Source organism: Bacillus sp. ABA4_010, from assembly GCF_056159105.1.
The window spans coordinates 1,095,141-1,210,483 of the sequence record NZ_JBSWUN010000003.1 but is presented as its reverse complement, the minus strand read 5'-3'; the positions used below and the strand labels follow the sequence as shown (position 1 = coordinate 1,210,483).

The following is a 115,343-nucleotide window of genomic DNA, read 5'->3' as shown; positions in this document are numbered from 1 at the left end:
ACAGAATGGGAATCAAATTCTCTCAGCATGGTTTCTTTCAATACTTTAGTCGATTTTTTGACAGAAGTAAGCTGATCCATGTTCAAGTCTTCATTTTCAAGACTTACAGGTCCGTCATACCTAACCATACTGAGGACGGAAAAGAACTCGCCCCACCAAGTGCTGTCATGTCCATATCCCATCGCTACATAATTCCATGAGCGCTCGGAAAAACGATCGATTGTTTTCGTATCAAGAACCCCATCTGTTCCCACTAAGCCTCGTTCAATTCGTACGTCTTTTGCATGAACATGATAAATGGCTTTTCCTAAATGTCTTGCAGCTAAAATCGGATCTCCGCCCATCCAAAACAAATGACTTGGGTCAAGGTTCATCCCGACCATTTCGCCTACATGGTTTCTTAATTTGAAGAGAGTTTCTGGATTATACACTAATTGACATCCGTGATTTTCCAACGCAATTTTTTCAATTCCATAGTCTTTCGCTTGTTTGACCGTTTTTTCCCAATACGGGAATGCCACTTCATTCCATTGCCAATTTAAAATTTCTGTCACGATCGGCGGCCAGCTTGTTGTAATCCAGTTAGGCGTTTTATCCCCCGGTCCTCCCCCAGGAAGTCCAGACATCATGACAATCTTTTGAACACCTAATAGCTCCGCTAGCCTAAAGGTTTTTTCTACTACTTCTTGATGCGCTCTTCCCTCTTCATTTGGGGCTAATTGATTGCCTGAACAATTGAGTGCTTCAATCTCAAGCCCTTGCTTTTTAATAGCGCTTACAAAATTCTCTCGCTTTAAAGAACTCTCCAATAGTTCATCTAAATTAACATGGGGAGCTTTTGACCAGTTACCACACGCAAACTCTAGCGATTCATACCCTAGCGATGCGGCTGCCGTCATCATTTCTTCAAATCCCATGTTCCCTAAAGAATCTGTCACAAGACATAAACGCATAATGATCACTCCTTCTTCATTAAATGATTGTTTTTCCACCAGCAATCGTTAAGGAAACACCTGTAATATAATTCGCTTTCTCACTGCTTAAAAACAGCATAAATTCCGCTATTTCCTCAGGCTCTGCCAATCTATTCATCGGGACTTGACTTGTTAATCTTTTTTCATATTCTTCCGGTGTCATCCCTTCAATAGGCCCCCGCTCTTGGAACACTTTTTGAATCATTTCCGTGTTTACATAGCCTGGGCAAACCGCATTCACCGCAATTCCATGCTCCGCTAACTCTAGTCCGAGTATTTGAGTTAATGAATTGACGCCTGCTTTTGACACACAATATGGTCCATTTCCAAGTTCTCCAATTTTTGAAGCTTGCGAAGAAATAGAAACAATCTTCCCATTTTTCACATCGTGTTCAATCATATTTTTAGCGACCCGTTTGCTGAGTAAATACACAGACTTTAAATTCACATTAAACACTTTATCCCATTCATCCTCTTCAACATCTAGAATCAATCCAGAAGTAGAGATGCCCGCACAGTTTGCTAGAATATCAACTTTTTCGTATCGCGCTTCAATCTCCTCCAATGCAGCATTAATCTCCTGTGAAGAAGTCACATCTACCGCAAGAGGTAACACTTGTACTCCTAAAGCTTCAATGTCTTGAGCCGCTAATTCTAAACTTTCTTTATTAAGGTCCATAAGTACAACATTGGCTCCGTGTTCCGCATACTTCACCGCTACTGCCTTCCCAATTCCTCTCGCAGCCCCTGTAACAATACAAAGTTTTCCTTCTAGTAACTTTTCCATATAAAACAAACACCTCTCCCATTGAGTTTAATGACTTATTTTTACGCATCCGTATGCGTATAAGTAAAAAAAGAAAATTCTTTTTAAAAAAGACTTAATTTACGCATACGCTTGCGAAATGCGATGAAAATAATAACCTGCTTCTACTTGTGAAGCAAACAATAAGATTGCTTATGTATCGTCATGACATGTTGTTAAAAAAATGATTCGGCACACTCATCTTCTGTTCTTTTCATGCACTTTTTGCTTTAAAGAGCAGTCAATACAGTTGCGTTATAACTTAAAATTTTCACACCTCCATGTTCATCGTTATGGACAACTAAATAAATCGCTTACATTTTCTTTCATCTTGTAAGGTGATACATTTTTCACGCATACGCTTGCGTTGTTAGTGTTATTGTAAAACATATCTATTTTCTTGTAAATGATTATTTTAAATATTCTATCTTTTTAGAGCGATTCAACTCCACTTGCTTATTAATTCTTCTAGGCTCTATTAAAGTGCCAGTCCCCCAGCACTATCCGCACTGGGGGACTGCGAAATTGAACAGTTAAACGGTCTCAAGCGCTGCTTTTGATTGTGCGATGACCTTTTCCATCCCCTCTTTATTTACAGGTGTTAAACCATTTTCGTCCGGCGCTTTTTGTTCGAATAAATGCGTATTTAAAAGCGCGATAACGATATGTACAAATTTAATCGTCGTATCAAGTAGGGTTACTTCATTTTCAGTGAATTGCTCGAAGTCCGCTTTTTTCTCTACTACCTCTGACAAGTCAAACACGACTTCCCAAAATACTTCTTCCACTGCTTGCAATGATTCGCTAAACATGCCAGCGATTAAAGAGAACTCTTGCAAGTAGCTATTTACTGTTTTCATGTTGTCAATGCAGGCGTTGACTTCTTTTACTGCATGATCAAGCTTGTTTCCAAGTGCTTTTTCCCGAAATTTTAAGATGGCTGCAAAAATTGGCGAGCGCATAAGACCAGCTATAACTCCTGCATCCTCATCATAAATTTTTAATAAATAGGAGTCGAATAAGGAAAAATCTGAATCCATGCTGGAGTGACGAAATAATTCGTCGAAAGTCATCTCACGCCCATCTAATGAAAGGTTGTAAGTAGGTCGGTTATGAATTTGTTCCAATACTTTCGAGAAAAATTCAAGCTGTTTATGCATTAATGCTTTTGCCTTTGCAATGTCCTCTAGATGTGATTGTAGTGTTTCGCTAAATTGCTGCCCTTCGGACTGATAGCTTTGCAGTGCGTGAATGCGTGTGTTCAAAGAATCATTTTTCTCCTGCACTTTACTCGCAGAGTCTTTCCCCACAGTCGACATGAGCACCTTGAGAGGAATTTGTGCAGGGAAAAGTATATTCGTTGTCAGTTCCACTACATCTGCTTTCGATTGAATGCGAACTTTTTCCGTCATAAATTCTTTTGCATCAACTGCTTTATCACTGACAAAGTCTTTCACCTCTTCTGCCTTGTCTTCAATAAACCAGCGCGCATCAAACGCTTTATCACTCACAAAATCTTTTGTATCAACTGCTTTATCAATAAGAAAATCCTTTGTGTCAGCTGCTTTATCGGTGACATAATAAGCGGTATCCTCTACTAAATCCTTGACATCATGTGCCTTTTCTTTCACAAAATCTTTTGCATCTTCCGCCTTATCGGCAACAAAATATTTGACGTCATCGAGCTTATAGCTCGCGGCATCTTTTACATCACGAAGTTTATCCAAAAATCCCATCATTCGCTCCTAACCGAAATGTAACGTGACAGATCGATCGCGCATCATTGCCTTTAAGCCATCTCGGTCTTCATAAGGCACGTCCAAGCGCATTTTTTTCATAACCTGTGTTACAATTTCATTTTTCTCATTGATGGTTGCGGCATTCGTCCAACTTGACGACAGTTCGCGAACCATTTTCATTTGTTCGTTTAGTTCCTCTAGTGAAAGCATAGAAATTTCCTTCACCTTTTCCGTTAAATCATCATGTAATTCAGCATAAAATGCCTGTTGCTGTTTAATTCGATCTTCCCATTTATTAAGGAAGCGCACGAGCTCAGCCACCTGTTGTGAGTGGTCAATGAAATAGAGAAGAGAAATACTCAATATTCCAGTTGTAAATCCACTCATAAAAATCGTCAGCGCCTCACCGATCACAGGCATCTGTGCAACGGGAAGTTTACTGAATGCTTCTCCTAAGAAGGTTCCGGCTGCAACCGATGCTGCCATCACAATAATTTTTGAAATAGCACGCATTAACTCGCCTGGAGGTAAATTGTCGCGATTCAATATAAGCAAGCTGAAAATTTCTGTTATGCTGCCCCAAAACTCACGAATAAGCTTGACCACGCTTTTCGCTGTACCAGTGAAAAAGTTAATAAAAAAAGTAGATAAAGACGCGATAATCCCAGAAAGGACTCCGTCGGCAAAATTTTTAATCAACGTTTTGAATTTTTTTCCTACCATTTCAAACGCTTCCTTAAAGGTTTCACCTACCTCTTTCAAAAAGACTTTCAGAGAAAAACTTTCCTTCATGTCCGCAACAAGTCGCGGAAATTTTTTGCGGACAATCATCCACACCTCGGCAAGAAGCACACCAAGCACTTGACGAAGCCCCATTTTCATCCCTTGCGCTGCTGCATCCTTTTTCAATTTTGTCCATGTTTCTTGATTGTTTAAGTAAGCCGTTCGAACCGTTTGTTCGTATTCTTTTCGTGCCTTTTTATCCGCTTCAGTCATCATATCCGTATTGGCTTTACTTAAATTCTCCAGCTTTTTCAGCTCCCCACGCTCACGATCGGAAAGAGTGTCTTTTCTTTTTAGTTCATTCATCCTTCTTTCATTTGCAGCTTGTTTTGCTTTAAGCTCTTGAATGAACTGCTTCATATCCTTTTGTTTTTTGGAGCGATTGATTGAGTAATTGGTATGATTTAAGTTTGTGTTCGCATTCGCTAAATCAACACCGTTCAAATTGGTTAAATATACAGCTGGGTCATCATGAATAGTTTTGGCAGCAATCGTATGATCAAGGTCTTGCGCTTCATTTCTTGGAATGTTTTGACCTGTATATGAATCTCTTAAATTCCCCGCCTTACGTGCATCTGTTGCTTCAGCATTTCGATTTTTATAGTTTGCATGTTGGTGATACATGCCTTTTTTATCCTTATATTCTCCACGATTTTCATAACGGGCCTTCGCATTCTCGTCTTTCAATCCATACTTTCGGGCGGTGACTGGCGTATCAATATTTCCCCCGTCCTGATCCTGGAACATGAAATCGAGTGCAAATGAGCGCAGTAATGTTGTCACAATCATCTTCTCATACTGCTGCAATAACGATTGTGAAGGAGGCAGTTCTCCACTCACCGGTATTTCTTCTGCTAAATTTACTGTCATCGCTGTCGTCATTCATAAGCACCTACTTTAATAGAAAGATAGTTACATTATACTAGAAAAATTGGAAAAATATATGATGGATTGAGATTGTTTACAAAGACAAAAAAAGTGCCAGTCCCTGCCTTCATACCGCAGGAAACTGGCACTTTTTATTTGACTCTTATAGTCTTCATTCGGCACATCTTCATTCAATCAAGAAGCATCACCATCATTGATTCCAACAGCTTATGTTTCCTCTCAAATCCTCTCGGTTGATACATATAAACCTCTCTCACTTCAACAACTTCCGCTGATATTCTAATTCAGCTAATGGCTTTGATATATACCCTTCTGCTTCTAGCTGATAAATTATCGCCATTCCGACATATAAACTGATGTTGCGATCGTCATATACGTATTTTTTTAATGCCGCCACGGTAACACTATCCTCAAATATTTCCCCTCTTTTTGCGACCACAACTGGATACAAATCTTCCGCTATTCGTTTCGCTGATTCTATCTTCATCGCTACCGCCTCCTATTCTACAATAAGAATATGCGGACGATGACCTTCTCATGAGTTCGTTTTTATACGGTAACGCTTCCAACGTTCGACAAATCTCCTCTTTTTCTTTGTTTGGTAATCGGCTGTCACAAACCACTCAAATGATTATTTATCCTATATCGTTTTTTTTAATCGATATATATTTCTTGCCATTTGAAACTATATCGATTAATATTTATCGTAATAAAAAATCAATGATAGGAGGTTGCCTATGTCCGCTTTTAAAAAACAGGACCTTTTAACCGTCCTGACACATATAAATCGGAAAGCGATGCGCAAAGAAGAGCTACTTAATGTTTTAGGTGATACCATCCCCGAACTGAATGATATCATCCATCAACTGCTCGCTGATAACATCGTGTCCGACGATAAAGGGGTGTTGTCGATTACGGAAACCGGATTAAAAAAAGCGCGTCACCTTTACGAAAAGCCCCCGCATCTTCGGGAAAAGGCGAAACCGAAATTTAAAAAACGAAGAGGTCTTATTCAGCTCGCGATTCTCCAGCTTCTGAAAGAAGAGCCGCGTCATGGCTATCAAGTAATGAAGTTGTTAGAAGAGCGCAGCGAAGGCGTGTATTCTCCAAGTGCCGGAACGATTTACCCTGCTTTGCAAGATTTGCTTGCAAAAGAATGGATTTCTGTTGATGAACAAACAGATAAAAAGGTGTATACACTCAATTCAAAAGGGTTAGCGTTTTTATCAGAGGTTGTTCATGATGAAGATGACGTCTTTTGGGAAGAGTGGCGGCTTTTATTAACGTGGAAGCAATCAAAGGAAGCTGCCATGCTGCAGGCAGAGATGGAAAGTTTTCACTTAGAATTCCAATATGCGGCGAGAATTGTGCTCCAAAACCAAGCCCTTGCATCCGAACTTATGTCCATTATCCAAACTGGAAAAAATACGCTTATCGACTGGTCTGAGAAACACATGATGAACAAGGAGCAGAATGAATGAAAGCTATTCGATTCGTGCTCGTCTATGCAAGACCATATCAGCTTTTTGTCATACTAGCCCCGTTATTAATGGCGATAGAAGTCGCAATGGATTTAGTACAGCCGCTCCTTATGCAAAAAATGATTGATAACGGGATTGCGAACAATGATATGGCGTATGTCGTACAAATGGGAATTTTCACGTTGTCGGCTGCTGTCATCGGCCTCATCGGCGGAATCGGGTGTACCATTTACAGTACACGCGCGGCGGTGAATGTTGCGGCAGATATGCGGCGCGATGTGTTTCAAAAGGTGCAACATTTCTCAAATGAACATCGCGATTCTTTTGGTATCGGAAAATTAATTACCATTTCAACAAGCGACATTGCGGCAGTTCAAACGGCTTTTATGATGACGTTGCGCATATTCGTGAGAGGCCCCCTTCTATTTATCGGAAGTATTGCCATCGTCTATTTTCAAGCGCCTGCCCTTTTTCCGCTTCTATTTGTGATTATTCCGATTTTGCTCTTTTTTATTGTTCTTCTTTCGAAAAAAGCAGAAATATGGTTTAAACGGGTGCAAGAACACATCGATCAGCTTAATACAAAACTGCAAGAAAGCATTGCAGGCATCCGGGTGGTGAAGGCGTTCGTCCGGAAAGATGATGAAATAGGCTTATTTAAAAAGGTGAATGATTCGTTAACGAAAACGACGATGACGGCTGACCAAATCATTACGATTTTAATGCCGATTTTAATGTTTGTCATTAACGCTGGCATCGTGACGGCTCTTTTGCTTGGGGCAATACGAGTAGAAGAAGGCGCGATGGAAGTTGGGGTTATCCTCGCATTTATTAACTATTTAAATATTATTTTAATGGCGCTCATGTCAAGCAGCATGGTGTTAATGCAATTAATGCGTGCCTTTCCATCCGCTCATCGCATCCAGGAAGTATTGGAAACAAAAAGCGAAATGAAACGAGCGGAAGAGTTAGAAGCCGATTCCATGATTGAAGGAAACATCACGTTTCAACATGTTTCTTTTTCCTACAGCAAAAATGATGAACAAGTATTAAAGAACCTGTCCTTTACAATCTCAAAAGGAGAAAAAATCGGCATTATCGGGCCAACGGGAAGCGGGAAGACGACATTAAGCAAACTCATCCCACGACTGTACGATGTTGATCAAGGGGCCATTCTCATCGACGGCATTCCTATTCACAACATGAAACTAGAAACGCTTCGGTCAGCCATTGGTTATATTGCCCAAAAACCGCTTTTATTTTCCGGTAGTATTGCGAGTAATCTTCGCTTCGGTCACCCTTCCGCAACAGCAAAAGAACTAGCGGCCGCCGCTCATTCGGCATATGCTGCAGAATTTATTGAACGGTTCGACCAGCAATTTGACCATGAACTAACACAAGGCGCAACCAACTTGTCTGGCGGCCAAAAGCAACGGTTATCGATTGCAAGAGCCTTTGTTAGAAAACCGGCGATTCTTATTTTAGATGATGTCACATCAGCTGTTGATGCAAATTCAGAAAGAGCTATTCTTCAAGCGCTAGACTCGGAGTTCTCTCATACGACTACGCTCATCATTGCATCAAAAATTTCATCGATTATGGATGCGGATCAAATTTTCGTAATGGATGATGGGGAAATCGTCGGCATTGGAACACATGACAAATTACTTGAAAGCTGCCCTCTTTATCAAGAAATTTACGAAACACAAACAGAGAAAGGCGGTGCTGTCGTTGAATAGTATCGCAAAAATGCAACAATCTACAGGCACAGGTGGCCCGAAAGGACGAATTCCTGCCGCTGCGGCAAAAACGAAAGACCCGAAAGGCACCTTGCTTCGTATTTGGAACTATATGGGGCGACAAAAAGCTCGCTTACTGCTCGCCTCCCTATTTGTCATTTTTTCTTCCGTATTAAGCTTATTAGGTCCGTATTACATCGGGGTCATCATCGACCGCTATATTATCCCAAAAGATGTCTCCGGTACAATCAAAATGGCTGGCACACTGCTTGCCATTTATGCAGCGTCTTCCCTATTCACTTGGCTGCAGGCGTATACGATGGTCAATGTCGCATTAAAAACGATTGGCACTTTACGGGAAGATTTGTTCACAAAGCTCCAAACACTTTCGCTGCAATTTTTCGATAAGCATAAACACGGAGACTTAATGAGCCGGTTCACCCATGATATTGACAGCTTGCACCAAGCGCTAAGTCAAAGTGTCATTCAAATGATTTCGTCTGTTTTAACGGTAATAGGTGTGACGATTGCGATGTTTTCATTGAACTGGGTATTAGCCATTGTTTCTTTTGTGACCATTCCCCTTATGTTGGTTGTAACAAAGCAAATCGTCAAAATAAGCCGGCAAAATTTTTCAAAGCGGCAAAAGGATTTAGGCGAACTGAACGGGTTCATGGAAGAATCCATTAGCGGCGGTGAAGTCATTACGTTATTTGGAAAAGAGCGTGATTACTTTACTGAATTTCATACGATTAATGAGCGCCTGCGTCAATCGGCAATGCGGGCGGACATTTTCTCTGGGTTTCTTGGTCCTTCCAATAACTTTATTAGCAATCTAGGATTAGGGCTTGTGATTGGTGCTGGGTCGATTATGGCGTTAAAAGGATTCACAACGGTTGGAATTATCGCTTCATTCGTCACATATTCTAGGCAGTTTTCTAGACCAATCAATCAGCTTTCGACCTTGCTTAATTCGATTCAAGCTGCCTTAGCAGGAGCGGAGCGTGTCTTTGAAGTGATGGATGAAGTTCCTGATTTAACGGACCGAAAGGATGCCCTTTCCGTGCAATCTTTTCAAGGAAATGTTGCGTTTCGCCATGTTCATTTCAGCTATGATCAACAAACAGACATTTTGCGCAATCTTCATTTTACAGCCAAAGCAGGTGAGATGATTGCCCTTGTCGGACCAACCGGATCGGGAAAGACGACCATCATCAATTTGCTTATGCGCTTTTACGATGTTCAATCAGGTGAAATATTAATCGACGGCCACAACATTAAAAATTATAGAATAAGAGATTTACGGAAACGAATCGGGATTGTCCTGCAAGACCCTTACTTATTTTCCGGAACGATTATGGAAAACATTCGCTACGGGCGGTTGGATGCCACGGATGAAGAAGTGATACAAGCAGCCAAAACGGCGTCCGCTCACGGATTTATTAAACATTTACCGAAGCAATATCATACGGAAATTACATCAGGCGGAGCCAATATCAGCCAAGGGCAGAAGCAGCTATTATCTATTGCACGAGCCATTTTGGCCGATGCCGATATGTTAATTTTAGATGAAGCAACAGCCAATATTGACACAAGAACAGAGGCTGCCATTCAAAAAGGACTGCGCAATTTGACGAGGGGCAAAACGAGCTTTGTTATCGCTCACCGCTTAAAAACAATTGAGCAAGCGGACCGGATTTTAGTCATTAAAGACGGAGAATTAATCGAACAAGGTCATCATGAAGAGCTGTTGAACCAGCGCGGATTTTATTATGACCTCTACTTTAATAACCCAATAGGAAAGGATGATTAACATGTTTGTACACACTGTTACATTTGAAGTTGAAAAAGCACACGAGGGACGTCTTGTTCAAAAGCGTGAAAAAGATCGTTCACAATTGGAAAACGCAAACGGCATTTTATCATTTGAGTGCTGGCGCCGTGAAAACAAAGATACAGTCGAGTTCGTATACGTATCAAAATGGGAATCACAAGAAGCTTTCAAAGCGTGGATTTCACGTGAAGAACATGTAAATGAGCATAAAGAAATGAACAAGCGCCGTGCAGAAAATCCCCAAACCGAACAAGTCAAAATGAAAAAAACATTGCGTGCCTATGAGCTTTACGACAGCTCCGTACAATAAGAAAAAAGTGCCAGTTCCCTTATGAGGAGCTGGCATTTTTCTACGTATCGAGGTTTGTCTAAATCGTTCCGCACATCTTCATTCACTTTTTAATATGTAGTCGATTGAATCTAACTCTTCTTGAGAAAACTGCAAGTTATTCAGTGCGGCTACATTTTCCTCAATTTGACTCACTTTGCTTGCGCCGATTAAAGCTGATGTGATGTACTCGTTTCGCAATACCCAAGCGAGTGCCATTTGGGCTAAGCTTTGATTTCGTTGTTTTGCAATTTGATCTAGTGCTTTAATTTTATTCAATACGTCGTCTGTTAACGATTCTTCTTTTAAAAAGCTAAATGATTTTCGCAGGCGGGAATCTTTCGGGATTTCATGCAAATATCGATTCGTAAGCAACCCTTGCGCCAACGGAACAAACGCAATGGCCCCTGCTCCTGCTTGTTGCAACGTCTCTCCTAATCCTTCTTCTACTTTTCTTTCAAACATCGAATAAGGAATTTGGTTGATTAATAACGGTGTGCCTAATTCGTTCAAGATGGCCACCGCCTTTTTTGTTTGCTCATCGTCATAATTGGAAATGCCGACATACAGCGCTTTCCCTTGCCTTACAAGTAAATCTAGCGTTTGCATCGTCTCTTCTAGCGGTGTTTCCGGATCTGGACGGTGGTGATAAAAAATATCAACATACTCCAAATTCATCCGTTTTAAACTTTGATCCAAGCTAGAAATCAAATATTTTTTCGACCCCCAATTTCCATAAGGACCTGGCCACATGTCAAACCCTGCCTTTGTAGAAATAACTAGTTCATCTCGGTAGTTCGCTAAGTCGTCTTTTAAAATACGGCCAAACGTTTCTTCCGCAGCACCTGGAGGCGGTCCATAATTATTCGCTAAATCAAAATGGGTGATTCCTAAATCAAATGCTTTTTTAATTAAATTTCTACAATTTTCATACTGATCAATTTCCCCAAAATTATGCCATAACCCTAATGAAATGAGCGGAAGTTTCAATCCACTCTTTCCACTTCGTTTGTACTGCATTTTTTCATATCTTGTATTGTCCGGTATATACACGATTCCATTCTCCCCTATCCCCATAGTCGTTTTGACAATTGAAAAACTGTTAATATTTCTTTGTCCATATCTTTTATCATCTTGGCAAAGAAATCCACTTCCTATTTTACCATAATGAGGGAAAATAATTGCAAATAATCGCTCTTACGCTCCTGTTTGATCGTCAAAAAATCGTTTCCAGTTCTCATAATAGAAGTTTGTTCTTTGCACAGATTGTAGCAACTTACTATCTATATATAGTTGCGGTTCTCGATATGTCTCATAATGCTAGAAAATCTCCCACCCTATAAATCGTAATCATTACTATTTACAAATGATTAACCTTGCGTTATGATACATATTTGAAAGGAGATGTTAACATGAAAATAAAAATTACACTGTTTAGCCTTATCTTCGTTCTTTCCACTCTTCTAGTAGGATGTAATACTAAAGATGCGAATACGTCAGCAAACGAAAACAAAAATGCAGCTGAACAACAGGAACCAACTGAAAAGCTCACCATCTATACGACTTTATTTCCCCTTGAGGATTTTACAAAGAAAATTGGCGGCGATTTTGTAGAGGTGACAAGTATTATTCCGTTAGGCGGAGATGCCCATACATATGAGCCGACATCTAAAGAAATGGTTAATATTGCACAGTCAGACGCTTTTATTTTTAATGGATTAGGGATGGAACCTTATGCTGAAAAAATGGCGGAAGCGTTAAAAAATGAAAAAACATTATTAGTTGAAGCAACACATGATATCGAAGTCATTACACACGATGATGATCATCATGACAGTGAAGAAGCTGGACACAATGAAGAGCACCATGATGGTGAAGAAGCTGGACACAATGAAGAACACCATGATGGCGAAGAAGCTGGACACAATGAAGAGCACCATGATGGTGAAGAAGCTGGACACAATGAAGAGCACCATGATGGTGAAGAAGCTGGACACAATGAAGAGCACCATGATGGTGAAGAAGCTGGACACAATGAAGAGCACCATGATGGTGAAGAAGCTGGACACAATGAAGAGCACCATGATGGTGAAGAAGCTGGACATGACGACCATCACCACGGTGATTTTGATCCACATGTTTGGTTAGACCCTCATCGTTCTATCCATTTAGCTGAAAATATTAAACATGCTTTAGTTGAGTTAATGCCAGCAGAAAAAAACACATTTGAAACTAATTTTAATTCTTTAAAAGAGGAACTTGAAAAGCTAGATTCTGAGTTTCAGCAACTCGTTGAATCAAAGGAACATCCAGAGATCCTAGTTTCACACGCAGCTTATGGATATTGGGAAGAACGCTACGGTATTCATCAAATACCAGTATCCGGTTTATCTCCTAGTAATGAACCATCCCAAAGAGCGCTTGAAACAATTGTTGATTTAGCCAATGAAAAACAAATCAAATATGTGCTCTTTGAACAAAATGTCACACCTAAAATTGCAGAAATTATACGTCAAGAAATTAAAGCTGAACCTCTTCATTTACACAACCTTTCTGTCCTTACTCAAGAGGATATGGAGAATAATGAAGACTATTTTAGTTTAATGCGTAAAAATATAGAAACACTTAATAAAGCATTAAAATAAGCTCTCATGATAAAAGAAGGAAGTGACAATGGTTGCGTGCACTTCCTTCTTTTACATATTCTTTTTAATTGAGGTGGTAAGAATGAGTGTTTTCGAACATAAGAATGAGGCACCAGCAAACGTACGTTGTAAAATCATTACCGTGAGTGATACTAGAACGATAGAAACTGATAAAAGTGGAATCTTAATGTACAAATATTTAGAGGAAAATAGACATCATATCATTAACTATGAAATTGTAAAGGACGAGGAAGCGGAAATACGCTCTGCACTTTTACAAGGCTGTCTTGATGAGAATATTGATGTTGTTCTTTTAAATGGTGGAACAGGAATCGCTAAACGTGATGTTACGATTGAAACCGTGAAAAGTATCATAACAAAAGAAATCGTCGGTTTTGGTGAAGTATTTAGAATGCTAAGTTATACTGAAGATATTGGTTCGGCAGCCATCCTAAGCAGAGCGATAGCTGGTGTATATAACGACACGGCTATCTTTTCCACTCCTGGGTCAACCGGTGCAGTAAAACTAGCGATGACTAAGCTTATTATTCCTGAAATTACACACATCGTAAGAGAAATAAGAAAAGACATATAAAAGAGGCTTTCCCACAAGTACCTCAAATGAAAAAATGATTATTTTCCCCATGTCAAATGGACCGTTTAGTCAAGTCATACTAAACGGTCCATTTGACTGAGGACATCCCTATATGGATAAAGGCATGAAGTTGTTACAAAATGGAAAGAAAGTAAAAGGTATTATTCCCACTTTCTTTTCCATTTCGCTTCCTTACCTCTTCCGTACAATCCAGCCATACTTTATTTTTTAATCTTATATCAATTTTTTTGTTGATCTCTCCTTCAATTTCCCGCATCAGTTGAATGGTCTCTTCATACTCCATGTTAAAACGTCTAGCAGCTTGCTGATGGGGAGAGTATTTGACAAGAAGAGATAAAAATTCCTGAGATGTTTGTGATTTTTTCGCCAAATTCTCCTCTAAATCCACAATATACTCATATAGCTGTTGATGTTCTTTTGGCAAAGTAGCTACTACACTCTTTATTAATAATTCAATTATCCGGTCGCTCACTACATTCACCTCACCTTTTAAAAATAACTTATCGTAATTTTTTATAGTCACTATTTTTATTCATCTAAACAGCTTGACGATAAGCCGGATGTATACTCTATTTCATGTTCGTTTTTTTCAATATATTCCTATTTTGTAGAAGGACTTTACTCACCAGCTCGATTTTTTTACACCAGGTATTTGTCCTTTATGGGAGTATTCACGAAACGCAATTCGTGACATTTTAAATTTACGTAGGTACCCGCGTGGTCGACCGGTTACTTCACAGCGATTTTTTAGACGTGTCGGGGAAGAATCTCTCGGGAGTTTACTTAAAGCTTCATAATCTCCCTTCTCCTTTAATTCTCTTCTCAAGTCTGCATATTTTTCTACAAGTTGTTGACGTTTCTTTTCCTTTACAATCTTTGATTTTTTCGCCAAAATAATTTCTTCCTCTCCGTTATGAAAATAGTAATCATTACGATTTATTTTAATAATTAAATCACATTTCATTTACAAAAGCAAGCTACAACCTTCCTGTCAGCAAGTAAAAAAACGCCAGTCCCTTGCAAAAGGAACTGGCACCATCTTATTACGTCCCGCAAAATGTTTGGTACGGACGTATGGATTTGGGAGGCAGCGCGGCATAGTCTGCCTGTTCGGGTGAGTGGGCATATGGATGAGCAAGAGCGGAAAGAAGTCGCTCCATCACACTATGATCCCCGTTCACGGCCGCTTCGAGCGCTTCTTCCACTCGATGGTTACGCGGAATGATCGCAGGATTGCTTGCTTTCATTAATTGCTGAGAAGAAGCTTTCGTCTCCGTTTGTCTGCTTAATCGCTCCTGCCATTTCGCTTGCCACTCGGCAAACTCCTCTGTTTCAAACATCCCGTTCTCGCCTTGATGACCAAATGTTAGCGCGATGAACGAGTTCGTATAGTCCTCACCATTTTTGTGCATCATTGTGAGAAGTTGTTGAATAAGTGCTTCATCTTCTTTTTCTTCATTAAATAACCCAAGCTTCGCTCTCATTCCGGCGAGCCATTGTTCTTGATACAAATTCGAAAACTTGGAAATTTCATGTTGGGCGAGTTCGAGAGCCTTTTTCTCATCTTCATGAAGAAGCGGCAGCAAGGATTCTGCTAAGCGAGCAAGGTTCCATCCGCCAATATACGGCTGATTGCCATACGCGTAGCGCCCATGCCTGTCAATGGAACTGAAAACTGTTTCTGGGTTATATGCATCCATAAAGGCACAAGGACCGTAATCAATCGTTTCTCCGCTAATCGTCATATTGTCGGTATTCATTACCCCGTGGATAAACCCGACGTGCTGCCATTTCGCAATGAGTACAATTTGGCGCTTTATTACTTCTTGAAGGAATGATAAATAACGGTTTTCATCTTCTTCTAAATGCGGATAATGGCGAGCAATCGCATAATCAGCCAAAGCACGTAACTCTTCTACTGCTCCCCCATTCGCCGCATATTGAAAAGTGCCAACACGTAAATGACTTGCCGCTGTACGCGTTAAAATTGCACCAGGCAATGCCGCTTCCCGGAGGACCGCCTCACCAGTTGTGACAACGGCTAGACTGCGAGTGGTCGGAATCCCGAGCGCATGCATCGCTTCACTAATAATGTATTCACGTAGCATCGGACCAAGTGCCGCTCTTCCATCGCCACCTCGGGAGAATGGCGTTCGTCCTGAGCCTTTTAGCTGAATATCAATGCGATTTCCTGATGGCGTCATTTGTTCGCCAAGCAGCATCGCCCGTCCATCTCCAAGCATATTAAAGTGACCGAACTGATGGCCCGCATAAGCTTGTGCAATCGGTGCGGCACCATTGGGAACCCGATTTCCAGCGAACACTTCCACGTTTTCTTCGCTTTGCAAAGCTTCACCATCCAAACCAAGTTCAGCAGCAAGCGTATGATTCAATATCACTAGTTCTGGTGAACGGACAACGTTTAAATGTTGATTTTTAAAAAACATGTTGGGCAGCTTTGCATAACTATTATCGAACTGCCATCCTGCTTCATTTCTTTTTATCATGATATCTCCTCTTCTTCTGTTATCTTTTTTAAACGAACACAACCACCATTTTCTACTTCTGCATCAACAATAAGCATTCCTTTTAGCGTCTGCGTCTGTTTATTTATTATACCGTTTCCTCCAAACGATGGCGCGTTTTTGCTCTACAGAAAAAACGCCGGCTCCTAATTAGGTAGGAACTGGCGTTTCTCCTCATACATATGTAACAAATTCACTAACCGGCTTGCGGTATCCGCGCGGCTTGCGGCTTTCTGTTTTTTCTTTTCCAATCGGAATAAGCATGACTACTTCATATTGATCCGTAATGTTTAACACACGTTTTACTTCTTCTTGATCAAACCCAATCATCGGGCATGTATCCCACCCTTTTTCCTTTGCTGCCATCATGAACAGCATCGCCGACAATGATGCATTGCGAATGGCTTCGTCTCGCTCAAATGCCTCGCCCCTTACTTCATAGAAGGACATCGCGTCATGCACTAGATGGTCATACTCCTGCTTATTTAAAATGCCGAGCATTTTTAGTCCTTCGTAAATTTCGGGTGCGTGATGAAACGCCTTTTTATCTCCAAGCACTGCAATCACAGCTGACGCACTCAATACTTTATGCTGGCCGCCTGCCGCTTTGTGCATCCCCTTTTTTACTTCTTCATCCATCACTGTTATATAATGAGTATGTTGAAGGTTATAAGCTGAAGGGGCTAATTTTACTAATTCAAAAATTTCGTTTAACTCATGTTCTGTAATCGGATGACCTTCTAAAAAATTGCTTGCGGAACGTCTTTCTTTCACGATTTGTACAAACTCTGACATTTGTCTGTCTCCCTTCCAAATTTAAGTAATTCATGAATCTTGATTTTGAGATATATGGCCGTTATAAACAATATAAATGAAAAGAATCATATCATTCATGATTTTTGTATGAATAGAAACAACCCATCCGTAACAGGTATTCATCCCTATTACGTTTGGACTACTCCCCATATAATAATGGAATCTTCACAATAGCGGAAGTAGGCACATTCATGTGGGATAGTATCAAAAAAAATACTTGATAGGACAAAAAAACAGCTCCCCGGCACTGGAGAGCTGTTACACTCAATTCACACGTAATTTCGGTTTCGTTTGTAAAAACAGAGCTACAATCAACGCAGCAACTAACGCAAAGATACTTCCTGTGACTAAAGCTTGACTATAGCCTGTCATAAGTAGGATTTTAGATGGATTGGCACTATGTCCGATAATAGAATTAGCGATAGTGACAAGAATGGAAAGCCCTACACCAGCTCCTACTTGAAAGAAGGTATTCACAATTCCACCTGCTGCCCCGTGATCTTCCTCGCTTATATCTTGAATCGCGCCAACAACAGCGGCCGTGTACCCCATGTTTAATCCTATACCAATTAAAAAGAAGATTGGCAGGATAAACGTCGTGTAAGAAGACTGAAGGCTCATTGTGCTCATCCAAAATAAAGAGCCGGCTAAAATGAGCAATGCGGTACAATAGACGATTTTCACACTTGTATATTCCATCATTTTCGGCGTAAATTTCGCAGCGAACACAGCTCCAATACTCATTGGTAAAAAGGCAAAGCCTGTGAACATCGCGGAATATTCCAGCACTTCCTGCAAGTAAAGCGTCGAGAAAAACACAATGCCCATAAATGTTGAATACTGCAAAAATCCAGCAATGTTAGAAACCGTTAAGGCTCTTGATTTAAACAATCTCAACGGCATGATTGGGTGCTTCATTTTACGTTCAATTCCAACAAAAACAAATAGAATGACTAAACCTAAAACAAGCAAACCTGTTGAGGATAAGGACGCCCAGCCAACTGCTTCTCCCCTCGTCACACCTAAAACTAAAATAATTAAACCAATCGTCCCGACAATCGTTCCAATATAATCGACATGCACCTTTTTTGACATCCTTTGATTTTCTTGAACGATTTTAGAGATTCCAACTAAAATCATAATCGCAAAAGGCACGTTGACTAAGAAGATGTAACGCCAGCCAACAAGTTCAGTAATAACGCCACCTCCAATTAATCCGAAAGCAAAGCCAATCGCTCCCATCGATCCGAATAAGGCGAGCGCTTTATTTCTTTCAGCTCCTTCATCAAAAGACGTACTAATCATCGACATAGCGGCAGGGATCGAAATAGCCGCCCCAACTCCTTGAACAGCTCGACCAACGATTAACAGCAACGGCTCAACGGCAATTCCGTTAAGAAGACTGCCGATAGTAAAAATGGACACACCCCATAAAAACACTTTTTTTCGTCCAAATAAATCAGACGCTCTCCCGCCAAACAATAAAAAGCCCGCAAACGTTAACACATAAGCAGTGATAATCCACTGTAATTGAACGGAACTCATCCCGAAATAATCTTGAATTGTTGGCAACGCAACGTTCACAATGGAGATATTCATCGCTTCCAAAAATTGAGCGCCACAAATAAAATAAAGTAACAACCGTTTATTATTAGACATCTAGTAAATCTCCTTTTCCTTCTCTCATTAGGATGGTTATTGAAACTACGGATTAAGGTTGTTTGTACATACAATTAAATTCATGCAAAGCACGCTTTTTCGGCATGCTTCAACTGTTTCCTCCCTCAAGCAAATCACTTACCTCATATAGATGTTTCGTAAGCTCTTTTCCTTCAACCTCGCCTAAAATGGCTGAATATCGCTTATGAAGGTTTTCAAAAGCTTGTTCAATACTTGTTTGCAACTCTTTCCCTTTCGGACTAGCATAAATAATGGTATTCCGTCCTTCTTGTCTCTTATAAATCAAATCTTTGTAATAAAGCTTCTCTATAAAACGTGTAATGGTAGAAGGCGCAATATGAAGAATCTCACCGAGTTCTTTTTGCGTAATTCCATCATTATCATTTACTACTAATAAAAGAGACGCATATGTAGGGGATAAGCCCGTTACATGAAATTCCTCCTCTGTTATTTTTACCATCACACGATGAAGTCGAGCTGAGGTGAAGTATAAACAGTTTTTTAAATATGTGTTCACTTTATCCATTGTTTCACATCCTAAATAAGATTGTTTGTACATACAAATAATAAAACAAGACCTTTTTCTTGTCAATAAACAAGCTTTTTTCATTTATAAAAAGCAAAGAACGCGTGTGGCGTTCCTCCTTTTCTCATACGCTATTCGTTTTGCGTTTCATACGGCACTACTGGCAGCTGAATAGAAAAAGCCGTACCGTTTTCACCGCTTTTGACATTCATCGTACCGTCATGATTTTCAATAATTTTACGTGAAATAGATAACCCTAACCCTGTTCCTTCATCTTTCGTTGAGAAGAAAGGATCAAAAACATAGGATATAACGGATTCTGGAATGCCCATGCCATTATCTTCGAAAATAAGCGTAATGTATGCCCCCTCCACTTCCGCTTTTATCTTCACCGTAAGCGGTTTGTCCCCTTTTGCTTGAAGCGAGTTTTGAAATAAATTGATGAATACTTGCAGTAGTTCATCGCGATTTCCTTCAATCCAGCATAGTGCTGCTTCCTCACTCATTTCATACTCCATTTGTACATTATAAAGGAGTGCTTCACTATATAAAAATTTCCCTAAGTAATCTTCAATGAAATAACGAATGGAAAGCGGCTCAGCTACGACTTCCGCTGGTTTGGCAATTTGCAAAAAATCGGTAATGATTTTATTTGCCCGGTCAATTTCAGGAATTAACAACGACGAGAAAAGCTTTGATGTTTCTGGATCCATAGTAGACTGCAGCAACTGCAAATAACCGCGTACCGTTGTTAAAGGATTGCGAATTTCATGGGCAATTCCTGCCGCAATTCTCCCTGCTAATGCTTGTTTTTCCGCTTCCCGAATAGCATTCAAAAACTGGAACGTCCCCATGACTCGTTTAATCGAACCGTTCGCATCTCGAATAATGCGCGTATTAATAATGCCATAATTCCGATCAAGCACTTCCCGATTAAAAATTTCTTGTTCGGTCGCAAGTGATTCAAGGAGTACGATTTTCTGATCCGGAATGCGTAGAAGCTCTCTAATATGCTGACCAACAATCTGCTCTCGTTCTACTCCTAAATCTTTTGCCGCCTGTGTATTACACGACGTAATGATTCCTTTTTCATCAATGAATACGATATGATGTGGTACAAGATCTAAAATAGAAGAAAGAAACGCCTCCGTTTTTTCAAACGAGTCCTTCTCAGATAACATCTCCCACTCGCTTTCTCCGTCAAAAGGAGGTGACTCTTCCATCAAAAGCGTTTCTCCCTCTTCTTTCCTAATCTGCATCCCGCTCGCTGAATCCTTATATGTAAACGAAAAAGGAATTGCCGCGGCCATTCGCTTATAAAACGCTAACTCCTTTTTTAACGATGAAATGTCTTTTTCAAGAGGTTCCTTCTCTCCCATGAACATTCTCCTTTTGCCAATCATTCAAAATAAATCGGTACAACTGTTCTAATATATAATCATTACTTTTCACAACCCATTCCCAATAGCAAGTGAAATGTATATAGATTCATTGAAAACTTGATCCACAATAAAAGGGAATACGACATGCGTACTCCCTTTTATCATAGTTTCTCCTCCTATTTAATTCAAGAGACTAATTGTTATCTAATTTTAATCTGAAAGACTCATCGATGTCATGGAGTTTTTGTAATTCGTTACATGAAGTGGCATTTAATACATAATAGTCGTGCCGCGTCATATTCGCTACAAAAATATGTTCGTATGCTCGTTCAATATTACATAAAAGAGGTCTGTTATCATAGATGGTGCATTGATTCTCTTCACTCAAATATTTACAGCAGCCATCACCGCGATCGTACTCCTTTAAAAACTCAATATGCTGAATAGTTCTGCAACAAGCCCCACAGCTTGTACATGGAAAGTTCATCATAATTTCAAAGCTTCTTCACTTAGCATAAAGTCATCAAACTTTTCTTGTGTATCGTATTTTATAAAGACACCTAGCTTGCTCGTTAGCTCATAGATTGTTTCTGCTATATTTGAGCTGTCTTCATGTATCGATTTTTTCACAAGATCCGTCAAGTCTGTGACAACTTCTCCATTTTGCTTGTAAAATTCTACAACGGATCTTTCTTCTTGTTGAATTTGCTCAATCATAAGTACGCTCAGTTGCTCTGCTTTTTTTCTCTCTTCAATTGTTAACTTAAGATCTTCGCGAGCCGTAATAAATGATTGATAGAGCTGCTTCATACCAATCATAGCAACAGTGGCTGCAGCTGCGGCTCCAACAGGACCAAACATAAGCGCACCTGCTGCACTTAAAACAACTCCTGACAGAGTGGAAACAGCATTTTCACCGACACGTTCTAAATATTCCTCGATGGTAATATGCCCCTTAATATATTGATAGGTCAACTCGGTGCATTTTACAGCTGAAGAAGCAAGAGCTACCGCTACATTCCCTTTTATAAATGGCAAATCTTTTCCTAAATATTTAATACCATGAGCAATTCCAGCCGTTACTGCATTTCTAGCAGACGACTCACCTGCTGTTTTTGCTATATTTTTTGAAGCGCTGGTGATAGTTTGATTTCCAGCAGCCACTTGAAAACCTTGCTGGAAAACGGCTGTTCCCCCCCAACAAAGGCCCCAGCTAAAGCACCGTTGGCCATCGCCGAAAACGTACCTGATACGAATTGTGAAACTTTTTGTTCCAACACATACTGATTTGTATTCTCTGTTGCTCGCATAGCTTCTTCGTGCGTTGTTCCGCCGCTTCCAATATCTTTATATTTCAATTCACCTTTAACATGCGGAGCTGCTTGTTGATAATCATCTGCATATATCCCATTAGCAGCTGCACGCTTGTCGATAAGCTCCTTCACTTTCTCTGCTTTTTCAGTATTCACAAGCCTATCCATATCTTTATACTTTGCATCAGATACCATACGTGCAAGTGCGGCTGCACTATTGCTTGATTTCGCTTGAATTTCTTTTAAAATATTGTAACCATCTTTTATGACAATGTCGGCAGCCGCATGCGGGTCACCAAGTGAATCTGTCGTAAAAGCCCTAAACATTTCACCTGCTTTTGCTGCATTGACATTAAATTTTGTAGCTTCAATAATTTCAAATAATCTTCCTTGCGTAATGCCTGGTGCACAGTTCATATATTGCTGAGCGGTTTTCTTTAAAAGATCCATTCCAGCAAAACATTCAATTGTTGAATTTCCTAACCTCTCTACCTGTTCAGCTACAATCTGACTTGATAGTATGTCAATTGAGTCTTGTGTTCGGCTCATCTGTTCACACCTTTACAGTTTAGCAATGCGTTGCTGCGTAATTTGAATCGTTTCTTCTAACGCTGTGGAAATGTTGCCAGCTTCATCGATGATTGGCATATCTAATAAATGTTTCATCACAGCCGCTAATTCATATGTATGCTTTGTCAACTCTTTTTCATGCAGATGGAAGTCACGATAATCTGTTCCTCTTCCCTCAATCACTTGAGTGAGAATTCCTACATATTTAACTAATAATTCATCTACATTTTTGGCAAGCTCATGTACTTTCAGTGTGTAATTGCCGATTTCCTTCATGATTGCTTCAGCTGAATGTAATTTGGCGATTTCTACATCCACTTCTGCTTTTTGTTTTTTCATTTGTTCTAATTTCTTTTCAGTCGAAGAAGCGAAAATAATACTTCCAAGTGCTAAAGCAGGTGCCAGCGCAATACCGCCTAAAACGACCATCCCTCCAGCCATTCCTAAACCGCCTGCAGCAAGTGAACCTCCCCCAAAAAAGGCAAGAGTAGCATTCGTTGCAGCCACCCCGCTTAAAGAAGCGATAGCTGTCCCAGTAGAAGCAAGACCAAAGGTCGTGGCAGCGCCCATTGCGCCCATTGCAGCCAACCCACCTCCAGCAATCGCTGACACTCCAGAACTCATAATTTGAGCTGCTTGTATGGTTTGTTTTTCTACTTCACGCATAAAAAGGTCAATATCTTTTACCTTATCTAAACTATCAATGGCTGCATGATTAGAAAAATCAACATGTTTTAGTTTCTTAAATTCCGTCACAAAATTAGCCATACTTCCATTTAAAATTTCTAGCTTCTCTTTTCCATATTGTTCAAAATGCTTATTGGTTTGTTTACGCGTCTGTTCAAACGCCTGAAAAGCAGCTTTATATCTTTTTTCCGTTGCTTCTGCAATCTCTTTCGTTTCTTTTATATTTTGATAAGAATCGTATCCTTTTTTTCCTGCAATAGCAGTAGAAGCTGCTACAGCTCCAGCGACAACTAATGGAATAAGTGGTAATGGCATAACATGTTCCTCCTAAAATGGTTTTCTATTTTATTGATATTTCTCTAACATTTGCAACACACTTTTCTTCATCTCATCCCTTAACTTCTCGGGACGCAAAACTTCCACATACTCTCCTTGACTAAGGAGCCACATCTTAATTCCATGTCCGAATACTTCTGCTTCAAATACAATGCTATTTTCATCTTTCCCAACAATGCGGGCAGTAGGAAGCCGATCGAGAACGGCTTGAGGAGATGGGCCGGTGAAACGAAATTTAATCGTCATTAGTTCACCTGTATGCATAAATTGAATTCGTTTACGGAATTCTCCTTCTTGAAACCGCTCCTTATATGGCGATTCAAAATGCTCGTCTGTCATATAACATGTCGTCATTCGGTCTACCCTGTAGATGGTCGGAAAATCTAAATCACGCTTTGTTTGATAAGCAATTAAATAAAAATAGTAATCTGAAAACATAAGTCCGACAGGTTTTAATGTTCTCTCACTATCCGTGTTATCATGCTCCCGTTGATAGCGGATATTAATCAACCGCTTTGTATGAACGGCTTTTGCTAATTCCCAAAGCAAAGAGAAGAGAGAGCGATTATGCTGCAAGTCAACATATAAATGTTTTTCATTTAACATGAGCTTTTTAATAAATTCCTGATTAACTGGCTGAGCCAAATTTGTCAGTTTATCAATAAGCTGCTCCATCTCTTTTTTCGGAAAAGCCCGTGATTCAATCACGATTTTTAAAAGGGCAAAAATTTCTTCATTACGTAAAAACTGTTCATTCCCTACCTCTAGTCGATATACTTTCTCCTTACGATCATATTCTAAGTATTGGCTCGTTTTAGCAGTTTCGAGAAAGTCTCGCAAGCTGTCAAAATCACGTTGAATCGTCTTCTCTCCAACGTGAAAAGCATCTGCTTCCCCTTTTTTCGTCAGTGTGTGACCTTTACATAACCTGTCATACATAGACAAGACGCGGTACGTTTGGTTTTGGGATGTATTCATTTGCTTCTCTTTCACTCCTATTCAATTATCGAAGAGCAACTTTACATACTCATCATATAAATTCACTTGGACGTATTATGTACTTTAAAAACATTTTTTTATCCAAATAAAAAAACCTTCGAAAGGCATGCGAAGGCAAGTATCAATGTGCAGCCCGGCGGCCATTGCAATTGCTTTAGGTCCGTAGCTTTGCGTCCTTGTTTTTCAACAAGTTTGCCCAATCTATTTCGATATGAATGAAAGTTCTCTATTTAACATACAAACCAAATAACCTATGTCTATTTTACTATAAACAAAAGATTTTCCAAGAAAAAAATGTTAAAAATAAGAAAATGATGTAAAAGAACTGAAAGAGATAATTTGAAAAAATAAATACCCCTGAAATCACAAAGATTTTTTATAGGCACATTTTTAGATTGCAGAATTTCACAATTGAAAAAATCAAACCACCTCGATTGAAAGTTTCCTGTAAAAAAAGAAAAAAGGAATACGACTCATTCGCATTCCTTTTCACCCCTTATCAATAACAATTAAATTCGATTATCGTCTGCTTTCCATTGTTTAATCGCTTTTTTAATATCTTTCGGTTCCAAGTTTTCACTTGCTACTTTTTTAGCCAGTTCAACAAACTCTTCATCACTTGCAAATCGTAACGCGACAATTTGTGCAACACTTAATCGAGAATCAAGCAATTTGCCTGTTAACACATAGTGGCGCAGGTTTTCTTCTGCTCGGATAGCACGATCTTGTGCTTTAAGCGGATAGATGCGCAATAGAAAAACGGCAACCATCATGATTATGACAAGAAATAGAAGAAGGCCAGAGGTTAACAAATTAACGTCATCCTGAAACAAATGGATGACGGCTCCAATTAAAGCCAGCAGAAGTGCTCCTAGCAAATAATAATGATAGATTGGGTGAAGCCTTGTATGATTTTCAAAGTTTTGTGGTTTCATCGTATTATCTCCATATTATGTTTCATTTTTATTTCTCTTTTACTACAAAGCTACTATAAGCTTTTCTTCACGCCTAGTCAATTAAACAGTGCGTTTTATCATTTTTAGTAAGCTATCCGTGACACCTAACACAAAAAGAACCAATTCCTTTCAATCCTCATTTTTTTCATTATAAGACTTTAATGTTTTTTCCGTTGAAAGAGCAAGACGGAATATAGGTTCAACATATCGTTCGAGGAACTGGAAAATCCATGATAATATAAAAAGAAAGACTATCGTTTCCCCGAAAATTTTGATACTTATTGGACAACCCACTTCTTCCCTCACCAACCGAATCCATTATGGAAACATTCGGCATATTCTTCGTCATTTACTTGCTGTACATGTACCTAGCACCTCACTAAGAGCAGCTACTAATTCTTCTTGAGTCAAAAGAGGATCTGAAAGTTCATATACTGTATTTTCATGCCCGCTTCCTGTAAGAACCGCTGCCATTGCATCTGCATAATCTTGTGGTCAATAGGTTAACTCTACTCTTTTCACATCGGAATATACCCGCTCGTCAAATAAACATACATAGCGACAGGAACAACACTAAAAACCATCAACAAATTGCTCAATGCTAGCAATCGATTATTGGATGCATATCCTAAAAAAACACCAATTGGGTTTATCACGAATGTCAGCATGCCAAACGGTTCTTGGAGATGAAAGACTACATATGGAACCCATGAAATGATGCCTGCTAGTAAAAAAATAATTGATAGCCAAAAATATAGCTTTCGTTGTGAGAAAATTTGATTCAATGATTCCACCTCTTTCTACAATAGATAAAAACCAAATTTCAACATATTATCCTAAACAAAAACAGCAAGCCCTATTAGGTTTGCTGTTTTTGTTGACTTTAAAATTGCTCGATGATTTTTTTCGCACTGTTTTCCCCATTTTGAATGCAGTCAGGGATGCCGACACCATAATAAGAACAGCCCGCAAGAACAATGCCTGGATATGTTTCTTGAAGATGGGCTTCAAGTGCCTCTACACTTTTTGGGTGGCTAATGAGATAGTTCGGCAATCCATCCGTCCAGCGCGTCACTTCGGCTGTCATTGGTTCACTCGCAATGCCGAGGCTTTTATGAATGTCTTTGCGCGCTTCTGCCAGCAGCTCCTCATCTGTCATTTGTTCCAAAGCAGCATAGGCTGGATGACTGCTTTTATAAAACAGTCTGACGAGTAAATGGCGGCTTTTCGATGTATGCGCCCATTTTCGGCTCGTCCACGTACAAGCATTGCACGACAATTCATGACTGCCTGATGTAATAAAGCCTGTGCCGTCTGTCGGAAGAAGGGCATCCGGTACATCAAACCCGGCATAGACGCTAATAAGCGAACTATTTTTCAATCCGGAAAATTCTCGCCTTAACTCTGCGTCTTCAAGCAATACTTCCGCTGCATCATGCGGGATGCTTAAAATAATGTGATCAGCTTCAATGAGTTCTCCATTGCTGAACGATATAATGTAGCGCCCATCCGCTTTTTCAATTTTCGTTGCTTTTACGCTTTTTAATATTTCCGTCCCAGTCAGTTTTTCTTCAAATGCGTCAATTAATGTTCCAAGTCCATTTTTAAAAGAAAGAAATTTCTTATCTCCACTTTGAAACTTTTCAAGATTCGCTTCAAATCCTTTTATAATGCTGCCATATTCATTTTTATAATCGAGTACGTACGGAAGGGTTGAAGCAATCGTTAAATCTTTCAGCTCTCCAGAATAAACACCGGACAAAACAGGGGCAATTTGCTTTTCAACAAGCTCTTTTCCAAGGAAAAACTCTAAAAATTCACCGATGGAATCGTGTTTTGTAAACCGATCATTTTTTGTATAAAGATCTTTCAGCGCTTCTACTTTTCCTTCTGCAGAAACGAGTGTACTATTGACGAGCGCTTCCACACCTGCAGGAATACCAAAAATAGAGTTAGCAGGAATCGGCTTTAATTGCCCGTCTGTATAAATAAACGATATCCCTGTCGCATTGTAGACGACTTCTTCTTCCAGTCCTAATTCTTCAATGAACGTCATCATCTTTGCTTTCCGTGCGACCATCGAATCGGCCCCTGTTTCAATAATAAAATCGTTTCTTCGGACCGTTCTGATTTTTCCGCCAAGCTCCTCTGATGACTCAGCAAGCACAAGCCGTACGTCGAGTTGATGGGCTTCTTTCCATTTATGTAATTCGTATGCGGCAGATAATCCAGTAACCCCTCCGCCGATGACTAAAATTGTTTTCATTGCTGCACACCTCAATTTGCCTTCCAATTTTATTTTTATTAAAGTGTACCATATTGCCCATGCCTCCCGTCAGTGCTTTTTCTCACACTATACTAATTTACCCATACAAAAAAACGGCCGCTTTCACTAAAAAACGAGAGTCTTGTTTCACCGAATCTCTTCTAAATCCAAACTTTCCACAAACTGCACAAAGCTTTTTACAATGTTCAGCTTCAACGAATCTTTATGGAAAAACATCCACGTATTTCGAACGATTGGTTCGCCCTCTTTTGTTTTTAAATCAATTTTATGTAGCTCTTCAACATCTTGTAAAATCATACTCGGCAAAATAGCATAACCTAAACCGTTTGCGACCATTTTTTTGCATGTATCGGCTTTATCGACTTCAATGCTGACGGTTGGCGGCTCGGAATAGTTTTCAGCCCACCAATTATTGACGGTCGTCTCCAGCAATGGATCTGTCACATAATCCACTCTTGGCAAGCGCGGAAGATTGGCCACATCCAGTTTTTCTTTCGAGGCAATACAAATCGTTTCAGAAAACAATAAACGTTTTTCTCCTTTCCAGCTGTAGTCCCCTTTCACAAAACCGATATGAACATCTTGATTGTAAATTAAATGAACCACGTCACTGCTCCACCCGGTCGAAACTTTAAATTCAATATTCGGATATTCGTCTTTAAAAAGTTTTAAAAGACTGGGAAGTTTATAGTCGGTAAAGAAAGTCGAAACCCCAAGTCGTAATGTTCCCGCTACCTTATCCTCCATATTAATCACATTCTCTTTAATGCGCTGAATGTTTAATAACATTTCATGGGCGCACTTCGCTAAATACTCGCCTTGAGGCGTAAACTGAACTCCCCACCTCCCGCGATTGACAATCTGCACACCAAACTCCCTCTCCATTTGCTGCAAGCGATGCGTCAAAGCAGGCTGAGAAATATGCAACCTTCTCGCTGTCTTCGTAATGTTTCTCTCCTCATACAAAACCTGTAACACCAACCAATCCCGCTCATCCATATAACCGCTCCTCCTTCTAAACCTCCCATTTAATAACTACACACATCTTCATTCCAGCTAAAAACACTTCTCATCGGTCATCCAGACACCTTGAGTCTTCCTTCAAAGGTTTATCTAAGAGTATGGCACCAATCCCGCAAGGAGGGGGCTATACCAATCTCCCATTCGTTTTTTTGATGGATGATTATAAAAGATTAATATTTTATTTATTCTTAAAATTATACTATATTTATTTACGAATCCATCCATTCACTTACACAACTAACTAAATCCAGTAGAACAGCTCCTTTCAATGTAAAGAGGCTCACCATCTGAATTTTCCCTCAATGGAGTATGACCGCTCTTTCGTCATGCTCCATGTGTTAGATCGATTTATTTAAAGAAAGGAGGCTTTTATGTGGGAAAGAATAAAACATTTTTCCGAAACATTCAATTTATGGCCATCAGTTCGATAGGTGGGTGGCTGCTTTCCTTAACAGGTTTGTCCATCGGCTGGATGATTGGAACGTTAATAATGGCCGTTTTGCTTTCTTTTTACAGACCAGCTTCGTTCAAACAGACTCCTCATCAAAAAGGTCTTCCGTCATCTTGGTTATATGCCGGACAATTTATTTTAGGGATAGAATTAGGACAAAAAATGAATTTAACTGTTTTGTATATTTTACAAGAACATTGGATGGCAATTGGCATCATGCTTGTTCTATCCGTTGTGTTTTCATTGCTTTCCGGTTTTGTCCTATGGAAGTTCAGTGAAACCGATATGCTGACGAGCTTGTTCGGAACAGCCCCTGGCGGATTATCCGCTATCCCTGGCATCGCCGAAGACGTCGGTGCTAATACAGCTGTAGTCAGCATTATTCAGACGATGCGTATTTTTTTAGTTGTCTTAACGGTCCCACTCATCGTCTCTTCTTTAGCCATTCAAGAACGAGGTTTGACCGACGCTCATTATCAACCAACTTTGGAAAACATTCCACCTTTTGAAATGAGTCAGCTTCTTTGGACCGCTGTATTAATAGTAGCCGCATGGGGTGGCTATTATGTCGGAAAACAGCTAAAATTCCCCGCCCCTTGGCTAGTCGGGAGTATGTTAACCGTTTCCATTACCCAAGCAGCCGGTTCTGCTTATGCAGGTCATAATCTTATTGCCTGGTGGCCTCACACCGTCATCATTGTATCGCAAATTTTCATTGCTTCCTGCATTGGCTCCCGTTTTCAAAAGCATATGTTTACTGGATTAAAGAGAACATTATGGGTCGCTTTCTTAAGTACAATCGGCCTTCTCGTTGCCATGTTTGGATGCGCCTTTTTCGTCTCTGCCACAACTGGAATCCCCTTTATTACAGCCGCTTTAGCGTTTGCTCCTGGCGGGATTGCAGAAATGGCAACAACAGCGGTCGTGCTTCAGGCAGACTCCACACTTGTCGTCGTTGTGCAAGTGCTAAGAATTATTATGGTCTGTATGTTGCTGCCTCCGTTTTTTAAATTATTACATCGCCGGCGAAAACGAAAAAATATTAACTCACATATGTCTGCATAATTTTTCCACGTTCTTTTCTTTAGCGGTATAATGTTTTTAACAGCTTTTTCTCAACATAAAGTGAGGTGAATGAAGATGTGCGCATTTTATCATAAGAAAACGCCAGAAACGTCCGAACCAAAAGTCTACTATGTAAGACCTGATGAGCAAACGAAAGAACAAGACATACAAACGGTCGCTCGAAAAATGAAAGAGCTTATTGATAGTTCCCCATGCAAAGATGAAGAGGTTGTTTTTTTATGCATTGGCTCTGACCGTTATATTGGCGATGCTTTAGGACCTTTAGTTGGAACGATGCTAAAAGAAAACAAGGTTCCCTATTCTGTATACGGAACATTAGAAGCACCTGTTCATGCCTTTAATTTAAAAGCAACGTTGAAGGACATTCATAAGACGTTTAATCATCCGCTTATTTTTAGTCTTGACGCTTGCTTAGGCGAACAAGCGCAAGTCGGTTATGTTCTTTTCAAAGAAGGTCCACTCTTACCAGGAAAAGCGCTTGAAAAAGTGTTGCCTGAAGTTGGTGACTATCATTTTAAAGGAATGGTCAACTATATTGATCCATTACCGACATCCCAATTTTTAAATGACACCCGGCTTTACACGGTGATGAATTTAGCCAAAACGATGACTAGAATCATTACAGAAGCCGCTGTCAAATAAAGAAAAGAAACGGTTAAAAAAAGAAGGTTGTGCATCCATTCAGCGTGTAACTGAAGGGATGCACAACCTCTTTTCTCTATTTCATTAGTATAAACTAATCGCCCCCGTCAACAGCGCAATGACGGTCACACCGATTGAGCAAAAAACAGCCCATTTAAATCCGTAACGCTGCAGCTGTCCAATATCTGTTTTCACCATTCCGACAAGTAAAAGCGTTGATGCGACGAGCGGGCTTAAGAAGTGAACAGGTTGTCCTAATACGGACGCTCGGGCAATTTCAACAGGATCGACACCGTAAGCAGATGCCGCTTCAGCTAAAATTGGCAAAACCCCGAAATAATACGCATCATTTGATAATACAAATGTAAATGGCATGCTTGTAAGTGCAACTACTAAAGGAAAGAAAGAACCTAAAGAATCTGGAATAATGGATACTAATGAATTTGCAATCGCGTCGACCATTTTCGTACCAGAGAAAATTCCTGTGAAAATCCCGGCAGCGAATACGAGCGTAACGACGGTTAATGCATTTCCAGCATGTGCAAGTAAGCGCTCTTTTTGTTGTTCTAAATCAGGGTAGTTAATCATGGAAACAAGCACAAACCCTATAAGAAACAAGACGGGAACAGGCAGGATGCCCATTACTAATATAACCATGACGGTAACGGTTAAAAGCAAGTTGACCCATAATAGTTTAGGACGTTTCAAACTGTCTGACAGATCATACGTAGCCGCTGCCTCAGTCAGATGAGAGACTCCTGCTCCGTTTCGTGTATCCTCCATATGAATAACCCCGACTCGTTCCCGTTCCTTCTTACCGAGAACATATGCGGTAAATAGTACACATAAAAGTCCTCCGAACATCGTCGGTAAAAGCGGGATAAAAAATTCGCTTGCATCTAACCCTAAAGAGGCAATCGCTCTTGTAGCCGGTCCGCCCCAAGGTGTCATTCCGCTCATAATACTTAATGAAAGAAGTGAAATGATAGCAAGAACAAGCGGGTTCATTCCTAGTCGTAAATAAAGCGGTAACATTGCTGAGATGGTAATCATATGAGTTGTTGTGCCATCCCCATCTAAAGCAACGGTTGATGCTAAAATCGCGGTTCCAATCGTAATTTTAACGGGGTCCCCTTTTACAATGCTTAACATCTTTTTAATAAGTGGGTCAAACAACCCTGCATCGATTAGCACACCGAAAAACAAAATCGCAAATAACAACAAGGCAGCTGACGGTGCTACAATCTTTAATCCGTCGAGCATCATTTCTCCCAGTTTCGCCCCAAATCCCCCAATTAGTGCGAAAACAATCGGCACAATCGTTAGTGCATTGATTGGTGATAAACGTTTTGACATGATTAAATAAGTAAAAACAACAACCATTGAAACCCCTAAAAATGTAAGAATAATAACCCCTCCCCCTATTGTCAGAAACCGCTTACAAATACTCATTAAATTGAATATTCAGACATATGTTTGTAAACGTCTACCCTCTTTGTTGAACATGCTTTCTGCTTTTAGAGTATTACACATTAAAAAATAAGTAAAATATATATTTTTTTATCTATTCTTAAAAATTTTTTTATAATCGCTTTTCATGCTTTAGTTAAAACAAGACGACGAAAAGAAAATCACCCTTCATCGTCTTTATTGCTTCAGTTAGTATCTGCATGCTCATTTAAAAAATCAATAAACGTTTTCACAATAGATAGCTGGAGAGAATCTTGATTATACATCAACCATGTATTTCGAAATACAGGCTCCCCATTTTGATAGGACAAGCGATATGTATACAGATTGTCCGATGGCTGCAAGCATATTTCAGGCAAGATCGCAAATCCAAGGTCATTTTTGACCATCTCCTTACATGTTTCTTGCCGGTCTGTTTCCATCGTGACAAAAGGAGGTTCTGCAAATCGATCATGCCACCAATCATTAATCAAGTTCTTTAAAGAGCTATCCGTTTTATAATTAATAAATGGCAATTGCGGCAAACTCGCCATATCCACTTCTTTTGTAGAAATTAAACAAAGTCGTTCTTTATTTAGTAACGATTTAACCCCATACCATTCATAGTTCCCCCGCAATATTCCTAATTGGACACTGGATGAATCTAGTAGATTCATAATATCTGTACTCCAGCCTGTATTGACATTAAACTGCACGTGAGGATATTTCGTTGAAAACTTTTTTAAAATTTCTGGCAATTTATATTGAGCAAAGTTGCTGGAAACACCGAGCCGAAGCGTCCCTCTTACTTCTTTTTGCATATTCAGCATATAATCCTTCGTTTCTTGCAGTTTTTTTATCATCTCCTCTGCATAATCCGCTAAATAAATCCCTTCAGATGTAAACTCAATGCCCCCTTTTATTTTGAAAAACAAGCTTGTTCCAAACTCTTTTTCCAAGTTTTTAAGTCGATATGTTAACGCTGGCTGGGAAATGTATAACCGCTCTGCGGCTCTGCTAATATGCTTTTCCTCATACAGCGTTTTGATAGCGATCCAATCCTTTTCATCCATTCGTTACAACCCCTCTCTAGTTAGATTATAAGTTTTTTTATTGAATTCTTGAATAAATTATCTATTTTACTTATGAATAACCATATCATACTATATTTTCAAAAGCACCGGTACTTTTAAAAAATACAAATGTAGAAAAGGTGGAGAATCGGATGAAGGTTCCAATTGTCATTATGCGAGGCGGAACAAGTAAAGGTGTATTTCTCGATTTTAATCATATGCCAAGTGACCGTGCACTGTGGGACGATTTTTTATTAGATATTATGGGAAGCCCTGATCGCCGACAAATTGATGGACTTGGCGGGGCGAATTCGTTAACAAGCAAAGCTGCCATTATTAAAAAATCTGATGTAGACGGCATTGATGTCGAATATACATTTGCTCAAATCAGCATTGAAAACCAACTTGTCGATTTTAAAGGGAATTGTGGCAATATCTCATCAGCGGTCGGCCCGTACGCCATTGAACAAGGATTAGTACCGGCACAAGAGCCGATTACAACCGTTAAAATTTTTAATACGAATACGCAAAAAGTGATTGTGGCAGAAGTCGAAGTAGAAAACGAACAAGTAAAGACGGAAGGAAGTTGTTCCATTCCCGGCGTTCCTGGAACAGGCTCCCCTATTTATCTTTCTTTTACTCAAGCAGAAGGCGCTGTAACCGGAAAGCTGTTCCCGACTGAAAATCCTATTGACATCATTAACACAGCCAGTGGCTCCATCCCGATTTCTATTATTGATGTTGCCAATCCTCTCGTCTTTGTGAAGGCTCAAGATATCGGTCTTTCTGGAAGTGAATTGCCTCATGAATATTCTGAAGAAAAACTGCAGCAACTCGAAGAAATTCGATCGATTGCCGCGGAAATGTGCGGGTTTTCTCATCGTAAAGATGCCACAAAACAATCTCCTGCCGTTCCGAAAATGACCATTATCGCTCCACCGATGGATTACGTTGATTTGACAGGCGTGGAACGGAAGGCAACGGACATGGATATCGTCATTCGAATGATGTCCATGCAAAAGCCACATCAAGCCCTTGCCATTACTGGCGCAATTTGTACGACGGCCGGAGCGTTCTTAAAAGATACGGTTTTATCAGATGTTGTCACCGTTCATCAAGAAGTTCTCCGCTTAGCACATCCTGCCGGGATTACAGAAACGAAAGTCGATTTATTTGCCGGCCATATTAATGCCATTAAAGTCGTACGTACCGCCAGAACGATTTTAGAAGGCTATGTGCACACGAAGAGAAACTATGAAGCCGTCTACAGTTAAATCTAAGCGGATGATCCCCCTCTTGCGGGGTTGGCGTCATAGGTGAATCTTTTGAAAGAATTCAGCAGGAAAAACATTATGATGACTTTTCTACCGCATGAAGTGGTGTGGAATGATTATCTATTATTATCTTAATTCATTTGAACGATTGTTCCCTTTCTTTAGTGGAAGTTTAATCTTTTCCTTCTTATCACTTCCCTTTTCAGCTGAATGTCTGCGTTCCAATCATACTGCTTGCTGCAAAGTCGAATTGCCGCCTCCTTCTCAATAAAATGAGAGGGCTCCAACATGTACGTGATGTAAAGAAAGGGTTGAATTCAGATGACGTTCAATAAAACGTTAGTCAATGCCGTGTTAGAAATTAGTGAAACGGCCAATAAATTTCAGTCGAGTGTTGTCATTAGAACAGATACGAGAAACATTGATGCTAAAAGCATTCTCGGTTTAACTTATACCGTCTTAAGCTCCCAAACCTTTCAACTTGAAATTCATGGTCCAGATGAAACTGAAGCGAAAACAGCTATGACACATATCTTTTGGAAAAACAAACTTCCTGTTGAAGTTTTATAAAGGAATGAGAGAAAAGGCCGTCCTGTTGGGGGGTCTTTTCTTTCGTCATTTATCCCCCTTCTTCTTTTTAAAACGCCTTTGCCTAAAAGAACGATAAACATTCCCCAAAATATATAGACAACTTTAATTGATAATGATAATCTTTATCATGTAATGTTTAATTGATAAAGATTATCATTATCATCTTCTCGATTAAACGTTACATAAAGTAAGATAACGTTCAATGTACAGGGGGATTTCCATTATGACTAACCAGTATCGCAAATTTTTAGTTGGAACTGTATCTGCTGCTATTGTAGCAAGCACCATGGCTCCTGGTGTGAGTGCAAACTCTTTCAAAGATGTGACCGCAAATTCAGCACATGCGGATGCCATTCATCTCTTAACGGCAGAAGGTATACTAAAAGGATTGGACAATGGTACATTTGGTGTTGACAAACCCGTTACTCGTGGGCAAGTCGCCAAAATTTTTGCACGTCTTCTTGACGGCGATCAACCGGATGATTTAGCTGCTTTTTCAGATGTACCCGTTGATTATCCAGATCAAGAATTGGTGAAAGCAGCAGCGAAAGTGAAAGCCATCGGCGCTTTGACAGGCTCTAATGGGAAGTTACTTCCCTTTCATCCGTTAACTCGTCAACAAATGGCAAAAGTGTTAGTGGAAGCATTCGATTTAAAACATAATGACACACAAAAATCCGAGTTAACGGATATACATACAGCGTACCCTGAATTTCAACATTACATTGCCATCTTAGCCGAAAATGGCATTACACAAGTACACGATGGAAAATTTCGTCCGTTCGAGCCGGTGACTCGCGCTCAATTTGCGACATTCATTCAACGCGCCCGTCAAACTGCGAATGAAGTTGCAAAACAGCCTACTGACTCAACTGAATTAGCTATTCAACATGTGGAAATGTTAGCAGGTGGCCGTTACATAGAAGTCACCTTCAACGAACCCGCTTCTCCATTAATGAACACGCAATTTCAAGTCATTAAAAATGATTCCAAAGCGGTTATGGGAGTGGAAGAAATTCGTCTGAACAAAGACGGAACAAAAGCGGTCATTATTCTTTATAAAGGAAACACGTTAGAAACAGGTAAGCCTTATACCCTTTCATTTGAACATAATGGCAACGTACAACAAGTACTCTTTGAAGATTATCAATATCATGAAGATGGATATGTAACACGTGTTAAAACAACCACTCGTGAAATCGATCTAAGCGGTATAGGTACATTAACGATACCGGAAGATGTGGAAATCGATTTTCAGCAGCTAATAGGTCAGCGCATTCGCGCATGGTATGATTCCAATGATCGTTTATGCCGCTTTGCGTGGACCGATGACGAAGTATTTAATGATGCGATTTCTGTAGGAAGTAAAATTAAATTATTATCATCAGGAAAGAAATATAAAGTTGTCAGTGACTCGAAGTTATATGTAAATGGAAAATCGGCGCAATTCTCTTCTTATACCGACAAGGAGCTTCCTTATGCGAAAATTGCGTTAAATAAAGATGGGGATGTCGGTTTCGTTTATGCTTATACGTGGGATGAAGAACCCATTCTCGTCAAAAAAGTCGATGGGACGATGGTATATGACCTTGACGGGGATACGCTTGATTTAAGCAATTACGTCGTCTTGAAAGATGGAAAGCAAATGAATGTTTCCGATCTTCAAGCAGGCGATATGCTGTATTTTAATGAAGATGCGAAAAATGTGAACGGCAAAAGCGGTGTAGCGGAAGTCTATCATGATGCGATAGCTGGAAAGCTTACTCGCGTGTTTGATTTCGACGCATTTGAAGTGAATGGAGAGATTTACGATTGTATAGGAGATGTCTTTTCTGCACGAATGTTAGATGGAGATGAGTTTGAAGATTTTCGCGAGGATGAAGCGGAGCGTCTAGAAGGAAAAGAAGTTACTCTTCATTTCAGCCGCAACGGCGATCTTGTACTTGTGGAAAGAGGAAATAAGACGAAACCGAAAGACACAATAAAACCTACTTTTACTTCCAGTCAGATTACAAGCATCGGGGCACCTGACGGCATATTATCTGCCGAGGAAACTCTTACTTTCACCTTCTCTGAAACTTTAAGTGCCGCTTCCGTTGAAGCCATTCAAACAACATTAGCAGCAATCTTTCAGCAAGACATAACGGTGACAACAAATAATCATCAAACATTTAACATTCAAGTGAACGAGGATGTTGTTCTTGGTGCAGACACTGTGAAAGTGACATTTAATGAAAGCGCAATCAGTGATCTTACGGGGAATGGAAACGATGCATTTGACATTGTGATTCAAGAATAATTTGACAAGAACTTTTTAAATAAAATGCGCTAGAAAGTAAAAGAATCCATGCTTTCTAGCGCATTTTATAAAAATAACAAACCATTAAGCAAGTCTTTTAAGCTCATGACGTTTTTCAATAAGGTTTTCAATTCTTTCCATCTCTTGTTTATTATTCAGCAGCTCTTGTTTGTTTTCTTTTACTAGTTCTTCCAATGATTTTCTGTATTTACTCGGTTTTCGTGACATGGTAACCCTCCTTTTCTTCTTAAAATTGGGGATAAGGAAACGTTCTTAAAGGTTCAATCGTTTAAATAATAAAATAATTCAGTTAATTTATAAAGGTGTTTCTTGAAAATGATTTGACGAATTTGTGAATTATCAGATAATTAACCATTCTATTGTCTTTATACCCAGGCAACGAATTTTTTATTCACTGTTCTTCATTTTTTAAGACTAATCATAATTGTATAAATATTAAAAAACATGTCGAGTTGAGTCATCTCCCCTTTTCCCCTTACAATAAAGAGAAGACAAAAGGATGGGAGGGCATAAAAAACGATAAGTGCTGCCTGCAGCATTTGCGTTAGATTGAATGAAGCGCATCCAAGTACTATGAGCAAACCGCTAACTGTGCATAGACTCGTTCATGCTTGAGGGGACATGAACAAGAGAACCTGCATCAAATTGAAAGCGTTAACAAAAGTTAAGTTGTATGTTGAACCTCTGGACATGTTTCTATGAATCTACAAAACCTTTTTACATGGTACTGCTGTGCTTGGAAAGTGCAAAAAAAGAATGGTTAGAGTGATTGAGGAGGGGTATACAAATGAATGGATTACCTGCAAAAAAGACAAATCAGGAACAAGCTCGCATGTATTCATTAGCTGACTATTTACGATTTATCATTCCATCTTTAATTGGCGTGTTCATTTTCATGGTTCCAGTTCCGTATGAAGATGGGACGACCGTTCCTGTTGCCATTATGGCGCAAAAGTTAGGTGGATTGTTGGAAGCATACATACCTGTAATCGCGGTCATCATTATGGGGATTACCTTTTTGGGGAGTTGCTTAATTAAATTTGTAAAACCGGCATTTTTAGTGAATTCTCGTTTTTGGTCTAATTTATTTCATGTGAACACTCCCTTTTTTATTGCACGCGCCCTCGGCTTTATTTTTGCCGTGATGGCGATTGTTCAAATCGGACCTGAAGCAGTTTGGTCAGAAAACACCGGAGGATTTTTATTAACGGGATTAATTCCCGTTTTACTGACGACATTTTTGTTTGCCGGCTTATTACTGCCACTGCTCCTTGACTTTGGATTGCTTGATTTATGCGGATCCTTATTTACCAAAATTATGCGTCCCATTTTTACATTGCCGGGACGGTCCTCGATGGATTGTTTAGCTTCATGGATCGGTGACGGGACCATCGGTGTGTTCTTAACAAATAAACAATATGAAGATGGATACTACACACAACGGGAAGCGGCTGTCATTAGTACTACTTTTTCTGTCGTGTCCATTACGTTCTCACTTGTCGTGATTGCTGAACTTGGACTTGAGCATCTTTTTCTTCCATATTATTTAACGGTAGCAGGAACAGGCGTCGTGCTGGCCATTATTATGCCGCGCATTCCCCCGCTCTCTCGAAAAAAGGACACTTATTACAAAGACGTCCAGGTGGAGAAAGAGATGAACATCCCTGCACATACTACTGCATTTAAATGGGGGGTCGTAAAAGCGGTGGAACAAGCTCAAAAAAATCGGAATGCCGCTTCTGTCGTAAAGGGCGGAGTTCGAAATGTCATTGATATGTGGCTTGGCGTTATTCCTGTCGTGATGGCAATTGGAACACTTTCTTTAATTGTCGCTGAATATACGCCGTTCTTCCAATGGCTCGGGGCACCGTTTGTTCCTTTATTAACATGGATGCAAATTCCAGAAGCAGCTGAAGCTTCTGTATCCATTTTAGTCGGATTTGCAGACATGTTTCTTCCAGCCATCTTAAGCAGCGGCATTGAAAGTGAAATGACACGCTTCATCATCGCCTGCTTATCGGTCTCTCAATTAATTTACATGTCAGAAGTCGGTGGATTAATTCTTGGGTCTAAGCTGCCAATTAACTTTAAAGATCTTGTGCTCGTTTTTTTAATTCGAACAATTATCTCTCTTCCTATTATTGTGCTGGTGGCGCATCTTCTGTTTTAATGGGATATACAAATAAAGAAGAGAGGAGATTGAAATCCCCTCTCTTCTTTATTTGTACTCTTATATTTTACGTACGTTGGCAGCTTGAGGTCCGCGTTGGCCTTGCTCCACGTCGAATTCTACTTCTTGGCCTTCATCTAACGTTTTGAATCCTTCACTTTGAATTGCGCTGAAGTGTACGAATACATCTTCTCCGCCTTCCACCTCGATAAATCCAAATCCTTTTTCACCATTAAACCACTTAACTTTACCTGTTGCCATTCAAAATCCTCCTAAAATGCACCTTGTGTACATATTCATTTTCGACCACTTTACCCATAATACGGTTCATTAAAAAACTGCAACTATCAAGCAAGAAGATGTCATTTTACTCTTCTCTTGAAGTTGCAGCTTCTTAAATCTTTATTGTATGAAAAGTAAAATGGTTTAACGTCACTATACCACTCGGCTCATCGAAAAACAAATCGAGCACCAAAAATAGGAAATTAAGCCTATTTAAAAGCCTTCTTTCAGCTTAAAAAGAAAGCCAATTTATTTAGGGTCTTTCCAATCGAACGCTTCAATAAAACGCACAAATGCCTTTACCACATTCCACTCTAACGATTCTTCATGGTAATACATCCACGTTCTCCGTAAAATCGGGTCCCCTTTTTGGTCCGTTAAGTCCACTTTATACAAGTCTTTAATGCCCGTCAGCAAACGACTCGATAAAATCCCGTAGCCCAATCCATTCATCACCATCTCTTTGCAAGTGTCCACTTGATCAACTTCAATCGTAATAAAAGGTGGTTGCACATAATTTTCGGCCCACCAATTATCAATTAATGATTTAAGCAAGTAATCTCCTCGATAATCGATTCTTGAAAGACGGGGAAGGTTTGCCATATCAAACTCATCTTTTGATGTGATGCAGATGGTTTCTTCAAATAACAAATGCTTTGACAACCCCCTCCATCCGTAATCACCACGCACAAAGCTAATGTGCACATCTTTGTTATGAATGTGATGGGTGACATCTTTGCTCCATCCTGTGATGACTTTAAACTCGACATGCGGATACTGCATTTTAAACAGCTTCAAAATGTACGGAAGCTCGTAGTTGGCAAAAAAATTAGACACACCTAATTTTAGTGTGCCGGCAACTTGGTCGCTCTCGTTATGGTTCATGTTAAGAACATTCTCTTTTACCTTTTGATAGTGAGCAAGCGCCTCTTCCGCACATTGAACAAGATATTCTCCTTGCGGGGTGAAATGAACCCCCCTGCTTTCACGAGTTACAATTTTCACTCCAAGCTCTTCCTGCATATGCTTCAAGCGATTCGTTAAGGCCGGTTGTGTAATATATAAAAGCTTCGCTGCTTTCGTTAAATTTTTTTGATTGTAAAGCACTTTCAATATTTCCCAATCGCGGTAATCCATTGTTCCACCCAATCTGTCCCATATAATATTTTTTTATAGTTCATTATAATATTTTCGCATTTTATTTATTTCAATTATTGCATTATCCTTAATGGTAAGCAATCACTAATTACTTTTTTATTCCAAGAAAGAACATATAAAACGAAAGACAATCATGGGGGTATTGTAAATGACAATACAAAAAAACGGGCAAAGTCCGTGGGAAAGTTTTCATGGTCCAAACCTTGGTTATGTGATGGAGCAATATGAACAATACACAAACGGCGTAGACACCGTTGATCCAGCTTTAAAAGAGCTCTTCATCCAATGGGGCTCACCTTTAGCACATACGTCAGAAACGGTTGAGCAACAAAGCGCTCCTGACCATGTGAGTACGGCAAAGATTTTGAAAGCAGCCAAGTTGCTTGATGACATTCGTTCACACGGGCATTTAGCAGCTAATATGAATCCGTTAACAATCAATGAACAAGGCTTATCTTTATTTCATCTTCCAAAATACGGGATTAGCGAAGATGATTTGAAAGCGATACCATCTAAACTTATTTGGGAAGATGCACCTGACAAACTAGCAACGGCTTTAGATGCGGTGAACTACTTGAAAAAAGTTTACACCTCTTCCCTCGCCTTCGAGTTTGCCCACGTACATCATGCAGAAGAACATGCGTGGCTCGATAAAATGGTTGAAAGCGGTTCTTTACACCTTTCCTTGTCAAAAGAAGAACGAACAGACATCTTGAAACGTTTAACAGAGGTTGAAGGATTCGAACAGTTTTTGCATAAAACGTTTGTCGGGCAAAAACGTTTTTCCATTGAAGGTGTTGACATGCTTGTCCCAATGCTCGATGAAGCGGTTCGCGAAGGTGCCGAAAATGGCGTACACAACGTAATGATTGGTATGGCACACCGCGGACGTTTAAGCGTGCTCGCACATGTGTTAGAAAAGCCATACAGTAAAATTTTTGCTGAGTTCCAACACTCTTCCGCAAAACAGCAAGGACCATGTGAAGATCTTGTGGATGTTAGCGAAGGCTGGACAGGAGATGTGAAATACCATCTTGGACGGAATCGTTTCGTTGATAGTGCTTCTCCTGTTCGTACACGCATTACATTAGCGAACAACCCAAGTCACCTTGAATTTGTCGATCCAGTCGTCGAAGGGTTTACGCGTGCGGCACAGGAAGACCGCACGAAACGTGGTTATCCAGAACAGGATTCTTCAAAAGCATTTGCGATTTTAATTCACGGAGATGCAGCGTTCCCAGGTCAAGGAATTGTATCGGAAACATTAAATTTAGGCGGATTAAAAGGATATGGAACAGGCGGAACGATTCATATTATCGCCAACAACTTAGTCGGCTTCACGACTGACAGTCATGATTCCCGTTCTACAAGATATGCGAGCGACCTTGCAAAAGGATTCGAAATTCCAATTGTACATGTGAATGCCGATGATCCTGAAGCCTGTTTGGCCGCCATTCATTTGGCATGCGAATACCGCGCCCGTTTTCAAAAAGATTTTCTAATAGATTTAGTCGGATATCGCCGCTTCGGTCATAACGAAATGGATGATCCAGCGGTCACCCAACCGCAAATCTACAAAAAAATTGCGAAGCATCCAACGGTTCGTGCATTATACGGAGAAAAATTACGCGCTGAAGGCATTCTTACACAACAAGAAATTGACGATATTCAGCAAAGTGTTCAAGAAACGCTGAAGGCAGAATATGAAAAAGTATCAGCACAAAAACCGGAGCAAGCGGAAGAAGTTGAACTGCCTGGTGTAATTGCAAAAGGAATTCCGCCGATGGAAACAGGTGTTGCAATTGAGACACTTCGGGAATTAAATCGTGAATTGCTGAAATGGCCAGAAGAGTTCCATATGTATCCAAAATTAAAACGTATTTTAGAACGACGTGAAAATGCGTTAGAGGAAAACGGCAAAGTAGAATGGGCAGTCGCGGAAGCTCTCGCATTCGCCTCCATGCTGGCAGAAGGTACACCAATTCGCCTGAGCGGTCAAGATTCAGAGCGCGGAACATTTGCTCAGCGTCATATTGTACTCCATGACACGGAAACGAACGAAACATTCTCACCATTGCACCGTCTACCGCAAGCGCGCGCTTCCTTTTCCGTTCATAACAGTCCGCTTTCGGAAGCAGCGGTGGTCGGTTTTGAATATGGCTATAACGTCTTCGCTCCTGAAACACTTGTGATGTGGGAAGCGCAATACGGAGATTTCGCCAATACAGCCCAGCCGCTCTTTGACCAGTTTTTATCATCTGCAAGAGCCAAGTGGGGGCAAAAATCAGGACTCGTTCTTCTGTTGCCTCACGGCTATGAAGGACAAGGACCTGAACACTCCAGTGCCCGCCCGGAACGCTTTTTACAGCTTGCAGCGGAAAATAACTGGACGGTTGCTAATGTTTCAAGTGCGGCTCAATATTTTCATCTATTACGTCGACAAGCAGCGGCATTAGGAACAGAATTCGTTCGCCCGCTTGTCATCATGACACCAAAAAGCTTGCTTCGTCACCCGTTAGTCGCTTCTTCATACACAGCACTTACAGAAGGACGCTTCCAAACGGTTGTGGAACAGCCAAAGCTTGGAACAGAAACAGAAAAAGTGACGCGTCTTGTGTTAACGACAGGTAAAATGGCGATTGATTTAGCTTCAGAAATCGAGAATGCTGAAGAACAGCTACCGTTAGAAGCTGTGCATATCGCGCGGATCGAACAGCTTTATCCATTCCCGAAAGAAAAAGTGGAAGCTCTCTTACAGCGCTATCCGAACGTTCAAGAAATTGTATGGGCACAGGAAGAGCCGAAAAATATGGGTGCATGGCATTATCTTGCCCCTACCCTATTTGAACTGGCTGGCGGCCGTTTAACTGTTCGCTACATCGGACGTCCAGAGCGTTCCAGCACAGCTGGCGGTGACCCGCTCGTACACAAAAAGGAACAAGAGCGCATCATCAAAGAAGCATTGCATATTGAAAGTTTACTAGATAACGAGAATGAAAAAGTGTTAGTGAAAAACTGAAGCGTATAACTATTTCATATAAAAACCGTGGAGGGTATGAGACATGATCGAAATTAAAGTACCAGAGTTGGCAGAATCCATTTCAGAAGGAACCGTTTTACAATGGCTCATTAATCTTGGCGACAAAGTAAGCAAAGGAGAAAGTGTCGTTGAGCTCGAAACGGATAAAGTAAACATTGAAGTCAATTCAGATTACACTGGCGTTGTCACTAAAATGTTGAAAGAACCGGGCGATACGGTAGAAGTTGGCGATGTCATCGCGATTTTAGAAGACAGTGTCACAGAAGGTGCCACGCCGGCTGTTCCTGCTTCACCTGAACAACCTGTTGAAGAAGTGGCTCAAGCACAACCTGTCGCAACAGCGGCTCCTGAGCTTCCAAAAGCGGCCCGCCCTGTCGCATCTCCAGCCGCAAGAAAAATGGCGAGAGAATTAGGCATTGATTTAACGCAAGTAAACAGCAGCGACCCGCTTGGCAGAATTCGCCCGCAAGATGTGCAAGCACATACCGAACAACCTGTCGTAAAAGAACAGCCAAAACCACAAAAAGCGGCTCCTTCTCCAGTGGTAACAGACCCAGGCAAACCAGTTGAACGAGTGAAAATGTCTCGCCGCCGCCAAACCATTGCGAAACGCCTTGTGGAAGTTCAGCATACAGCGGCAATGCTTACAACATTTAATGAAGTAGATATGTCTGCGGTGATGAATTTACGTAAAAAACGAAAAGATGCCTTCTTTGAAAAACATGACGTTCGCCTCGGATTCATGTCGTTCTTTACAAAAGCGGTTGTCGCCGCATTAAAACAGTTCCCGCTGTTAAATGCTGAAATTCAAGGTGACGAACTTGTTGTGAAAAAGTTTTATGATATCGGGATTGCCGTTGCTGCCCCAGAAGGTTTAGTCGTGCCGGTCGTGCGGGATGCAAACGAGAAAACATTCGCTGATATCGAGCGTGAAATTAGCAACCTTGGCAAAAAAGCACGTGACAATGCGTTAACTTTAAAGGATTTACAAGGCGGGACCTTTACGATTACAAACGGTGGCGTGTTCGGTTCATTAATGTCCACACCGATTTTAAACAGCCCGCAAGTAGGAATTCTCGGTATGCATAAAATTCAAACAAGACCTATCGCCATTGATGCAGAGCGAATGGAAAACCGACCAATGATGTACATCGCCCTATCGTATGACCACCGAATTGTCGATGGAAAAGAAGCAGTAAGCTTTCTAGCGATGGTAAAAGACTTATTGGAAGATCCAGAATCTTTATTATTAGAAGGATGACTACTAAGACTATGTGCAAACGGGAAACACTCCCCTTTGTACATAGTCTTTATCATTTTGACCGTTCTAAAAAGTCAGTACTAGTCATATGACCAAACAGCAGTTAACATAGGTAATGATGCTTTTATCAATTAATCACTAACAAGGAGCTATACTTATGGAAGCAAAATACTGTAAGGAATCACGCGTTGTTCGTACGAGCCGTGTCTTCCCGAACGATGTTAACAATCACAACACCTTATTTGGCGGACGTCTTATGAGTGACGTTGATCAAGTTGCCTCTATTTCTGCAGCACGTCATAGCCGACTTGAATGTGTCACGGCTTCAACCGATTCCGTTGACTTTTTACACCCCATTCGCCCAACTGATTCTGTCTGTTTCGAATCGTACGTAACATGGACAGGCGTATCTTCAATGGAGGTATTCGTCAAAATTATTGCAGAGGATTTAAAAAGTGGAGAACGAAAAATAGCAGCGACCGCTCTTTTAACTTTTGTTGCACTTGATGAACATAAACGCCCCGCTCCTGTCCCTCAAGCCATTCCGCAAACAGAAGAAGAGATTAAGCTGCATGAAACGGCACCAGAACGAGCGAAAATGCGGAAAGAACGGAAGAAAAAAAGCAAAGAACTCGCCGCTTTCTTAACGACAGAGCAACCGTGGAATTAAATCGATTACCGTTCTGAACAATGCGACCTGTTTCTAAAAAAAGAATCCCCTATTCCCTCAGCTTGTTTGTGCTTCGGGGGTAGGGGATTTCGCAGTTTTATAGTTTAAAACGCTTCACCATATCTTGCAGTTCTTCTGCGATGTAAGAAAGGGATTCAGCAGAAGCTCGAACTTCTTCCATTGAAGACAGCTGTTCTTGTGTCGCCGCGGAGACATTTTGAATGCTTGAGGCGGCTTCATTCGTGACAGATACAATACCTTCAAATGCTTCTAACACATGACTGACGCTGACCGCAAGCTGACCTGTTGTCATAGAGGTCGCCGTCACGTCTTCCTTTACTTTTTCCATATATGATTGAATATCTTGGAATGAGCTTCCGGCCTCATTGACAACATCCATTCCTTTTTGAACTTCATCCACTCCTCGGTCCATCGAACCGACGATGTTGTTCATATCTTGATTGATCGTCACGATAAGGGACTTAATTTCATTCGCTGATTGCTGCGATTGTTCAGCCAGTTTGCGTACTTCAGCTGCCACGACGGCAAAGCCTTTTCCGTGCTCCCCTGCTCTTGCGGCTTCAATTGCGGCATTGAGAGCAAGCAAGTTCGTTTGACCGGCAATGTTGTCAATCACTGTTGTAATTTGCTCAATTTGTTTCGAACGTTCATTTAAATGTTCAATGACCGTTGATAAGTCTTTAATCGTTTCATTAATGGTCTTCATTTGAGAAACAGCAGCTTCAATCGCCGTATTCCCTGCATCCACACTGTCGCTTGCTTGCTCTGCTGTAATGGATGTTTCCGTTGACTTCATCGCGATTTCTTCAATGCCACCTTTCATATTTTCAATGGCTTGTTCGCTATGTTCGACTTTCGCTGTTTGCACATCTGTTCCACTTGCCAGCTCCTGCATCATATAAGCAATTTGCTCAGTGGACGCTGTCGACTGTTCAGTTGTAGCTGATAGCTCTTCAGAAGACGCCGCCAATAAATCGGAACGTTCATTAATAGAATGAATTAACGTTTTCAATGAAGACGTCATCGTTTCAAAAGCAGAAGACAAGACGGCAATTTCTCGGATGTTCTCTTTTTGAATCGTTACATTTAAATTTCCGTCCGCAATGCTTACCGCATTTTCGGTTAAACGGCGAAGAGGACGAGTAATGCGTTGAATGATGAAAAAAGTTAGAGCAGTTCCAATGACCATTGCAATGATAATGACGACGAGTGTCCGATTCAAAATCGGTTCTGCATCTTCCGCAATTTCAGACTTAGACATCGTTCCAGCAATTTTCCACCCTGTTGCTGCATTCGTAATGTACGTTAATTGCTTCATATCATTGCCCTGTTTATACTCAAGTATTCCTTTGGCAGATTGTCCCATTTCGGTTGTCCATGAACTCGTTGCAACAGACCCTAATTTTTCTGTCGGGTGGATAATATATTCATTTGCTGAGTTCACGACGAATGGATAGCCCTCCCGTCCAATTTTCACTCCTTGAATGGATTGACTCAGTGTCTGCAAATCGATATCAATTCCAACAACCCCTGATTGGTCTCGAAGCTTTTTCGAAATGGTGACAACCATATTCCCTGTCGCTGTGTCTTGATATGGCTTTGACACAATGGCATTTTCACTGTTCCAAGCTTCTTTATACCAATCGCGTTCACGCGGGTCGAAATCTTCCGGCAATTCTACACGCGGATAGACGAACATCGTTCCATTAGTTGTTCCTGCAAATACGTTCAATACTTCTTCATCAAGCATTTCATATTGTTCGAACAACATATAAATATCAGCAAATGTCTCGTCATCCGTTACATTGCCGGCTTCAATTTTAGAGGCAAAGTAATGGATATCATTGACTTTCGGTTGGATGGAACGATTAATCAGGCCGTCGATCAATTTGATGTTTTCTTCAGAGCTGTGCAACACTTTCCGCTCAAGCTCTCCTTTTGCACTGTCATAACCTATGTATCCAATGAAAAGACTCGGTATAATGAGTAAACATGCCGCTAACAGAATTAGCCTCTTTCTAATAGACATTTTGTTAAACATAGTACGTTTCTCCTTCTATTCGCTAATTTTCTCGCTGTGATGATATCATAATAAAAAAGTGCAGAAAATTCAATCTACTTTTCCCTGTCCTTCCACTTGAAGGTGTCCTTTCTCCTACCCTCTTAAACATGAAGAACAGACTAAAATCGGACTTCATCCAACTATACATTTTCCACTCTATAAATGTATTATCGGCACTTCACTTCATCTTTACAATACCTTTACAAATCTTTTTAGTTCTTTTGACCTCTTGCACGAGTTTTCGAAGAATTAACAAAGCAAATAGCACCAGCCTCGTAAAGAGTGGTGCCATTTGCTTTATTTTAGAAGATTTAGTCAAGAAACGTTCATCGGTGGGGGCTCATTCCCCGTCAAGGCTAGATAAAAGGGCATCACCACTCTCAGACACTTTCACATTCGCATATTTCGCCTTTTGTTCCAGTTCGAGCCCTTCTCCCTCGCTAACAAAATAATTTTCAATGCCGTACTCGATGTGACCGCTTCCTTTATAACGTCCTGTTATCCATACATCTACTCCAGATGAAGCCTTCAGTGCGTTTCCTTTCACAAATGTCCCGCTATATTCATAGACTCCTTTTTCATCTTGAATTAAGCCGATGGACACCTTCTCATGAACCAAAGGCTCTGGTTCAAGTGTTAACGTTGAAATCGAGTAGCGAAGAATCATATAGTCGCCTTGCAGCAAGGAACGCGGATCAACGGGCTGAAGTTCGAGTCGAATGGTTTTCCCCTCTGCTAGTAGTGTTTCGCTTTTTACTATCTGCCCGCCTATCATACCGAACTGGATGACAATGATGGCTAAAATCGGCAGCCAGCGCCGGCTTACAAAGCTGACAGAAACACAGCTATCTCCTGACAAACGGTCATATCGTTTCGTCAATAAAAGCAGCAGCAAACCAATAATAAAGAAAGTAATCGATTTGTGCAGCAAGCTCCAAAGAACATCATAGTATTTATACGCAAGATACGCGAACCAAAAGACGACACCGACTCTATATTCAAACAGACGATTTGCCCTAAGCGCATACACGAGAAGAATGGATGTCAAAATAAAATAAAGACTGTTCACTACGAAGTATACGATATTGTTAGTTTCATATAAAAACGTCAGAACAAAAAACGCCATTAACCCGTAAACATAACTATTATGATGAAGAATGACGTTCCGTTCTCCTTGAACGAAGCGGTGAGCAATAAATAACGCGACATTCACTGAAAGTAATAGTAAAAACATTTCCTCCACTTGTACGCCTTCGTTCAGTAAAGAAACCGCCAGCGTGCTCATTCCCGCTAAATAAGTAATGTGCTGAATCGCTCTGCTTGCATATCGGCAAAAAACGAAAATAAACGCACCAAGCAAAAGAAAAGAAAGCGAAAGGTGAGAAAAAATCGCAGCCGGAATCCCCATTAAGTACCCTGTCAATAAAAGCGTATGACGAACGAGCGGATCCCAGGATGATTTCAGCACCGCAGGGAGGATAAAGACAACGAGGGCAAGCATCACGAGAACAGATGACGATACCTCTCCAATGAATAGAAGAAGCACGCCTGCTACTGAGCTTGCTCCGATCACCGACGCCACCCCTGCAATGGCACCGATAAAGATTCGACGTAACCACGACTGTTCTTTTAAGTGTCCTTTCCATTTGCTCAACAGCCAAACCGCAGCCCCCACTAAAATGACAGGAAAGAACGAGGTGAGCAAAAAGATGAATTCGGAGTCGACAAATATAAGGAACGTTACAAATTTAATGATGATAAATAAGGTGATTGCTATTCCAAGCAAAAGAATGGACGTCTTCTTGCTACCTTTTCGCAAAACGTACCAACACCAGCTGCCAAGTATGCTCATATAAAAAACACTCATCACAGACGGAAAAAATTCAAACCATTCTCCCGTTGATAAAACAAGCATAAGGGCGTGAAAAACAGTCGCTCCGAAAAAAGAAAGAATTGGTGAACGAAACAGTCCTTTTTCAATCAGAACAAATAGTGCAATATTGACAAGCGCCGCTCCGAAAAAGAAGCTTCGATACCAATATTCTTCCGCCACTTGAAACCCTGATGACGGAAATAAAAACAGCCATACACTCGCATGAATGAGTATATAGGTAAGCACGTAAAATGGCTGATACTTTGTGACAACGGAAAATAATAGTGCCGGAATGGCCCACACTGCGAACAGCATAAAACTATCGGCATGAGAATTATAAATTTGTCCAAGCAAGGCCACCGTCACACCGAACGTAATCCCCCCAGCAAATAAACAGAGCTCGCTCGTCAATGGCCTTCGTTTAAACAGGATTGTTAATAAGAATGAGCTGCCATAAAATAAAATAAGAAGCCCCATGCTCAGCGTGATTTTCCCCCATCGGTCTATTCCCGCCCAGTTGGCGGCAAAAAAATAAATAATAGCAGAAAGCATCATAGACAGTGCTGCAACATAACCAAACTGAATGAAACGCTCCTTCATATTCTCATCTCCCGTTTGATTTTTCTATATTTTACCACGCAAACAACATAAACACGACCGAGTTCTATCAGCCGTGTTTACGTTGTTGACTATTCATGCCTTATTGACCGTCGGCTCCGCTAGTTGTTACTTTGCGGATATGTTTATCTTCAAAGTTTCGACCGCGAAGCTCATTTACTTTATCGTCAACCAGTTTCTTTTGATCGACTTCTTTTGATGGTTCATTTTTCGGATGACTCATGATCTCTCCTCCTTTTCTTCCTATTGCCCATACTCCTATAGTGTTGCTTGCACAGCTTCAAAATATGACAACCTTCTCTTTTCTAAATGGTTTTAAGTTTTAAAAAAACCGACACGAGATGAATAAAACAGATAGAGGACAGCTATACTAACGGTTATATAACTATCAAGTATAAGGAGACTTGCATATGAAAGTGAAATGCGCCATCTGTAAGCTGCCAAAAGACATGGAAGGAAAAGAAAAAGGAGCGAATTATTGTACGGACTGTTTAGATGTCATTACAAAAGACTATCGGTTCAAATGATAAAGGAATTCCTTTTAACAAAGCAAAAAAGACGAAGAGACGGCCACTTCTTCCTTTCTTCGCCTTTTTTGCTTTGTTATTATCCCGCCCACTTGTACGTGTAGTCGGAATACTCCTCCCATCGGTCATCTTGTTTGTATAAGGGTGTCTGTTCCACTTGGCGGCCATTGTTGGAAAAAGCAGCCCTTTCTTGTTTGTCTATCTTCTGTTCCTCTTTCACAATATGAACAGGTGTATACAATGGAGTCATAGCATACAGTTCCGCAATTTCTCCGTTATACATACGAATACAACCTTGCGATTCGTTCTTTCCGATGCTATCACGGTCATTTGTCCCGTGAATAGCATAGTTGGATAGCTCCATGCCCCTGCTTCCGTATGGACTTTCACCTCTCCCTTGCCCTTGTCCATTCGGATTCATTACTTTCTTTTGTACGGAAAAACTCTTTTCCGGTGTGCGATCATTAGCTCCTAACCCGACTTCATATTCTCGAATTACTATATTTCCAGCTATGAGTTGCAATGTATGCTCACTTTTTAAAATGTAGATTTCTAATGGCGCAAACGGGATGGGTTCTTCCCAATTAACATTCGGCAAGATGGAGTCCGCGACGAGCGCTTCTAATTTCTCCTTTTTTGCTGCCAAATGAGTTGGCGGCTTATACACCCACCCACCGCTTCCCGTAAATGTCGGTACGACCTCATTTGATAACGTCATAGGTTCCTTCGGCAAAGCTGTCAGGTAATTATGAGGAAACGGCTCGGTCAATTCGGATAATTGGTCAGGCATGTACCCTTTTTGAACGACAAATTGGTAAAGCGCACTGCGAATAACGGTCGTTGTCTCCCATATTTCTTGGTCTTCCAAAGACGGAAAGAGTGGTTCAGAGGAGTTGGAAAGATTCGGTCTATATAGCCGGCTGGCATCTTCATCCATCGCTTGTACTAGCGGAGAAGGTGGAGATTGAAGCAACATAAATAAATAAAAGAGAAGGGAAGTCAAGATGCCAAGAAAATAAAAAAGCAGCGCAAGTATCCATACGTCTCTTCGCTTCCACACCCGTCTTGTCATTTTCCCCCTCCTCTGTCAAGCATGTCCTATTACTGCCATTTTATTTTCCAACATGAAAATCATGACAAAAACTTCCGTCCAATAGAAAAAAGGTACATGCTCCACTAAAAGGAGAACATGTACCTTTTTCATCATGTCATTAGTTTTGACGACGCAAATAAAACATACAAATCGTAATAGTAACAAAGCCTGTGAAGGCGAGCAGCGGAATGGTTATAAAACCAAGCCAGTTTATGTACTCTCCGGAGCATGGAATACCGCTTGTACACATTTCAAATTGTTGCAAAGCCGGGATTTTTTGCAAAGCATAATGATAGCCAGACAACAGCATCCCCGCCACCGAAAACGGCAATACGTTTCGATAAGCAGAGCGATCATTGTGATAAAAGGCTATGCCAAGCAAAATCGCTAATGGGTACATTAAAATTCGCTGATACCAGCAAAGGGTGCAAGGAATAAATCCTAACCCTTCGCTAAAAAACAAGCTTCCGAGCGTAGCTGTAAGGGCGGCCGCCCAGCTAACAAGCAGCGATTTACTCATGAGCGTTAGTTCTCCTTCGCCGCTTCTTCAACCATTTCTTTAAACTCGTCAAACGAGCTGCCTTCAAACGGTTTCCCATTTATAAATAAAGCAGGTGTTCCTGTTACACCAAGCTTATTAACAAGGGATAAATCTTTTTGAAGGGCGTCTTTCGCCGTATTTTCTTTAAATGCCGCCATCACTTGTGCGGTTTCTTCCTCCGTGGCAGACTCTTTTAAAAGATCTTCCAAGAACGACTCTGTATACAAATCAATCGTTTCATATTTCAAATCGTCCGGCTGCTTTTCATATAAAGCGTCATGGAATGTCCAAAATGCTTCATTTCCAAGCTCTTGGTAGACCGTTTCTCCAAATAGAGCGGCACGCTCTGAGTCTACATTAATAAATGGAAAATTCATAAAATAAAATTGCGCTTTTCCTGTTTCAATTAATTCTTGTTCGATTAATGGAAAAAAAGATTCACTGAATCGTTTGCAAGCTGGGCATTTATAATCCCCGAATTCGACGATTTGGACTGCTGCTGACTCTTCTCCAACATACGGCTCATTTTCATAGTTAATCGCCACTTCTTTTTGACTGGAGAAATTCCCAAGAAAGATGAGTCCAAGCACACATACGCTAAACAATCCGACGACCCAAAAAATCCATTTAGAAGACGTTTCCGTTTTGTTTTTTTTCTTTTTCTTCGCCATAGCTTCACCCCGTTCGTAAACATTATAGGGACAGGGGAAAATAGAAGTCAAGCGAGAGCTCCTTATCATCCTATCGTGCCCACTCCCTAAAAAAAAAACAGAAGATTAAGAGACGAGAAAAACGGGCATTGAATGTTACAGCCTCATATTAGTAGAATCCTCTCTTTGAAAAGAGATTTTCACGAGACGGAACTTCTATATTTTAATTATTAAGGAGTTGAAGCACTATGAATGATTGGCTTTCGTTTGCCAAGAAATTAAAAGAAGAATTAAAAACGGACAGGGCAACAGGTTTGGCAGCAGAGCAAGCCTATTATTATATGCTATCCATTTTTCCCATGTTGATCTTATTGCTGTCTATCGTTCCCTATCTCTCTATTAACCCCCAGCAAGCTGTTTCGTTTGTTCAAGGCATCATGCCTTCTGAAACAGCAGGCATCTTTGATGAAACGGTCATCTCCATCGTTTCGAAACCGAACAGCGGACTGTTAACGTTCGGGATCCTCGGCACACTTTGGTCCGCTTCGAATGGGATGAATGCCTTTATCCATGCGATGAATGTCGCTTTTGATGTAGAAGAGACTCGTTCCTTCATGAAAGCGAGATTGTTATCCATCGGCTTAACCATTGGTTTGATTTTTGCCTTTTTGATCGCGTTGCTTCTTCCTGTTTTCGGAAACGTTATTTTATATGGCATAACAACGTTCCTGCCTCTTCCTGCCGAAACAGAATTGTTATTTAAAACACTGCGCTGGGTTATTGCCGTTGCTGTTATGGCTTCTGTTCTTGCGGTTTTGTACAGGCTGGCTCCAAATAAGCATTATCCTTTTAAACATGTCCTGCCGGGAGCCATAACAGCAACTATTATATGGCAAATCATTTCCATTGGATTTTCTTATTACGTCAGTCATTTCGGCAATTATTCTGCTACATATGGCAGCTTAGGGGGCGTCATCATTCTTATGCTGTGGCTCTATTTAACCGGATTAGCTCTTGTACTCGGCGGCGAAGTGAACGCCCTCTATCACCGGGAAGCAACAGTTTCCACCCAAAGACAGAAATCAGCGGCATTATGAACGTAAAAAAAGCGGGGAATTTCCTCGCTTTTTTTACTTACGTTTTTGAACTGATTAATCATAAAGCTTGTGATGAAAATATCCGTTTCTTCTTGTAGCCTAAACTATGCTATAATCAACAAACATGACAATTAAAAAGAATCGAGGAATCATATGCTCTCTTTTGAAGAAAAATTACACATTATCGAATCATTCCCTGAATTGGAGCGAAAGAACGTATCGCTTGGACGCGTGAACTTCCATTATGAAGAAAGCGTTATGGATAAAAAGACCGTTGTCTACCATTTACACCCAAACGGCAATGGATTTATATATGCAGGGCAGTTGCCGCAAGCAGCAACAGATGAGAAAGGAATGGTCAACATCCGTGATTATTCCGCCGATGACCTCCGTTCCTTAATCGCTGGTTCTATCCGTTACCTTTCCGGGGGAACAGAAGAATTTACGAAAACAACAGCGGAACAAGCCATTATTGGCGAGGAAGAAGAAGAACGCTGGATTAGCGAAGATGGTCATGTTCTCCTTGTCGTACATGAAAATGAACTTTGGAACGTCTACTCTGGCTTGAATCTGGAAGCTGCATTCGAAACGTATCAAGAAGCTGAAGGTTACATGAAGGAAGAAGGATTTGCACGAAAATAAAGGAACGCGGGTCTCCCCCGCGTTCCTTTATTTTGTCGCCAATGCTGGCTCTTTATCCGCTTGTTCAGTTTTAGATGAATCTTCCGCTTTCGCTTCATTTGACACATCACCTAGCTTGTCCGGGTTAACCGTATCCGCAAGTTCCACACCTGCTTCTTTCACTTTCTCCCCGATGTTGGCTAAGTCTCCTTTCACTTCACTAGCAGCAGACATCGCTTCATTTGACACATCCATCACTTGGTTTACCTTCCCAAATACATCTTCGTTCACACGCTCGTACAAATGTTGGGCATCAGCAATGGCTTGTTTTAATGTATCAGTGGCACTCTTAAATTGTGTAACCATTTGATCCTTCACTTCTCCCGGATTTTCCTTTACTTGCATCCATATATCTTTTGAGGAATCTTTTAAGTCAACTGCTCGCCCTTTTACTTGATTGCGTGTAGCAGAGTCCAACAAAGCAAATACCCCGCCAATCACTCCTCCAATTAAAATGCCTTTTAATAGTTTGCTATTATTCTCATCCGCTGTCATCACTTGTGGTGATTGTCTTTGCTGACTTACTTCTGGTGCAGTTGTACTTGCTGAAGAATTTACATTTACAGGTACAGCCGTCCCTTTTGTCATATTTGTTGTTCCAAGTTCATTATAGGTTGTCATAATTTTCTCTCCTTTTATTTGCTTGATTGTGATTGGTTATTTGTTTCCCGTATCGTTTTTGAATTAAACTTTTTTCCTCCATTTTGTTTGCTCCTCATCTTTCCATGTCGTAACGGGAGGAAAATGGCGGGATTTGGCGTTTACGCTAACTGGATAAAGGAGAGAATCCGAGAAGCGCTATTATCCTCTCATAAAGCAGGAGAGCCACTTTGTGTCCTATGCTTCCAAATGTTAGGATGGAGAAGATTACAAAAACAGAAAGGATTGATTCTTCATTAATATTCTCGATTTAACGTACACGTCGGAAATGGAAAAAGCCATGTTTCAAGCACACGGAATGGGGTACGCCGAATATAGCCGCAAGTTAGATCAGCGCTTGAAGGTGGAACAAGAGCGGGAACAGGAATATTTAAAAAGCAGACGTATAGTAGAGGACATGCGAACCAATCCTTTAATCTAAATATCTCGGATTATAGTTAATATTATTTTCAGCAATGCCAAAACCTCCTGCCTGTTACTAAGGTAGGAGGTTTTGGCATCCTTGAAATCTAATTTGCAGCTTTAAATGTAACAACTATTGGTGAATGTTCATTGCTGCTTATCCGTTGCGTAAGTGTGGGATGACAAATGATGAAGATACAGTCCACAAAACAGATAAAAGTTTGAAAAAGATTTTTAGCAACTATTATGAAAGGAGTACTAAAAAAGAGTATTCATTTAGAAAATTAGAGACTTTCAGAAACAAGTATTCCCTTCTTTTCTGAAAGTCTCATAACTACTCACTTTTATTCCCCACATTATAAGAACCTGTTATGTATTCTCTCAAAGCTCTGCGGAATAAAGCTTTACCTTTTCATAAAAGCTTGTTTTGCAAATGCCGAGCATTTTGGCTGCTTGGAGCTTGTTGCCGTCAGCCGCTTTGAGTGCTTCACGGATGGCTTCTTTTTCCGCTTCGGCAATGACGTCCTTCAATGGCCGAACGGCATGACGAGATGTATCGTTTTCAGCTGTTTGTTTCGTTGGCTGCACTGTCTCGGCTCTTTTCAGTTCTTCCTCTTGCAAATAGAGCGGTAAATGTGTCATACGGACGATCGTTCCATCAAGCACATTCACAGCACGTTCCAATACATTTTCAAGCTCACGAATGTTTCCTGGCCATGAATGGCGAAGAAGTCGCTGCTCTACTTCTTTTGACAAACTGATGCCGTCACGATGGAATTTTCGCCCAAGCTTTTTCAACAACATGAAGGCAAGAGGCACAATGTCTTCCGTTCGTTCTTGGAGCGGTGGAATGTCAATTTTCACGACATTTAGCCGGTAGTACAAATCTTGGCGGAACGTCCCTTCTTCTACCATTTGTTCAAGGTTTTGATGCGTCGCGGCAATTACTCGAACATCAACTGGAATGGGCGCGCGTCCCCCAATTTTTTCAATTTCTTTTTCTTGCAGTACACGAAGAAGTTTGCTTTGCATCGAAAGCGGCATGTCCCCAATTTCATCAAGAAACAATGTTCCACGGTGAGCAAGCTCAAACTTCCCTTTCTTTCCGCCTCGCTTCGCACCGGTAAAGGCCCCTTCTTCATAGCCGAACATTTCCGACTCTAATAAATCATCAGGAATGGAAGCACAGTTAATTCGCACAAATGGAAATTGGCCGCGCGGACTTGCGTGGTGAATCGCATGAGCAAACAACTCTTTCCCTGTACCAGATTCCCCCAGAATTAAAACAGAAGACTGGCTGCCAGATACTCGTTCAGCCAGTTTTTTCGCTTCTAAAAAAGCTTGATTGCTGCCGATCAAATCATCAAAGCGATATTTGCTTCGCAGCTCTTTTTCAAATTTATTTTTATAGTATGTGAGTTCCTCCAATAGCGGCTGAACTTTTTGTGAATAATCAAGCCAGTCTTGCGAATTACGGAACATAACGGTCCCAACCGCGCCGACAAGCTCTTCGTTTACATATAAAGGATAACGATTAGCAATCATTTCGCTCCCTTTTATCGATTGAATAGAGGCGACTTCAGCTTGTCCTGTTTTTAAAACGTAATGCATCCTCGTATTTTCAATGACATCTGTTACTTCTTTTCCGTATATTTCATCTAATGTCGTCTGCAAAAAGCGGCAGTAGGCTTCATTCATGTATTGAATGCGGCCGTTTCGGTCAACGACGACAATCCATTCTGCGGCTACGTTAACAATTTCTTCGAGCCACTCATACGGTAATTTGCTTACTTTCGTTTTCATGAAGACGTTCTCTCCCTTTTTCTAGGTTGCCATTTATTCCATGATAGCACAGAAATTGCTCTTTCTGGGAAAAGACCTCTCGCTCATTCCTTCTTTTTCCTTAACGATGGCGAAAGGTCCTCTCTGAAGCCTTCTGTTCATGTTCAATTTGTACTCGTATAGTGAAACGACTGCCAAAACTGTCCGTTAACATCAATAATATCCATAATATCAGCAAACGGAATCGGAAATGTCGGAAAACCAGCAGCATACGGGGCAATGTCATAAGGGGTAAAATAAAGGTGAAGAGTATCTTCTGTAACATAAAACGGCTGATCCGGCGCAATTCCTTTATAGCTGTCAGGAAAAACGTACGAATACTCCGGGTTTGTTTTAATTTCCTGTGCAATGATGTCGCTAAGCACTTTTACATAATCACTGTTTTGTTGAAATAAATCCTTTAACTCATAAAACTGACCATTCGTTAAATTGATATGGGGATATATGCGTGAAGGCATGCCGTGGGCGGCTCCAAACGGGTAGTCATAGCCCGATAGCTCCAGAACAAGCAATTTCTTTTTAAAAAAAGTGACCGAAAAATCTCCCGTATAAGACGAGGTCAGCTGGGCGTTCGGGTTCATTTTTTTCACACGGGATAATTCCTTTAGCTTCTTATTCACCCGCTTTTGAACAGCGTTCAGCAAAACCCCTTCCACTTGTGGATAATACACTAGATAATCTTTATTCGGTTTATACTTCCGCTCGCTTAATCTATATTGTTGATTAAGGGGAATCGTCGTGTTTTGCTTATAAATTAATTTCCCCGTTAAATCGTAATAGGAGAGACGCTGATCGATGAATGCTTTAATGACCGAACCAACGAATGAAAGAGAGCCTGTTCCGGATACAACAGGAAAACGCTGTGCCACGGCTCCACTTTTATCGAGGAAAAAAGTATGTTCATCATTATAAGCGGACGCATACCCTTTCTCGTACGGCCACACTCCTTTATAGAGAAAATCCGTCAGCTGTGCTCCACTTGTATCGGCAATGGCATAGATGGAACCGAGAAACGGCTGTGCATCATCGATTGCTTTGCCAATAGCGACACGGTTTTCTCCAAGCAGATTAATATCATTATAGAGCGGCTCAATGATAAACTCGCCCGTCTTATTAATAAGCCCGTAGCGATTACGATAATCTTCCGCCATGTTCACAACTGCCCGCCCGTCTTTAAACGGCTGTGCTCCTGTGTAGCGAGGCGAAATGACAATCGTTCCTTTTTCATCAATGTATCCGTACTTCTCATGCATCTGTGGCTGAAACACCATCAATCCTTCACTTAAGCTGCCAACAAACTCATAAGGGTATACGTGCAGTTCAACCCCATCTTCATTAATTAAGGCATAGCGATTGTCTGCTAATTTGACTACTGCTTTTCCCTCTTCAAATTCTCCGGCAGTTTCATATTGCGCAGGAATGATTTCTTCTCCGTCTAAATTTAAAAAACCGTATGCCGTTTTGCCATCTGCTCCTATGTCCGAAAAAAGTGCTCGCCCGTCTTTGTAGGACGCAATAAACCGATATGGTTTTTTCGTCTTTTTTACCCCGTCTTCATCAATCACATGAAAATGGTTTTCCTCGATGACGACCGCTCGCTTTTCACGAAATGGCTGAATCATTTCATATTGCGGCTCTATCACATACTGTCCCGACCGGTCGATAAGCCCATACCGCTCGCCTGATTGGACAATGGCCAGCCCATTTTCCTGAAAATCTTCCGCATCCTCGTAATGTGGTCGAATGCGCCATTGCCCCGTCCCATCAATATACCCCCATTTCATTCCGCTCTTCAGCTTCACAGAGGCAGGATAAAGCAATAATTCCCTCACTACGCGCTTTCCGCTATATATTGTTTGTTCAATCAGTTCCCCGAAATACGGCAAAGATGGTGGAACAAGCTGAACTGCTTTCCGTTCATTCCGCATCGCTTTAAACTCCTTCTACAATAAATTCTTTATTCCTTTATCATATGGGCACAAAGCAAAAAGGTACGTTGACCACGGATTTCCGGTTTTCTTTTCGTTCAGTCCACTCGTTCCCTTTCTAGTTTTTCAACCACAAAAAAAGTGGAAACAATCGCTTGTCCCCACTTTTTCCGTATCGATTATACTAATCCAGTTAATGTATAAAGACCGATGATGACGAATACGGCTAATGTTTTAATGATCGTAATCGCAAAGATGTCACGGTATGCTTGACGGTGTGTTAAACCTGTTACCGCTAAAAGCGTGATGACTGCTCCGTTATGTGGAAGTGTGTCCATTCCGCCTGATGCCATGGAAATAACACGGTGCATAACTTCCGGTGGAATGTTGAACTTTTCGATCGCTTCCATGTACTTTTCAGACATAGCACTTAAAGCAATCCCCATCCCGCCGGATGCCGAACCTGTTACACCAGCAAGTGTCGTAGTTGTAACGGCCCCGTTGACAAGCGGGTTGGTGAACGTTTCAGAGATTCCTTTACTAATGACTCCAAACCCTGGCAAGGAAGAGATGACGCCACCAAATCCATATTCCGCTCCTGTATTCATCGCCGCAAGCAAGGCTCCGCCGATGCTCGCATTAATGCCGGCCTGGAAGTTCACTTTTACTTTTTTCCAATCAAATAAAAGCGTCGCAATAATCCCTGTTACAAGTGCCATTTCAACAGACCAAATGGCTAAAACGGAAGACAACTCCACTTTTCCGAAAGACTCAAGCCCAATTTTCGCAAAATCAAAGCCGTCTGGATACCAATTTGGAAGAGAAACGGTAAAGAATTTGTTCATTACACCAACAAGAATAAGCGGCACAAACGCCAAAATTTTACGTGAAACTGTTGGCGAAATGTCAATTGATGGTTTTGGTACATCTGCTTGTGCAACCGCTTCTGCAGCGGCCGCCGTTTCCGCTCCGTCAAAACCGTAATACCCTTCACCTGTCGCTTCTGCTTTTTTACGGCGTGATTCTAAATACAGCATCCCTAAAATTAAAACGAAAATCGCCCCTGTGATGCCGAGGATCGGTGCTGCGTAAATATCCGTTTTGAAAAACGTTGTTGGAATCACGTTTTGAATTTGCGGGGTACCTGGCAAGGCATCCATCGTAAATGTGAAAGCCCCGAGCGCAATCGTACCCGGAATGAGACGTTTTGGAATGTTCGCTTCACGGAACAAGTTAGCCGCAAACGGGTAAATCGCAAATACAACAACGAAAAGACTAACCCCGCTGTACGTTAAAATGGCCCCCATAATGACAATAGCCAAAATGGCGCGCTTCGCTCCGACTAATTGAACAATGGTTTTTGCAATCGTTTCCGCTAAGCCGGACATTTCCACGACTTTACCGAAAATAGCACCAAGCAGGAAAACAGGAAAATATAATTTAATAAAGCCGACCATTTTTTCCATGAAAATATTCGAAAAGAATGGAAGTACAAAGCTTGGTTCCGTTAATAAAACGGCAAACAATGCGCATATCGGAGCAAATAAAATTACGGAAAAGCCGCGATATGCTACGAACATTAAAAGACCGAGCGATAAAAGTATGACGATAAATTCCATAAAAATCCCCCTTTTCTTATGTATAGCTAATTTTTAGACCTGTAGTATCCCCTGTATTCGGCCTAAATCAGGAAGCGTTTTCAAACGTTTCTGACAATAGATGAAGTTCCATTTCTTCTCCTGCCACGAGAAAACGTTTGTCCCACTCTTTATTCCTTGCAATATTCATGCCAACTTTTTCATCTTCGTCATTTGTTCACAAAATGTATGAAAAAAAGGGATTTTCATATGTACGGCTTCGATTTTGGAGTTTATTTTTCCGTTTTTACGGAATTATCTCTTATTGACTTTTCCACAAAAACGGAAACTTCCGCTTTTGCGGAAAAATTTCAATCGTTTGTTTTTTACTAAAAAAAGCGCCCAAAAACGGATCAATCGTTTTTGGGCGCTTTTCTCACAATTAGTTCTTCTTTTTAAACACTTTTTTTGGTCGAGGTTTTTTTTGCGTTTTCTTCAATTCGCTCTGTTCTTCTTCATTCACAATTTTCCCCATGTACAGCACTTTTTTCTGCGCGGTAATACCTAATTCACGAGCAAATTGCTTTAATACTCGCTCCTCGCGCTCCGTTACAATGGAGATAACAGTTCCTTCCGCACCTTGACGCCCTGTGCGTCCTGAGCGGTGAACATATTGTTTTACATCTTTTGGGAAATCAACATGAATAACATGTGTAAGCCCTTGAATATCCAACCCTCTTGCCGCTACGTCTGTAGCGAATAATAACGGTGACTTGCCGCTGCGGAAGTTTTTTAAGGCTGCTGCGCGCTCTTCTTTTTTCGAATCTCCGTGCAACACGCCTGGTGCAATACCTTTATATTCCAGCTTTTCTTTATAAACCGTCAAGTTGGCAATGTCTTTAATAAATGCGAGTGCCTTGAAAGAATCGACATGAAGCAAGCGGCGCAGCATCTCAAGCTTGTCTCGTTGCTCGCAAACGAAGTAAAGATGGTCCACCTTAGACGGCGGCATGTCATCTGCCGTAACTTTGACCGTCTCTGGCTCATTCATAAACTCTTTCGCAATCGTCTCCGTCTGAACCGGAAGCGTTGCCGAGAACAGAACGATTTGTCTATCTGCCATCGTTGCTTTCACAATGTTTTTAACCGTCTGCAAATGTTCAGGGACGAGAAGCTGATCGCCTTCATCAAGGGCAATGGTTTTCACTTGATGCATTTTCAATTTTTTCATTGTAATAAGCTCTTGAATGCGGCCAGGTGTTCCAACCACAACATGTGGCGACTTTTTCAATTTATCGAGCTGTCTTTGCATATTCGCTCCGCCGATTAACGACGTATTCGTAATGCCGCTTCCTTGTGACCATGTTTGAATCACTTGCAAAATTTGCATCACTAATTCACGAGAAGGCGCTACAATAATCGCTTGTGTATTTTGCTTTTTCGGGTCAATTTTCTCTAACAGCGGCAGCAAATAAGTAATGGTCTTTCCTGTCCCAGTCGGGGATTCCGCCATTACATCTTTTCCTTCTAGCATAAGCGGAATCGCTTTTTCTTGAATGGGCGTTGCTTGTTCAAAGCCGGATTTGTTCCACGCCTCTTGTAAAAATGGTTTCATTGTCGTTAAAAATGCTGACATAGTTGTCTCCTTTGTATCAAACTCATAGTTTATTTATGTCGTTTCGTTCGGCTTCGGCTCGACCGGGAACTTTGCGGTCCTCTTGACGAGCGACTTGAGCCGGATGGATTGGATGCTCGGGTTGTTCGCTTTTCATTGTCTCGCTTCGGTGCAGACGTTTGATTACGTACTCGTGCCGGTTTTTCTGAGCGGTCCTGCTCCTTCGGCTTCACAATCCCTTCTACTTCCTTCCGTTTGATCGCCCCTTTTGTTCCTTTTTCGATCATTTGCAAATAGCCGCGATCTTTTGGTGTAGCAAATGTTACAGCAATGCCTTTTCCACCTGCTCGTCCTGTTCGGCCAATTCGATGAATATAGCTTTCCATATCTTCTGGAATATCATAATTGAACACATGTGTGACGCCTTCTACGTCCAACCCGCGCGCTGCCACATCTGTTGCAATTAAAAACTGAAGTTCCGCCTCACGAAATCGCTTCATTACTCGTTCGCGCTTTCCTTGCGATAAATCGCCATGAAGCTCATCAGTATTGTAGCCGAGTGCTTTCAGCTGTTCATTCAGCTTGCTCACCCGTCGCTTCGTCCGACAAAAAATAATTGCTAAAAACGGACGGTATAAATCCAACATATGACGCAATGCGTCTTGCTTCGCACGATCCGTCGTTTCAATAAGGATTTGTTTAATGTCTTTCACGATTATTTGACTTCCCTCTACCTTAATATCACGAGGGTTCTTCATATGTGTACGGGCAAGTGTACGAATTTCCTCTGGCATTGTTGCTGAAAACAACATCGTTTGACGATTAGCTGATGTTTGGCGAATAATATCTTCCACTTCGTTTAAAAACCCAATATGAAGCATTTGATCCGCTTCGTCGAGAACAAGCATCGAAACGGATGAAAGGTCAATCGTTCCGCGGCGCAAATGGTCAAGAAGACGGCCAGGCGTCCCGATGACAAGGTGCACATGACCATCCAGTTTCTTAATTTGCTGTTCCACATCTTGCCCGCCGTAAACAGCAAGCACCCGCACATCATCGCTTTCTGAAACGAGTTTATTCACTTCTTCCGTAATTTGAAGCGCCAGCTCGCGCGTCGGTGCGACTACTAATCCTTGAATGTGGGGAGCTTTACTATCAATGCGCTCAAGCATCGGCAAAATAAACGCAAGAGTTTTCCCTGTTCCCGTTTGCGCCTGAGCGATGACATCCTCACCTTCCAGTACGACCGGAATCGTCTGTTCTTGAATAGGAGTTGGCTCCGCAATCCCATTTTTTCTTAATGCATCATTCCAATGCGGCTGTATCCCTAATGTTAAAAAATTCGGCAATGTATTGCCTCCTTCAAGTATAATCGTTTCCTAAAAAGAATCATGGACTTTCATCTTACGCTTTCTCATTTTTTCATGTCAAGACAATGTCTTCCAATTCAAGTGAACGAGCACGAAAAAAAGAAGATTATAATCAAATTATGTTCATTTCTGCCACAGAACCAGTACCGCCAACAAAGATTGGAAGCGAGGTCGGCTAAATCTATATTCAAGGAGTCGGCTACACGCTTTCGGTTCACTTCCTCTGCAAACAAAGGGAATGGTTGAGCCCAAAAGATAAAACCATCTGCTTGGACTTCTACTTCTAATATGCCTGCTTTCGTTTCTTATGTATACATCCCTTGTTAAGGGTATAAACTTCAATCTCCATTTTTCTCCCCCTTTTCTCTTCTAAACGTATCATATGGCCGCATGAAGCGATATGAAAAAAAGCTTTCAAGCGCATGTCTTGAAAGCCGTACAAAATATTTTTCTTTCTCCGTTCACTCACTTTCTTCAGAAAAGCCCGCAAAGATTTGTTTGAGCACATCTAAGCCGTCAAACGTAATCCACTCTTCCACCACTTTTTCCTGACGAATCCGTAAATGATTAATGCCAAGAATGTCGACAGGTTTGCCGCTTGGGGACCCGAAATAGCCAATTCCTTCATGCAGGCCGGCAAGACGCCATCTCACTGCCACATCCCACTCATCGTCTGCAAACCGTTTGTTACACGTTACGCGGTCAATCATAAAGCGGGCGTTCGGAAACGAAGCGAACAGACTAATTAACATCCCTTGAATTTGCTGGAACCCGACTAAATCTTTATCGCAAATGTAATGCACCACCGCATTGTCTGCATAAAAATCTTTCACATAGTTAAACAAACGTCTTTCATAAATGTTATTGTACAATTGCAGAATGAATTCTCCCGCTTCAAAGCTTTCCGATTCCGAAACATACACTTCTGGCACAAATTGTCCTTGTCTCGTTTCACTTAATCCGAAGTGAGATTGAAGCGTTTGCCCTTGTTTCGCTTCCGCTGCCGCCATGTTTTTCGCCAACTCGATTGGATCAAATCCTAGCTGTTTCACAAGACTTAAATTATCTCGCACAAGCCATTCTTCGACGACACGATTGGAGTGGCAAAAGCAGTCAACAACTGTTCGGAACGATACCTTTTTATTCGTAGCAGGACCAAAAGAGCTGTCCCCTAAATTCGTAGCGGTCGATAAAATGCGGTGGGAAGATAAGAAACCTTCCTTGTCATTACCAGACCAAATCACATTTTCTCCCATAAGGCGACGATCAGGAAAAGCATGCAGCGTTTGAATCGTGTTAGACACCACCGCATTGATGCCTTGTAAATTCACGCTGCCGCAATGCATCGTCACATCGTTATGGTACGTGTCATAAATAACGCCAATTCCTTTTTCTTCCCAAATACGGTGCGTAATTTTCATAATATAGTCAACAAAATCGACATACTCGTCATCAAAGCCTTCCATGCTTTGCTTTCGTTTCTTCGGTTGACTAAACGTATTGTAATCATGAAATCCGACCATATGTACTTCGTTACTATCCCCATAGAAAACTTTCTGCTGAAAAGGATGCTTCTTTTTTTCTTCATTTTTCACTTCAACGTCTAATGTCATAGTCACTCTCTCCTTTTCCTTTCATTTGTTGTGAACAGCTGATTTATTCGTATACGGCTCTGCGGCTTGAACAAAGGAAGAAAAAGCAGACGCCATCATCGCTGTACCAACGATGCCCACATAGACTGCTCCTTTATCAAACTCCCCACGCATTACATTTTCGTTTCCTGCTACTGTCCCAATTGGCACATTCAACGCTTCGGCTTTCTTATACAGAAGCGAAATCGCCTGTTGCACGTCTTCATGATGCGGGCCATCCAAATACCCCATATTCACGGATAAGTCCGTTGAACCGAGAAATGCCATATCGATCCCGTCAACACTCATAATCTCTTCAAAGTTGTCCACAGCGGTCGGCGTCTCAATATGAGCAATGACTAAAATCTCGTCGTTAGACGATGTGAAAAAGGAACCGCCGGCATCTTTTCCGTACCGTGCTGCACGATGAGCATAAGCCGCGCCCCGCTCTCCTAATGGAGGAAATTTAGCCCTTCTTACTGCTTGAATTGCATCCTCTTTCGTGTTCACCATCGGCACTTGAATGCCTTTTGCCCCACGATCGAGTGCCTTTTGAATACTCGCTTGGTCATATGACACACGCACAATCGGGGTCAAATTCACGAGTTCAGCTGTACGAATCATATTTTCAAGCTCACTATAACTAAAAGCACCGTGCTCATCATCAATAACAATAAAGTCGAAGCCTGCATACCCGAGCATTTCCACAATCGCCGGTGAATAAAAACCTAAAAACACACCAGCCACTTTTTGACGATTTCGGATTTTTTCTTTTAATAAATTGCCCATCTTTCCATCCCCTATTCTATGAATGTGCGAGTCTATTACATTTCTTTGTCATTAATGAGCCATTGACGCAATGCTTCTGTCACGGCAGTTGGCTGCTCCAATGTCGTCATATGTCCGCTGTCTTCAATGATGGTAAGCTGCGCTTCAGGAATCATGTCTCGCATTTCTTCATGCATACCGACCGTGCACAGCACATCTTGACGCCCTGTTAAAAGAAGAGTTGGGCATGAAATCGCCGGCAATACATCCCGGCCATCAGGTCTGTTCATGAGCGCGGTCATCTGCTGGATCATCGTCTCCTTTCCAACACTTTCCGCCATATTGAGAATCGTTGAGACCATCTCTTTATCGTTGTTGCGTTCAGGATGAATCATATTGGGAAGCAAATACTTCGGCGTAATCGCGGAAAATTGACCGTCATGAGCCATTTGGATGAACATTTTCCATCCGTCAATTTGTTCCTGACGAGGAGGGTTTGGATTTGTGTCCATAAGTGCCAGCTTTTGCACACGATTCGGAGCTTGTCGCATTATTTCAATGGCAACGATTCCCCCCATCGAAAATCCCGCTAACGCAAACCTTTCTGGTGCTTGTGCTAATACGGTTTGTGCCATCGCTTGAATCGAATTTTGCTCTAATGCAATTACCGCACAAGCGGCAACATCACTTAGTTCGTTCATTTGCTGCTGCCACATTTGCGCATCACACAATGTTCCCGGCAAAAGCAGCAATGGTGTTTTGCTCATCTCCATTTTCCTCCCTTAATGATGGGGTGCACGTCCTGTCGTTTTACGGATCATTAATTCTGGCTCCAGTACAATTTGAATTGGTGTGCCTTTTGCCTCTTCTTCTTGAATTAAGGAGACCAGTTTTTGTAAAGCGAGTGCCGCCATCTTTTCTTTATGCTGGGCAATCGTCGTCAGGCCAATATAAGCATTAGACGCAACATTAATATCATCAAAACCAACAATAGAGATATCTTCAGGTACTCGGAGGTGAAGGTTTGTCACCGCATCTAAGACGGCTAATGCCATTTGGTCAGAAATTGCAAAGAAGCTTGTTGGACGATTGTCCTGCGAAAGAATGCGTGTAGTGAAATCAAATACTTTTTCGTATGAAAATACATCTTGATAAACAAACTGTTCCTCTAACGGAATACCGAAGCTTTTCAGCGCCCGTTTATAGCCGTTCATCCGCTGAACCATTGCGTAAAAAGTAGATGGTCCCGCAATAAAGGCAATTTTGCGGTGGCCAAGCTGAATTAAATGTTCTGTTGCAATATACGCCCCTTTTTCATTGTCCACAATGACATAATTCATCTCATCACTATCGAGTGCTGTGTTGTATAAAACAACGGGAAATTGAGATTGATACAACTGTTCAATCTGTTGATTATGTTTATTTGTAGACGCAATAATCATCCCATCTACCCGTTTTCCAATCAGTGTTTGAATCGATTTTTCCAACAGTGCATCTTGATGATTCGTATTGCAAATGACGACATCATACCCCATTTCTGAAGCTTGTTTCATAATGACACCCGTTGACTCGGCAAAAAACGGATTGACAATATCTCCGACAATTAAACCAATCGTATTTGTTCGTTTTTGCGCCAATCCTCTTGCAATTTCATCTCTCGTAAATCCTAGTTCTTCAATCGCTTCTAATACTTTTTTTCGAGTTTCTTCTTTAATAAAAGGATAATTGTTAAGTACACGCGATACAGTCGATTGGGATACTCCTGCTTTTTTTGCTACATCATATGCACTGACTCTCATGTTTTCCTTATGCCTCCTTATCATTGACAAAGCAGATGAACAAGCAGATGCCCCCGCCCCTTCATCTGCTATCGCCAAAAGCGGGAGTCTAGTTGCCTGCAGCTTCCATTACTTCTTGAGACCATTCTACTGCGACCCGCTCATCACCGCCACACACTACATGCAAGAAGCCTGTTTCCGCTCCTGTACATTCAATGCTTCTGTATAGACCTTTCGGGACGGACATAATGTCTCGTTCTTTTAAAATAACTTCGCCCTCTTCCCCGTCTTCTCCTTTCCATGCGACCTTCCATTGTCCGCGATGTACCATCAATACTTGCGGAACCTCTAATCGATGGAACTTAAAACCGTTCCCTGGGTCTGCTTCGACTAATTCTAATGAGAAGCTGTGCGGATTCGTCACCATCGCTGGACGATCCCCAGATGCCATTCCATCGCCAATAATGCCGCAGCTTTTTTCTCTCCGCCCGGAAGGTGTGAATCAACATAAGCCCCTTCAACCGGTTTTCGGTCTTTAAAACGGAAAACACGTGCTTCCATGTCCTCTATGCTTACTTTTCTCATTTGCGCAAGTTCTTCCTCAGAAATGGGTGTAATCACTTTGCCATCTTCCGGTACGCCCATTCCCGCAAGTGTATCGATAAGGCGTCCATCCTCTAGCAATACAAGACCGTGCCCTTTCGCATCTTCCAGCACTTTCGGCGCCCAAATCACTTTTCCTGGATTATCCTCTCCTAGGATACAAAGTAAAAAACCGTCATCGCTGCCGATGTTTTGAAATCCGCGGAACATGTTAGTCGGCAAAGAAATGATATCCCCGTCTGTTAATATTGCTTCCCCTTCTTTGCCATCGACTCCCCAAACAAATGACCACGTGCCTTTTGAAACAATAAACACTTCTGCGGTCTCATGAGAGTGAAGTGAATTAACGCAGCCATTCGGCATTGCTGCTGCGCCGATATTGAATCCGTGCGCTTCCTTTAAGTTGATAAAACGATTGCTGCTTTCTGACACACCTGGGCCGATAATGGTATAATTTTCTTTTCGGTCCGACCCTGGTGTACGCGCATCGATAAATGCCGTTTTGTCCGCCACTAAATCTTCCTTGCGAATAATACGCTTTCTCATTTTCTCACTCAATCCCACTGTTTTCATACTTTCTTCCTCCTTTTTTGAATGCGGATTCAATTTTTCAGTAAGTGAATACGCACCTTTTGAATGCGCATTCGATATGATGATTGAATTAAACTTATCACAATATTCAGATATTGTAAATTCCCATTTTTTAGCTTGTTGTGGACTTTTCTACTTGACTTGCTAAAATCACTTCTTCTGCATTTAAAATGATGTTTTCAATCGGGACCGGCTTAATTAATAATTTCGTTAACAACATGGCGAACAGTGAAATAGTCCCCATTAAAACGAACCCGCTCACAAGCGAGAAGGCTTGCGTAACAACTCCCATAATAACAGGACCAAAAAACATGCCGCCTGAATAAATGCTTTGGAACAACCCCATTCGCGTCGATCGTTGATACTCTGGTGTCCCTTCAATGCTTAAAGATGTCACAACAGTAAAACATAGTCCAAAACCAATGCCCATGAATGCCTGTAAAACAAACAAGAGTGGCAATGCAGATGCAAAAGGAATAATCATGGCGACAATTCCTTGCAATAGAAACCCTATCATCGCGGTCTGAACAAGTCCCAGTTTCTTATAAAAGAAGCTCCCGCATAAAGCTGCTGCTGCCCCGTAAAAAATAAGATGGGTATTCGCCAATAAACTAATAATAAACGGATTCGCTCCTAATTCTTTTGCAACAATCGGTGTAAACGTATCTCTCGTGCCAAACAAAACCATCATCGCAATTGTTCCCACAATGGAAAGAATCCAAATTTTACGGTCTGTTAGCTGCTCGGTAAACGTGCTCATTTTGTATTTTTGCACTACTTTTTCCGGCTCCGTTTTTTCCTTTACAAAAAAGAGAAGAACAAACGCAAGCGCTCCTGCTGCTGCTGCCGTTAAAAAGCTATATTGATAGCCATATTGATTTGCAATAATTCCGCCAATCGTCGAGCCGACTAACGACCCTACAGGAGAAGCAACAGACAAAATGGCCACTGCTTTCACTGCTTCTCTTGCGCTGAATAAAGAGGCAAACATAACATTATAGATGACCCATGTTGCACTTGTTAAGCCGTCTGATAATTTTCCAATATAGAGGGTTGTTGCACTTGGATACAAAAATGCCACCGTCCATGTCACAATGGTAATAAGTAAGCCAGCTTGTAAAAACAGCTTTCTCCGATGAAGCAAATCCGATAAAATCCCTACAGGTAAACGGGTAAAAAGTGACGTCAGCCCAGCTGCTCCAATAATGCTTCCAATGATAGCCGGCTGTATTCCTAAATCCGATGCATAAGCTGAGATGAACGGGTCAAATGCGGAGATACTGATAAAAAACAACACGCTAATAAAAAAGAACAACACAATATCAAAACGAAACAAGGACTTGTTCAATTTGCCACCCCATCTTCATTTAGTTTGTCTTTTTTCGTGCACATACAAGCTGCCTTCCGCTCAGGTTTAGCAAATTCGGCATGACTTGTCGAACTTGCTAAATCAATCTACAGAGTTTTTACCAGACGGTCCATCCCCCATCGATCACGATCGTTTGACCTGTCATCATGTTCGACGCATCTGAGGCGAGATAGATAACCGCACCAAACAAATCTTCTTCTGTTGCTAAGCGACCTAACGGAATGCGTGATAACACATCTTTTTTGAACTCTTCGTCTTGAAACATTTTTTCTGTAAAAGGCGTTTCAATAAACGTCGGAGCAACTGCATTAACTAACACATTGTCTTTCGCCCATTCAATCGCCAGCGCTTTCGTCAGCTGTGTTAATCCACCTTTACTTGCACAGTATGCACTGCGAAGGTAATAACCGACGAAAGCCATTTGTGAAGACATATTGATGATTTTTCCTTTTTTCTGCTCTTTCATCTGTTTGCCGACAGCCTGGCTGAGAAAAAAGACGCTTTTTAAATTAATGTCCAACACTGCATCCCAGTCCTCCACTGTAACGTCTTCGGCTTTTTTCGGGATGTTCACACCCGCATTATTAATCAACACATCGATTGTCCCCATCTCTTCAATAATGTGCTGAACAGCCTGAGGAATTTCTTTCACATTTGTCAAATCGAAGGCTAATACCATCACTTTCTGCTCATAACCTTCTAGTTGCTGAATGGTTTCCTTTACAGCAGCAAGCTCGCTCTCGTTTCGCCCAATTAATACGATATGGGCTCCATGACTTGCTAGAAAAATAGCTAAAGACTTACCAATCCCCTTGCTTGCACCTGTTACGACCATGACTTTTTCATTCAATGAAAATAGCTTTTCAACTTTTAGCATGTTCTTTCCCCTTTCAAGAAAATAGAAAGCGCCTTCATTCAATTGGATAATATAATTGTCGTGCTCGCTGCTTTAAACAGTTAAAACAGCGAACTTCCGACATCTCCTAAACTTTAAAGCTGAATCAATCCTAATATAACAAGCTGGAAGACAAACAAAGCAAGTAACATGTACGTGTACTTATCCATTACCCCTGGCAGGATAGAAGAACCGTCACTGTCTGTCGTTTTTCCTTCCGCCATTAATTTAGCCCGCTGACCTTTAAACGTAAATTCTTCAAAGTTTACTTTTTGCTCTGACTTGATTAGCAAGCTGGCAGCGTAACCGATTATAAAGGTAAGTATACAGCCGATTGGATAATTCCAAAGCCAGTTCACCACTCCGAGCTTTCCAATATAGACCGTTGATGCAATCCCAAGTACAAATCCGAGGGCTACCCCTTTATCATTCGCTTTTTTCGTAAACATTGCCAATAAAAACATCGCTAAAATCGAGCCTGAGAAATAAGAAAGATAACTTCCAACCACTTTCAAAATAGAGGCGGTCGTGCCACTAAATGTCATTAATGTAAAGCCAATTAGCAATATGCCGAACGTCAATGTGAAAATCATTGATACTTTTAATGACGCTCGTTCGCCCTTTGTAATAAATTTTTCATAGATGTCTTTCACAAATACTGTCGTGACAGAGTTGAGCACTGAATCCACACTTGACATCGCAGCGGAGAAAACTGCAGCGATAATAAGGCCGAGTATGCCGACTGGAATATAGGAAGAAATGAACGTAATCATAATATTATTCGAGTTATCAAATTCTTGTCCTTCAAAAAAGACGTACAACAACACACCGATGATCATGAACAAAAAGTACGTAATATTCATAACAAATCCACTGATGCAAATGGACTTTTTCACTTCTTTCACTGATTTAGCTGCAAACATTCTCTGTGTTTGTGTCTGATCAGTGGCAAAATATTTAAGCCACATAAACAATCCACCAATTAATGCGACCCACACGCCGTTTTCAAGCTTAATGTCGGCAGAAAAATCGAGGGCAGTGAGTTTTCCTTCTTGCTTAGCAACACTCATCGCTTCGAAAAAGCCCATTTCTAAATTCGTAAGCAAAATAATAACTGTTGCGATGACGCCTCCCCAAAGCACGAACATTTGAATAGCATCTGTCCATATAACAGCTTTAATTCCCCCAAGCAATGTATAGACAATGGCGACAGCTACTACGACAGGAACAACGGTCGTTAAAGACCAGCCTGTAAACGTTTGGATAATTAATGATGGGATAAAAAGAAAGGACCCGACTTGAATTACATTCGAGGCAATAAACCCGAGTACAACGAAAAAGCGGCTCGTTCCTCCTAAACGCATTTCAATATATTCATAGATAGAGGTGACTTTTAAATTGTAGAAAAACGGCAAAAATATCGCTAGTGTTAGCGCCATAACAAGCGGAATACTAAAGTTCAGCATAAACGCCATTAAGCCCGAGTTGTATGACCAGCCCGGCCCTCCTACAAAACCATTTGCACTGATGGTCGTTGCTGCGATGGAAAGAGCTATCGGCAATGTCGCAACAGATCTTCCGCCGACAAAGTAATCTTCCTGTGTTTCATTCCCCTTGCTTAACCGATATCCCATTACAATGAGTCCAATCATATATACGGCTACAATCATCATATCAATCGAATTCATTTGCGGCCCCCCCTTTTTATATGTCTGTTTTCTTCATTACTCAGGATTTACGATGCTTTGTGTACGTTCAATGATGTCAAGCCCTTGCTGCTTTAACCAATAAGGAAGGTCGATGAGCACCCAGTTTTCAACAAGTTTATCTCCTTCTCTGTAATAAACATCGACGACTTGCATATCTGCCCGAATTTCGCCACCCGGAAGTCCTAAAAACCCGCCTATTGGAGTATTGGATAAATTTGGCCAGCCAAAAAAGCAAGCGAAGTTCCCTTCTGCAAACCGGCAAACGTGACCGTTAAATTGCTTATCCTTTAAATTGCTTCGAAACGGCAGCTGATGTTGCTCCTGATACCGCGGAATCGTATAGCTGGCCCCAATCCCTGCAGGTCCATACCAAATCATATCTTTTGACCATGTCCGTTCTAACACTTCAGGCGGACAGCCCATTGCACCGCTTTTATTCAGTTCGCTCAAATCATTCACCATTTTATTCACAAGTGCCAGCGTTGCCGCACTTTCTTCTTCGTTCGCATCTTCAAACAGAAGACCATTATGATGCCTCGGTCCTGGATAAACGAAATAGCTTCCCGTTGATGGTGGCAAGGGATTGACACCTGCTTGCTGCATAAACCCGATAATGTCAACAAATAAGCCTGTCTGTGTAATTTTTCCGTTCTCGACGCAGTTAAACTCAGCATAACGTAAATTAATCATTTTCCGTGTATGCCGGACTCCAAGCCAATCCGCATCAAACAATCCCATAAAATGTCCCATGCTCATGACCCACTCTTCCCCGCTCACTTCATTCGTCCCGCCGATAAAAATATCCTGACGCCGCTGCATCCGTGTTAAAGACGTCAATAATGGCGTCCAGAATACTTCTGCTACACGTTCTGATCCTGTTTGCTCTCGAAAAGGATAGACCCCTCTCCATACATAATCTTCACTCGTAAACTCCTTCAATACCTTTTCTACTTCATCAGGGGCAGACTGTTCCAATGCCGCAAAATAATCTAACACTACTTTTTTAGCTGCTGTATATTTCCCCATAACGCCTTTCTCCTTTCTCCCATGCCACACTATTTTTGAATGCGGATTCAAATCATTCCAATAGAAAGCACATTCTTACCTAACTCTCTCTCAACATTATTTGGATTAACATTACATGCGTAACGTATACATCCAAATCAACTTGCATACGCATTCAAAAACAAGTAATTGGACACTACAAAGATATATTTATATGAATTATACAGTGCTGGAAAAAAAGAGTAAATAGATAATTTTTAATTTTCCAACAAATATAAAAAAATAACTGTAAGATCTTTCCTTTATTCCTCACTTACTTTTTCCATATAAAGAAGAAACACTCTTCTCTCCGCGGTCCATTTACGTTTTTGGAGGAGAGAAGAATGTTTTTACAGCTAATCATTGGGAAGATCGATTATCCACCTTACACGATAGGAGGAGTTATTTTGTGACTCTTTTCACATGAACTAGGCAACACTATTCAGCATATTGCCTTAATTCTTGATAGTGCGGCGGCTCCTCCTTTTTTACTTCCGTTCCGAGGATGTAATAATCCATTGTTTCTTTTGAAAGTTGTTTGTAGTCATTTCGTTTCAACAAATAAAAGACCATTCCGAATACCGACCATACGATTAAGGCGATGAAGGATGGTGTACCAAGCGAAGCTGGTGAAGCCGGGATAAGAAGCAAGCCCAAAAATCCAAGACTGAATACCGCTCCCATTAAACAAAGCCATTTCTTCATTGGAGAAACTGTCCCTTCGCTTCCACTCCACTTAAACTGTTTGTACGCAGTGCAGCACGTATAGAAGTAGGCAATCGTGACACCAATTGAGGACATGTCTACGATCCATAATAATACTTGACGGCCAAACCACGGAGCGATTAAACAGAAGCCACATGTAAACAAAATACCGATATAAGGTGTACCATGTTTGGGATGAAGCTTTGAGAAGGCAACAGGGAGGATATTGGCTCTTCCCATTGAAAACATTAACCGGCTCGCTGATACATAAAAACCATTTAACCCTGTAAACACTCCCATCAAAACGGAAATCACAAGTAAGGTTACACCCATGACACCTAAAGTTTGCGATACAACATCACCTGTTCCCCATATTGGCTGTCCTGTTGCCAGCTGCTCCCACGGCATGCCGACAGCGGTTGCTGCTACCATGCAAGAATAGAGGAGCATCGCAAAAATTAAAGATGAAATAATTAACGAAAAAGCTTTTTTCGGTGAAAAATTAAACTCTTCAGCCGCTTGTGGAATATTATCAAAGCCGACGTAAGCCCATGGTGCAATCGCAACGATGGCGATAATACCGGAAATTGGTGCAATTCCTTGTTTAAACAATGGGGTCATATTTTCGAAGCTTGAAGCTGGATGAAGCATCATACTCGCTGTTAATAACACAACGCCAAGAACGAGAATGACGCAGAAGATGAATTGCAGCTGACCTGACATGGAGGAGCCTTTAATATTAAACCAAGCAAAGAATAGTAGCGCCGTACTTGCGATCACCACTTCGCCTAAATAAACTTGCCAGCCGCCAATTTCATATAAAAAGACGGTGTTTGTTAAGGAAGGAAAAACAAATTTTCCAAGTAAAGCTAAGGCAGAAGCATTTAATGCAACAATACAAATGTATCCAAGCGTTAAAAACCAGCCGCAAAAGAAGGCATGATGACGGCCAAACCCAAGATAAGCATATGTAAATCCGCCCCCTGATACCGGGAATTTTTGAATTAGTACACCAAAGCTAACAGCAATGGTCATCATAATGACGGCTCCAATTAATAACCCAATCATAACACCAAGCGGTCCTGCTTTTGCCATCCATTCCGTCGGTAAAATAAAACATCCCCAGCCAATGGCCGATCCTAATGCAATCGCCCAAACCCAATGCGGCTTAAAGGTTTTTTCAAGCTGCGCTCTTTGTTCCATCTTTCTTCCCCCTTTGTTTAATGAACTTACCTTAAATGAAAACTAAATATTCAGTTTTTATAAAGTGTACTTCTGTCCTTTCATCCGATTGTGTTCATTAAAAGCGTGACATCGACCTTTTAATGAACACAATCCTTACTTACCTTAAATCTCCGCAAACACCGCTTTCACTGTTTCCACTAAAAATCTCAAATCATCTTCAGTCGACGACAACGGCGGAGCGATGATGAGAACGTTGCTATAGCCTGGAATCGTGTCTCCATTTTTGCCAATAATGAGTCCTCTTTCTTTACAAGCGGCAATGATTTTTCCAACGAACGCATCGGCTGCTGGCACTTTTGTTTCTTTGTCTTCGACTAATTCAATGCCATATAAAAATCCGACGCTTCGAACTTCTCCAACCTGCTGATGAGAAATCAGCTCCTTCAACTCACCTAAAATGCTCTCGCCTAAATATTCCACACGAGGAACAATGTTTTCTCTTTCAATAATTTCAATGTTTTTTAGTCCCACTGCACATGAAGCAGGGTGGCCGCCATAAGTAGAAACATGACGGAAATGATTTTGGGCTCCATCTTCTTTAAATTTCTCATAAATTTCCGCTTTTACTGCTGTCGCCCCAAGCGGTAAATATCCGCTCGTTAATCCCTTTGCCATCGTGATAATGTCTGGCTGCACTCCTTCAAAGTGCATAAAACCAAACATTTTTCCTGTTCGCCCAAAACCTGATACAACTTCGTCCATAATTAACAACACATCATGCTTTTGACAAATTTCCGCTACTCGCTGTAAATAACCGTCGGAAGGGATAATAACACCACCGCCAGAGATAAACGGCTCCATAATAACACCTGCGACCGTTTCAGCCCCTTCCCACACAATCATTTGCTCAATCATTTCCGCTGCTACCATATCCGGGTCTGCTGTATCGCCGAATGGGGAACGATAGCTGTATGGCGGCTGGACATGGAGGAATCCAGGTGCAGGCGGATCATATCGCTGCCTGCGGTTCGCTTGTGCCGTTGCACTTAGCGCGCCTAATGTGCTTCCGTGGTATGCACGATAGCGTGAAATAAATTTATATTTTCCAGGATTGCCGTTTTGTGCATGATATTGGCGGGCGATTTTAAACGCTGTTTCGTTTGCTTCTGATCCGCTGTTGGAGAAAAACGTTTTATAATCGCCGCCCCCTAACAGCTCACTAATCTTTGCCGAAAGCTCAATCGCCGGTTCATGACTTAATGTTAACGGTGAGTAAGATAGCTTCATCATTTGCTCGGCTGCCGCGTCCACAATTTCCTTTCGGCCATGCCCTAAATTTAAGCACCATAATCCTGACACCCCGTCAAAATAACGATTGCCGTCTACATCATAAAACCAAGCCCCTTCTCCAGATGATGCGATGACAGGATTTCCGCCTTCCACATGCTTATACACCGCATGCCATAAATGCTTTTGATCTTTTTCCACTAATTCACTTTTTTCTACTGCCGTTTTCATCCCAATCTCCCCTTTATGTGAAATATTCATAAACCATGAATCTCTCATTTTATTGTTCGTTCGTAATGCCGCTTCCAAGTCCCGCGCCGTCTTCAATCCATACTTCATGACCAGCATTGACAAACGTGACAACACTTGCCGGGGTCATCGCCACTCGATTTTCGTTATTTTTAATCTCTTTAGGAACTCCAATAATCATCTCAACACGTCCCATCTTTTCTCATATTTTTTTAAGTTACATCTTACAGCAACAGCATAAAGCCAATGATAAAAATCATGGAATGCACAATCGTAAAAAACGACTTTTCTGATATTTTCGTATGAAGCCATCTGCCACCAAACGCTCCTGCGTAAATAAACGGAATGTATAACAAAACGAATAATAAGTCTCGGATCGATAAAATGCCGAGGGACAGATAAGAAAGTATTTTGACAGAATCCATAATGGCAAGCAGAACAGCAATATTCGCTGTAAACGCATGTTTATCAATAGATCGGTCATTTAAAAAAAGAACGATTAGCGGCAATCCCCCGGAATTGGCAACCGCCCCGACAAACCCTGATGTGAAGGCACCTAATTGAGAAAGAATGCCTTTTTTTAGTTGGGGCGCTTCTTCTTCACCCTTCGTTTTTTTTCGGGACAGAAAAAGCAGCAATCCCATGAAGATAGCGATAAGGCCAATTCCCGGTTTTAACAATTCATCATTTACATACGTTAAAATCCCGCTTCCAAGCAATGTTCCTATCAACGCCATTGGCAGCAATTTCTTAACTAATGTCCACTGAATGGATTTTCGATGCGTTCTCGCCCCGGCAAAATTACTGAACCAAAGAATCGGGGCGAGCATCGTGACTGCTGTTGCCGACGGTACGAATAATGTTAAAATTGGATTTAAAATAATCCCGGCTCCAAAGCCAAAGCCCGCTTTTGCCACACCGCTAATAATCGCGAATAAAATGAGAACCCCCACCACGAAGGTGTTCATCCTACTTCTGCTCCTTCAGTCCGCTTCGTTCATCGCGTTCGAACATAAACGGTTTTCCATTCTGTATAAAACTTAATGGCATGACCTCCTAATTCACGGAACCCACCGATCCCCGTTGACTTTATCCCGCCAAACGGCATTTGCGGTTCACTGTACGTAGACGGCATATTAATATGAACAAGACCTGACTCAATTTCATCTACATATTTCATGGCAGACGGGATATCCTTCGTATAAATCGTGGAAGACAAACCATACTCGATGGCATTTGCTTGTTTCAAACATTCCTCAAAATCAGAAAACTGAATGAGTGCAAGAACAGGACCGAATATTTCTTCCTTCGCAATCGTCATATCTTGGGTAACACGATCAAATAATTTTGGCTTAATGTAGTAGCCTTTTTTCGCCCATGTTTCTTCCGGTTCATCTCCTCCATAAATCAGTTCAGCTCCTTCTGCTTTTGCTTGGTGAATATATGACCAAATTGTCTCGTATTGTCGTTTATCAACAACCGGTCCAATAATCGATGTTTCTTCCGTCGGTGGACCGAGCGTGACCGTCTCTAACGTTGCCAACATTTTTTCTTTGAAAGTGGAATAAATCGACTCGTGGACAAAAATTCGGCTCGTCGCTGTACAGCGTTGCCCTGCATCTAATAAACCGCCAGCCACAATGTCCTTACATGCCTGTTCAATATCGGCATCTGCCATAATGATGAATGGATTTTTTCCGCCCATTTCCGCTTGAAAACGAATCCCTCTTGACGCTAGAACTTTATTAATGATCGTTCCCGTTTTATTAGAGCCCGTAAAGGTGACTGCTTTAATTTGGTCATGTTCCGCAAATGTATCGCCGACTAGCGGACCATCCGCAATCACCATTGTTACAAGATTTTCAGGTACACCTGCTTCCTCTAATAACGACATGAGCTTTTGCGAGATAAGAAGCGATTGATTCGCTGGCTTCCAAACAACGCTGTTCCCCGCTACGAGCGCCGGTGCGATTTTCCAAATCGGAATCGCTAACGGTACATTCCACGGTGTAATCACACCAACCGTTCCTAACGGCTGCTGTTTCGTATAACTAAAGACACCTTCTTGCCTAGATGGAATTGTTTCACCTGTCATTCGGTAACCTTCTCCGGCGAAAAATCGTAAGATCGACACCGTTCGGTGAACTTCTGCTACACCATCTCGCAAACATTTTCCAACTTCTGCTGTCAGCAGCCTTCCCCATTCTTCTGCGCGCTCTTCCAATAAGGATGCGATATGAAATAGTAGCTCTCCTCTTACTGGAGCAGGCTTTTTCTTCCATTCCTTTTGTACTTCTGCAGCAGCTGTAATTTTTTCTTCTACTTCTTGTTTGTTCATCATCGGAAATTGTGCCAACACTTCCCCGTTCGATGGATTTAACGATACGTACAATTCTTGTTCCAACACATTTTTCATTTTGTTTCCTCCTTGTCATCGTTAACATGGTCATTTGTCATTATGTAATGACAAATGACTGTATGCCTTCTTTCTCCCCTTCATTCATCCCTCACTTATTTCCATTTCGAAAAAGTGAATAAATAGACTTTTTATTCTGAACATTCGTTACAAATAAAAAAATCATTTGTAACTATGTAATTACAAATGATTATAAAATAGATAACTAATCTTTCAATCATTCTTGTTAGCTTTCCTTACATAAAATTTCACTGTTCTGGAAATGAATTGTTTTGGCGTATTTGAACGACCTTCGTTCCTTTCATCATTTGATCCACTTCAAAACTAAAGCGCGAACCGATATAAAGCACATTGACCTTTTCTAACGGAATATCATCTTCAAGGTATACAATCCCGTCCCACGACATTAACGGCTCACTAATCGGAACGTTTAAGAGCTTCGCTTCTTGTTTTGACGCTTTAACCGCTCGAAAGGTTTGTTTTGAACGATGCGGATGGTATCCTTTTTTAGCAAAATGCTCATAAAGAATGATTTGCTCCAAATCTTCTTTAAATAATTGCGGGTCTAAATAACAAGGAATAATCGAGTGGCGAATAACTAACGGTTCATCATTCGCAAGTCGTAAACGAACAATGCTAAACAACGGATCACCTGGCTGCACATTCAACATAGCTGCTAATTCGTCTGTTGCCTCAATCGTTTCTTTTTTTATTAGTTTCGCGCTATGCTTCAAGCCAATCTCGGCTATTTCTTCGGCGAATGTACTGAAGATGGCCGCATTTTGAGTAAATACTTTTGGTGATACAAATGTTCCAAAACGTCTTTTTTTCACTAAATACCCTTCCTGTACTAATTCGTTCAGTGCCTGGCGAACGGTCGGCCTACTAATAGTATAGATGGCGCATAGCTCAAGCTCCGTCGGGATTTTATCGCCGCTTTTATAAACTCCGCTTTCTATTTGCTTCAACATAATATTTTTTAATTGTAAATAATACGGTACTTTACTCTCAAAATCTATCAATCATGTCAGCTCCTTTTCCCCTTAACATCATGCAACCTTCTTTTTATATAAGATTACTCGAAGAGGTACAGAGTCGCAACCGCCATATTCTATTTATATCAATTGTTCTAGAAAACTTAGCATGACGAAAGAGTCTTTTTTGAACACCCTTCCATTAAATAAAAAGGGTGACTAAAATGGAGAAAATATCCCCTGTTTAGTCACCCCCCTACAAGTTCTATTATTTCACTGAACCTGCAGCTAAGCCTTGGATAAAGTATTTTTGCAAGAATAAGAACATGATAATCATTGGCAGCATTCCAAGAAGGGATCCTGCCGCGACAAGTCCTACGTCATTTGAGTATTGTGAAAAGAATTGTGATAGCGAAACCGTAATCGTATGCGCTTCAGGATCTTGCAGGAAGAAGACGGAAAATTGATAGTCATTCCATACAAACATGCCGGTAATAATGATGACAGACGCGGTCACCGGCTTCAATAATGGAAACACAACTTTGAAGAAAATCGTAAGACGACTTGCTCCGTCAATCATTGCTGCTTCATCCAATTCTAATGGAATGGTTGAACGAATGAAGCCCGTATATAAGAAAATCGTCAGTGGAAGCCAAAATGAAACATGAACGAGAACGATCGCCCAAATGCTGTTTAATCCGCCAATATCAACGATAAACTTATAGAGCGGAACTAAAATGGTTAACGGTGGCACAATCATGATCGCCACAAAGGCAAAATACATGAACTTATTTAACTTACTCGTAATTCTCGCCAACGGGTAGGCCGCTAATGACCCTAATACAATTAACAATGTAATCGATGAGACAGTAATGATGACATTATTTAATAAAGCTGTCCCCATATTAGCTTGTTCCCAAGCGTTTTGAAAGTTTGATAAATTGATTGATTTCGGAAACAGCCACTTTGAACTGCTGTCATCCTGCCCTTTTAACGATGTCGTAATCAGAAGATAAAATGGAATGATATGCAGTAAGCTAATGACAATTCCTAACATTGTCCATACTCTTGTCTTCTCTCGATCCATTATGCTTCAACCTCCTTGCGGCGTAAGTAAAGCAATGTTACCATGCTAATGACAATAATGATAAAGAACATTAAATTCCCAAGAGCGGCTTGCGTACCCCGCATCTTGTCTAGCAAAATATAATTGATACATCATCGTCGATAATGATTGTGAAGCATAACCTGGCCCACCATTTGTCATTGCTACAATGACATCAAATAATTTAAGTCCGTTAATTAAATTCAAGACGATGTTAATCGTAATGGACGGAATGAGCAGTGGAAGGGTAATATTTTTAAACTGCTGAAAACTTGATGCTCCATCTAATCGAGCTGCTTCATAATAATCCTTTGAGATTCCTTGAAGTCCTGCTAAATAAATAATCATGGCGATCCCAAGAAATTGATACGTATTAACGAACGTAATAATCCAAACATTCAACGTCGTATTTCCGAGTAAATTCGTTTGTTCTCCTCCGAAAAGCGCAATGACATCATTTAACGCGCCTCCATTATATTGGAAAATAAAGTACCAAATATACCCCATAATAAGAGGACTAATAATAACTGGTAAATAGACAATCGTTCTTGTTACCGCTCTAAATTTCATGCTTTGGTTCAGTAAAATCGCATATAATAATCCAATTCCATTTTGAAGAATCGTACTTCCAATCCCATAAATGAGCGTATTTTTCACGATTAATTTAACGTTAGGGTCTTCTATCATGCGTTTGTAATTTTCAAGCCCTACCCAATTCATCGTTTGTGCATACCCGTTCCAGTTTGTAAACGAAATTTTTATACCATTAATAAAAGGATAAATAATAAAAACAGACATTAACATGATGACCGGAACATACAGCCAATTGATATGGAGCCCCTTCTTATTTTGAAGCGCTTTTAGTTTGGACATCGTCTCACTACCTTTCTGCTATTTCACGAACTATATAAATCGATCTAGAACATTCGACATGACCAAAGAGCGGTCATGCCAAATGTTCTAGACCTAAGCGGCTGTCACCCCCCTTACGGGGTTGGCGCCATCCGCATAGGTGAACCTTTGAGGGCCCATTCAAGTGGTCTGAATAACCATTGTAAATGTTCTTGAATCAAATGAAGATGTGTCGAGTTATTAAATAGAATATATAAAGAAGAGAGAGGAGTTACCCTCCCTCTTTTTTCAGTTGAACTTATTGCTGGGAATCTAAACGTTCTACTTCCTCTTTCATTCGTTCAGAATATTGCTTTGGTGTCACTGCTTCTGATAGCACTTCTTGTCCTAACGTTGTCATAACATCCCACATTCCATTCGGAAGATATAGGCGGTCAAAGTATGGAAATACGCGCACATCGGCATATTGATCGTAATACGCTTTGTACATGCTCTCTGCTTCAACGCCGCTAATTCCAGCCGGCAAACCGGAAGCTTCAGCCATTTTCTTTAAATTCTCAGGTTCGGCAAAGAAGGCTAACAATTTTTTCGCTTGCTCTTTCTTCACAGAATCTTTCCAAACACCTAACGTATATCGCTCGCCGCCAACAAATGTAGGCTCGTCCCCTTCATGAATGGCAGGAATCGGCATCAAACCGGCATTTGTGTCAGGATTGATTTTTTGCGCTTCTGTGACAAAAGAAGGTGGATACATCGCAAAAGCAATTTTATTTTCAGCAAATAAACGCGGCCCATCAGAATACTTCGCTGTTAAAACGTCTTTGTTAATATAGCCTTTATCGTACATCTCTTTAAATTGCTCCGGTAAAAACGTCCATTTTGACCAATCAAACGTACGATTTAAAAGATTTTGACTTTCATCATGTCCAGCATCGCTAATTAATAATGGTGTAGCAAAATAGTCGAAATACTGTCCAATTGTCCAAGGATCAGACCCTGCAAAGAAAAATGGGGTTACGTCTCCGTTACTTTCTTTCACTATTTTTTCGGATGCCGCCATTAATTCATCAAACGTCGTCGGTACTTCTACTCCGTATTGTTCTAACACATCGATATTATATGAAAGCCCTTCTTTTGCTTCATTTAATGGCAAAGCATATACTTTTCCTGTCTCATCCTTCAGCACCGGTGAAATGGTCTCGGTTAAATTGGCTGCCCACGCCTCTGTGCTTAAATCTTCTAAATAGTCACCGTAACGAATTTGAGCCCATCCATGCGTATCAAATACATCCGGCATATCATTTGCCGCCATTTTGACTTTCAATAAGTTTTCATATTCTCCGCCAGGGAAGTTCGTTTGAACCGTAACCCCTTCATTTTCCTTTTCAAATTCATCAATAATGCTATTCATCGTCTCTTTTAAATTTTCATCTGAAATGGTTGAGAACAGTGTAATCGTATTTTTGCTGTCTTTTGATGCAGACTCATTGCTGCCGCACCCTGCCAGCATTCCCCCAAGCAATACAATTGAAGCAAAGCCTAAAAATTTTTTCATTCTCTCTCTCCTCTACTTTCGGTTTATTTGCAACCGCTTTCTTAATGTAATGATAGAGGAAAAGTGCGCTGTCACTCAACGGTAAAAAAAACGAACAGAAATTATATAAATTTGCTATAATGAAAGCTATCAAGCTATTCACCACACATTTTACACATGTTGGAATTTATAAATCCCTTACCATTCATCACGGTTTCATGCAGGAAGAAAGACGGCTATCAACTAGGAATTTGCACGCTTATATTGACTATTTAACGATAGTGATGCAACAAACAAATGGAACACCGTTGTTTGTTCAGCATGTAAATTGAACTAGATGCTTTAATCGTAAAAAAGGGTTTCATTCTATCGTCATAATTTTGTGGATATTATATTTTTTTGCTTTGTAAATTATATTTTTTATTACGAAAACAGCCAGACTGAAACGATGCAAAAAAGGAGGAAGCGACATGTCTATATCAACAAATCATCAAAATCATGGATCGTATATATACCGTTTTAAAGAAAAAGAGTTGCACCGAGTCGCTCAACTATGGTCCATCGGCTGGGATGAACAAACGTCTCCTTTATATAATTGGGATTTAGCAAACCGGAAAGATTATGGAAACTGTATTTTTCAATACACGATTTCGGGCGGAGGAGAAATTGAAACAAACGACAAGAAATATATTATTTCTCCAGGAGAAGCTTTTATTGCGGATATTCCTCAAGATTTTCGGTACGGTCTGCCAACCGGTCACGAAAAATGGGAGTTTGTTTACATTACATTATTTGGCGATTTTGTGCGCGATCATTGGAAAGACATTCAGCATAAAACTGGACATATTATTCGTCTGCATCCAGAATCTAAACCTATCCAATTATTAACCGAGCTGTTTCATAAAGCGAGTAAGCAAGCATTAACGAACGGCTATGAAGCCTCCTCTCACGCTTATCAATTTACGATGAATTTAATTCAATATTTAAATGAGACCGAAAAAGAATCTTCCCAATGGCCAGACAGTATTATCGTGTCCACTATGTTTGTGAAAAACCATTATCAACATGACATTTCTGCAGCAGATATGGCAGATGCCTCAGGCCTGTCCCGTTATCATTTCACCCGCCAATTTAAAGAAATTGTTGGAGAAACACCGGTTCAATACATTAATAAAATTCGGATTCAACGAGCTTGCGAACTGCTTCAAAATACAAAAAATACGTTAGAAGATATTTCTAAAAGAGTCGGCTATTCGAGTCCGAATTATTTTAATAAAGTGTTTCGTTCCACTGTAGGCATGACACCTGGAGATTACCGCAAGCAGCATCAAACGAAAAAAAGCAACTAAAGTAAAAAGCGATGGCGCCCTTCGGACTCCATCGCTTCTTCATTCTATTACTCTAAAATGAGTTGACCTTTCGGGTAATTAATCGTCACTTTTTTCCCAGGAGCTACTCGATTTTCTAATATATCAAGGGCTACTTGCAGCGCGAAGGCGGAGCGCTCCAGTTCGGCCATCTCTGCCTCATTATCCCTCTGCTTCGCCTCGTTTAAAAGTTGCTCAACACGAGTCGTCTCATTGATAATCGTTTGATGGAGTTCATCTGTAAACGCATGATTTTGTTGAATTTTATCCATGTTCTTTCACCTCCGCCCGTTCATAACCCGCTTGTTGCTCTTTACTTTTTTTCTTTCCCTGACGCATATTTCACCGAACAGCAAGCCTTTTTCATTTTAGTTCAATCTCTTTCCCTGTCTTTAAATCCATAATATTCGTATTGATTTTCGGCACACCGATTTTTTTACTTGCCGGTGCTTTCTGACCATTTTCCACCCAATCTACAAGTAAATCAAACGCTTGGTGTGCATATGGAAGCAACGGTTGAAGCTGCTTTTTCGCATCTGCTCCTTCATCCCATACAAGGCTGTCAACATGATTTCCTTTTTCAATTGTATACAAACGATGCAAATGCCCCTTCCCTGCCTTTTTCACGAGCTTTTCGTACGGCTCGGCATGGATGGACGGGAAAATGAGGGCATCCCATGAACCGGTAATGCTAATGAGCGGCACGTTAATATCCCCTGTATTTTCAATTTTTCTCACCGCTTCCCTCACATTGTCAGGTCGGCTGAAATAATGATAGTGGGCAAAAATGGAATCATACGTCCGTTCGCGAATCCCTTCCTTTGTAAAAGTCAAATAGTCGCGCCAGCTAATGCGGTCAGGGGCACTTGGGTCGAATTCATCCCGATAAATATTGAGGGTAACGAACCAATAAACTTGGTCATGATAGCGCCAAAGCGGTTCGGACCCCTTCGGCAGTCCGGCTTTATACATTTCCTTTACCGCTTTTTTCTGTTCTTTTCCTTGACCGTTCAGTGCCTTTTCCGCCCAATTTACAATTGGGGTTAAGGAGCTAATTAAGTTTGGATCATCTGCTCTCCATAATACACCTTCCCAGTCTACTCCGCCATCAAATAAAGCTGGCTCCCCTGTTTTTTCAGGACCATCATGCTCTAATGCATATCGGACAACATACCCACCGTTGGAGATACCGATTGCGTATGTAGGAATTTTATGATGCTCTGTAATGAGATGGCTTGCTGGATTCTCTTTATGATTCATTGAAAGAAGCTTTTCACGGTAATGATCCGCCAAATACGTTTGTGCTGCTTTTGTTACTTGCCTGAACCGTTCATTCCATTCCATTAAATGATCGTCTTCAGATACGAGCGCATTCTTCACCTTCGCAAGTGGATCAGCTGGGTCGGTTTCCCCTTGTGTTCCTTTATCAATCGCTGCATAAGCAAATCCCTTTTCTAAAACGAAATCACTAAACAGCAAATCTGTAGCCGTTTCATTTCGTGTTGCGGGAATTCCGGCGACAACGAGTTTTCCATTCCATTCATCTGGTATTCGAATAACAAATTTTGCGTCTTCAAACATTCCATTCACTTGCACGCCTGTTACTTCCGCTGGCTTATATAAACGATGCCAGCCTGTGCCCGCTTGATGATCTCCCCATTTATAAGGAGTTAATGCAAGATTGCCGAAAACAGTCGCTGCAGTGTATTGGGCAGGATTTTTCGTGGTAAGCCAATTCCCGTCTTTCCCATCAAACTTCGTTACAATCACATTATGCGCCCCCTGTATAACCGGAGATTGAACGGCTGATGCACTTGGCTGCATATCACTCGGTGCTGCGTACGGCAACAACAATGCAGATGCTGCGGCAAAAACGATTAACCGTTTTTTAAACAATTGTACCCCTCCCTATTCGAAAAAATCAATAAAGAAAACGTTTACAAATAACTTTTGCTTAAAAAAGGCAATAGTTTGTAATATCTAATATATTACCAAAAAAAGGAGGTTTCAGATACAATCTAATGACCCATATCCATCACTTCGTAAAGATGGACAACCTAACAAAAGTGCCGAATTTCTCCAGCACTTCTGAAAATAATGGGAGTTAAGTGTTATCGACCTCTTAAATAGCGCTCATACAGCTGATAAATTGCAGATAAACCAACAAGCCAATATACAAGAGTAATAATAGATGGAACAGATGCAAACAGCAACTCGACAAGGTTGAAATCAAGCGCTACAAACAGCCAATTAAGTCCGCCGATAATGAGCAAAATACTTGTAAAAAACGAGAGAAATCTCATGATGCCACCTCCCATATTGATTGTAAGTGTTTCCATACATCATATGTTGCTTGTTCCTTTTTGGCTTATAGGCTGGACATAATTGAATCTTTCGTCCTATCCAGCGCTTTTACCACTTAATAAAGCAATCGTGAACACATGATCTCTCTGTTTTCTTTACGATATCTTTACACAATCCTTACAATCCTTCCCATTCCCTCATGCTAAAATTAGAGCGAACATGATAGTCTACGAATGTGAGGTGGTTTTGATGAAAAAACGTCCAAAGATTTTAATTTTGACGGCTGCTTTCGGCAATGGTCATATACAAGTCGCCAACGTATTAAAGAATCAATTCATTCAGTCACATGAAGCAGATGTTATCATCTCCAGCATTTATGCGGAATCCTATCCTACCTTGACCCCCATTTCAGAAAATGTTTATTTAAAAAGCTACACACCTGTCGGCAAACCGATTTACTCTCTTTGTTATCACGGAATTGCCAAAGTGTACGATAAAAAAATTGCGAAATGGTTTGTCAATCTTGGTAGAAAACGGCTCGCCTATTTAGTAGAAACGGAGCAGCCAGATTTGATCATTAATACGTTCCCCGTTTTAGCCGTCCCTGAGTTTCGGCGCCGGACTAGAAGCTCCATTCCGGTATTCACCATCATTACAGATTATTGTTTACATAAAACATGGGTTTCCCCTGAAATCGATCATTATTTTGTAGCAACTGAAGCGGTTAAAGACGCTGTCTGCCGTCTCGGAACTCCCCACTCAAATGTGACGGTTTCCGGTATTCCCATTCGCCCGATTTTTGAGCAGGTTAACGATTGTCCAACCCTTCTCGAAAAATACGGATTACATCCTCGTCAAAAACGCATTCTCATTATGGCTGGAGCCTTCGGTGTATTAAAAAGCATGAATAAAATGTGCGAAACCCTTCTTTTAGAAAATGACTGTCAATTAATCGTCATTTGCGGAAAAAATAGCAAGCTAAAAAACGAGCTGAGCATATTGGCTGAGCGCTTCCGAGACCGCCTGCTTGTATTCGGCTATGTAGAGCGAGTCGATGAATGGTTCCGTCTTGCCTCCTTTATGATTACAAAGCCAGGCGGCATCACGTTAACAGAAGCGGCCGCTGTCGGTCTTCCAGTTATTTTATACAAACCAACACCTGGACAGGAAAAAGGAAATGCCCATTATTTTGAACAACAAAATGGAGCTATGATTGCTCATAAGCTCCAAAATATTTATACTCACTCATCTTATTTGCTTCAGCATGAACGAGCTTTAATTCAGATGAGTCACTCCATGCAATCTATCTATCGCAAACAGGCAGCTACAACGGTCGCAGAAGAAATTATGGAAACGATGCATCGTGTTCGCCGTCCATTCTACCGAAACGCCTCTTATTGAATGCCAAAAGGGCGAAAACACCTGCCGCGTGCACTTCGCCCCTTCTTTCTTCCTCTTTTCATAAATTTCACTTTACGCCCGCATCGATGATTTCCTGCCCCCCGCTTGTTTATCCATTTAGGCATCATCACAGGAACGGTATGCTCCAACTTAAAATGGATTAGTCAGCTCCGCTTTCTTCCTGGTTATTTATTAATTTTAATTGGTTTATATAAATGTTTATGAGAAATCAACCCGTTTGAACACGCTGCCATTTTTAATCATTGAGTATTTCTTCTATTACAAAAACGTCACTACTTTTCCAATTAACACATAAAGAAATGGAAGCATAATCATGACAATATTAACGATAATCCCCCATTGACTAAACTCGTCCGTTCTATAATGGGTATATGCAAGGAACAATCCTAAAGGCGCAAGAAACATCGGCATTAAAATATATGCCGCTTCCACATCTTGATTTTGTTTCGGGGTGTATCGTACAAAATGACTCATAAAGCAAATCCATTGAGTCGTTCCAATGACAAGAGAACATAAGCCAAATACAGAAGGCCACTTCCTACTCCGCTGTCGAAACGTTTGATTCAACATTAACTCCCCTTTTTTCCTTTATGGAGAAATTCCATTTACTCTCTATTCAACTATGGCATAGTATTCACCCTATACGTTCTTTCCTAGCAGTGAAACATGAGGTGTTCACATCAGCTTCATATCTTCTAACAATCCCACCATATGTTCAAATATATTGACATTAGAACTGTTCGCCTCGTTTTTTTATAATTTCAAGACATTTGGTTATCTTAACAACTAAGAACATTTTACAATCAATGATTGGCAAACACTTTCGATTAAGCAAAAAATCGTTCTACAAAAGATGGTGCGCATAATGTTATTAACTTGGCTCTTCAATCAGCAAATGACTTTACCTACGAACTCATACATGTTGTATTCTGTTTCTTTCCATCAAGTATTAGAACTTCAACAAGACTACCTTCATGCTCTCAAAACGTATTGGTATGACCATAATTTTTTGACAGTCAAATGGTGGTTTTTAATTGCTCTGAGCATAATTCCTGCCCTCATTTGGTGGAAGCTTCTCGATAAAAAACATGTCACCGAAATTACGGCGTTCGGTCTGTTTTATGGAGTGGCCGCTCTCATTCTTGACTCGATTGGCAGCAATGCGATGGTATGGGCGTATCCATACAGTTTGACACCATACTTAAACCCGCAATTTTATCCATACGATGTAGGGGTTGTCATCATCCCTTTTATGTTAGTGTATCAAAGGTGGAGAAAAGATTTCAAAACATTCACCCTTTTCACAGGGGTGTTGTCTGCGTTTCTTGCCTTTGCAGCAGAACCGTTCATGGAATGGCTAATCATTTATGAGGAAATCATTTGGAAAAACATCTATTCTTTTCCGATTTACTGGTTGTTAGGAATACTTTGCTTTAAAATCATCCAATACTTCAAAACCATTGAAAAAACGTCTACACAAAAAGACCTGTCATGACTTTTAGACAATGTCCGCGCCATTTGACAGGTCTTAGATCATTCAGTTTTGCTACTTATTATGCTCTCTTTTCAACCAATCTTTTCTTTACTGTCTCCCCACATCATCCATCACCGTTCTGCCAGAGTAAAATAACTTTTCTTCATCAATTGGATCTTCTTTAGCTGTGAGACTTTCTACTTCAATTTTATACACCGCCGTTTCGCTTCCCATAGAAGAGCGGTATGTTTCCACATGTTTTTTCGATAATGGTGTTTGAAAATAGCCAGGGACATACTTATCGAGCAACTGTTGCAATGCGGGAGTTGCTTCCGTTAAACCTTCGATGCGCTTCACCTTTCCAAACAGCATTACACTGAAATAAGCCGTACCGACATTTGCTGGAACCGGGTTTGCAATGGTCCCAAAATCTTCGCTCACGGTAAAGCATACTTGTTCATTTTCATTCATCACTTCATATTTCCTCCCAGCTGCTGCTCCATGAAAATAAACAGCCCCGTCTGCCCAAGCAAAATTTAACGGAACTACATATGGCCACTTCCCGTCACACAACCCTAAATACCCGACCTTTGTACAAGCTAAAAACTGATGAATTTTTTCTGTATCTTTGCACTCTTTCATGCTTCTTCTTATAGACTTCATAATGCATTTACCCCCTGTTATGATTCTGTTATAATTATTGTAAGAATATTTTGACCTTTTATAAAGTGACAGTTTTGTTTTTTTAAGAGGGGTCAGAAAGGGGGTACTATGCATCTCTTATCGCCAAAGTTAAATAAACAAAGCCCTTTGCCACTCTACTTGCAGCTTTATGAACACCTGAAGCAAGACATTATCAAAGGGACCTTGAAAAGCGGGAACAAACTCCCTTCCATTCGTGTTCTTTCCCAACATCTACAAATAAGCCGCAATACAGTCGAAACAGCCTATCAACAGCTCCTCGCCGAAGGCTATATTATAAGCAAGCCAAAGAGCGGGATGTTCGTTCAGCATTTAGAGTTAGATGTCATTCAGACAAAATCTGTTCAAACTCCTTCGCCCACGGAAGCTCCCATCCTCTCTTCTTCAATGATTGACTTTCAATACGGAAATGTTGATATGAGTGTGTTTCCAATGAGATTGTGGAAAAAGTATAGCAACGATGCCTACAATTGGGAAGTGGAAGAACCGAAATCGTACGGGCATTATAAAGGAGAATATAAGTTACGGGAGGAAATAGCCGCTTACTTGTATCAAGCACGAGGAGTGATATGTACACCTGAACAAATTATCTTAACTTCTGGCACACAGCAATCATTAAGTTTGCTATGTCAAACGGTGTTTCAAAATACGCACTGCCTTGCCATAGAAAATCCGGGTTATAATCGTGCCCGTTACACATTTGAACATCACGGGTTTCAAGTCACCCCTATTCCGCTTGATGAAAACGGAATTTCTGTGGAAGCGTTAAAAACAAGTCGTGCCAACATCGTCTACGTGACGCCATCCCATCAATATCCGGTAGGAATGGTCATGCCCTTTCACCGCCGGTTGGAGTTATTGCAATGGGCAACTGACACGAATCACTATATTATTGAAGACGATTATGACGGAGAGTTTCGCTATGAAGGAAAGCCCATTCCTGCCTTGAAAGAACTAGATCAACACGAATCGATTATTTATTTAGGGACCTTTTCCAAAATGTTGCTACCGTCCCTTCGCATTAGCTATATCGTCTTGCCTCACCGTCTCATTCAAGCATACGACCATCTTCTCCAAACTTATATCTCAACGGTCCCTCGGGCAATCCAGCATACACTGTACTTCTTTATGAAAGACGGAGAATGGGACCGGCATGTTCGGCGAATGCGAATTTTATATCAAAAAAAGCACCGCATTCTCGTCGATTCATTAACACACCATTTTGGTCATCGAGTGAAAGTTGTCGGTGAAAAAGCCGGATTACATTTACTGATTACAATCGATACCGTCCTGACGGAAAAAGAACTAATGCAAAAAGCAGAGACAGCTGGTGTTCGCGTTTATTCAACCGACAAATACTGGATCCCGCCTAAAAAAGAGGGCAAGCCATTGCTGTTGCTCGGGTTTAGTCAAATTCCAATCCATCAAATTGAAGAAGGCGTAAAAAGATTAACGAAAGCTTGGTTTTCATAAACGCTTTTAGTGGTAGAGAAACATGTCGAAGTTTCTGAATGTCCATGCGACTGAAATTAGAAACCCATCACATTTTGACTAGTTTTGTCACAACCATTGCTTTTCACCTAAAATGTATTACAATAATGTAAATACATTGTAAAGAAAATATAAATTTTATTTACAATATCTTGACAAAGGGGGTAAATACAATGAATGTAGTTGAATATTGCGGAACGATGGACGCTTCGATCCTACAATTTATTTTCTCCTTAACTTCCGATATTCGTGAAAAAATTGAACAGAAAAAACTTTTTTATAAGGAACAGATTACACGTTATGCCGAAAAGAAAATCGATTTCTTTTTCAAAGCTTATAACTTACACGATGCCCTCTTACATATCTACAAATACGAAGTCTATAACACAATTATGTTTAAACTAAAAAACACGTTAAAGGAGCATAACGTCTTCCGATGTCTATAAATGAGGATACTATAAAAAAAGAGAACTTTCCTTTTGCTTCTGAACCGCAAAAAGAAAAGTTCTCTTTTATTTCATGATGATTTTCTACGTTAAAATCCCATATTTTTTCTTGTATCTTTGTAAAATCTTTAGCCATGAAGCGCTGAATAATGTAAGAAAGAAGACGTTCGACAGCGCGTGCGCCAAATCAAAATAAAAACTCGCCGCATAGGCAGCGGCAATCGCTTCCCACGTAATACTTTCCCCATAGCTTAGCAAAAACCACGAGTTCATCAGCCAGCCAAATAAAATCCCCACCGCAAACCCGTAGACCGCTCTTCCTGCTTTATGCTGCATCAGCCATGTGTCTTTTAACATTCCCGCCGTTAGTCCCATCATCCCCCAGCCAAACATTTGCCAAGGTGTCCAAGGACCTTGACCGAGAAACATATTGGAAACAAGAGCAGCGAGCGAACCGATTAAAAATCCGGCTTCACCGCCGAAAACGATGGCACACATGATGATAACAAACGATGTGGGCTGAACGCTCGGCAAGGCCGCAAACGGAACCCGGCTAACGGCAGCAAACGCAGCGAGCAGCGCAATTAACACCAGTTCCCTTGATTGAATTTGCCGGCGTTCAAACCGGATAAAAAAAGGAATCATCGCAAATACGACCATCATCATGCCAACAAGCAAGTAGGATTGATTCATCGTAAAAGACGTCACGAGCAGTAAAACCGCCAGTACCCCTGCGGTTATGAAAAGGATGATGTTGGAGCGCTGCATAAATGCGCCACCTCCTCATATAAAAACACGTTCGGAAGGCGATCGCGTACAATTCGGTGAACCGTCGTCGTATAAAAATAATGATGACAAAAGAAAGCGCCAGGCTCTCCTTCTGATGTAATAGCCCCATCGAATAAAAGTACGCATCTCGTCGCCTGTTTGGCTGCAAATTCGACATCGTGGGTGACACTTACAATAGTCAGACCCTCTTGACGAAGCGATTGAAGAATCAATGCTAGCTTTTCCTTCGACACAACGTCCAATCCTTTTGTCGGCTCATCGAGCAGTAAAATAGACGGACGAGACAATAAAACGATTGCGAGCGCTGTTTTTTGTTGCTGGCCACCGCTCACATCATATGGATGCTTCTGCAAAATTGGCGATAAATCCAGTAAGTCAATCAGCTTTTTCATCTCTTGTTCTGGTAAAAGAGCGGTTGAACGCTTTGCGGCGAATTCTAACTCTTCCATAATCGTGTCATGTGAAAAATATAACAGCGGATTTTGAGCCAAATAACCGATGCGTTGAAATCGCTCCGCTTCCTTAATACGGTGTACCTTTTTCCCTTCGAAGCGAACTTGTCCGCGCTGCGGTTGAAGAAGTCCTGCCATTACTTGAAGCAACGTTGATTTTCCTGCCCCATTTCCACCGAGAATAGCTAAAAATTCTCCTTTGTATATAGAAAGAGACAGTTTTTGCAATACCATTGGCTGTTCTCGTTCATATTGAAAGCTGACTTCTTTACATTGAAGAAGCGGTTCTGTAAACAGATAGCGCTCTTCCTTTTTTTCTACCTGTTGATGAAGCGGCACATCCTTAAACCACCGTTTCCCTTCTTTCACCGTAAGCGGCACATCGAGTTCCTTCTCTGTTTCCAACGTTAAATAAAGTTGGGCAATTGATGGCAAATAATGAAAATGCGTATGATCATGCTGAGACAAAATAGCACGACAAACCGCTGTCGGCTCGCCGTGATGACGAATTTTTCCTTCTTCCATAAACACTACTTGATCAGCAAGCGGAAAGACTTCTTCCAGCCGATGCTCGCTTATGATGATGGTCATGGAAAACTCATCATTCAAACGCTTTAACATTTGCAAAAATTCTTTCGCTGCCACAGGATCCAGTTGGGAAGTCGGTTCATCCAGCAAAATGACACGAGGCTGTAGAACAAGAATAGACGCTAAATTAACAAGCTGTTTTTGTCCTCCAGACAAGTTGTGAACGGATTGATGCAAGAGTGACTCCAATCCGAAAAATTGCGCCATTTCCGCTGTCCGTTTTCGAATCACATCCGTCGGGTAACCTCGATTTTCTAATGCAAATGCCATTTCATGCCAAACAGTATCCATCACAATTTGCTCGTCAGGATGCTGAAATACCATTCCGATTTCTTCCGCTGTTCGTCCATCCGGCTGCTCCTCAAGCGGAACCCCATCATATAAAATATGGCCAGTACGTGCTCCAACTGGCTGCAGCTCTTTTTCAAATGGCGCAGCAACGTCGTTTTGCCGCTTCCTGATGCCCCGCATAAGACGGTAAACGTTCCTTCAGGAATGGACAATGTAATATCGTTTAGTGTGTTCATTTGTTCGTCCGGATAATGAAACGAAACATTTTTTATTTCAAAAAGCGCCATCGTATTTCTTCTCTCCCTTCAATGACAAGCGGTATGATTAAAAAGAAGCAGACTGCACTATAAGTAATCCACTCATATGGAGTAAACAAGACCGATTCCAGCTCTGGATAAATTTGCAGTCGTCCATAGCCGAATACACAGCCTACATATGCCAACCCGGCGCTCACTGCCAACAATCCAAGCACTGTCCAATCCATTACGCCCATTCGGTACGGAAAATAAGCGGTTCGTTTGCTCGTTCCATATCCTCTTGCTTTTACTGAATCGGCTGTTTGCATCGCTTCTTCTAAAGAAGAGGAAAGAAGGAGCTGAAGAAGCTGCATCCCTTCTGCTGCTCGTTTTCTTATGGATCCTGTTTGCGGATTGAGTCCTCTTGTACGCTGAATAATTGTTAAATCAGAAAGTCTTCTTTTCAATAACGGGACAAACCGTGCCGCCATCATGGACAGCAAAGCCGCTTTCGGCGAAAACGAAGAAAATAAGAAAAGAAATTTATCTGCTGTCATAATGCGGTTATAGGACAGAAATGCCGTCATAATGGTCATTAAAGATAGCATCATCATCAACCCATATAAGACGGACTCTAAGGTGATTGGCTCACTGCCTATGTAAAACAAAATATGAGTTCCACGATGGGAAATGAGCGGATTAATAATAAAAAACACGAGACCGATAACAAGAAAAAAAGGAAATGAACGCTTCATCCTCGCCCCTTGATGCTGCAATCCGTTCAATGCCGCTGCTCCCACTAAGAGTGTGACAAGAAAAAAGGGATGTAAAAAAAGCATGCTGAAAAGAAATAAGTTCACATAGTAAACGAAGCAAACGACAGGATGAAAAGACGCAAAGCCCGACTTCATTACTGCGGCGCCCCTACATCTTTTCCTAAATCGGTCGTATATACCCATTCAATGCGGTCACCGTTTTTCACATTAACCGCCCCCGCGCTTTTTTTCGCAAATACCCCGTTTACTTTAAACATCCAGCCACTCGTCGGTCCGCGGTCAAATTCATATAAATTGTCGATCCCTTCAATGTAAGCAGCGCCCCCGGCTCCTGAATAGTCAAGCTGAATACGCTTTTCCTTCGTAATTTTTTTCAGCACATCGAGCACTGAATCGCCCTCGGCTAGTTCGACTTCCACCGCTGACAGTACGGTCCCATGTCCACTGTCACCTTTAATGGAAATGGAAACTGTTTCTTTTTTCGGTTCCTCTTGTTTTGGCTGTTCCGGCTTAGGCGTAGCAGCAGGTGTCACAGGCTTTGCCGCTACTTCTTTTTGAACCGGCTTTTCTGCGACTGGTGCGGTTTCCTGCACCTTCTGTTTAGCAATTGGTGTCGCCTCCTGCGACGCTGCTTTTGGCTGTTCAGCCTGTTTAGCAGGTTCTGCTTTTGCTTCTGGCTTCTCTTCTTGCTGTACAACTGGTGGGGCGGTTTCTTTCTTTTCAGCGGTTTCAGCTACAGACTCTTTTTCCTCTGTCTCTTGCGTTGCTGTCTCTGTTTTTTCTGTAATTTCATCGGCATCAGCTGAACTTTCCGTTTCGCTCTCCACTGTTTCTTCTTGCTGAACGGCTTGTTCTTTCTCAACTTCTTGTTTAGCTGCCTCTTTGCCACAACCGGTCAATGCGAGCATAATAATTAAAAATGAAATGAAAGATATTTTCATACATGTCCCTCCCTGGAAAAACAGGAAAGAGAACGACCCTTTTTCAAGGTTTTCGTTCTCTCTTGTTTCCCTTTATTATTTGTTCATCATTTCATACAAGCGAACCGCAATGACGGCTGCCATCTCTCTTGATACGTGTTCATACGGTCTAAAACTTCCGTTGGACCCGATCATAATACCTGCTTCTTGCATCGCTTGAATCGCCAGCAGTGCTTCTTGATCGGTTGTATCAACATCTTTATAAGAAAGTGTTGTTGTGCTTCCTTTCAGTTCAAAAGCTCTTGCAATCATTACCGCAATTTGCTGTCTTGTAATTGGCGCATACGGCTTGAACTCACCGTTTGGATAGCCTTGAATGAGCCCCTTTGCCTTCGCCGTTTCTACATAACCGTAAAACCAGCTGTCTGCTTTTACATCTGAGAAGGCTGCTTTCTCTTGCTCATTTGGCTGTGCACCAATCATTCGTACTAAAATCTTAGTAAATTGCGCGCGCGTTAACGTATTTTTCGGATGGAAAGAGCCGTCTGCTCCTTCCATTAACGCATATTCCTTCGCTTTATACACAGATTCTTTTGTCCATGAAGCAATGGACGCATCATCTTTATACAGAGACACCGTCTCTTTCAAATCATAAAGGTTAGACTCTTTCTTTAAGAAACGTTCATAGGCAACAAAGGCCATCAACGCTTGTTCTGTTGCCATCTCATCTTCTTCTCCAGACGGAAGATGTGTAAAGCCACCTTTGTTTGTTTGGAATTGAAGCAGGCTTGTAATAAGGTCCCCTTCTGCTTTCGTGAACGCTTCGCCTCTCGGATCGATTCCGAGTGAAGAAAGCGCAATAATCGTTTGGGAAAGGCTGCTGCTGTTTTCTTCTCCAAACATGCTGAACCCGCCCTTATTATTTTGCTGGGCAGATAGCCAGTTCACACCTTTTTCAATCGCTGCTTTGACGTCTGCTCTTTCTTGATAAGGCGCTAACGCCGACAAAGCCATCGCTGTGATATCAATGCTTGCTTCTTCATCATTTGTTAATGGGAAACCACCATTTTCATATTGGCTTTCCAAAATCATATCAATAATGGCTTCTTTTGACCACTTCGCATTGGCTGGAACAGAATAGTCGGCGCTGTCGAGTGCAATTAGTGCGAAAATAATCCCGTTCGTTCCTTGAGCTGTTAATAATGGAGCATTGTAAATGCTCTCAATTAAGTTATAGCCGCCAAACGATTGTGGATCATACCCAGCTGCTTTTATCGATAGAGCAAGACGTTCGTAGTCCGTGATTTTGCGGAAATATCCGTTTTTGTCTTTCACAAGTTGTTCTGCTGTTTGAATGTATTCAGATGGTACTTCTGCTTTCGCACTTGCAAGCGCAAAGGCTTCCCAGTCACTAACATCACCGCTTGTTAAAATGTGCTGGACGGCTTTTTCAATGGCTGTTTCCGCAAGCGTCATGTCCGCAGTGCTGGCCATTTGTGCTGTATCAAGGACGGCAAACTTTGTGAAATGCTCAACCGCTCCAGTAACTAGGCCTGTTTTCGCATCCACTACCGTCGGCAACGCAATCCATTCGTTAGTTGTTTCATCCAGCCATGCTAACACGAGCTGTTCCGGTTGCACCGTGTCCATCGCTACTTTCAGTGATAAATAAACATTTTTTTCAAATGTCGTCCCGCTTGGCGAGAATTCGTAAACAGACGAGATAACCTCGTTTGAGACTGGCAACGTCAACTCTTTTACCGCAATCGTTTTACTTTCTTTTAACGCACCTTTTGGCACGATTAGCTTTGTTTCCTGTTTGGAATCATTAATCGTTGTATCAGCGCTCGTTGTCACCTTTTGGCTCGTATTCACTACATTTGCCGCAAGGGTTTCTTTTAACGCTTTTGCCTCGGTTGCACTCATTTTTTGACTGGCATTCAAAACAGATGTAACCGACGTTTCTTTCGTTACCGGTTTGTTTACACCCGCCGCCTTTTCATTTTTGGTTAACGCATCGGCCACTTGTGATGGAACTTCTTTTGGGATATCTGTTGTCGGTGTAGTCGTTGTTCCACCGCTTCCCGCCCCGATGTCTTCACCTAAGTCTGTTGTATATTTCCACACGATGACATCGCCGTCACTCACTTTAACAGAGCTGGCACTCTTTTCAATATAGTCACCATTAACAGAAAACATCCAACCGCTTTTCGGACCGCGATCAAATTCATTTAATCCGTCGATACCGACAATGTATTTGCTTGAGCCAATTCCGCTCGTTTCCACTTTTGAAGAGCCAATTGCTTTAATTAATACATCATATACTGTATCGCCTGTTTCAATGTCAATAGATGTACGAGATAAAATCGTTCCTTTTTGGCTATCGCCAATGATGGAGATTTTCGCAGTCTTCTTCGTTGGCACCGTCGTTCCTGAGTCAGATTTTTTCGCAACAGTTAATGCTTGCGTAACTCGCACAATTTTAGGAACACTATTTCCTGCGTAACCAGTTATCTCCATCTGGTAATTTCCAGCCGTCAATCCGTTTGTGAAAGTAGCTTTTCCTTCACTATTCGTTTGAGCGGTTTGACTACCAATTTTCACTGTTACACCTACAGCTGGAATGATTTGTTCATATGATGTCCAGTCTGAGTTCCATAACCATTTCAGCTGTTTCACCGTGACCGTGAACGTTTCACCCTCTTTTGGTTCCGATGGACTAACTTCCGCCGATTTCACGATTGCCGTTCCGTCACCATAATACACGATCACTTCGTCAGAAGACTTCAGTCTGAAGTCGGCCATTCCGACATCAGGATGAATCCATTCACCAGCACGCTTCACCACAAACATCCAGCCGTCATAGCCGCCGTATGATCCGCCTGCTATCCCGTTAATGGAATCGACATATTTCCCGAAGCTAGCCGTTACTATGTCATATTGGATATTCTTTTCCGTTAATAGTTTTTCTAACGCTTGGAGTGCATTTGTTGATTGAACTTGACCTGTTGTAATCGGACTGTTCGGCCCTTCTACGGTCACGGTAACGGTCGGTACCGCATTTACTTCAAGCGGGAGCGTTTCCCGTAGAAGAGAAGGCGCTTCGTTATCTTCATACCTTGTAATCTCAATTTCATACTTTCCTTGGGCTAAGCCGCTTGTAAAAACAGCTTTTCCCTCACTATTGGTTTGAATCGCTTGATTGTCGATTTTCACCGTTGCTCCCGCAGCCGGGGTGATTTCCTCTGACGATGTCCAGTCAGGATTCCATATCTTCTTCCACTGTTTCACAGTAATGGTGAACGCTTCGCCCACTTTTGGTTCGGTCGGGCTGACTTCCACCGAATTTACAATTGCCGTGCCGTCACCATAATACACAATTACTTCGTCAGAAGACTTCAGTCTGAAGTCAGCCATTCCGACATCAGGATGAATCCATTCACCAGCACGCTTCACCACAAACATCCAGCCGTCATAGCCGCCGTATGATCCGCCTGCTACCCCGTTAATGGAATCGACATATTTCCCGAAGCTAGCCGTTACTATGTCATATTGGATATTCTTTTCCGTTAATAGTTTTTCTAACGCTTGGAGTGCATTTGTTGATTGAACTTGACCTGTTGTAATCGGACTGTTCGGCCCTTCTACCGTTACCGTGACGACAGGTGCTGCATCAACTTCAAGCGGGAGCGTTTCCCGTAGAAGAGAAGCCGCTTCGTTATCTTCATACCTTGTAATCTCAATTTCATACTTTCCTTGGGCTAAGCCGCTTGTAAAAACAGCTTTTCCCTCACTATTGGTTTGAATCGTTTGATTGTCGATTTTCACCGTTGCACCCGCAGCTGGGGTGACTTGTTCCTCCATGGCACCAGTGTCGTTGTTCCATACCCATTCCACCTGTTGAACCGAAACAGTGAAAGCTTCTCCTTCTTTCGGCTCAGATGGGCTGACTTCCACCGAGTTCACAATAGCTGTACTATCACTATAATAGACAATCACTTTATCAGAAGGCTTTAACTCGAAATCAGCTATTGCAACACTCGGATTAATCCATTCACCATCCCTTTTTACAACATAGTTCCAACCATCGTAGCCGCCATATTTTCCAGCATCGATTCCGTTAATAGAACTTACATAAATCCCGTATGGAGAGTCTGTTAGGTCATATTGAATATTTTTTTCAGTTAATAACTGCTCTAACGCCTTTAGTGCGTTGACCGCTTGAACTTGCCCTGTGGCAATATGACTTTCTGGTCCTTCTACTACGATTGTTACTGCTGCAGAAGACTGTTGCTGAATCGTCACTTCGATAGAACCTTTAATGCTTTCATCTTCTAAGGAATGAACAGTAACCGTAACAGTTCCCACTGCTTTTGCAGTCAGAAGTCCTTGATTACTCACTTCTGCAATCGTCGCATTGGAGCTGCTCCATCCTAAAGAAGCATTTTCTACAACAGTTCCTTCCCCATTTTTTGCTTCAGCCGTTAATTGAACGGTTTCCCCTTTTGCAATTGCTTTATTTAAAGGAACAATGCGGACAGTCGCTACTTCAGACGTCCCAGGCTGCTGGACGGTTCCGCTAATTTCTTGGAAAATAACACCTGTTCCCGTTTTTACAAGACGATCATATGCTTCTAAAGCAAATAAAGATTGCTGTGTTGCCATCTCATTCGCTTCATCATCACCTCTTGTCCAACGGAACTGTCCTTTATATTCATGAGTAGAGGCAAACGCAAAGCTTAAAAGCTGTTCTATTAAATTTTCATTATTATAGATATAATCATCTGAAGCAGGGTCAATACCAGCAGCTGTTAACCCAAGAATCATTTGAGCTAAGCTATTACTGTTAACCGGATGAACTGTTTCCAATCGCTCGGCTGCTTGATTCAAAACAGCCTCCACTTCTGACTTCTGTTTATATGGTGCTAAAGCGCTCATGACCATTCCTGTAATATCAGGATCAATCGCCGATTGGCCCCATCCGCCTGTTGACAGGCTTTTGCTTACAAGATGATCTAAAAGGAGCTCTCGGTTGATGTTAGCATCGCTCGGAATGTCATAGTTTTGACTGTCAAAAGCTAAAAGAGCCCATGCTGCATCATTTTCTGCACTCACTTGACTCATTTCTTTGTTGTATAGTTTTTCAACTAAATTTATTCCATCTACATTTAATGGATTGTAACCAGCAGCATTTAACGCAATAATCGTTCTCGCAAGATCTGTCGTTTTGCTATAATTTCCGTTATTCCCCTTAATTTTATTAACTAGACTTTCTACGTATGATAAACTGACGGGTTTATTCGCTAAATAAAAAGCAAAAGCATCCCAATCATCTCTAGGAGCCGGCAACGATGTAAAATATTCTTTCGTATCTGTCAGTTGCTCTTCTACTTTTTGTGCCAACGTAATTTCTTCCGCCTGTCCAACAGGCGCAAAGCCGCCAACTACTTGTGCAAGCAAAAGTAAAAATGTAAGCATAAACGCTACGATTCTTTTCGATTGGCTGTTCATCATGTTCTCCCCCTTTGTATCTTTTGAATATTTGGACTTTACAACTTGCATCCACTTTGAGCAGATGCCTTTCTGGAAAGGGCGAGAAAGGAAAATGAAAAAGCCCTCTGCTTCATAAGCAAAGGGCTTTGTACACGAAATCACCGGTCAATTAGCGTATCAAAGCAACAGAAGAACGAAAACGCTCTTCTTGTACAGTAGCTGTTTATATCCCGAACGTGACACCTTCCCTATTCCCGCAGGCTAATGGCATCCGCAACATGGCAGGTCTCCTGGCTCGTGGATCAACAATTCCTTGCGTCTTCCCGTTTCTTGTAGAAACAGTGACATCATGCAAGGTCTCTCCCCACTTACAGTGGCGGAACCGCACCGGACTTTCACCGGACTTCCCTTTTAAGCTAAAAATGAACATTTTCAGCACCATGCCGCTCGATTATGTATAGTTGTAATTACCATGTAATCATACATAATATTGACAAAAGAGTCTAGTAAAATATTTGTCTGGCAAGCGGCTTTGGCCCCCCTTGCGGGATTGGCGACAGCCGCTTAGGTGAACCTTTGAAAGTTTATTCAAGCAGAGAGCCTATAGTTGATAATAAACATTTCTATTCAAATGAAGTTGACTGTGATTAAAAACAGTGCTTCCCCCTAAAAAAAAACCAGTGACTTCTAGCTTCCGTGCAAAGTTAGTAACATCTGCTTAAGTGACCTTAACAGAAGAGCCCCAGCATGAAATTTCCATGTGCCGGGGCTCTTTTTGTTCATTATGCTCTTTTCCAGTTGACTACCATTTCGATGTCAGCTGCTTGTAATGTTGTGAAGACAGGGCAGCGAGCATCTGTTTTTTGTTGAAGTTCTTGAATGCGCTCATCAGATTCGTTTGTTCTAACAGATGCATCAATGATAACTTTTTCAAAGTATGGACGTACACTTGCGTCACCCATTAAGCCGCGTGGGTCGAATTCACCGCGAATATCAAAATCGATACCGTCTAATTGGAAGTTCATTTCTTTTGCGACCATGTTTGCAATAACTGTTTCACAGCCAGAGAGTGCGCCTAATAACGTTGCCAATGGGTTCGCACCTTCGTCTTTTCCTCCCATATTTGCTGGTTCATCGATAATGATTGTATGGTTTTTCGCTGTTACTTTCGTTTGCATTCCTTCAGATACTGATGTAATGTGTTCTGTCATTTTTGCCATTTTGTTATTCCTCCGATTGTTTTATTTCATTTTAAGTTTCGTTAAATTGATGCTGTTAATCTGCACTTTTCGCTAATATAAAGAAACGAAAAATCAACATAGCCTTTAACATATAAGTCATTTTAAACGATTCAACATACAAATGATGTAAGCCGCCTTACATTCAAATGACTACTACACACTCTGTACCTACCAGTCGGTACAGAATGTATAGTATCATATGATTTTAACGGAAGCAAAAAAACGACTCAGCTTCAGTTAAGAAAGCTGAAGCTGAAAGCGAATGGCTGCAATAGTATTCACTAATACCTCGGCTTCCATCGCTGATTTCATTAATAAAATACCGCCTTCAATTTGTGCAACCATCGACTGGGCATGCACATAATAGCTAACCATCGGGCGAAAATCTGTTTCAGCGGAAAGATCTACTAACACTTTTTCTAAAGCAGTAATCCATTGTGTGAAAAAAGCCTGTAAGATGCGACGAAATTGCTCATCATGTTCGCTCATTTCAACGGCCAAGTTTCCCATCGGACAGCCTGGATGTCCTTCCATTCCTTTATGATATGACAAGACAAACTCACACATATGGTTCAGCTTTTCTGTTGCTGTACCATTTCCTTGAAGGATACCCACTATTAATCGTTCTTCCCATTCACGGGTCAATTGTTCAACAACCGCCAATCCAAGATCACGCTTGGACGAAAAATAATGATAGAATTGTCCTTTTCCAATGCTGGCGGCTTGTAGTATATCGTTGATTGCCGTTGCTTGATAACCTTTCGAATGAATAACTCGCCTTGCGGTTTGAATAATCTCTTCTTTTTTTGACATACCGATACGTCCCCCTTCCAGTCCCGTCCTCATTATATCTCAACCTAGGCCGAAAGGAAAAACTCACGTTATATCTCGCAGCCATCAGGTCCGCAAACTGCGGCTTCATTATGGCTTTCCGCTGCCTCTAAATCATCCACTGCTTGAATGAAACGTTCAAGTCGTTCGACAGACTGAGCTCCCATCGTGATGTGCCCGCCATATTGATAAGTGGGTACACCTGTTATTTCATTTTTCCTTGCTTTGTCAATTTCACCCAATACCAATGGCAAATACGTTTCTTCCTGCATTGCTGAACGGAATTTATCTGCATCCATTTCTAAGTTCGCTACAATTTCACAAAGAATATCAAGGTCGCCAATGTCTTTTCCTTCCTGCCAGTATGCATGGAAAACGGCTTCGCGATACGGTTCCAACTTTCCGTATTCTTTCGCAAAATATAAGCCCATCATGGCCATACGTGATTCACTTGTCACCGTTGTTAATACATTCGCCTTCATTTTAATACCATAATTCGCTGCTAGACGATTAACATTTTCTTGCGCTTGCTTCATATATGGACTTTTTGGATCAGGCTGTCCTTCTGGATGCAGTTCAAACTCTCTCCACTCTAGCTCAATATTTGGATTCTTCTCCACCAAACGTTCTGCATTGACCTTGCCAATATAACAAAATGGACAAATGAAATCCGAATAAATAATTAGCTTTTTCTTGTTCATACAAATTCTCCTCCCTTTTTGTACCTACTAGTCGGTACAATTATATGGCTCATCTGAATAAATGTCTAACAATAGGCCTCCGCTAGACAAACAAAAAGGATGGACCGAAGAAGCTTTTCTCGTCCATCCACTTAGATTTATATAGCATTAAACGTCTTTTCTTGCTTATATTTCATGTACTCTTTTATGGTGGCGATGTTTATGGCATACTCGCCAATAAGCTGTTCCATATACAGCACCGCACTTTCTGGATAAAGCTCACGTTTTTCTATAAGTGCTTTGTATTTGGCCAATCGTTTTTCAAAATAATGGATGACCTGCTCTGGTGTTTTCAACAGTAAAATCTGCATATACTCATTCACCTGCTTTTCAAGAAAGGCATACTTCTCTGCAAAACGTTTTTCTCCCATGCTCAAACCCTCCCATATATATTTTCCAGCAAGCCGAAAAGCATCCGTCTCATCACCTTCATCTTTTCTCATATATTAACATATTTTCGAAAGATTGAAAACGCTTACAAATAAATAATTTTCCGTGAACAAATTTTCACCACAACATAGACATTTTATTGATGAAGGAAGTACTCCGCCAATTCGTTATCTTTACTGTACCAAACTTCCTGCCCGGATGCCAACAGGTGGGCAGGAAAGCTGACAAATGATTAATGATTTCATTAACTCGTTGCTAGACTAACACGTAAACGACTTAAAGAAAACCGCTAACTTTTTTTATATTTCCTCATTTTTCATTCTCATAATGAGTCAACAAATTGTCTTTCAAATCAACGGCTGAAAACACAATATGGGTGACCGTTTGGGCAAATTCAGACACATTATTGATAAACTCCTCTATTTCCTGCAACTCCCTTACCGAAATTTGAACCATATAACATGCCGGTCCTGCCACTCGGTAACAAAACACAGCTCTTGGATGATGTTCAATATATTGTTTAAATCGCTCAGACTTCCCATTTTTAATGGTGACTTCCAAAATCGCTTTAATGGAGTAGCCTAATTTTTCATAATTAATTTTCGCTGTATATCCTTCAATGACCCCTTCATCTTCTAACTTCCTTACCCTTTCCGCCACAGAAGGAGCGGATAAATTCACTTTTTTTGCCAACTCTCGGATGGAAAGTCGAGAATTCGCACTAAGCTGCTTTAAAATTTGCATATCCACGGAATCGATTTTCATTTGTTTACTCCTTATTTAAAAAGAATATCATTTGAAATAAATATATCCTGTATTCGTAGCAAATGGAACGGATTTTCGTCCATATTTTCAGTACGATAAAGGAAACTCCCATCGTTAGAAGCTTACTGCTCGCTAAAGCGGGATAAATTATAAGGAGGAATAAACAAAGATGACTAGAATTTCAACATCTACACATGGGGACACACCGTTTCAGCAACTATTAGGGCATAACTTGCTAATCATGGAAGCGTGGAATGGATTAGGCGAGACTCTTGAAGAGGATGGACAACTATCAGCAGCCTTGAAAGAACAAGTTCGGAAAGTGCTTGCCCAAGAGAATGGATGTGAATATTGTAAGGCAAAAGGAAAGCCGAATCGTGAGCAATTCGATGAGAAAACCACTGTAGCGGCCGGCTTTGCGGAAGTATTTTTAAAACAGCGAGGACAAATAGAAGAATCGATTTTCATGGTCTTAAAGGAAACATTCACAGAAGCAGAAATCAGCGAACTTTGTGCTTTTATCTGTTTCACAACGGCTTCACAATTTTTCGGGGCGGTAATGGATTTGCAACCAGCCCATACAGAAAATTCAAATGTCAGTAGATAAGCTGGACTTTAGACTAGAATGAAAAATTTTTAGATTTTACACCCAAACGTCCTTCTCTAGAAATAAGGCATGTTTGGGTGTATTTATATTATTCTGTTCCGTTCAAGAGTTTCGGCTTCACAAATTTTTTTCCAGCACGATTTTATGTAATCCTTTTTCATCGACATACGTGTGGATGACATCAAAGCCATGTTTAATATTTAAAATAAGCATACCGCGCCATTTATTCATCGTTTTTGTTCGAACGACCTTGTAGCCTTTTTCTTTTAAATAGTCATGTTGCTTTTTCATTAACATTGAAGCAACACCATGCTTTCGATAGTTAATATCGACTCCACCTAACCAGCTATAAAAGGTGTTCTCATCCATTTCATACCCGATTTTATATCCTATAATTTTATTGTCTTCTACAGCCGTCATGACTAACAAATTTGGTTTACGTGCCATTTTAGTAACTACGTCATCAGAAGAACCAAAAATCGCTCTATGCAGTGCTAAAATCCCCTCTAATACACCCGCTTCGGGAATGGCGTTATATAGACAATATGTAAAACTCATCGACGATCATCCTTTCTCTAATGACTCAAAACACCTTCTCTATTTTAAATGAATTTGCTTCAAAGTGTATCCGTTTGTTTAATCAATTGAGCAAGCTTATAAATCCCCTTTTCAAGTTCTTCTTCCTCGGCATAAGAATAAGAAAGACGGATGGTTTGATTCGAAGCAGGATCATAAATGCTTCCTGGATTAATTAACACTCCTTCTTTTTTTGCTGCCTCAAACAGCTTTTGCATCGAAATCGACGGAAGAATTTTAACCCAAATGTAAAAACCACCGTCTGGAACGGTCCATTCCGCTACATCAGACAAATATGTATTCAGAGCCTTTACAGCTAACGTTCTTCTTCTTTTTAATTGTTTCTTAGCAGAATGAAGATGCTCATCATAAAGGCCGCTTTCAAGCCATTCGGCTGCTGCCAGTTGGGAAAGAGAACTCGACCCGTAATCCATTTGCATTTTAATGTCAGCTAAACGGTTAATGACAGACTCCGCACCAGCAATCCAACCAATTCGTAAACCAGGACTCAACGTTTTCGAAAAGCTCCCTACATACAAAACAAGCCCGCTTTTATCGATACTCTTTAACGACCGCGGTACAAGTTCGTCAAATGATAAATCCCCGTACACATCATCTTCAATGATTGGAAGCTGCTTTTTCTCAGCAAATTCCATCAGCTCCTGCCGCCTCACTTGTGACATAACGGTTCCGGTCGGATTATGAAACGTCGGAATGGTATACAAAATGGATGGTTTCCCCACCGCATGCCGCTCTTTTAGGAGCTTTACTTGAAGTCCGTCCCTGTCCATCGGGATTCCCATTAACCGCATGCCCGCTGATTGAAATAACTGCAAGGAACGCAAATATGACGGTGTTTCATGCAATACAACCGATCCGGTTTGCAAAATACCGACTGAAATAAGCTGCAGTGCTTGCAGTGCACCAGATGTAATTAATAGACCAGATGCGGAAATCGGTATTCCTTTTGAACGTAAACGAATAGCCAATTGCTCACGGAGCAGCAGTAAGCCTTTAGGTTCTTCATATCCCATCGATTCCATTTTTTCTCCAACACGGTTTAACACCGTCTTCATGTTCTCTTTCGGAAACAAGCTTGGAGCGAGCTCTCCTGTTCCAAGCCGGATAATGTCAGGCCAAAATTCTATTTCATTAATATCTTGAATCATCGGTACATTAGGAGCAAATAGACCGGATTTGACATAGTGATTCCAGTCAGGAGGAGATTGACGTCCCATTAAAGACCAGGAGTTGTTAATGACTGTTGTTCCTTTTCCTGTCTTCCCTTCAATCAATCCATCCGCTGCCAGCTCTTCTAAAGCTAACACAATGGTGCTTCGATTCACTTGAAACTGCTCGGCAAGCTGGCGCTGCGTTGGGATTCTTGTCCCTACTGTCCACTCCCCGTTTTCAATTTTTGCTTCAATCTGCTCCTTAATTTGAATGTAGAGCGACACCTTAGAGGCTCGATCGGGCTTCCAATCCATCTATATCCTCTCCCTTAACATCTAGTTCACTCTATTCAGTGTAAAACTTGGTTGGTTCAAAAACAAACCAATTGGTTGAGGACATTTGAAAAACCATCGCCTATACTTTCATTGTAATCAATCGATTTAGGAGTGAACGAAATGTTTCAAGCCCTTACTCACGGTTTTTTGTTGGCGTTCGGCCTCATTTTACCGCTTGGTGTACAAAATGTATTTGTTTTTAATCAAGGTGCACTGCAAAAGCGCTATTACCATGCGCTTCCCGTCATTTTGACAGCCTGCTTATGCGATACCGCTTTAATCTTGCTTGCAATTACAGGTGTATCCGTCATAGTCTTGCAATTTTCATGGCTGAAAGTAATGCTTCTTCTATTCGGGATTATTTTTCTGTTGTATATGGGATGGGTATCGTGGAACAGTACCCCGAACCTGGTTAATGAGGAAACGTTTGCCCCACTTTCAGCGAAACAGCAAATTTTATTTGCTTTATCCGTTTCCCTGCTCAATCCGCATGCAGTATTAGATACAGTCGGTGTGATTGGCACAAGCTCTCTCCAATATAGCGGCATGGAGAAAACAGCGTTTACACTTGCTTGTTTAATTGTGTCATGGATTTGGTTTTTTAGCCTAGCCTTCGCAGGAAAAATGACAAGCCGACTCGACCAATCAGGGAAAACCCTTCAACTTCTCAACAAAGTGTCGGCTTGTTTTATGTGGGGAGTCGCTCTCTATATGGGCATTTCACTGTTTCAATCATAACAAGCAAAATCCCCCTTCCAGCGGGAAGGGGGTGTCTGTTATACTTTTTCTTTTTCTACATTATAATAATGAACGGCATACATCGCACCTTCGCTGACCATGTTATTATCTTCAAGGTCATACGGATCTGGGTGTCCTGCTTTCTCAATTGGGAAGGCATCCAGCTTTTTGACTGTTTCCGAGCTTGACTGTTTCTGTTTCCATTGCCTTAACGTTTCCTTCACTTTTTCTCTGTTTTCTTTCGGATAGAGCCAAAGTAACGCCGAAACTCCTGCACTTGTCAATAAAACGGGTTTTAGTCGTACGCTTTTCATTCATGATTCCTCCCTTTATCATTTTCGTATCATTTATCACTCAATCACTTGTTTAAGGTGAGAATAATACTCTACAAACCGTTCTTGTTTAGCTTCAATAAATGCGGTTCGCTCCGCTTCTTGAAGCTCCAACATGTCTTGTCCGAGCGTACCAACATCCGCTAAAACTTGCGTCGTACGTTCATTTATTTGGACATCTTCTTTCAATAAATGGGATAGTTCTGTCAGTTTTAATAATCTCTCATCGTCGATTTCTCTTTCTTCCACTAGTTGTCCTAATAATGAAACGACAAGTGGAAAGCGTTCTAACGTCTGTTCCTTCACTTTTCATCACCTCTTGCTGTGTGTATACCCTTTTTACCGCGCTGAAAACATATCTATTTTCCCATTTTTACATAGAGGACATAACACCAGTTCTCACAAAAAAACCTGTCACACAATCCTGAATGTTCCTGGATTTCTATGACAGGTTTTCTTTTAATCTTCTAAAATTTCTTTAAGCATTCTCTCACGATGCTGCAAAAAATATTTCGTAATTTTATAATGGTCCGTCATCTCATACTCTATCTCTTCAATTCTTCCTTCATCAAAGCTAAAAATCGTTGCATCCGGATAGCCGAGTAAAATGGGCGAATGTGTGGCGATAATAAATTGGCAGTTGCCACGAGCGCTCAAATCATGAATGATTTTCAAAAACGACAACTGCCTTTGGGGCGATAGTGCAGCCTCTGGCTCGTCTAATAAATAAATAGCTTTTCCGTTAAAACGGTTTAAGAAAAGAGATAAAAAAGATTCCCCGTGCGACTGTTCATGGAGAGAGCGGCCGCCATAGCTTCCAAAACCAGTATTATCTACTTCGTCAATGTGCGTAGCAAAATGATAAAAAGACTCTGCTCGCATGAAAAAGCCGTTCGTCACCTTCGGTAGCCATGATAAGCGAATATAATCCCCTAAAGCGGAATCCGCGGCGTAGACATCATACTGATTGTTCCGTCCTCCACCTGCTGTATTAAACTCGCATTTATCGGCAATCGCCTCCAGCAGTGTCGATTTGCCTGAACCATTTTCCCCAACAAAAAAAGTAACGTTGCTCTTTAAATCTAGCACGTCCAAATTTTTAATCGAAGGAATGGAAAATGGATATTGCTGAAACGCTTCAACCTTATCGCGAAGTAGTGTTATTCTTTTTAAAAACATAGTCATCACCTACAAAACATTTTCATATATTGTATCATCTTATTCACGTGCAAAATACCGTCATTTCCCTCACGTAGTCATTCTGTTAGAGAAGCATTGGGCACGTTGAAAAATTTGTGTGAACTTACATAATTTCTTATTTACAAACGGTCCTTCTCGCCTTAAGATATCATAAGTAGCAATTAAATAAAGTCTTAAATCGCTGAGTCTGTGAACAGAACGGGGGAACCACTTATGTTAATGGGGTGAATCCTTAAAAAAGGGAGGGCTATTCTCGAAGTCCTAATCCGGCAGCTAACCTCGTAAGCGTTTTGGGAGAAACGACTTTTGGTAAATTTTTCTGTCTCTCTGTAGATTAGGCCATAAAGAGGTTTTCTCTTTCGATGGCCTTTTTGACGTTATGAATTGATTCAAATACCGGGCATGTTTTTCAAACAAAACCGCTAAAACCATCGAGAATTTCATATGAAAAGGAGCATATGTATGTTAAAAGTATTGTTAACGGATATTCATTTTTCCCATCAATCAACCGAAAATAAGATGGTCGAAAAATTAATCTGTGATTATATCGTCATTTCTGATGACGTTGAGGAAAAAAATAGTTTAGAAATCAAACCGTTCCAATGTAAAAGCATGTCCAAAAGTGCCCTCGAAAACTTTATTTTAATTCAAGAAATCGGAAAGCGCCGGGGAGAATAAAAGAAACTCTTATCAGTGAGTTTTTTCTTTAGACTCCATGAATAATTAAAATAAGACATGACCGCTCTTTGGTCATGTCGAATTTTCTAGATCGATTTATATATTAATAGAAACAGACTCTCCGCCGTACGGATGAGTCTGTTTTTGTTTTTACTAAGTCAAATACTGCCGAAAAATTGATAAAGGAAAGGATTGACATTAGAATTTTCTGAATTTATCATTAGTAGTAATAATTCTAACGACTATAAAAGGAGACGATTATGAGTGAAGAACTATATCCTCATTTACAAAAACTAGGTTTTTCTCAATATGAAAGCAAGGCATATGTAACCCTGCTGCAGCATGCACCGGCTACAGGCTATGAAGTGAGCAAACAATCCGGCGTGCCGCGTTCTATGATTTATGAAGTGCTCGGCAAACTGATTGATAAAGGGGCTGGCTACATTGTCCCTTCTGATCCAGTTCAATATGCCCCTGTCCCGGCTAAGGATATGCTGGCAAGGATGCGAAAAGATTTTTCAGAAACGGTGGACTATTTAGAAACAACTTTGCAATCTTTACAGTCTAAACCCTCTATTGATGTGATTGTTCACATGGACGGTTACGAGCAAGTCCTTAAAGAAATTCGGCACATCATCAAAGAAGCAAACGAAGAACTTTGGTTGTCCGTTTGGGAGCCTCAAGTACCCTTGTTAAAAGAGAGCGTCGATGAGGCCGTCAGTCGAGATGTTCCTGTTTTATCCGTTGTGTTCGGAGCAGAACATGAAACACTTGGTCATACGTTCCATCATAACTATATGTCTCCTGAAGTCGTTCGAGAGCGAATCGGCGGAAACTTAACGATTGCGGCACGAGACGGTGAAGAAGTTGTCATCGCCAATTTCACAGATGAGACCATTCCGTGGGCAGTGAAAACAAAAAACCCGGCGTTAGTGCTTGTTGCTATTGAATACATCCGCCATGATATTATGTTTGAGGAAATGACAAAAGAGTTTGGCGCTGACAAGCTGAGTGCGCTTTGGTGCAGCCGCCCTGATTTATATCAAATTGTCACAGGACAGCGGTACAACCGTTGATAAGCATTTCATCACGTTTAAAGGAGAAACGAAACATGAACGATAATGATTGGAAAAGAGGATTTTTCGATGCACTTCCTATTGCTTTTAGCTTTATTTTATTCGGGGGCATTTTCGGAATGTTGGCAGTGCAAACAGGGTTATCTGTTTTAGAAAGTGTCGGCATGTCGCTCATTGTCTTTGCCGGCTCCGCTCAGTTTACCGCCTTGTCACTTTTAGGAGATCAAACGGGCATGTGGACGATTATTCTTGTCACCTT

General features: G+C 41.1%; 103 protein-coding genes, 6 pseudogenes and 3 riboswitches (2 of these 112 cut by a window edge). Of the genes and pseudogenes, 28 read left to right on the top strand and 81 right to left on the bottom strand.

Annotated features, from left to right (window positions below):
* From ACXAEO_RS07145 to ACXAEO_RS07125, 5 genes are all read right to left on the bottom strand, one after another.
* On the bottom strand, positions 1 to 953 hold the 5' portion of the coding sequence (locus ACXAEO_RS07145; RefSeq protein WP_474884014.1) for a sugar phosphate isomerase/epimerase family protein. It extends 31 nt beyond the left edge of the window; only the first 953 of its 984 coding nucleotides appear in the window; its start codon is at positions 951 to 953; its stop codon lies beyond the left edge, outside the window.
* Between the two features lie 19 nt (positions 954 to 972).
* Positions 973 to 1,761, bottom strand: coding sequence for an SDR family NAD(P)-dependent oxidoreductase (locus tag ACXAEO_RS07140; protein ID WP_474879665.1), 789 nt, complete (start codon positions 1,759 to 1,761; stop codon positions 973 to 975).
* Positions 1,762 to 2,312: 551 nt separating this feature from the next.
* A complete protein-coding gene (locus tag ACXAEO_RS07135) occupies positions 2,313 to 3,518 on the bottom strand; it encodes a hypothetical protein (RefSeq protein WP_474879663.1) in 1,206 nt (401 codons plus the stop codon).
* A gap of 6 nt (positions 3,519 to 3,524) precedes the next feature.
* A complete protein-coding gene (locus ACXAEO_RS07130; protein WP_474879660.1) occupies positions 3,525 to 5,183 on the bottom strand; it encodes a hypothetical protein in 1,659 nt (552 codons plus the stop codon).
* A 259-nt stretch (positions 5,184 to 5,442) separates the two neighbouring features.
* A complete protein-coding gene (locus ACXAEO_RS07125; protein WP_474879658.1) occupies positions 5,443 to 5,676 on the bottom strand; it encodes a hypothetical protein in 234 nt (77 codons plus the stop codon).
* Positions 5,677 to 5,926: 250 nt separating this feature from the next.
* Here ACXAEO_RS07125 and ACXAEO_RS07120 point away from each other — a divergent pair, with 250 nt between their 5' ends.
* From ACXAEO_RS07120 to ACXAEO_RS07105, 4 genes are read left to right on the top strand one after another with little or no spacing between them, the layout of a single operon-like run.
* Complete coding sequence (locus tag ACXAEO_RS07120) at positions 5,927 to 6,670, top strand: PadR family transcriptional regulator (RefSeq protein ID WP_474879655.1); 744 nt, start codon at positions 5,927 to 5,929, stop codon at positions 6,668 to 6,670.
* A complete protein-coding gene (locus ACXAEO_RS07115; RefSeq protein ID WP_474879653.1) occupies positions 6,667 to 8,409 on the top strand; it encodes an ABC transporter ATP-binding protein in 1,743 nt (580 codons plus the stop codon). The genes ACXAEO_RS07120 and ACXAEO_RS07115 overlap by 4 nt, the downstream gene beginning before the upstream one ends.
* A gap of 10 nt (positions 8,410 to 8,419) precedes the next feature.
* Complete coding sequence (locus ACXAEO_RS07110) at positions 8,420 to 10,222, top strand: ABC transporter ATP-binding protein (protein WP_474884012.1); 1,803 nt, start codon at positions 8,420 to 8,422, stop codon at positions 10,220 to 10,222.
* A 1-nt stretch (position 10,223) separates the two neighbouring features.
* Positions 10,224 to 10,553: an antibiotic biosynthesis monooxygenase family protein gene (locus ACXAEO_RS07105; protein ID WP_474879651.1), complete on the top strand. Its 330-nt coding sequence runs from the start codon at positions 10,224 to 10,226 to the stop codon at positions 10,551 to 10,553.
* Between the two features lie 78 nt (positions 10,554 to 10,631).
* Here ACXAEO_RS07105 and mgrA read toward each other — a convergent pair whose 3' ends face one another.
* Positions 10,632 to 11,627 carry an L-glyceraldehyde 3-phosphate reductase gene (gene mgrA, locus ACXAEO_RS07100; RefSeq protein ID WP_474884010.1) on the bottom strand — a complete coding sequence of 332 codons (996 nt, stop codon included), beginning with the start codon at positions 11,625 to 11,627 and terminating at the stop codon, positions 10,632 to 10,634.
* 356 nt (positions 11,628 to 11,983) lie between these two features.
* Between mgrA and ACXAEO_RS07095 the strand changes: the two genes are divergently transcribed.
* A complete protein-coding gene (locus tag ACXAEO_RS07095; RefSeq protein WP_474879649.1) occupies positions 11,984 to 13,216 on the top strand; it encodes a metal ABC transporter solute-binding protein, Zn/Mn family in 1,233 nt (410 codons plus the stop codon).
* Positions 13,217 to 13,298: 82 nt separating this feature from the next.
* Positions 13,299 to 13,811 carry a MogA/MoaB family molybdenum cofactor biosynthesis protein gene (locus ACXAEO_RS07090; RefSeq protein ID WP_474879647.1) on the top strand — a complete coding sequence of 171 codons (513 nt, stop codon included), beginning with the start codon at positions 13,299 to 13,301 and terminating at the stop codon, positions 13,809 to 13,811.
* A 133-nt stretch (positions 13,812 to 13,944) separates the two neighbouring features.
* Here ACXAEO_RS07090 and ACXAEO_RS07085 read toward each other — a convergent pair whose 3' ends face one another.
* The 17 genes and pseudogenes from ACXAEO_RS07085 to ACXAEO_RS07005 form a co-directional block, all read right to left on the bottom strand.
* Positions 13,945 to 14,304 (bottom strand): hypothetical protein, encoded by a 360-nt coding sequence (locus ACXAEO_RS07085; protein ID WP_474879643.1) that lies wholly within the window; start codon positions 14,302 to 14,304, stop codon positions 13,945 to 13,947.
* Between the two features lie 150 nt (positions 14,305 to 14,454).
* On the bottom strand, positions 14,455 to 14,724 hold the full coding sequence (rpsN, locus tag ACXAEO_RS07080) for a 30S ribosomal protein S14 (protein WP_474879641.1): 270 nt from the start codon (positions 14,722 to 14,724) through the stop codon (positions 14,455 to 14,457).
* A gap of 151 nt (positions 14,725 to 14,875) precedes the next feature.
* The gene (locus ACXAEO_RS07075) at positions 14,876 to 16,339 is read right to left on the bottom strand and encodes a protein adenylyltransferase SelO (protein WP_474879639.1); all 1,464 of its coding nucleotides are present in this window, start codon (positions 16,337 to 16,339) and stop codon (positions 14,876 to 14,878) included.
* 192 nt (positions 16,340 to 16,531) lie between these two features.
* Positions 16,532 to 17,152 carry a nitroreductase family protein gene (locus ACXAEO_RS07070; protein ID WP_474879637.1) on the bottom strand — a complete coding sequence of 207 codons (621 nt, stop codon included), beginning with the start codon at positions 17,150 to 17,152 and terminating at the stop codon, positions 16,532 to 16,534.
* A gap of 285 nt (positions 17,153 to 17,437) precedes the next feature.
* Positions 17,438 to 18,832 (bottom strand): MFS transporter, encoded by a 1,395-nt coding sequence (locus ACXAEO_RS07065; RefSeq protein ID WP_474879634.1) that lies wholly within the window; start codon positions 18,830 to 18,832, stop codon positions 17,438 to 17,440.
* 109 nt (positions 18,833 to 18,941) lie between these two features.
* A complete protein-coding gene (locus ACXAEO_RS07060; protein ID WP_474879632.1) occupies positions 18,942 to 19,379 on the bottom strand; it encodes a MarR family winged helix-turn-helix transcriptional regulator in 438 nt (145 codons plus the stop codon).
* A 131-nt stretch (positions 19,380 to 19,510) separates the two neighbouring features.
* Positions 19,511 to 20,758, bottom strand: coding sequence for a two-component system sensor histidine kinase NtrB (locus ACXAEO_RS07055; RefSeq protein ID WP_474879629.1), 1,248 nt, complete (start codon positions 20,756 to 20,758; stop codon positions 19,511 to 19,513).
* Positions 20,759 to 20,954: 196 nt separating this feature from the next.
* A complete protein-coding gene (locus tag ACXAEO_RS07050; protein WP_474884008.1) occupies positions 20,955 to 21,248 on the bottom strand; it encodes a YkgJ family cysteine cluster protein in 294 nt (97 codons plus the stop codon).
* Positions 21,248 to 21,925 (bottom strand): hypothetical protein, encoded by a 678-nt coding sequence (locus ACXAEO_RS07045; protein ID WP_474879626.1) that lies wholly within the window; start codon positions 21,923 to 21,925, stop codon positions 21,248 to 21,250. Before ACXAEO_RS07045 ends, ACXAEO_RS07050 begins: the two co-directional genes overlap by 1 nt.
* Complete coding sequence (locus ACXAEO_RS07040; protein WP_474879623.1) at positions 21,880 to 22,623, bottom strand: DEAD/DEAH box helicase family protein; 744 nt, start codon at positions 22,621 to 22,623, stop codon at positions 21,880 to 21,882. The genes ACXAEO_RS07045 and ACXAEO_RS07040 overlap by 46 nt, the downstream gene beginning before the upstream one ends.
* Positions 22,624 to 22,635: 12 nt before the next feature.
* The gene (locus ACXAEO_RS07035) at positions 22,636 to 23,646 is read right to left on the bottom strand and encodes a hypothetical protein (protein ID WP_474879621.1); all 1,011 of its coding nucleotides are present in this window, start codon (positions 23,644 to 23,646) and stop codon (positions 22,636 to 22,638) included.
* 30 nt (positions 23,647 to 23,676) lie between these two features.
* A complete protein-coding gene (locus ACXAEO_RS07030; protein WP_474879619.1) occupies positions 23,677 to 24,645 on the bottom strand; it encodes a helix-turn-helix transcriptional regulator in 969 nt (322 codons plus the stop codon).
* A 145-nt stretch (positions 24,646 to 24,790) separates the two neighbouring features.
* Positions 24,791 to 24,873, bottom strand: a riboswitch (cyclic di-GMP riboswitch).
* Between the two features lie 302 nt (positions 24,874 to 25,175).
* The gene (locus ACXAEO_RS07025; protein ID WP_474879616.1) at positions 25,176 to 25,601 is read right to left on the bottom strand and encodes a DUF6526 family protein; all 426 of its coding nucleotides are present in this window, start codon (positions 25,599 to 25,601) and stop codon (positions 25,176 to 25,178) included.
* Positions 25,602 to 25,988: 387 nt separating this feature from the next.
* Positions 25,989 to 26,114, bottom strand: a pseudogene (locus tag ACXAEO_RS07020) (SDR family NAD(P)-dependent oxidoreductase); the annotation flags it as partial.
* A 26-nt stretch (positions 26,115 to 26,140) separates the two neighbouring features.
* Positions 26,141 to 26,407, bottom strand: a complete 267-nt coding sequence (locus tag ACXAEO_RS07015) for a hypothetical protein (protein ID WP_474879614.1) — start codon at positions 26,405 to 26,407, stop codon at positions 26,141 to 26,143.
* Positions 26,408 to 26,505: 98 nt separating this feature from the next.
* Positions 26,506 to 27,888 carry a protoporphyrinogen oxidase gene (gene hemG / locus ACXAEO_RS07010; RefSeq protein ID WP_474879612.1) on the bottom strand — a complete coding sequence of 461 codons (1,383 nt, stop codon included), beginning with the start codon at positions 27,886 to 27,888 and terminating at the stop codon, positions 26,506 to 26,508.
* A gap of 147 nt (positions 27,889 to 28,035) precedes the next feature.
* The gene (locus tag ACXAEO_RS07005; protein WP_474879610.1) at positions 28,036 to 28,908 is read right to left on the bottom strand and encodes a LysR family transcriptional regulator; all 873 of its coding nucleotides are present in this window, start codon (positions 28,906 to 28,908) and stop codon (positions 28,036 to 28,038) included.
* A 436-nt stretch (positions 28,909 to 29,344) separates the two neighbouring features.
* Between ACXAEO_RS07005 and ACXAEO_RS07000 the strand changes: the two genes are divergently transcribed.
* Entirely contained in the window at positions 29,345 to 30,448 is a 1,104-nt protein-coding gene (locus ACXAEO_RS07000; RefSeq protein ID WP_474884005.1) for an AbrB family transcriptional regulator, read from the top strand.
* 75 nt (positions 30,449 to 30,523) lie between these two features.
* Positions 30,524 to 31,111, top strand: coding sequence for a spore protease YyaC (gene yyaC, locus ACXAEO_RS06995; protein ID WP_474879608.1), 588 nt, complete (start codon positions 30,524 to 30,526; stop codon positions 31,109 to 31,111).
* Positions 31,112 to 31,195: 84 nt separating this feature from the next.
* Here the strand turns inward: yyaC and ACXAEO_RS06990 are convergent, their stop codons facing one another.
* On the bottom strand, positions 31,196 to 32,518 hold the full coding sequence (locus ACXAEO_RS06990) for a CitMHS family transporter (RefSeq protein WP_474884003.1): 1,323 nt from the start codon (positions 32,516 to 32,518) through the stop codon (positions 31,196 to 31,198).
* Positions 32,519 to 32,766: 248 nt separating this feature from the next.
* Positions 32,767 to 33,633, bottom strand: coding sequence for a LysR family transcriptional regulator (locus tag ACXAEO_RS06985; protein ID WP_474879605.1), 867 nt, complete (start codon positions 33,631 to 33,633; stop codon positions 32,767 to 32,769).
* Positions 33,634 to 33,785: 152 nt separating this feature from the next.
* On the opposite strand from ACXAEO_RS06985, the gene ACXAEO_RS06980 reads away from it, so the two are divergent.
* From ACXAEO_RS06980 to ACXAEO_RS06970, 3 genes are all read left to right on the top strand, one after another.
* A complete protein-coding gene (locus tag ACXAEO_RS06980) occupies positions 33,786 to 34,907 on the top strand; it encodes a PrpF domain-containing protein (RefSeq protein ID WP_474879603.1) in 1,122 nt (373 codons plus the stop codon).
* Positions 34,908 to 35,228: 321 nt separating this feature from the next.
* Positions 35,229 to 35,477 (top strand): HPr family phosphocarrier protein, encoded by a 249-nt coding sequence (locus ACXAEO_RS06975; RefSeq protein WP_474879601.1) that lies wholly within the window; start codon positions 35,229 to 35,231, stop codon positions 35,475 to 35,477.
* Positions 35,478 to 35,721: 244 nt separating this feature from the next.
* Positions 35,722 to 37,797: an S-layer homology domain-containing protein gene (locus tag ACXAEO_RS06970; protein WP_474879599.1), complete on the top strand. Its 2,076-nt coding sequence runs from the start codon at positions 35,722 to 35,724 to the stop codon at positions 37,795 to 37,797.
* An 84-nt stretch (positions 37,798 to 37,881) separates the two neighbouring features.
* On the opposite strand, the gene ACXAEO_RS06965 is transcribed toward ACXAEO_RS06970, so the two are convergent.
* Positions 37,882 to 38,025, bottom strand: coding sequence for an FbpB family small basic protein (locus tag ACXAEO_RS06965; protein ID WP_474879597.1), 144 nt, complete (start codon positions 38,023 to 38,025; stop codon positions 37,882 to 37,884).
* A 580-nt stretch (positions 38,026 to 38,605) separates the two neighbouring features.
* Here ACXAEO_RS06965 and ACXAEO_RS06960 point away from each other — a divergent pair.
* Positions 38,606 to 39,988: a YjiH family protein gene (locus ACXAEO_RS06960; RefSeq protein WP_474879594.1), complete on the top strand. Its 1,383-nt coding sequence runs from the start codon at positions 38,606 to 38,608 to the stop codon at positions 39,986 to 39,988.
* 60 nt (positions 39,989 to 40,048) lie between these two features.
* On the opposite strand, the gene ACXAEO_RS06955 is transcribed toward ACXAEO_RS06960, so the two are convergent.
* Together ACXAEO_RS06955 and ACXAEO_RS06950 are read right to left on the bottom strand one after the other, a co-directional pair.
* Positions 40,049 to 40,249: a cold-shock protein gene (locus ACXAEO_RS06955; protein WP_474879592.1), complete on the bottom strand. Its 201-nt coding sequence runs from the start codon at positions 40,247 to 40,249 to the stop codon at positions 40,049 to 40,051.
* Between the two features lie 270 nt (positions 40,250 to 40,519).
* The gene (locus tag ACXAEO_RS06950) at positions 40,520 to 41,407 is read right to left on the bottom strand and encodes a LysR family transcriptional regulator (RefSeq protein ID WP_474879589.1); all 888 of its coding nucleotides are present in this window, start codon (positions 41,405 to 41,407) and stop codon (positions 40,520 to 40,522) included.
* Between the two features lie 169 nt (positions 41,408 to 41,576).
* Here ACXAEO_RS06950 and ACXAEO_RS06945 point away from each other — a divergent pair, with 169 nt between their 5' ends.
* From ACXAEO_RS06945 to ACXAEO_RS06935, 3 genes are all read left to right on the top strand, one after another.
* Complete coding sequence (locus ACXAEO_RS06945) at positions 41,577 to 44,447, top strand: 2-oxoglutarate dehydrogenase E1 component (RefSeq protein WP_474879587.1); 2,871 nt, start codon at positions 41,577 to 41,579, stop codon at positions 44,445 to 44,447.
* A 43-nt stretch (positions 44,448 to 44,490) separates the two neighbouring features.
* The gene (odhB, locus tag ACXAEO_RS06940) at positions 44,491 to 45,729 is read left to right on the top strand and encodes a 2-oxoglutarate dehydrogenase complex dihydrolipoyllysine-residue succinyltransferase (RefSeq protein WP_474879584.1); all 1,239 of its coding nucleotides are present in this window, start codon (positions 44,491 to 44,493) and stop codon (positions 45,727 to 45,729) included.
* 157 nt (positions 45,730 to 45,886) lie between these two features.
* Positions 45,887 to 46,399, top strand: a complete 513-nt coding sequence (locus ACXAEO_RS06935) for an acyl-CoA thioesterase (protein WP_474879582.1) — start codon at positions 45,887 to 45,889, stop codon at positions 46,397 to 46,399.
* Between the two features lie 97 nt (positions 46,400 to 46,496).
* Here ACXAEO_RS06935 and ACXAEO_RS06930 read toward each other — a convergent pair.
* From ACXAEO_RS06930 to ACXAEO_RS06900, 7 genes and pseudogenes are all read right to left on the bottom strand, one after another.
* Positions 46,497 to 47,132: pseudogene (locus tag ACXAEO_RS06930) on the bottom strand (methyl-accepting chemotaxis protein); the annotation flags it as partial.
* Positions 47,133 to 47,438: 306 nt separating this feature from the next.
* Positions 47,439 to 48,191, bottom strand: a pseudogene (locus ACXAEO_RS06925) (cache domain-containing protein); the annotation flags it as partial.
* A 631-nt stretch (positions 48,192 to 48,822) separates the two neighbouring features.
* Entirely contained in the window at positions 48,823 to 50,955 is a 2,133-nt protein-coding gene (locus ACXAEO_RS06920) for a GDYXXLXY domain-containing protein (RefSeq protein WP_474879580.1), read from the bottom strand.
* Between the two features lie 100 nt (positions 50,956 to 51,055).
* Positions 51,056 to 51,196 (bottom strand): hypothetical protein, encoded by a 141-nt coding sequence (locus ACXAEO_RS06915; protein WP_474879578.1) that lies wholly within the window; start codon positions 51,194 to 51,196, stop codon positions 51,056 to 51,058.
* A 383-nt stretch (positions 51,197 to 51,579) separates the two neighbouring features.
* Complete coding sequence (locus ACXAEO_RS06910; protein ID WP_474879576.1) at positions 51,580 to 52,572, bottom strand: L,D-transpeptidase family protein; 993 nt, start codon at positions 52,570 to 52,572, stop codon at positions 51,580 to 51,582.
* A 139-nt stretch (positions 52,573 to 52,711) separates the two neighbouring features.
* A complete protein-coding gene (locus tag ACXAEO_RS06905; protein ID WP_474879574.1) occupies positions 52,712 to 53,113 on the bottom strand; it encodes a disulfide oxidoreductase in 402 nt (133 codons plus the stop codon).
* 5 nt (positions 53,114 to 53,118) lie between these two features.
* The gene (locus tag ACXAEO_RS06900; protein ID WP_474879571.1) at positions 53,119 to 53,805 is read right to left on the bottom strand and encodes a DsbA family protein; all 687 of its coding nucleotides are present in this window, start codon (positions 53,803 to 53,805) and stop codon (positions 53,119 to 53,121) included.
* Positions 53,806 to 54,032: 227 nt separating this feature from the next.
* Between ACXAEO_RS06900 and ACXAEO_RS06895 the strand changes: the two genes are divergently transcribed.
* Entirely contained in the window at positions 54,033 to 54,881 is an 849-nt protein-coding gene (locus ACXAEO_RS06895; RefSeq protein ID WP_474879569.1) for a YihY/virulence factor BrkB family protein, read from the top strand.
* A 153-nt stretch (positions 54,882 to 55,034) separates the two neighbouring features.
* A complete protein-coding gene (locus tag ACXAEO_RS06890) occupies positions 55,035 to 55,523 on the top strand; it encodes a hypothetical protein (RefSeq protein ID WP_474879566.1) in 489 nt (162 codons plus the stop codon).
* A 27-nt stretch (positions 55,524 to 55,550) separates the two neighbouring features.
* On the opposite strand, the gene ACXAEO_RS06885 is transcribed toward ACXAEO_RS06890, so the two are convergent.
* On the bottom strand, positions 55,551 to 56,183 hold the full coding sequence (locus ACXAEO_RS06885; RefSeq protein WP_474879563.1) for a hypothetical protein: 633 nt from the start codon (positions 56,181 to 56,183) through the stop codon (positions 55,551 to 55,553).
* A gap of 319 nt (positions 56,184 to 56,502) precedes the next feature.
* Between ACXAEO_RS06885 and ACXAEO_RS06880 the strand changes: the two genes are divergently transcribed.
* Positions 56,503 to 56,643: a YuzK family famiily protein gene (locus ACXAEO_RS06880; RefSeq protein WP_474879561.1), complete on the top strand. Its 141-nt coding sequence runs from the start codon at positions 56,503 to 56,505 to the stop codon at positions 56,641 to 56,643.
* Positions 56,644 to 57,005: 362 nt separating this feature from the next.
* Here ACXAEO_RS06880 and ACXAEO_RS06875 read toward each other — a convergent pair whose 3' ends face one another.
* The 24 genes and pseudogenes from ACXAEO_RS06875 to ACXAEO_RS06760 form a co-directional block, all read right to left on the bottom strand.
* Positions 57,006 to 58,427 (bottom strand): sigma-54 interaction domain-containing protein, encoded by a 1,422-nt coding sequence (locus ACXAEO_RS06875; RefSeq protein ID WP_474879558.1) that lies wholly within the window; start codon positions 58,425 to 58,427, stop codon positions 57,006 to 57,008.
* Positions 58,428 to 58,570: 143 nt separating this feature from the next.
* Positions 58,571 to 60,394 carry a WG repeat-containing protein gene (locus ACXAEO_RS06870; protein WP_474879555.1) on the bottom strand — a complete coding sequence of 608 codons (1,824 nt, stop codon included), beginning with the start codon at positions 60,392 to 60,394 and terminating at the stop codon, positions 58,571 to 58,573.
* Positions 60,395 to 60,573: 179 nt separating this feature from the next.
* On the bottom strand, positions 60,574 to 62,013 hold the full coding sequence (locus ACXAEO_RS06865) for a GntP family permease (protein ID WP_474879552.1): 1,440 nt from the start codon (positions 62,011 to 62,013) through the stop codon (positions 60,574 to 60,576).
* 400 nt (positions 62,014 to 62,413) lie between these two features.
* A complete protein-coding gene (locus ACXAEO_RS06860) occupies positions 62,414 to 63,607 on the bottom strand; it encodes a DEAD/DEAH box helicase (protein ID WP_474879550.1) in 1,194 nt (397 codons plus the stop codon).
* Between the two features lie 29 nt (positions 63,608 to 63,636).
* On the bottom strand, positions 63,637 to 64,935 hold the full coding sequence (locus ACXAEO_RS06855) for a DEAD/DEAH box helicase (protein ID WP_474879548.1): 1,299 nt from the start codon (positions 64,933 to 64,935) through the stop codon (positions 63,637 to 63,639).
* A gap of 482 nt (positions 64,936 to 65,417) precedes the next feature.
* Positions 65,418 to 66,569 (bottom strand): ester cyclase, encoded by a 1,152-nt coding sequence (locus ACXAEO_RS06850; RefSeq protein WP_474879546.1) that lies wholly within the window; start codon positions 66,567 to 66,569, stop codon positions 65,418 to 65,420.
* Between the two features lie 21 nt (positions 66,570 to 66,590).
* The gene (locus ACXAEO_RS06845; protein ID WP_474879544.1) at positions 66,591 to 67,376 is read right to left on the bottom strand and encodes an HpcH/HpaI aldolase family protein; all 786 of its coding nucleotides are present in this window, start codon (positions 67,374 to 67,376) and stop codon (positions 66,591 to 66,593) included.
* A 35-nt stretch (positions 67,377 to 67,411) separates the two neighbouring features.
* The gene (locus ACXAEO_RS06840) at positions 67,412 to 68,122 is read right to left on the bottom strand and encodes an alpha/beta fold hydrolase (protein WP_474879541.1); all 711 of its coding nucleotides are present in this window, start codon (positions 68,120 to 68,122) and stop codon (positions 67,412 to 67,414) included.
* A 15-nt stretch (positions 68,123 to 68,137) separates the two neighbouring features.
* Positions 68,138 to 69,154 (bottom strand): LacI family DNA-binding transcriptional regulator, encoded by a 1,017-nt coding sequence (locus ACXAEO_RS06835; protein WP_474879539.1) that lies wholly within the window; start codon positions 69,152 to 69,154, stop codon positions 68,138 to 68,140.
* 88 nt (positions 69,155 to 69,242) lie between these two features.
* Positions 69,243 to 69,584, bottom strand: a complete 342-nt coding sequence (locus ACXAEO_RS06830) for a cupin domain-containing protein (protein WP_474879537.1) — start codon at positions 69,582 to 69,584, stop codon at positions 69,243 to 69,245.
* Positions 69,554 to 70,309, bottom strand: a complete 756-nt coding sequence (locus tag ACXAEO_RS06825; protein ID WP_474879535.1) for a cupin domain-containing protein — start codon at positions 70,307 to 70,309, stop codon at positions 69,554 to 69,556. The genes ACXAEO_RS06830 and ACXAEO_RS06825 overlap by 31 nt, the downstream gene beginning before the upstream one ends.
* Before the next feature lie 130 nt (positions 70,310 to 70,439).
* Entirely contained in the window at positions 70,440 to 71,675 is a 1,236-nt protein-coding gene (locus ACXAEO_RS06820; protein ID WP_474879533.1) for an MFS transporter, read from the bottom strand.
* 118 nt (positions 71,676 to 71,793) lie between these two features.
* Positions 71,794 to 72,573 carry an SDR family NAD(P)-dependent oxidoreductase gene (locus ACXAEO_RS06815; protein ID WP_474879530.1) on the bottom strand — a complete coding sequence of 260 codons (780 nt, stop codon included), beginning with the start codon at positions 72,571 to 72,573 and terminating at the stop codon, positions 71,794 to 71,796.
* A 113-nt stretch (positions 72,574 to 72,686) separates the two neighbouring features.
* Positions 72,687 to 74,279 (bottom strand): sodium:solute symporter family transporter, encoded by a 1,593-nt coding sequence (locus ACXAEO_RS06810; RefSeq protein WP_474879527.1) that lies wholly within the window; start codon positions 74,277 to 74,279, stop codon positions 72,687 to 72,689.
* Between the two features lie 36 nt (positions 74,280 to 74,315).
* Entirely contained in the window at positions 74,316 to 75,326 is a 1,011-nt protein-coding gene (locus tag ACXAEO_RS06805; protein ID WP_474879524.1) for a hypothetical protein, read from the bottom strand.
* Positions 75,327 to 75,782: 456 nt separating this feature from the next.
* Complete coding sequence (locus tag ACXAEO_RS06800) at positions 75,783 to 77,252, bottom strand: APC family permease (RefSeq protein WP_474879521.1); 1,470 nt, start codon at positions 77,250 to 77,252, stop codon at positions 75,783 to 75,785.
* Between the two features lie 144 nt (positions 77,253 to 77,396).
* Positions 77,397 to 78,752 (bottom strand): aminotransferase, encoded by a 1,356-nt coding sequence (locus ACXAEO_RS06795; RefSeq protein ID WP_474879518.1) that lies wholly within the window; start codon positions 78,750 to 78,752, stop codon positions 77,397 to 77,399.
* Positions 78,753 to 78,807: 55 nt separating this feature from the next.
* Positions 78,808 to 78,951, bottom strand: a pseudogene (locus ACXAEO_RS06790) (alanine dehydrogenase); the annotation flags it as partial.
* A gap of 43 nt (positions 78,952 to 78,994) precedes the next feature.
* On the bottom strand, positions 78,995 to 79,738 hold the full coding sequence (locus ACXAEO_RS06785) for a sulfite exporter TauE/SafE family protein (RefSeq protein WP_474879515.1): 744 nt from the start codon (positions 79,736 to 79,738) through the stop codon (positions 78,995 to 78,997).
* Between the two features lie 29 nt (positions 79,739 to 79,767).
* Entirely contained in the window at positions 79,768 to 81,186 is a 1,419-nt protein-coding gene (locus ACXAEO_RS06780) for an aldehyde dehydrogenase family protein (protein ID WP_474879512.1), read from the bottom strand.
* Between the two features lie 248 nt (positions 81,187 to 81,434).
* Complete coding sequence (locus ACXAEO_RS06775; protein WP_474879509.1) at positions 81,435 to 82,208, bottom strand: GntR family transcriptional regulator; 774 nt, start codon at positions 82,206 to 82,208, stop codon at positions 81,435 to 81,437.
* Between the two features lie 220 nt (positions 82,209 to 82,428).
* Positions 82,429 to 83,247 (bottom strand): carbohydrate ABC transporter permease, encoded by an 819-nt coding sequence (locus ACXAEO_RS06770; RefSeq protein WP_474879507.1) that lies wholly within the window; start codon positions 83,245 to 83,247, stop codon positions 82,429 to 82,431.
* Positions 83,247 to 84,069, bottom strand: a pseudogene (locus tag ACXAEO_RS06765) (carbohydrate ABC transporter permease). Before ACXAEO_RS06765 ends, ACXAEO_RS06770 begins: the two are co-directional and overlap by 1 nt.
* A gap of 346 nt (positions 84,070 to 84,415) precedes the next feature.
* Entirely contained in the window at positions 84,416 to 85,672 is a 1,257-nt protein-coding gene (locus ACXAEO_RS06760) for an ABC transporter substrate-binding protein (protein WP_474879505.1), read from the bottom strand.
* Between the two features lie 449 nt (positions 85,673 to 86,121).
* Between ACXAEO_RS06760 and ACXAEO_RS06755 the strand changes: the two genes are divergently transcribed.
* Positions 86,122 to 87,000 (top strand): AraC family transcriptional regulator, encoded by an 879-nt coding sequence (locus ACXAEO_RS06755; RefSeq protein ID WP_474879503.1) that lies wholly within the window; start codon positions 86,122 to 86,124, stop codon positions 86,998 to 87,000.
* A 47-nt stretch (positions 87,001 to 87,047) separates the two neighbouring features.
* Here ACXAEO_RS06755 and ACXAEO_RS06750 read toward each other — a convergent pair whose 3' ends face one another.
* The 3 genes from ACXAEO_RS06750 to ACXAEO_RS06740 form a co-directional block, all read right to left on the bottom strand.
* Entirely contained in the window at positions 87,048 to 87,290 is a 243-nt protein-coding gene (locus tag ACXAEO_RS06750; protein ID WP_474879500.1) for a hypothetical protein, read from the bottom strand.
* 91 nt (positions 87,291 to 87,381) lie between these two features.
* Complete coding sequence (locus tag ACXAEO_RS06745; protein WP_474884001.1) at positions 87,382 to 88,842, bottom strand: alpha/beta hydrolase; 1,461 nt, start codon at positions 88,840 to 88,842, stop codon at positions 87,382 to 87,384.
* A 287-nt stretch (positions 88,843 to 89,129) separates the two neighbouring features.
* Positions 89,130 to 89,321, bottom strand: coding sequence for a DUF378 domain-containing protein (locus ACXAEO_RS06740; RefSeq protein WP_474879498.1), 192 nt, complete (start codon positions 89,319 to 89,321; stop codon positions 89,130 to 89,132).
* Positions 89,322 to 89,571: 250 nt separating this feature from the next.
* Here ACXAEO_RS06740 and ACXAEO_RS06735 point away from each other — a divergent pair, with 250 nt between their 5' ends.
* Complete coding sequence (locus ACXAEO_RS06735) at positions 89,572 to 90,723, top strand: MGDG synthase family glycosyltransferase (RefSeq protein ID WP_474879496.1); 1,152 nt, start codon at positions 89,572 to 89,574, stop codon at positions 90,721 to 90,723.
* A gap of 279 nt (positions 90,724 to 91,002) precedes the next feature.
* Here the strand turns inward: ACXAEO_RS06735 and ACXAEO_RS06730 are convergent, their stop codons facing one another.
* Entirely contained in the window at positions 91,003 to 91,314 is a 312-nt protein-coding gene (locus ACXAEO_RS06730) for a hypothetical protein (protein ID WP_474879494.1), read from the bottom strand.
* A gap of 295 nt (positions 91,315 to 91,609) precedes the next feature.
* On the opposite strand from ACXAEO_RS06730, the gene ACXAEO_RS06725 reads away from it, so the two are divergent.
* On the top strand, positions 91,610 to 92,239 hold the full coding sequence (locus tag ACXAEO_RS06725) for a CBO0543 family protein (protein ID WP_474879491.1): 630 nt from the start codon (positions 91,610 to 91,612) through the stop codon (positions 92,237 to 92,239).
* An 87-nt stretch (positions 92,240 to 92,326) separates the two neighbouring features.
* On the opposite strand, the gene ACXAEO_RS06720 is transcribed toward ACXAEO_RS06725, so the two are convergent.
* Positions 92,327 to 92,881 (bottom strand): pyridoxamine 5'-phosphate oxidase family protein, encoded by a 555-nt coding sequence (locus ACXAEO_RS06720; protein WP_474879489.1) that lies wholly within the window; start codon positions 92,879 to 92,881, stop codon positions 92,327 to 92,329.
* Positions 92,882 to 92,989: 108 nt separating this feature from the next.
* Here ACXAEO_RS06720 and pdxR point away from each other — a divergent pair, with 108 nt between their 5' ends.
* Together pdxR and ACXAEO_RS06710 are read left to right on the top strand one after the other, a co-directional pair.
* The gene (pdxR, locus tag ACXAEO_RS06715) at positions 92,990 to 94,393 is read left to right on the top strand and encodes a MocR-like pyridoxine biosynthesis transcription factor PdxR (RefSeq protein WP_474879486.1); all 1,404 of its coding nucleotides are present in this window, start codon (positions 92,990 to 92,992) and stop codon (positions 94,391 to 94,393) included.
* A 191-nt stretch (positions 94,394 to 94,584) separates the two neighbouring features.
* The gene (locus tag ACXAEO_RS06710; protein ID WP_474879484.1) at positions 94,585 to 94,857 is read left to right on the top strand and encodes a hypothetical protein; all 273 of its coding nucleotides are present in this window, start codon (positions 94,585 to 94,587) and stop codon (positions 94,855 to 94,857) included.
* Between the two features lie 84 nt (positions 94,858 to 94,941).
* On the opposite strand, the gene ACXAEO_RS06705 is transcribed toward ACXAEO_RS06710, so the two are convergent.
* The 11 genes and pseudogenes from ACXAEO_RS06705 to ACXAEO_RS06655 all read right to left on the bottom strand — a co-directional run bounded on the left by ACXAEO_RS06705 (position 94,942) and on the right by ACXAEO_RS06655 (position 108,369).
* Positions 94,942 to 95,625, bottom strand: a complete 684-nt coding sequence (locus ACXAEO_RS06705) for an ECF transporter S component (protein ID WP_474879481.1) — start codon at positions 95,623 to 95,625, stop codon at positions 94,942 to 94,944.
* Positions 95,595 to 97,148 carry an ABC transporter ATP-binding protein gene (locus ACXAEO_RS06700; RefSeq protein ID WP_474883999.1) on the bottom strand — a complete coding sequence of 518 codons (1,554 nt, stop codon included), beginning with the start codon at positions 97,146 to 97,148 and terminating at the stop codon, positions 95,595 to 95,597. The genes ACXAEO_RS06705 and ACXAEO_RS06700 overlap by 31 nt, the downstream gene beginning before the upstream one ends.
* Positions 97,148 to 97,213: pseudogene (locus ACXAEO_RS06695) on the bottom strand (hypothetical protein); the annotation flags it as partial. The pseudogene ACXAEO_RS06695 and the gene ACXAEO_RS06700, both read right to left, overlap by 1 nt.
* A 32-nt stretch (positions 97,214 to 97,245) precedes the next feature.
* Positions 97,246 to 98,124, bottom strand: coding sequence for an energy-coupling factor transporter transmembrane component T (locus tag ACXAEO_RS06690; RefSeq protein WP_474879478.1), 879 nt, complete (start codon positions 98,122 to 98,124; stop codon positions 97,246 to 97,248).
* A complete protein-coding gene (locus ACXAEO_RS06685; RefSeq protein WP_474879476.1) occupies positions 98,124 to 98,930 on the bottom strand; it encodes a DUF4430 domain-containing protein in 807 nt (268 codons plus the stop codon). The genes ACXAEO_RS06690 and ACXAEO_RS06685 overlap by 1 nt, the downstream gene beginning before the upstream one ends.
* A 75-nt stretch (positions 98,931 to 99,005) precedes the next feature.
* Positions 99,006 to 104,423 carry an S-layer homology domain-containing protein gene (locus tag ACXAEO_RS06680; RefSeq protein ID WP_474879474.1) on the bottom strand — a complete coding sequence of 1,806 codons (5,418 nt, stop codon included), beginning with the start codon at positions 104,421 to 104,423 and terminating at the stop codon, positions 99,006 to 99,008.
* A 242-nt stretch (positions 104,424 to 104,665) separates the two neighbouring features.
* Positions 104,666 to 104,860, bottom strand: a riboswitch (cobalamin riboswitch).
* A gap of 324 nt (positions 104,861 to 105,184) precedes the next feature.
* The gene (locus ACXAEO_RS06675; protein ID WP_474879472.1) at positions 105,185 to 105,622 is read right to left on the bottom strand and encodes an OsmC family protein; all 438 of its coding nucleotides are present in this window, start codon (positions 105,620 to 105,622) and stop codon (positions 105,185 to 105,187) included.
* 258 nt (positions 105,623 to 105,880) lie between these two features.
* On the bottom strand, positions 105,881 to 106,456 hold the full coding sequence (locus ACXAEO_RS06670; RefSeq protein WP_474879469.1) for a TetR/AcrR family transcriptional regulator: 576 nt from the start codon (positions 106,454 to 106,456) through the stop codon (positions 105,881 to 105,883).
* Between the two features lie 68 nt (positions 106,457 to 106,524).
* Positions 106,525 to 107,175: a DsbA family oxidoreductase gene (locus tag ACXAEO_RS06665; RefSeq protein WP_474879466.1), complete on the bottom strand. Its 651-nt coding sequence runs from the start codon at positions 107,173 to 107,175 to the stop codon at positions 106,525 to 106,527.
* Between the two features lie 137 nt (positions 107,176 to 107,312).
* On the bottom strand, positions 107,313 to 107,585 hold the full coding sequence (locus tag ACXAEO_RS06660; protein WP_474879463.1) for a hypothetical protein: 273 nt from the start codon (positions 107,583 to 107,585) through the stop codon (positions 107,313 to 107,315).
* 328 nt (positions 107,586 to 107,913) lie between these two features.
* Positions 107,914 to 108,369, bottom strand: a complete 456-nt coding sequence (locus ACXAEO_RS06655; protein WP_474879460.1) for an Lrp/AsnC family transcriptional regulator — start codon at positions 108,367 to 108,369, stop codon at positions 107,914 to 107,916.
* Positions 108,370 to 108,538: 169 nt separating this feature from the next.
* On the opposite strand from ACXAEO_RS06655, the gene ACXAEO_RS06650 reads away from it, so the two are divergent.
* The gene (locus ACXAEO_RS06650; protein ID WP_474879457.1) at positions 108,539 to 108,976 is read left to right on the top strand and encodes a carboxymuconolactone decarboxylase family protein; all 438 of its coding nucleotides are present in this window, start codon (positions 108,539 to 108,541) and stop codon (positions 108,974 to 108,976) included.
* A 117-nt stretch (positions 108,977 to 109,093) separates the two neighbouring features.
* Here ACXAEO_RS06650 and ACXAEO_RS06645 read toward each other — a convergent pair whose 3' ends face one another.
* Together ACXAEO_RS06645 and ACXAEO_RS06640 are read right to left on the bottom strand one after the other, a co-directional pair.
* Positions 109,094 to 109,534: a GNAT family N-acetyltransferase gene (locus tag ACXAEO_RS06645; protein ID WP_474879455.1), complete on the bottom strand. Its 441-nt coding sequence runs from the start codon at positions 109,532 to 109,534 to the stop codon at positions 109,094 to 109,096.
* A 59-nt stretch (positions 109,535 to 109,593) separates the two neighbouring features.
* Positions 109,594 to 111,039 (bottom strand): aminotransferase-like domain-containing protein, encoded by a 1,446-nt coding sequence (locus tag ACXAEO_RS06640; RefSeq protein ID WP_474879453.1) that lies wholly within the window; start codon positions 111,037 to 111,039, stop codon positions 109,594 to 109,596.
* 141 nt (positions 111,040 to 111,180) lie between these two features.
* Between ACXAEO_RS06640 and ACXAEO_RS06635 the strand changes: the two genes are divergently transcribed.
* Positions 111,181 to 111,798 carry a LysE/ArgO family amino acid transporter gene (locus ACXAEO_RS06635; RefSeq protein ID WP_474879451.1) on the top strand — a complete coding sequence of 206 codons (618 nt, stop codon included), beginning with the start codon at positions 111,181 to 111,183 and terminating at the stop codon, positions 111,796 to 111,798.
* 38 nt (positions 111,799 to 111,836) lie between these two features.
* On the opposite strand, the gene ACXAEO_RS06630 is transcribed toward ACXAEO_RS06635, so the two are convergent.
* The 3 genes from ACXAEO_RS06630 to ACXAEO_RS06620 all read right to left on the bottom strand — a co-directional run bounded on the left by ACXAEO_RS06630 (position 111,837) and on the right by ACXAEO_RS06620 (position 113,309).
* Positions 111,837 to 112,112, bottom strand: a complete 276-nt coding sequence (locus ACXAEO_RS06630) for a hypothetical protein (protein WP_474879448.1) — start codon at positions 112,110 to 112,112, stop codon at positions 111,837 to 111,839.
* A gap of 36 nt (positions 112,113 to 112,148) precedes the next feature.
* Complete coding sequence (locus ACXAEO_RS06625) at positions 112,149 to 112,436, bottom strand: hypothetical protein (protein WP_474879446.1); 288 nt, start codon at positions 112,434 to 112,436, stop codon at positions 112,149 to 112,151.
* Between the two features lie 153 nt (positions 112,437 to 112,589).
* Positions 112,590 to 113,309, bottom strand: a complete 720-nt coding sequence (locus tag ACXAEO_RS06620; protein WP_474879444.1) for an AAA family ATPase — start codon at positions 113,307 to 113,309, stop codon at positions 112,590 to 112,592.
* 190 nt (positions 113,310 to 113,499) lie between these two features.
* Positions 113,500 to 113,632, top strand: a riboswitch (cyclic di-AMP (ydaO/yuaA leader).
* 160 nt (positions 113,633 to 113,792) lie between these two features.
* On the opposite strand from ACXAEO_RS06620, the gene ACXAEO_RS06615 reads away from it, so the two are divergent.
* The 3 genes from ACXAEO_RS06615 to ACXAEO_RS06605 all read left to right on the top strand — a co-directional run.
* Entirely contained in the window at positions 113,793 to 114,008 is a 216-nt protein-coding gene (locus ACXAEO_RS06615) for a hypothetical protein (protein WP_474879442.1), read from the top strand.
* 260 nt (positions 114,009 to 114,268) lie between these two features.
* Positions 114,269 to 115,084 carry a TrmB family transcriptional regulator gene (locus ACXAEO_RS06610; RefSeq protein WP_474879439.1) on the top strand — a complete coding sequence of 272 codons (816 nt, stop codon included), beginning with the start codon at positions 114,269 to 114,271 and terminating at the stop codon, positions 115,082 to 115,084.
* 35 nt (positions 115,085 to 115,119) lie between these two features.
* On the top strand, positions 115,120 to 115,343 hold the start of the coding sequence (locus ACXAEO_RS06605; RefSeq protein WP_474879437.1) for an AzlC family ABC transporter permease. The gene runs 496 nt beyond the window's last position; 224 of the gene's 720 nt are visible here — the first part of the coding sequence; its start codon is at positions 115,120 to 115,122; the stop codon falls past the right edge of the window.

Bases quoted from the DNA above. Each gene is read 5' to 3' on its own strand.
- ACXAEO_RS07105 (WP_474879651.1), top strand. From the start codon at position 10,224: ATGTTTGTACACACTGTTACATTTGAAGTTGAAAAAGCACACGAGGGA.
- ACXAEO_RS06770 (WP_474879507.1), bottom strand. From the start codon at position 83,247: ATGGATCGAGAGAAGACAAGAGTATGGACAATGTTAGGAATTGTCATT.
- ACXAEO_RS06985 (WP_474879605.1), bottom strand. From the start codon at position 33,633: ATGGATGAAAAGGATTGGATCGCTATCAAAACGCTGTATGAGGAAAAG.
- odhB (WP_474879584.1), top strand. From the start codon at position 44,491: ATGATCGAAATTAAAGTACCAGAGTTGGCAGAATCCATTTCAGAAGGA.
- ACXAEO_RS06740 (WP_474879498.1), bottom strand. From the start codon at position 89,321: ATGAGATTTCTCTCGTTTTTTACAAGTATTTTGCTCATTATCGGCGGA.
- ACXAEO_RS06975 (WP_474879601.1), top strand. From the start codon at position 35,229: ATGACGTTCAATAAAACGTTAGTCAATGCCGTGTTAGAAATTAGTGAA.
- ACXAEO_RS06710 (WP_474879484.1), top strand. From the start codon at position 94,585: ATGAATGTAGTTGAATATTGCGGAACGATGGACGCTTCGATCCTACAA.
- ACXAEO_RS07110 (WP_474884012.1), top strand. From the start codon at position 8,420: ATGCAACAATCTACAGGCACAGGTGGCCCGAAAGGACGAATTCCTGCC.
- ACXAEO_RS06705 (WP_474879481.1), bottom strand. From the start codon at position 95,625: ATGCAGCGCTCCAACATCATCCTTTTCATAACCGCAGGGGTACTGGCG.
- ACXAEO_RS07125 (WP_474879658.1), bottom strand. From the start codon at position 5,676: ATGAAGATAGAATCAGCGAAACGAATAGCGGAAGATTTGTATCCAGTT.
- ACXAEO_RS06690 (WP_474879478.1), bottom strand. From the start codon at position 98,124: ATGAAGTCGGGCTTTGCGTCTTTTCATCCTGTCGTTTGCTTCGTTTAC.
- ACXAEO_RS06725 (WP_474879491.1), top strand. From the start codon at position 91,610: ATGTTATTAACTTGGCTCTTCAATCAGCAAATGACTTTACCTACGAAC.
- ACXAEO_RS06905 (WP_474879574.1), bottom strand. From the start codon at position 53,113: ATGAGTAAATCGCTGCTTGTTAGCTGGGCGGCCGCCCTTACAGCTACG.
- ACXAEO_RS06955 (WP_474879592.1), bottom strand. From the start codon at position 40,249: ATGGCAACAGGTAAAGTTAAGTGGTTTAATGGTGAAAAAGGATTTGGA.
- ACXAEO_RS06635 (WP_474879451.1), top strand. From the start codon at position 111,181: ATGTTTCAAGCCCTTACTCACGGTTTTTTGTTGGCGTTCGGCCTCATT.
- ACXAEO_RS06840 (WP_474879541.1), bottom strand. From the start codon at position 68,122: ATGAGCAAAACACCATTGCTGCTTTTGCCGGGAACATTGTGTGATGCG.
- ACXAEO_RS06965 (WP_474879597.1), bottom strand. From the start codon at position 38,025: ATGTCACGAAAACCGAGTAAATACAGAAAATCATTGGAAGAACTAGTA.
- ACXAEO_RS06900 (WP_474879571.1), bottom strand. From the start codon at position 53,805: ATGGCGAAGAAAAAGAAAAAAAACAAAACGGAAACGTCTTCTAAATGG.
- ACXAEO_RS06815 (WP_474879530.1), bottom strand. From the start codon at position 72,573: ATGCTAAAAGTTGAAAAGCTATTTTCATTGAATGAAAAAGTCATGGTC.
- ACXAEO_RS06805 (WP_474879524.1), bottom strand. From the start codon at position 75,326: ATGGGGAAATATACAGCAGCTAAAAAAGTAGTGTTAGATTATTTTGCG.
- ACXAEO_RS06945 (WP_474879587.1), top strand. From the start codon at position 41,577: ATGACAATACAAAAAAACGGGCAAAGTCCGTGGGAAAGTTTTCATGGT.
- ACXAEO_RS06810 (WP_474879527.1), bottom strand. From the start codon at position 74,279: ATGAATTCGATTGATATGATGATTGTAGCCGTATATATGATTGGACTC.
- ACXAEO_RS06920 (WP_474879580.1), bottom strand. From the start codon at position 50,955: ATGAAGGAGCGTTTCATTCAGTTTGGTTATGTTGCAGCACTGTCTATG.
- ACXAEO_RS06755 (WP_474879503.1), top strand. From the start codon at position 86,122: ATGTCTATATCAACAAATCATCAAAATCATGGATCGTATATATACCGT.
- ACXAEO_RS06890 (WP_474879566.1), top strand. From the start codon at position 55,035: ATGCTCTCTTTTGAAGAAAAATTACACATTATCGAATCATTCCCTGAA.
- ACXAEO_RS06675 (WP_474879472.1), bottom strand. From the start codon at position 105,622: ATGGCAAAAATGACAGAACACATTACATCAGTATCTGAAGGAATGCAA.
- yyaC (WP_474879608.1), top strand. From the start codon at position 30,524: ATGTGCGCATTTTATCATAAGAAAACGCCAGAAACGTCCGAACCAAAA.
- ACXAEO_RS06950 (WP_474879589.1), bottom strand. From the start codon at position 41,407: ATGGATTACCGCGATTGGGAAATATTGAAAGTGCTTTACAATCAAAAA.
- ACXAEO_RS06970 (WP_474879599.1), top strand. From the start codon at position 35,722: ATGACTAACCAGTATCGCAAATTTTTAGTTGGAACTGTATCTGCTGCT.
- ACXAEO_RS06655 (WP_474879460.1), bottom strand. From the start codon at position 108,369: ATGAAAATCGATTCCGTGGATATGCAAATTTTAAAGCAGCTTAGTGCG.
- hemG (WP_474879612.1), bottom strand. From the start codon at position 27,888: ATGAAAACAATTTTAGTCATCGGCGGAGGGGTTACTGGATTATCTGCC.
- ACXAEO_RS06915 (WP_474879578.1), bottom strand. From the start codon at position 51,196: ATGAGTCATCCGAAAAATGAACCATCAAAAGAAGTCGATCAAAAGAAA.
- ACXAEO_RS07065 (WP_474879634.1), bottom strand. From the start codon at position 18,832: ATGTCTAATAATAAACGGTTGTTACTTTATTTTATTTGTGGCGCTCAA.
- ACXAEO_RS07075 (WP_474879639.1), bottom strand. From the start codon at position 16,339: ATGATAAAAAGAAATGAAGCAGGATGGCAGTTCGATAATAGTTATGCA.
- ACXAEO_RS07135 (WP_474879663.1), bottom strand. From the start codon at position 3,518: ATGATGGGATTTTTGGATAAACTTCGTGATGTAAAAGATGCCGCGAGC.
- ACXAEO_RS07095 (WP_474879649.1), top strand. From the start codon at position 11,984: ATGAAAATAAAAATTACACTGTTTAGCCTTATCTTCGTTCTTTCCACT.
- ACXAEO_RS06620 (WP_474879444.1), bottom strand. From the start codon at position 113,309: ATGTTTTTAAAAAGAATAACACTACTTCGCGATAAGGTTGAAGCGTTT.
- ACXAEO_RS06825 (WP_474879535.1), bottom strand. From the start codon at position 70,309: ATGAAAACAGTGGGATTGAGTGAGAAAATGAGAAAGCGTATTATTCGC.
- ACXAEO_RS07040 (WP_474879623.1), bottom strand. From the start codon at position 22,623: ATGAGCCGAACACAAGACTCAATTGACATACTATCAAGTCAGATTGTA.
- ACXAEO_RS06895 (WP_474879569.1), top strand. From the start codon at position 54,033: ATGAATGATTGGCTTTCGTTTGCCAAGAAATTAAAAGAAGAATTAAAA.
- ACXAEO_RS06730 (WP_474879494.1), bottom strand. From the start codon at position 91,314: ATGTTGAATCAAACGTTTCGACAGCGGAGTAGGAAGTGGCCTTCTGTA.
- ACXAEO_RS07060 (WP_474879632.1), bottom strand. From the start codon at position 19,379: ATGGATAAAGTGAACACATATTTAAAAAACTGTTTATACTTCACCTCA.
- ACXAEO_RS06875 (WP_474879558.1), bottom strand. From the start codon at position 58,427: ATGAAAACGAAAGTAAGCAAATTACCGTATGAGTGGCTCGAAGAAATT.
- ACXAEO_RS06850 (WP_474879546.1), bottom strand. From the start codon at position 66,569: ATGACATTAGACGTTGAAGTGAAAAATGAAGAAAAAAAGAAGCATCCT.
- ACXAEO_RS06910 (WP_474879576.1), bottom strand. From the start codon at position 52,572: ATGACAAGACGGGTGTGGAAGCGAAGAGACGTATGGATACTTGCGCTG.
- ACXAEO_RS07120 (WP_474879655.1), top strand. From the start codon at position 5,927: ATGTCCGCTTTTAAAAAACAGGACCTTTTAACCGTCCTGACACATATA.
- ACXAEO_RS06615 (WP_474879442.1), top strand. From the start codon at position 113,793: ATGTTAAAAGTATTGTTAACGGATATTCATTTTTCCCATCAATCAACC.
- ACXAEO_RS07130 (WP_474879660.1), bottom strand. From the start codon at position 5,183: ATGACGACAGCGATGACAGTAAATTTAGCAGAAGAAATACCGGTGAGT.
- ACXAEO_RS06800 (WP_474879521.1), bottom strand. From the start codon at position 77,252: ATGGAACAAAGAGCGCAGCTTGAAAAAACCTTTAAGCCGCATTGGGTT.
- ACXAEO_RS06745 (WP_474884001.1), bottom strand. From the start codon at position 88,842: ATGCAGCCAAGTGCATCAGCCGTTCAATCTCCGGTTATACAGGGGGCG.
- ACXAEO_RS07025 (WP_474879616.1), bottom strand. From the start codon at position 25,601: ATGAAACCACAAAACTTTGAAAATCATACAAGGCTTCACCCAATCTAT.
- ACXAEO_RS07090 (WP_474879647.1), top strand. From the start codon at position 13,299: ATGAGTGTTTTCGAACATAAGAATGAGGCACCAGCAAACGTACGTTGT.
- ACXAEO_RS06610 (WP_474879439.1), top strand. From the start codon at position 114,269: ATGAGTGAAGAACTATATCCTCATTTACAAAAACTAGGTTTTTCTCAA.
- ACXAEO_RS06660 (WP_474879463.1), bottom strand. From the start codon at position 107,585: ATGGGAGAAAAACGTTTTGCAGAGAAGTATGCCTTTCTTGAAAAGCAG.
- ACXAEO_RS06960 (WP_474879594.1), top strand. From the start codon at position 38,606: ATGAATGGATTACCTGCAAAAAAGACAAATCAGGAACAAGCTCGCATG.
- ACXAEO_RS07055 (WP_474879629.1), bottom strand. From the start codon at position 20,758: ATGGGAGAGAAGGAACCTCTTGAAAAAGACATTTCATCGTTAAAAAAG.
- ACXAEO_RS07140 (WP_474879665.1), bottom strand. From the start codon at position 1,761: ATGGAAAAGTTACTAGAAGGAAAACTTTGTATTGTTACAGGGGCTGCG.
- ACXAEO_RS07035 (WP_474879621.1), bottom strand. From the start codon at position 23,646: ATGCCATTACCACTTATTCCATTAGTTGTCGCTGGAGCTGTAGCAGCT.
- ACXAEO_RS06645 (WP_474879455.1), bottom strand. From the start codon at position 109,534: ATGAGTTTTACATATTGTCTATATAACGCCATTCCCGAAGCGGGTGTA.
- ACXAEO_RS06785 (WP_474879515.1), bottom strand. From the start codon at position 79,738: ATGAACACCTTCGTGGTGGGGGTTCTCATTTTATTCGCGATTATTAGC.
- ACXAEO_RS06880 (WP_474879561.1), top strand. From the start codon at position 56,503: ATGTTTCAAGCACACGGAATGGGGTACGCCGAATATAGCCGCAAGTTA.
- ACXAEO_RS06780 (WP_474879512.1), bottom strand. From the start codon at position 81,186: ATGAAAAATGTGTTGGAACAAGAATTGTACGTATCGTTAAATCCATCG.
- ACXAEO_RS06860 (WP_474879550.1), bottom strand. From the start codon at position 63,607: ATGTCAGCATTTTTAACGACAATGAAACCATTTTTACAAGAGGCGTGG.
- ACXAEO_RS06980 (WP_474879603.1), top strand. From the start codon at position 33,786: ATGAAGGTTCCAATTGTCATTATGCGAGGCGGAACAAGTAAAGGTGTA.
- ACXAEO_RS06830 (WP_474879537.1), bottom strand. From the start codon at position 69,584: ATGGCATCTGGGGATCGTCCAGCGATGGTGACGAATCCGCACAGCTTC.
- ACXAEO_RS06640 (WP_474879453.1), bottom strand. From the start codon at position 111,039: ATGGATTGGAAGCCCGATCGAGCCTCTAAGGTGTCGCTCTACATTCAA.
- ACXAEO_RS06885 (WP_474879563.1), bottom strand. From the start codon at position 56,183: ATGACAACCTATAATGAACTTGGAACAACAAATATGACAAAAGGGACG.
- ACXAEO_RS06760 (WP_474879505.1), bottom strand. From the start codon at position 85,672: ATGAAAAAATTTTTAGGCTTTGCTTCAATTGTATTGCTTGGGGGAATG.
- ACXAEO_RS06795 (WP_474879518.1), bottom strand. From the start codon at position 78,752: ATGAAAACGGCAGTAGAAAAAAGTGAATTAGTGGAAAAAGATCAAAAG.
- ACXAEO_RS07030 (WP_474879619.1), bottom strand. From the start codon at position 24,645: ATGAATACATCCCAAAACCAAACGTACCGCGTCTTGTCTATGTATGAC.
- ACXAEO_RS07000 (WP_474884005.1), top strand. From the start codon at position 29,345: ATGGCCATCAGTTCGATAGGTGGGTGGCTGCTTTCCTTAACAGGTTTG.
- ACXAEO_RS07050 (WP_474884008.1), bottom strand. From the start codon at position 21,248: ATGAACTTTCCATGTACAAGCTGTGGGGCTTGTTGCAGAACTATTCAG.
- ACXAEO_RS06685 (WP_474879476.1), bottom strand. From the start codon at position 98,930: ATGAAAATATCTTTCATTTCATTTTTAATTATTATGCTCGCATTGACC.
- ACXAEO_RS06845 (WP_474879544.1), bottom strand. From the start codon at position 67,376: ATGGGCAATTTATTAAAAGAAAAAATCCGAAATCGTCAAAAAGTGGCT.
- ACXAEO_RS07115 (WP_474879653.1), top strand. From the start codon at position 6,667: ATGAAAGCTATTCGATTCGTGCTCGTCTATGCAAGACCATATCAGCTT.
- ACXAEO_RS06835 (WP_474879539.1), bottom strand. From the start codon at position 69,154: ATGAGAGTCAGTGCATATGATGTAGCAAAAAAAGCAGGAGTATCCCAA.
- ACXAEO_RS06735 (WP_474879496.1), top strand. From the start codon at position 89,572: ATGAAAAAACGTCCAAAGATTTTAATTTTGACGGCTGCTTTCGGCAAT.
- ACXAEO_RS06665 (WP_474879466.1), bottom strand. From the start codon at position 107,175: ATGAACAAGAAAAAGCTAATTATTTATTCGGATTTCATTTGTCCATTT.
- ACXAEO_RS06935 (WP_474879582.1), top strand. From the start codon at position 45,887: ATGGAAGCAAAATACTGTAAGGAATCACGCGTTGTTCGTACGAGCCGT.
- ACXAEO_RS06865 (WP_474879552.1), bottom strand. From the start codon at position 62,013: ATGGAATTTATCGTCATACTTTTATCGCTCGGTCTTTTAATGTTCGTA.
- ACXAEO_RS06720 (WP_474879489.1), bottom strand. From the start codon at position 92,881: ATGAAGTCTATAAGAAGAAGCATGAAAGAGTGCAAAGATACAGAAAAA.
- ACXAEO_RS06870 (WP_474879555.1), bottom strand. From the start codon at position 60,394: ATGCGGAATGAACGGAAAGCAGTTCAGCTTGTTCCACCATCTTTGCCG.
- ACXAEO_RS06680 (WP_474879474.1), bottom strand. From the start codon at position 104,423: ATGATGAACAGCCAATCGAAAAGAATCGTAGCGTTTATGCTTACATTT.
- ACXAEO_RS06650 (WP_474879457.1), top strand. From the start codon at position 108,539: ATGACTAGAATTTCAACATCTACACATGGGGACACACCGTTTCAGCAA.
- pdxR (WP_474879486.1), top strand. From the start codon at position 92,990: ATGCATCTCTTATCGCCAAAGTTAAATAAACAAAGCCCTTTGCCACTC.
- ACXAEO_RS06750 (WP_474879500.1), bottom strand. From the start codon at position 87,290: ATGGATAAAATTCAACAAAATCATGCGTTTACAGATGAACTCCATCAA.
- ACXAEO_RS06630 (WP_474879448.1), bottom strand. From the start codon at position 112,112: ATGAAAAGCGTACGACTAAAACCCGTTTTATTGACAAGTGCAGGAGTT.
- ACXAEO_RS06670 (WP_474879469.1), bottom strand. From the start codon at position 106,456: ATGTCAAAAAAAGAAGAGATTATTCAAACCGCAAGGCGAGTTATTCAT.
- ACXAEO_RS07005 (WP_474879610.1), bottom strand. From the start codon at position 28,908: ATGGATGAGCGGGATTGGTTGGTGTTACAGGTTTTGTATGAGGAGAGA.
- ACXAEO_RS07070 (WP_474879637.1), bottom strand. From the start codon at position 17,152: ATGTCAGAGTTTGTACAAATCGTGAAAGAAAGACGTTCCGCAAGCAAT.